The sequence below is a fragment of the Azospirillum doebereinerae genome, from assembly GCF_003989665.1.
GTDB lineage: Bacteria > Pseudomonadota > Alphaproteobacteria > Azospirillales > Azospirillaceae > Azospirillum > Azospirillum doebereinerae.
On the sequence record NZ_RZIJ01000019.1, the window covers coordinates 57,672 to 144,706 of the forward strand.

Consider the following 87,035-nt stretch of genomic DNA (forward strand, 5'->3'; position numbering starts at 1 on the left):
GGCTGCGCGCCGAGCCCCAGGAAGCCGAGCGCGGCGGCGTCCAGGATGGCGGTGGAAAAGCCCAGCGTCGCCTGCACGATCAGCGGCGCCAGGCAGTTCGGCAGCACGACGATCAGCATCAGCCGCAGCGGACCGGCCCCGGCGACGCGCGACGCGATGACGTAGTCCTTGTTGACCTCCGCCAGCACCGCCGCGCGGGTCAGCCGGGCGTAGTGTGGGATGACGACGACCGACACCGCCAGCATGGCGTTGGTCAGCCCCGGCCCGAGGATGGCGGCGACCACCACGGCCAGCAGCAGGCTGGGCAGCGACAGCAGGATGTCCATGAAGCGCATGACCAGCACGTCGGTCGTGCCGCCGAAGAAGCCGGCGATCATCCCCAGCCCCAACCCCACGGCCAGCGACAGGGTGACGACGATCAGGCCGATCATCATCGACAGCCGCGCCCCGTACATCAGGCGGGACAGCATGTCGCGGCCGATGTCGTCGGTGCCCAGGATGAAGCGCCACGTCCCGGCGTCGTACCAGACCGGCGGGGCCAGGATCGCCTCGCGGAACTGGATGTTGGGGTCGTGCGGGGCCAGCAGTTCGGCGAAGAGGGCGACCAGGGCGATCGCGACGATCACCACAAGGCCGAGCATCGCGCCCTTGTTCTGCTTGAAATGATACCAGAACTCCACCAGCGGGTGCGGCGGGCGGGTGACCGGGGCCGGAGCGGCGGCCGGAGACTGGCTTGGCGTGGAGATTTCGGTGGTCATGACTCGGTCTCAGGTCCTCACCGCGCGTGGCGGATGCGGGGGTTGAGGACGCCGTACAGCACGTCCACCAGCAGGTTGACCAGGATCACCGCGGTGGCGATCAGCAGGACGCCGCCCTGCAGCGCCGGGTAGTCGCGCCGTCCGATGGACTCGATCAGCCATTTGCCGACGCCGGGCCACGAAAAGATCGTCTCGGTCAGGATGGCGCCGCCCAACAGCGTGCCGACCTGGAGGCCGATGACCGTCACCACCGGAATCAGCGCGTTGCGCAGCGCGTGCATGCCGATGACGCGGCGGTCGGCCAACCCCTTGGCGCGGGCGGTGCGGATGTAGTCCTCGCCCAGCACCTCCAGCATGGCCGAGCGCGTCATGCGGGCCACCACGGCCAGCGGCACGGTGCCGAGCACGATGGTCGGCAGGACCAGATGGTGCAGCGCCGACCAGAAGGCGCCGTATTCGCCGGCCATCAGCGTGTCGATCAGCATGAAGCCGGTCGCCGGCTCCACGTAGTAGAGCAGGTCGAGCCGCCCCGACACCGGCGTCCAGCCCAAGCCGACCGAGAAGAACAGGATCAGCAGCAGGCCCCACCAGAAGATCGGCATCGAATAGCCGGTCAGGCTGAGGCCCATCACGCCGTGGTCGAACAGCGAGCCGCGCTTGACCGCCGCCAGGATGCCGGCCGGCAGCCCGACCAGCGTGGCGAAGAGCATGGCGCAGAACGCCAGCTCCAGCGTCGCCGGGAACAGCGTGACGAACTCGTCGAACACCGAATTGCGGGTGATCAGCGACACGCCGAAATCGCCGCTCAGCACGTTGCCGACGTAGTCGAGGAACTGCTGCCACAGCGGTTGGTCCAGCCCCAGCTCGTGGCGGAACTGGGCCAGCCGCTCGGGCGGGATGCCGCGCTCGCCAACCCGCACCTCGATGGGGTCGCCGGGCACGAGCCGGATCAGAATGAAGGTTAGAAAGGTGATGCCGAGAAAGGTCGGAATCACCAAGCTCACCCGCGTCAGGATGAAGCGAAGCATCGCGAGGTCACTCTTTTGAAAGCACGGTCGAACGCAAAAGGCCGCGTCGGCGGCCGGAAAACTTCATCCTCTCCCCGGAACGGGGGATCGGGCGGAAGGAGCGGCTCCCCAGTCCCTGGGGCGCGGCATTCACACACAACGCCTGTGCAACGTCAATGCGGGCGACTGTGACATAAAGCCCTCCTCCGGCGATGGGAGAAGGGCGTCACGAACCCGTTGCGCCGTCCGGAGGCGGCCGCCCTGTTCCCCGGAACCGGGAAAAGAGGCGGCCGCCTCAAGCGGTTACTGCTTCAGATCGACGTCCAGGAAGCGATGGACGCCGAACGGGTCCATCTTGAAGTTGACGACGTTCTTGTTCAGGCCGACGTGCACCACCGAATGGGCGATGGTGAACCAGGGGGCGTCTTCCTTGAAGATGACCTGCGCCTGCTCGTACAGCTTGGTGCGCGCGCCGATGTCGGTCGTGCGCTTGGCCTGGACGGCGAGGTCGTCGAACTCCTTGTTGCACCACTTGGACAGGTTGCTGCCGCCCGGACGGGCCGCCTCGCAACCCAGCAGGTTGTACAGGAAGTTGTCGGGATCGCCGTTGTCGCCGGTCCAGCCGAGCATGCCCATCTGGTGCTCGCCCTGCTGCATGCGCTTGCGGTACTCGCCCCACTCGTACTGGACGATCTTGGCCTTGATGCCGACCTTGGCGAGGTCGGCCTGCATCATCTCGGCGATGCGCTTGGCGTTGGGGTTGTAGGGGCGCTGCACCGGCATCGCCCACAGGTCGGTCTCGAAGCCGTTGGGGAGCCCGGCGTCGGCCAGCAGCTTCTTCGCGCGCTCCTGGTCGTAGGGGTAGTCCTCGATGGCGTTGTTGTAGGACCACATGGTCGGCGGGATCGGGTTCTTGGCCGGGACGCCGGCGCCCTGGTAGACCGCGTCGACCACCGCCTTCTTGTCGATCGCCATGCTGACGGCGCGGCGGACGCGCACGTCGTCAAACGGCTTCTTGGTGACGTTGAAGGACAGGTAGCCGACGTTCAGGCCTTCCTGCTCCTGGACGACGATGGCGGCGTCCTTCTTCATCGCCTCGATGTCGGCCGGGTTCGGGTACGGCATGATGTGGCACTCGCCGGCCTTCAGCTTGGCGTAGCGCACGGCCGCGTCCGGCGTGATGGCGAAGACGAGGTTGTCGAGCGGCTGCTTGCCGCCCCAATAGCCCTCGAACGCCTTGTAGCGGATCACCGCGTCCTTCTGGTAGGCGACGAACTGGAAGGGGCCGGTCCCGACGGGAACCTGGTCCAGCTTCTCCGGCGTCTTCTTCTGAAGGAGCTGGTCGGCGTATTCGGCCGACATGATCGGCGCGAAGGGCATCGCGAGGTTGGCGAGGAAGGGCGCCTCGACCGAGTTCAGCGTGAACTTCACGGTCAGGTCGTCGACCTTCTCGATCGACTTCAGCAGCTTGGGCATCGCCATGTCGGCGAAGTAGTCGTAGGAGCCGCCCGACACCTTGTGGAACGGGTGGTCCGCCTTCCACTGCCGGTTGAACGAGAACAGCACGTCGTCGGCGTTCGCGTCGCGGGTCGGCTTGAAATCGTTGGTGCTGTGCCACTTGGCGCCGGCGCGCAGCTTGAACGTGTAGGTCAGGCCGTCGTCGGAGATCGTCCAGGACTCGGCGAGGCCGGGAATGACCTTGGTGCCGCCGGCCTCGAATTGGACAAGATTGTTGTACACCGGCAGAGCCACGTCGAAGCTGGTGCCCGTCGTGTTCAGCATCGGGTTGAAGTTTTCGGGGCTGCCCTCGGAGCAATAGACAAGGGTCTTCGCGGCCTGGGCCGGCGCCGCAAGCGCCAGCGCCGCGGCCATACCAAGCCCGGCACCCAGCAGGATGCGCTTCATTCTTCTAGCCTCCCGATATCCGGTTTGAACGAGTGAGATTCGCCACGTGGCCTTTTGATTTCTTGAGCCATTTGGCTCGTGCCCGACGCGGCTGTCAACGTGAACATGCATACGTCGCCGGTCCACTCTACGGCGCATTCTTTCAAGTGCCAAGGCGGTGTTTCCGAACGGTTTTCCGGCAGCAATGGGTAACAGTTGCAAAGGTAAATTCATTGTTGACCAAAAGGGCATGGCTCTACCCTTGCGAATCCGCGCAACGTCCGGACGGGGAGGGCGAGCGGCAGCCATGCGCACCCGTCCTAACCGGCAGGCCGGACGCCCGTGCTAGGGTCGATTCCACCGTTCGCCCGCGAATGGATCCTCCTCTCCATCACCGCTCGGCCCCCGATGCTTTCCGCCCTGCGCGCCAGCCCCTTCGCCGCCTACGGCCTTTACCTGTTCGGTTCCGCCCTGTTCGCCTCGAATCCGGTGCTGGGGCGTGCACTGGCCAATCTGGTGCCGCCGGTCGGGCTGACCTTCTGGCGCTGGGGCATCGCGTTCCTCATGGTCCTGCCCCTGGCCTTGCCGGGGCTTCTGACCCATCGCCGCCAGTTGTTGAAGGATTGGCGGCGCTACATCCTGCTGGGCGTGTTCGGGCAGGGGATCTCAGGGGCCGTGGTCTATTACGGGCTGGCCCACACCGGCGCCACCAACGCCAGCCTGATCTACGCCACCAGCCCGGTGTTCACCCTGATCATCGCGGCGGTCTGGCTGGGCGAGACGATCCGGATGCGCCAGATCGCCGGCATCCTGGTGGCGATGGCCGGGGTGCTGGTGATCCTGACGCGCGGCGACACGGACGCCCTGCTGCGTCTCTCCTTCCATTTCGGCGATCTGCTGATCCTGGCCGGCGCCGTGTCCTGGGCCTTCTTCACCATCCTGCTGCGCCAGACCAACCCGCCCTTGCCGGCGATGACCAGCTTCGCGGCCAACGCGCTGGGCGGTCTGCTGGTGATGGCGCCCTTCTACGCCTGGGAAACCGTGGCGGTGCGTCCGGTGCCCTTCAACGCCACCACGATCCTGTCCATCGCGGCCGTCGCGCTGTTCGCCTCCGTCCTCGCCATCATCGTCTACCAGAAGACCATCGCGATGATGGGCGCGGCGCAGGCCTCCACCGCGCTCTACGTCTCGCCCTTCTGGGCGGCGCTGGGGTCGTGGCTGCTGCTGGGCGAGGGGCTGGAACTCTTCCATCTGGCCGGGGTGGCGCTGGTCCTGCCCGGCGTGGCGCTGGCTACCCTGCCGTCGCGGGGAACGGCCAAGGCAACGATCCCGGCTGCCGACGGCGCTTGATCGGAACGGCCCGCCCGACCATCTTGGCGGAAGCCCGCCGCCCCCGTCCACGACTGCCCGAGCTTTCCAGCGATGACGACCCCGATCCTTCTGTGCGCCGACGATTACGGGCTGGCGCCGGGCGTCAACGCCGCCATCCGCGAGCTGATCGCGGCCGGACGCCTCACTGCGACCTCGGTCATGAGCCTGTGCCCCTTCTGGGTCGGGGGGGCCGCGCCGCTGCGCGAACTGGCGGACAGGGCCGATGTCGGGCTGCATTTCACCCTGACCGATCAAGCGCCGCTTGGGCCCATGCCCCGGCTGGCGCGCGACGGCCGCTTGCCGCCGCTGGGGCGGCTGATGGGGATGGCTTACACGGGGCGGCTGGATCCGGCCGAGATCCGCGATGAACTGGCGCGCCAACTCGACGCCTTCGCCGCCGCCTGGGGCGGGCCGCCCGCCTACATCGACGGCCACCAGCACGTCCACCAATTGCCGACGGTGCGGGACGCGGTGGCCGACGCCCTGTCGGCGCTGCCCGGCGCCTATGTCCGCCTGTGCGGCGAGCCGGCGGGCGCCGTCCTGCGGCGCGGCGTGGCGGTGCCGAAGACGCTGCTGATCGGGGCTTTGGGCGGTGGTCTCGCCCGGCTCGTCCGTTCGCGCGGCATCCCGGCCAACAGCCGCTTCGCCGGCGTCTACGACTTCGCCACCGCAACCCCCTTCGCCGAGTTGCTGCCGCGCCTCCTCGACGCGGACGGCCCGCCGGACGAGCGCCGGCTGGTCATGGTCCACCCCGGCATTCCCGACGAGGAGCTTCGTCGGGTCGACAGTCTGATCGAGCCGCGCCGGGCGGAGTACGATTACCTGAAGGGGCCGGCCTTCGCGGAGCTTCTGGAGCGGCGGGGAATCCGGCTGACGCGGTTCGCGGGGTTCACCAACATTCGGGCTTGACCTGCTTTTCCGCTGTCCCTTACCTTTTTCGGATGTTTCGTTGCGGGTGGAACGAACAAACCCATCGCGGACGAGCGACCGGACCGGCCACATTCTTGGGGAAGGGCAGCGCACCGATGGACTCCGCTCGATCCGTCTCGTCCACCGCGCCTTTCCCTGCCGCCCGCCGCTGGGTCGATTTCTGGGACCGTCCCCACAGCGTCTACGCCAACCGGCGGCACTTGGAGGTCCATTTCGCCCTCCTCGCCCAGGACATCGCGGAGCATCTGCCGCCGAACGGCACGGTGCTGGATTTCGGTTGCGGCGATGCCCTGGCGGCCGAGCGCATGCTGGAGCGCTGCGGCAGCCTGCTGCTGTTCGATGCCTCTCCCGCCGTTCGTGAGCGCCTGACCGCGCGTTTCGCCGGCAACCCGCGCGTCCGTGTTCTCGACGATCGGGATCTGGCGGCGCTGCCGCCGGGCACGGTCGACCTGCTGCTGGTCGTCTCGGTCCTTCAATACATCCCGGAGCCGGATTTGCCGGCGCTCCTGCGGCGTCTGCGCGTCCTGCTTTCACCGCAGGGCAAGGCCCTGATCGCCGACGTGGTCGATCCCGGCACGCCGCTGCTGGCCGATGTCGCCAGCCAACTGCGCATGGGCTGGACGCATGGGTTCCTGACCGCGTCGCTGGTGGCGCTGGTCCGCCTGACCCTGTCCGATTACCGCCGGGTCCGCCGCGAGGCGGGCTTCGCGACCTACACCCCGGACGGGCTGCTGGACCATCTGGAGCAGGCCGGTTTGCGCGGGGTCCGCCTGCCCCGCAACATCGGTCCGACGCCGCACCGGCGCAGCTTCGCGGCCGAGCCCATGGATGGCGCGGATCAGGGCGCGGCCGGACCGGCGCCGAACGTCCAGTAGCGGTTCGCGGCGAAGCTCCACACCATCACCAGCCCCGTCGCGATGATCTGGGCCGGAAGGTAATGCAGCGACGCGCCATGAATCAGCGCCCACAGGATGGCGCTGTTCAGCGTCAGCCCGACGGCGGCCACCGCCACGAACTTCGCGGCCGTCGGCGCGTGGCTCCGTTCGCTGCGGAAGACATGGCTGTAGTTCAGGACGTAGCTGACCACCCCACCGGCCAGGAAACCGGCGGCCGACGCCGCCACGGGCGGCACCGTCATTCCTTCGGCCAGCGCGATCAGGGTGCCGTAATGCACGACCGCGGCCGCCGCGCCGACCATGACGAACAGCAGGAACTGGCGAAACGGGCCGTCAGCCTTGAGGAGCGCCGTCCTCAGACGGTTCGAAGGGGTGACGCCGTTCAATCGTTCTCGCCATGCTCCCATTCCCGGCGGCGCAGCTTGAAGCGCTGGACCTTGCCGGTCTCGGTGCGCGGCAGCGCGTCGAGGAACTCCACCGCGCGGGGGTATTTGTAGGGCGCGATGTGCTCCTTGACGTAGCTTTGCAGCAACTCCGCCAGGTGTTCGTCCGGCAGCGTCCCTTCGCGGATCACCACGAAGGCCTTGGGGATGGTGCCGCGCACGGGATCGGGGGCGGCGATCACGGCGCATTCCTGCACCGCCTCGTGCCCCATCAGGATGTTCTCGACCTCCAGCCCGGAGATCTTGTAGCCGGCCGACACGATCAGGTCGTCGGTACGCGCGTGGTACCAGAAGAAACCATCCTCATCGACGTGGAAGGCATCACCGGTGACGTTCCAACCGTTCTGGACGTAGCAGTCCTGGCGCGGGTCGTCGAGGTAGAGGCAGCCCGTGGCCCCGCGCACCGCCAGCCGCCCGACCTGACCCGGCGGCACCGGGCGGAACTGGTCGTCCACCACCATCGCCTCGTAGCCCGGCACCGGCTTTCCGGTGGAGCCGGGACGGACGTCGCCCGGCACCGCGTGGATCACGGCGTTCAGCAGTTCGGTGGTGCCCAGGCTGTCGAGGATCTCCCGCCCGGTCGCCTCGCGCCAGCCCTCGAAGGTCGGCAGCGGCAGCGGCTCCCCGGCCGACACGCACAGGCGCAGGCTCGTCAAGCCTTCCGCCAGCGCCGGGTCGCGCTCCAGATGGGCGATCATGCCGCGGTAGACGGTCGGCACGGTGAACAGCACCGTCGCCTTGTGGCGGATCAGCGCGTCGAGCAGGCGGTCGTGGGTCCCGCGCTCCAAGAGGATCACCGAGGCGCCGACGCGCAGCGGGAACAGCAGCAGCCCGCCCAGCCCGTAGGCGAAGGCTAGCGTCGGCGAGCCGCAGAACACGTCCTCGGCCGTCGTGCGCAGCACCGTGCGCGGCGACAGATCGGCGATGGCCAGGAGATGGCGGTGCAGATGCGCCGCCGCCTTCGGCGTGCCCGTGGTGCCGGACGTGAAGGCGATCAGCGCCACGTCGTCGTTGGCGGTGTCCGCCGCCTCGAAGCCGGCGGGCTTGCCGGCGATGCGGTGCTCCAACTCGCCGTCCCGGAAGCCGACGATGCGCATGGAGGGCTTGGCCGCGTCCTCCAGGTCGTCGAGGTAGCGGGTGTCGCACAGCGCCATGTCGATGCCCGCCCGCTCCAGCACGTCGGCCAGCTCGGGCGCGCGCAGCAGCGGCATGGTCGGGACCAGCACCGCGCCGGCCTTGATGACCGCCAGCCAGCAGGCCGCCAGCATCGGCGTGTTCGGCCCGCGCAGCAGCACCCGGTTGCCCGGCACGATGCCGTAATCCTCGGTCAGAACCCGCGCGATGCGGTCCACAGTGTCGCGGACGTGGCCGTAACTCCACACCGTGCCAGCCCCGTCGATCAGACAGGGCTTGTCGTCCCACCCGCGCTCCCGCCAGCCGTCCAGCAGGGCGGCGACGGCGTTGAGCCGTTCGGGATAGGCCAGTTCGGGGCGGTCGAGAAGAAAATCGGGGCGTTGCGAAGGCGCCGGCAGCCGGTCGCGGGAGAAATTGTCGAGATGCCCGGACCGTGCCATGCGTCTGCCATCCTCCCCCGCGTGTCGGACGGGTGCGGCGGGGTCGGCGTGATCGGAAGCGGGACGAAGCCGCCGCGCGAGATCATCCTGCGCGCCCAGGCCAAGGGCCGGCGCGAAGGCGCATGCCTTCATGGATATGCTCCTACTCCCCTCGCGGTGGACGTGCGCACACGCCCCCGTCTTTTCTTTGTAAGACACTATAGTGCCGGGCGGGGACCGGGAGCCATGCAACGAATGAATGGTGGGTACACCATCAATCGCCATTCCTGCCGGGTGTCGGCGGGGGAGGGCGGCAGGCGGAGAGTCGGCGGAAAGGGACTCAGCCGTTGCTGAGATACTGGTCGATCTCGCCCTGTTCCATGACGTGGGCGGTGCCGTGGATGATCCCGTTGGCCACCTGGATGATGCGGTGGATCATCGCGACCGAGGTCTGGCAGTCGGCGCGCAGCTTGTCGGGATCACCGCCCTCAATGTCGGTCGAGACGCGTTCCAGCGTGTGGGCGATCACCTGATGGGCCTGGACGATGGTGTCCTCGAACGGACGGCGGAACTTCGAGGGGACGTGGCCGTAGGCCTCGATCGCCAGCTCCTTGTCGGAGAAGCCGCTGTCGCGGAAATGCTCGGCGTAGCTCTTGGGCTGCCAGATTTGGCACTCCTCCAGCATGTCCGGCATGTCGGGGACCATCTCGATCAGCATCACGATTTCGTTGAAGTGATTGAGGTAGTCGGTGGCGAGCAGCGTCTTGTCGGAAATGTTGGTGCCCTGGACGCGGCGGCGCCACAGCGCGTAATCGGCCAGCTCGTCCGGAGGCACGCCCTCCGTCAGCGAGCGATCGAACTCTTGGTCTTCCATGCGCGAATCCGAACCCGCTGCGGCAGCCGAAGGGCTGCGGCGTTCGACCGCAACCCCCATCCGCGATGACGTTGAGCCGATGTCATTAACTTCCGCTTAAGCGACTTGCAAGCATCCGCATGCGGGAAGGGACGCAAAAAAAGCCGCCGGCGCGGCCCGTCAAGGCGGGCGCGTCCGGCGGTTGTCAGGGTTCGGCGGTTCAGGGAGGAATCACACCGTCGGATCACTCAACCATCCCCTGTCGTTGGAAGTTCCCGCAAAAATGGCCGCTTGCGTCCCGTTCCTGCACGCAGGGGCAAGAAAAACGCGCCGGCCCGGGGGAGGAACCGGCGCGTTCAAGGATCGGGAACACTCGCCTCGCCCTCTCACAGCCATCGCCGGAGGGCAATGTCAGAGTAGGGCGCTAAGTCTTTCGGAACGGTTAAGACCTGCTGGGCGTTTACCCGAAGCGGGATAGGTCGCCGACTTGGCTTCGACGCGTCGGACGATGACCGTCCGGCATAATGCTACCCAAAAATGGGTAATTCCTTGCGGGTATCTCGAATAATCCTTTCGAGTTCACTCCCGTTGCGCCGTGAACTGCGCCATATGAACTCCACCATCGCGTTCCGATCTGTTGCACTTTATTGTGAGACGAGGGCGCGCTGGACCGATCAGGACGCCAGACGCACGAACGCCTACGCAGCACGCGCCGCAAGCAAGGCACGGGGAGAGAGATGGAGCAGTACACCGGCCACTTCATGCAGCATTTGCCCTACCTGCGCCGCTACGCCCGCGCCCTGACGGGAACGTCCGGCCGCGGCGACGCGCTGGTGACACAGACGCTGGAATGGTACCTGGAAACCGAAAGCGCCCAGGGCCTTTCGCGCAGCGCCTTGTACCGCCACCTGAACCAGTTGCAGGACAAAGATTCCGTCCCGCCGTCCGTCGCGCCCTACCACCCGGTGGAATCGGCCCTGATGGCGTTGGACGAGACCGACCGGCGCCTGTATCTGCTGGTCAACCTGGAGGATCTGCCAGTCTCCGACGCCGCCGCCGTCCTGGGGCTGGCCCCGGAAGAGGCGATGGAGCGGCTGACCCACGCCCGCGACCGGGTGCGCGCTCGTCTGACCGCGACGATCCTGATCGTCGAGGACGACGCGATCATCGCCTATGATCTGGCGGAAACGGTGCGCGGCATGGGGCACGTCGTCTGCGGCAACGCCGCGACGATGGACGAGGCGCTGACCCTGGCGGCGGAGCATCGCCCGACGCTGGCCCTGATGGACATCCGTCTGGCCGACGGCGACAACGGGCTGGAGGTGGCGCGCGAACTGCGTGCCCAGCGCTTCCTGCCGGTGATCTTCGTGACCGCGTTCCCCGACGATCTGGCCAAGCACGGGCTGGAGCATCTTGGACCGGTGATCCCGAAGCCCTTCACCCGCGACCAGATCGAGCAGGCGATCACCCGCGCGGTCTTCATGCCCCAGCCCGAGGACGCCCGCGAGACCGCCCATCCGCACTGACCGCGTGCAGGGGGCGTTCGCGCGCCCCCTTCGGCGGCCGTGCCGTTAGCGGAAGACCACCGTCTTGTTGCCGTTCAGCAGCACGCGGTGCTCCACGTGGAAACGGACGGCGCGGGCCAGCACCACGTTCTCGATGTCGCGCCCGATGGCCACGAGGTCGTCGGGCGTCATCGTGTGATCGACGCGCTCGGCCTCCTGCTCGATGATCGGCCCCTCGTCGAGGTTCGAGGTGACGTAATGCGCCGTCGCCCCGATCAGCTTGACGCCGCGCGTGTGGGCTTGGTGGTAGGGCTTGGCGCCCTTGAAGCTGGGCAGGAAGCTGTGGTGGATGTTGATGACCCGTCCGGCCATCTTCTCGCACAGCGCGCCCGACAGCACCTGCATGTAGCGGGCGAGCACCACGAGATCGACCTTCTCCTGATCGACGATCTCCAGCAGCCGCTCCTCCTGCTGGGCCTTGTTGTCGGCCCCGACCGGGATGTGGTGGAACGGAATGTTGTGCCACGCCGCCAATTGGTAGAAATCGCGGTGGTTGGAGACGATGGCCGGGATCTCGATCGGCAGATAGCCGGTGCGGTAGCGGTAGAGCAGGTCGTTCAGGCAATGGCCGAACTTCGACACCATGATCAGCACGCGCTGGCGCCGGTTGGCGTCGTGCAGCTTCCAGGTCATCGCGAAGCGCTCGGCCACCTGGGCGGCGAAGTCGGCCTGGAGCCCCGCCTGCGACGGGGCGCCGGCGCCGGCCGAGAAATGGGTGCGCAGGAAGAACAATCCGGAGATGCGGTCGCCGAACTGCGCGCTGTCGATGATGTTGCAGCTCCGCTCCGCCAGGAAACCGGACACCGCGTAGACGATGCCGACCGTGTCGGGGCAGGAAATGGTCAGGATATAGTCGGAGCCGGTCTCGGACATCGCGCGTCTACCATCATTGGGCGGGCATCGGAAGGGGAGTTTCCCTATCACGATCCGCGCCGTGTTGCACCGCCCTATTGCGCGCGGCGGCCTTGCGGTCCGTCTGGCGCCCAGGCGTGGAGGGTGCGACAATGGTCGCGCGGGCCGGCGGCGCGCCGGCCCTTCGGAACGGAGCGTCCCATGACCTCGGGCGGCAAGATCGTTGGGGAATTCACCAAGGGCAAGGTCGACAAGCTGTTGACCCCGGAGGCCGCCGAGACCGGCAACCGGCACCGCATCCGCCATTTCCTGGAGAACATGGACGCCGCGATCCTGGAGGCCAACTGCGAGGTCATCGGGCGCGAGCTTCCCAACCTGGACCGGGATTCCTTCCTGCGCATGGCGGTGCGGGTGGCGGAGCTGCGCGCCGACTACATCCGCGCCGGCATGAAGGCGGCGGAAACACGCCATCCGGAAGCGGCGGCGGTCACCGAACTGATCCGCCTGCGCGCCGCCTACGAGGAGATGCAGTCGGTCTACGAGGCGGCGGAACGCGTCATCGAGCGCGGTTACGTGAAGCTGGGGTAGGGGCGGGGAGGCCGCACGCTCCGGACGGAGCCACACCCTCCGGACCGGCGATGCCCGGACAAACAAAACCCCCTCCCCGCCGGCCGGCGGAGAAGGGGCGCGAAAACGCATCGCATCGAGTGCAGCGTTCCGGCTCCCGTGGAAACCGGGTCAGACGTCCTGGAAATGCTCCAACTCGCGGCGAAGGCTGGTCACCTCCTGCCGCAGACCGACCAAACGCCCGGCATCGGGAGAGGAGCGGCGCTCCTCCTTTTCAAGTTCGTCCTCGATGTCGCGCTGCTCCTGTCGGATGATGTTGAACAAGGCTTTCCTCAACATCGCCACCTCCTGAGCTTGTCTCTAAAATTTTAGCGCTTTCCCGCATCATCTTCAAGCAACCGTTCATGTCTGTCGAATCATCATCGGGTCAACCCCACAGGCATGACGAAACGCACACAAATATTCGAAGTCGGTAACCCTGCGTCACTTGACAACACTTTTTCGCATGCCCATTGGTTAACGATTGATGGATAGCGGCCAAGCTCACGGCCGTTGCTTTTTTCGACGGCGTGGTGTTTGGAACTCATGGACCGCAGACGGCTTTTCGGACTGGCCCTGACGCTGCCGCTGGCGGCCTTGCCCCTGTTCGCCGGCCCGGCGGCCTCCGCCGCGCCGGAGCGCAAGCCGGCCTCCAAACCGGCGATAGGCAACCGGCTGGTGATGCTCGATCCCGGTCATGGCGGGGCCGATCCCGGTGCCATCGGCACGCTCGGCACCCGAGAAAAGGACGTCACGCTGGACATCGCGCGCGCGGTCGCCCGCACGCTGCGCGAGCGCCACCGCGTCACCGCCCGGCTGACCCGCGACGACGACCGCTTCCTGGCGCTGGAGGAGCGCGTCGCGCTGACGCGCAAGGCCGGCGCCGACCTGTTCGTGTCGATCCACGCCGACAGCGCCCCCAGCACCCAGGCGCGCGGGCTGTCGGCCTACACGCTGTCCGACAAGGCATCGGACGCCTTCGCCTCGCGGCTGGCGCAGCAGGAGAACCGGGCCGACCGCTACGGCGGGCTGGAGATCAAGGGCACCACCAGGGTGGTCAAGGACATCCTGATCGACCTCACCGCCCGCCACACCCGCAACGCCTCGCTGGTCGCCCGCCAGGCCTTGGTGCGCGGCGCCGGCAAGGATTTGCGCCTGCTGGACAACCCGATGCGCTCGGCCAACTTCGCGGTGCTGAAGGCGCCCGACGTGCCCTCGGTGCTGGTCGAGACCGGCTTCCTGTCGAACCCCCATGACGAGAGGATCCTGCGCGACGCCAACGCCCGTCTGGTGGTCGCCCGCGTGCTGGCGCGCGAGATTGCCGCCGTGCTGACCGCCAGAGGTTTCGCCTGATCCCGAGCGCCTCTCCCGGCCCTGTTGTGCGATGCGATATTCCCTTCGCACCCGCAGCGAGTGCAACATCCGTGCATCACCGATGGACAAATCGACGATGACCCGTAGGAACCTCCAAATTCCCCATTGCCATCCCCCGCTGGCCGTGACTTTTTCGCGCCGCCCGTCCCATCGGCGGGCCAGCGGGGACGCTGACCGGGGGAGGCATGTCGTGACGGGGTCGAGCCGCCTTGGAGGGTTCGCAGCGACGCTCAGGCTGGCGCTGATCGGCGCCGCGCTGGCGGCGGGACCGTTGCTGTCGGGCTGCGCGCCCCTGCTGCTCGGCGGGGGGGCCACCGCCGCCGTCGCCGCGTCCGAGCATCGCGGCCTGAAGGGCTTCGCCAGCGACACCCAGATCCGGGCCAGCATCAACCACCTGTGGCTCCAGCATTCGCTGGACATGACCAACCGCATCGGCCTGACCATCGACCAGGGCCGCGTCCTGCTGACCGGCCGCGCCGCCGACGCCCAGATGCGCCTGGACGCCGTCCGGCTCGCCTGGCAGGCCGAGGGGGTGCAGGAGGTCATCAACGAAATCCAGGTCGACAAGGGCGCCGGCATCGCCGACGACGCCCGCGACACCTGGATTTCGACCCAGCTCCGCACCAGACTCACCTTCGACGGTGACATTCATAGCCAGAATTACAGCATCGATACCGTCGATGGGGTTGTCTATCTGATGGGCGTCGCCACCACGCAGGAGGAGCTGGACCGCGTCATCCAGCACGCCCGCTCGGTGGCCAGCGTCCAGCGCGTCGTCAACTACGTCCGCCTTCTCGCCAGCCTCTGAGATCGAAACCGCACCGCCATGGCCTCCGCCTTTGCCCGCGTGACCGCGTTTGTCCGCATCGCCGCCGCCGCCCTCGCCCTGCTGCTGGCGGTCGCGATGGCGGCCGGCCCCGCCGTGGCGCAGGATCCGGGGCCGGCGAACCGCCTGTTCGTGCAGGCGATGCAGTTGCTCCGGCAGGCCGACAACACCTACGACGTCGCCGAGGAGTCGCGCCTGTTGAAGGAGGCCGACAAGCTGTTTAACGAGATCGTGACCAAGTATCCGGACAGCCCGCTGGCGGTTCAGTTGGTCACCAACCAGTTCGTCGGCGACTTCGACTTCTACGAGTTCCGCTCGCGCATCCGCGCCATGGTCTGCAACGAGCCGCTCAGCAGCCTGTGTTACCTGCACCGCATCGGCGAGATGCTGCCGCCGGTGGAGACGCCCATCGCCGCCGCGCGCTGGGACTGGCTGTCGCTGGCCGTCGCCTACCAGCAGATCGGCGATGTCGGTCGCGCCAAGGAGATCGTCGCCCCCTTCGTCAGCGCCGTGCGGCGCGGTGGCATCAACGACAGTGCCGGCCAGGACCTGTTCGTCGCCCGCGCGCTGGCCTTGATGGGGCAGACGCAACTGGCCCTGGACATCACGCGGCAGATCGCCGACTGCTCCACCCGCATCTACAACCTCGCCGACATTGCCAAGGCGGCGGCGTGGCGCGGCGATTCCGGGCTGGCCAACGCGCTCGCCGACGAGGCCAAGGCCTACGCCACCGCCCGCAACTGCTCCTGGGAGCTCGGGCTGGTCTCGCAGGCCCTTCTGCGCGCCGGCAAGGAGGCGCAGGCGCGCACCCTGTTCCTGAACACGGTCGAGACCCAGTTCTCGAAGTTCAAGGAGACCAAGGGCGACTGCTGCCCGCCGGAGTTGGCCGTGGCGGCGTCGGAGATGGGCGACGCCAATCTGGCGCTCAACCTGCTGCGCACGGTGCAGGACGAGAATCCCTGGACCATCCCGGCGGTGCTGGGCCGTCTGGCCCGCCGTGGCGAGGCCAACGCCGCCCTGTCCTACGCCGAGCAGGTGCCCGACATCGACACCCGCGGCGAGGCGCTGGCCGAGCTGGTCGAGGCGGCGCAGAAGCGCGGCGACCCGGCCGCAGCCAACGACCTGCTGCGCCGCCTGAACAAACTGGTGGACGAGGCCGCCGGCCGCCGTCCCGGTCTGCTGGCGCAGAAGGCCAAGGCGGAGAAGGTCTTCTACAACGACGACCGCTGGCGCCGGAGCTTCCAACTGGCGATCAACGCGGCGGAGAAGTCGAGCAACTTCGTCCGGCGCGACATCGGCGCGCCGCTGCTGGCGGCGCTGGTCCGCATCGAGACCGGGCTGCCGATGCTCGATTGAGGTTTCCTCCCCGCTTGCCCCGCCCAGCGGGGGAGGGTTAGGGTGGGGGCAAGCGGGGCGGAAACCTTCACGAGGCCGCCCTTCACGAGGCCGCCGTGTACAACCGCGCCGGCTCAGGCCGGCGCCACGCCCTGGATGAAAAGATCCACCGCCTTGGCGACGAAGGCCGCGCGCTCCTCCGCGCTCGGCTCCGGGCAAAGGCCGACGACCAGTGCGCAATGCGGGCCGCCCTGCATCGCGCTGAGAAACTGCATGGCGGCGAAGGCCGGGTCGGGGGTGCGGATCAAACCACGTTGGTTCAACCGCTCGAACAGGGCGGTGAAGGTCGCGATCCCCTTTTCCGGCCCGGCCTGGAAATAAAGCCGCGCCACCTCGGGCATTCGCAGGGATTCGCCCAGCACCGACCGGTAGACCCGGATCGCCGCGTCCGACCAGATCAGCTCGGCGAAGCGCCCGCCGACCTGGATCAGCACATCGCGCAACGGCAGGTCGTCGAACTCGTCCGGCTGGAACCGCATGCCGCGCCGGTCGCATTCGGCGCCGATGGTCGCGGTGTACAGCTCCTCCTTGGAGGGGAAGCGGGTGTAGAGCGTCGTCTTCGACACGCGCGCCCGCTGCGCCACCAGATCCATCGAGGCGGCGGCGTAGCCGATTTCCAGGAAGATTTCGCGGGCGGCGGCCAGGATCTGCTCGGCCTTGGCGTCTGGCTTGGACTCGATCCGGGAGTCCGGGGCTAGTGGCTGGGATTCGGTCTCTGACTGCACTGAACTGTACCGTTCACTCTTGACGTTGGCCGGCTTGCGGAGTAGGAGGCTAACAGTACGATACAGTGCAGTCCAGCGGGGAGACGTGGTATGACCGGGTGGCAGGGGCGACGCGTCAAGCGCGGGGTCGTGGCGGCGGCCGGAATGCTGGCCTTGGCCGGCGCCTTGAGCGGCTGCAAGGAGACCCAGTCGGCCGCCCCGCCGGCGGTCGAGGTCAAGCCGGTTCGCGTCGCCACCGTGACGCTGGAGCCGGCGACCGAAACCGTCCGCTACCCCGCCGTGATCCGCCCGCGCGTCGAGGCCGACGTCGGCTTTCGCGTCGGCGGCAAGGTGATCGCCCGGCTGGTCGAGGTGGGAAGCCGCGTCGAACCCGGTATGGCGCTGGCGAAGATCGACCCGACCGATCTCCAGCTCCAGATCAAGGCGGCCGAGGCGCAGCTCGCTTCGGCCCGCTCCGACGCGGCCAACGCGCGCGGCGATTTCGCCCGCTATTCCACCCTGCGCCAGGGCGAATGGACGACCCGCCAGGAATACGACCGCCGCAAGACGACGCTGGACAAGGCCGAGGCCCATGTCCGCGAGGTCGAGGCGCAGCTTCGCGTGCTCACCAACTCCTCGCGCTACGCCACGCTGGTCGCCGACGAGGCCGGGGTGGTGACCGCGACGCTGGTCGAGCCGGGGCAGGTGGTGGCGCAGGGTCAGACCGCGCTGCGCGTCGCCCGGCTGGGCGCGGTGGAGGCGGTGGCCAACATCCCCGAACAGCAGCTCGGCGGCCTGCCCAAGCGCGCCCTGTCGGTGGAGCTGTGGTCGCAGCCCGGCAATCCCATCGCCGGCACCTTGCGCGAACTCTCGCCCAGCGCCGACCCCGACACCCGCACCTATCAGGCCAAGATAGCCCTCGACAACCCGCCGCCGGGCGTCCAACTCGGCATGACCGCGACGGTGACCGCCCGGCTCGACCATGGCGGCATGGTCGCCCGCTTGCCGATCAGCGCCCTGACCCAGCGCGACCAGAAGCCCGCCGTCTGGGTGCTGCCGGCCTCGGCCGACACGCTGGAGCTGCGGCCGGTGGCCGTCGCCGCCTACGCCGGGGACGTCGCCGTCGTCGCCGAGGGCTTGAAGGCCGGCGAGCGGGTCGTCACCGCCGGGGTGCACAAGCTCGACGCCGGCCAGAAGGTCCGCGTCTGGACGGAGCCGACGCGATGAACCACCACCGGGGCAATCTGTCGGCCTGGGCGCTGTCGCACCGCACGCTCGTGCTGTTCATGATGCTGGCCAGCGTGCTGGCCGGCGCGCTCGCTTATAAAAATCTGGGCCGGGCCGAGGATCCGTCCTTCACCTTCAAGGTGATGATCGTTCAGACCCAATGGCCGGGCGCCACCGCGCGCGAGGTCGAGCAGTTCGTCACCGACCGCATCGAGAAGACGCTGGAGCAGGTGCCCTACTACGACGTCGCGCGCAGCTATTCCAAACCCGGCGAGTCGGTGATCTTCGTCCAGCTCAAGGACTACACCCCGCCGAAGATGGTGCCCGATTTGTGGTACCAAGTCCGCAAGAAGATCGGCGACATGCGCCAGTCCCTGCCGAACGGCGTGCAGGGGCCGTTCTTCAACGACGAGTTCGGCGACGTCTATTCCGCCATCTACGCCTTCACCGGCGCCGACTTCACCCCGGCCCAGCTCAAGAAGGTCGCCGACCAGACCCGCACCCGGCTGCTGACCCTGCCCGGCGTCGAGAAGGTCGACCTGATCGCCCAGCAGGAGGAGCGCGTCTACGTCGAGATCTCCAGCCAGCGGCTCGCCAGTTTCGGCCTGCCGGTGGAATCGGTGATCCAGGCGCTCCAGCGCGAGAACGCCATCGCGGCGGCGGGCGACGTGGACACCGGGTCGCAGCGCGTCTACGTCCGCGTCGACCTGGGGCTGGACACGGCGGAGTCGGTGCGCGCCATCCCGGTCGCGGTCAACGGGCGGATGCTGACCATCGGCGACGTGGCCGAGGTCAGGCGCGGCTACGTCGAGCCCAGCCGCTACACCCTGCGCTACAAGGGCCAGGACGCCATCGGGCTGGGCGTGGTGATGGCCAAGGGCGGCAACGTCCTGCAACTGGGCGAGCGGCTCGACGCCGCCATGGAGGGCATCCGCACCGGGCTGCCGGCCGGGCTGGAGGTGGCGCAGATCGCCGACCAGCCGACCGTGGTCGAGCACTCGGTCGGCGAGTTCATGGACTCGCTGGGCGAGGCGCTGGCCATCGTCATCCTGGTCAGCCTCGTCAGCCTGGGCTGGCGCACCGGCATCGTCGTGGCGCTGGCGGTGCCGCTGGTGCTGGCGATGACGCTGGTGGCGATGCAGATCCTGCACATCGACCTGCAGCGCATCTCGCTGGGCGCGCTGATCATCGCGCTCGGCCTGCTGGTGGACGACGCCATCATCGCGGTGGAGATGATGGTGGTGAAGATGGAGCAGGGCTGGGACCGGCTGAAGGCCGGCGCCTTCGCCTATGAATCCACCGCCTTCCCGATGTTGAGCGGCACCGTCGTCACGGCGGCGGGCTTCGTGCCGGTCGGCTTCGCGGCCTCGGCGGCGGGCGAGTACACCAACTCGATCTTCTGGGTGGTCGGGCTGTCGCTGATGCTGTCCTGGATCGTGGCGGTGATCTTCACCCCCTATCTGGGCTGGCTGCTGCTGCCCAAGCCCAAGCACGTCGTGGCCGACGGGCACGAGCTGGAGATCTACGGCACGCGCGGCTACCGCATCCTGCGCTCGCTGATCACGGCCTGCGTGCGGGCGCGCTGGCTGACCATCGGCGTCACCGTCGCAGCCTTCGTGGTGGCGCTGGTCGGCTTCGGCCATGTCCAGCAGCAGTTCTTCCCCTCGGCCAGCCGGCCGGAGCTTCTGATCGACCTGCGTCTGGCCGAAGGCTCCTCCTTCGAGGCGACGGCGGCGGAGGTGCGGAAGATGGAGGCGGCGCTCGCCACGGATCCCGACGTGGATTACTGGGTGGCCTACACCGGCGGCGGCTCGCCGCGCTTCTACCTGCCGCTGGATCAGCAGTTGCAGACCGCCAACTTCGCCCAGTTCATGGTGATGACCAAGGGGCTGAAGGAGCGCGAACATTTCATCGAGCGCGTGGAACCGACCCTGGAGGCCGATTACCCCGCCGCCCGCGTCCGCATCGGCCGGCTGGAGAACGGCCCGCCGGTCGGCTACCCGGTGCAGTTCCGCGTCACCGGCGACGACCCGGCGACGATCCGCAAGATCGCCTATCAGGTGCGCGACACCATGCGCGCGCATTCCAACACCGCCAACGTCCACCTCGACTGGGACGAGATGTCCAAGCGCGTCCGGCTGGAGGTCGACACCGCCAAGGCCCGCGCGCTCGGCGTGTCGAAGCAGGATCTGTCCAACGCGCTGCAACTTCTGCTGAACGGCATGTCGGTCACCCAGTACCGCGAGGGCACCGAGCTGATCGGCGTCATGCTGCGCACCACCCCGGACGAGCGGCTGGACCTGTCGCGGCTGGGGGAACTCAGCGTCCGCACCGGCCAGGGCACCGCCGTGCCGCTGAGCCAAGTCGCCGCCGTGCGCTACGAGCTGGAGGAGCCGGTGCTGTGGCGCCGTGCACGCGAGACGACGATGACGGTCAAGGGCGACGTCACCGGCGGGCTTCAGGCCCCGGTGGTCAGCACCCAGCTGAACGCCGAGCTGGACGCTCTGCGCGCCACGCTGCCCGGCGGCTACGCCATCACCATGGGCGGCGCCATCGAGGAGAGCGCCAAGGGCCAGGATTCGATCAACGCGATGATGCCGCTGATGCTGCTGATCATGGTCGCCACGCTGATGCTGCAATTGCAGAGCTTCTCGCGGGTGTTCCTGGTGCTGCTGACGGCGCCGCTGGGGCTGATCGGGGTGACGGCGTCGCTGCTGCTGTTCAACCTGCCCTTCGGCTTCGTGGCGATGCTGGGGGTGATCGCGCTGGCCGGGATCATCATGCGCAACTCGGTCATCCTGGTCGACCAGATCGAGCAGGACATCCGCTCGGGCCGCTCGCGCTGGGACAGCATCGTCGAGGCGACGGTGCGCCGCGCCCGGCCCATCGCGCTCACGGCGGCGGCGGCGATCCTGGCGATGATCCCGCTGACCCAGAGCGTCTTCTGGGGCCCGATGGCCGTCGCCATCATGGGCGGTCTGGCGGGCGCCACCGTGCTGACGATCTTCTTCCTGCCGGCGCTCTACGCCGCGTGGTTCCGCGTGCCGAGGCCGGCCGGCGAGGAGGCGGAGGAGGGGAGCGGCTTGGGCAGTGCGCTGCCGCACGGGGCGGCGGGGGATTGAAGCAAGATCAACGCGGAGTGATTGGACGCATGTGCCCGGCTCCCGGTTCCAAACTCTTGAGCAGAGCCGCGCGTTTCTGCCGGGCTCAAGATGAGTTGCGCAAACTTCTGCGCCCGGCGATTCATAGTCGAAGGGTTGCCGGCTTGCGTGGCATGCTCGCCGTTGCGTAATCCGTGACGGGCAATTCAGGACATCCTCGTGCCCCAAGCCACGGTGGTCACGAGACCTGAGGCAACCGGCCGAAGCCTGATCCCGCCAGGAAAATGACATCCGTGGCGTGGGTAAAGCCGCCCGCTCAGGCGCTGTGTCCCGCCTGGTTCCGGTGCAGGGACAGGACGTAGCGGAAGCGGTCCTCGGGGTAGACGCTGACGGCGATCTCGATGAGGGTGCCGAGCGGGTTGTGGAAGCAGCGGGCGATCCGCAGGGCCGGCGATCCGGCCCGTCGCTCCAGGATCTCGGCGATCTCCCCGCCGAGCGCGGTGGCCGAGAGCTCCTGCACAATGTTCTCCACGGTCTCGCCGAACTCCTGTTCCAGCAGGCGGTAGAAGGAGGTCTCCGTGGCGCCGATGCGGTCGATGATGCCGCGGTAGCGTCCGGGGATGTAGATGTCGGTCCAGGACACCGGCGTGCCGTCCGGCGCGGTGCGGAAGGTGGCGATCCGCCACCAGCCGGCGGCCTCCGCCTCCGGCAGATAGGCAGCCAGTGCGGCGGGATCCGCCGGCCCGGTTTCGTGGACATGCAGGGTCGTCTCGCCCAGATAGGCCAGCAGTTCCCGCGTGGTGGTCAGGGAGAGTTGGTAGGGCGAGGGGCGGCGCGGCCCCAGCACCTCGGTCCCGGTGCGGGTCCGGCGGCGGATCAGCCCCAAATCCTCCAGCCGGCGCAACGCCTCGCGCACCGTGTGACGGCTGACGCCAAAGCGCCGCGTCAGTTCCATCTCGCCGGGCAGGACGCTGCCCGTCGGGTGGGTGCCGTCGTCGATCTCGGCGATCAGCGTGCGGGCCACCCGGTAGTACAGCGTTTCCGTCCGGCGGCCTTCCTTGCCGGGCTCGTCACCGGTGGACGGGTCACCGGGGAGGGCGGTCTCGTCCGCGCCGGCCACGCGCGTCACAGCCCCAGGCGGCGCAGCGAGTCGAGCACCGCCGGGTTGAACAGCTCGGGCCGCTCGCTCTGCGGGAAATGGCCGACCCCCTCGAACAGCACGAAGGCGTGGGGCACGCTCAGCGCGGCGGCGGCGCGGCGGGCGGCCTCGGGCGGCACCGACCAGTCCTCCTCCCCCTCGATCAGCACCACCGGACAGACGACGCGGCCGATGTCGTCCTCCAACCGGTAGGAGCTGAAGGCACGGATGTCGGTGAAGGCGACCTCGGGGATGCAGCGGCGCGCCTCGGCGACGATCTCGTCGCCGCGCCCGGCCGGCGTCGCGCTGCCGAGCAGGGTGCGGAAGGAGACCTCGAACCAGTCGGTCGGGTTGATGCGGGCCATGTCGAGCAGGATCGGGTTGTAGCCGGAGGTCGCCGCCACATTGTAGGGCGCGCCGTCGACCAGCACCAGCCCGGCGACCCGGTCCGGCGCCTGCGCCGCCGCCGACACGGCGACGCCGCCGCCCATGGAATGGCCCATCAGGATGGGCCGCTCCAGCCCCAGCGCCGCGCACAGCGCCAGGACATGGCGGGCGTTATCGGGGGTGGAGGCCAGGGCGCCGCCGCTCGCTCCCGCGCCAATCGCCAGCCCCGACTTACCGTGGCCCGGCAGGTCGACGGCGACCACGTCGTAGCGCTCGGCCAGCGCGTCGATGGCGTAGCGCCAGGACAGCGTGTCCTGCGAGGCGCCATGGATCGCCACCAGCGGCGTGCTGCCGATCCGTCCGGCGCGTTCGTAATAGCTGCGGATCCCGTTCACATCGACGTACGCCATGGCTCAAACCTCCTCGGAGCGGTCTTGCGCGGCGAGCCGCTGGGCGGCGGAGGTCACGGCGAAGACGAGCAGCCAGTTCTGCACGCAGCTTCGGATGTCGCCGCTCACCGTCATGCGGTGCTGGCGCAGCAGCCGGTTGACCGGCAGGCCGGCCAGCAGGTCGCGCCACGCCGCTCCGTCGCCCTCGATGGTGAAGCGGCTGTCGGACGGGCCGGCGGCGGCGGAGACGGCGGGGCCGTCGACGCGCAGCCATCCGCTCGCGCCGCTCCCGGTGTCGCGCAGCCCGAATGTCAGGTGCGCGGCGGTGCAGCGGTCGCGGAAATAGGCATCCTGCGCCACGGCGCCGGCAAGGCGCGGCAGGAAATCGCCCGTGAAGGGGGCGGGAGCGGCGGTGTCGGCGGGTGCGGTCATGGCTGTTTCCCGGTTGGGCCGTAGCTGGCGGACAGGCCCTCGGCCGGATCGACGCCGGTGCCGTAGGGCAGGATGGGGTAGCGCAGGCCGGACTTGCCCAAGGCCTTCAGCCCCTCGATGGCGCTGGCGAAGTCGCGGGGAGGCAGGGCCATCAGCAGCTCGTCGTCGGCGACGCCGCCGTAGCGGCGCTCGGCGTAGCAGGGGATCGACAGGCTGGGCTTGCGGCTGGCCAGCGCCTGCCCCCAGGAATCGGCGCAGGCGCTCTCGCCGGTGACGCCGAAGGTGAAGCGCCTGTAGCGCTTCCATTGCAGGCCGTTGATGAACAGGATCATCTGGCCGGGCGTGGCGTAGAAAAGCACGATGTCCGGCGGGTCGAGCCGGCGCATGCGCAGCGGCGACACCGCGAGGCCCCGGTAGCGGCCGGGCTCCACCCGCGGCATCGCCGCCTGATGCGCGCGCGCCGCCGCGTGGTCGCGGAACCACACCCCGGCCATCTTGTCGCCCGAGCTGTACTCCGCCCCCAGCGGGTTGATGCCGACGACCGCGCCGCAATTGGCGTTGGGCAGCAGGCTGTCGCCGACGATGCCGAGCGTCAGCCCGCCGATCCGCGCCTGGGTGACGAGCTGGCAGGTGCTGAAGCGCCGCTCCGGCGTGGGCGTGCGCAGGCCGGGCACCGCCCGCATGGCGTCGGCGTCCTCGAACAGCTTCATGCCGATCGGCAGGGTGCGCAGACGCAGCAGGTCGGTCAGTTCCTGCGCAAGATCGCCGAGCTGCGCGGCGCCGACGACGGGTTTCGGGGTTTTTGCGGTTTTGGCGGCGGTCATGGCCGGGCCTCCGTCAGTTTGAACTTCTGGACCTTGCCGGACGAGGAGCGCGGCAGGCCGGCGACCACGGCGATGGCCTTGGGCACCTTGAATCCGGCGAGGCGGGCGCGGCAGAAGGCGCGCAGCTCCTCCGGGTCGGGAGTTTTGCCGGGGGCGGCGACCACGGCGGCCCGCAGCTCCTCGCCCCAGCGCTCGTGGGGGACGCCGAAGACCGCCGCCTCGGAGACCGCCGGGTGCTGGACGAGGCAGTTCTCGACCTCCAGCGCCGCGACGTTCTCCCCGCCGGTCTTCACCATGTCCTTGCTGCGGCCGATGAAATGGGCGAAGCCGTCGGGATCGAAGCGGAACAGGTCGCCGGTGCGCAGCCAGCCGTCGGCGCTCAGCGCGGCGGCGGTGGCCTCCGGGTCGTTCCAGTAGCCGGCGAAGACGGTGGGGGCCTTGACCTGCAACTCGCCGGGCCCGGTCAGGTCGGGCAGGATGCGGCCCTCCTCGTCCGCCAGCCGGTAGGCGACGTGGCGCCAGACATGGCCGACCGAGCCGGGATGGGCCAGGATCTCGGCGGTAAAGCGGTTCTTGATGGTGGTGACGCAGCTTTCGGTCATTCCGAAGCCCCAGCCGAACTCCGCGTTGGGGAAGACCCGGCGGATCGCCGCCTGGCGCTGCTCGCTGAGCGGCGAGGCCGCCGTCTGCACGTAGCGCACGCTGGGGAAACGCAGCTCCGCGAAGCCGGGCCGGTCGGTCAGCGTCACCCACATGGCCGAGAGCAGGAACAGGTGGGTCGGTTGCGCCTCGCCGATCGCGCGCAGCACGGCCTCGGTCTCGAAGCGGGGGACGACGCGCAAGGATCCGCCGCCGTAGAGCACCGGGCCGTTCAGCACGCCGAAGCCGCCGATGTGGAAGAGCGGGGTCGCCAGCAGGGCGCTGGTCTCCTCGCCGATGCCCAGCTCGACCTGATAGTTGACGGCGTTCCACACGAGGTTGCCGTGGGTCAGCACCGCCCCTTTGGGCAGGGAGGTGGTGCCGGAGGTGTAGACGATCAGCGCCGGGGTGTCGGCCTCCACCGCGCCGAACCGCCGCCGTAGCGCGTCGTCGGTTTCCTCGTCCTGCGGTCCGGCCTCCTTCGACAGCGCAGCCACGGTCAGCCACTCGCGCCCGCCGGTGTCGAGCGCGCGGGCGGCCTCCACCAGGGCGGCGTTGGCGTCGTCGTGGAGGACGACGCGCGGGTCGGCGTGGCCGAGCGCCCAGGCCAGTTCCGTCGGGGTCAGCCGCGTGTTGAGCGGGACCAGGATGAAGCCGGTGAGTGCGGTCGCGTGGTAGAGCGCGACGTAGTCGATGGAGCCGTTGGCGACGACGGCGACCCGCTCGCCGCGCCCGGCCCCGAGCGCCTCCAGCCGGTCGGCCTGGCGGCGGGCCAGATCGGTCAGGCCGCCGAAGCCCAGGCGGCGCTCCCCGTCGTCCAGCGCCGCCGCATCGGGCCGGCGTTGCGCGTGGAAGGCGGCGGTCTGGTAGATGTTCACCATGATCTTGCGGGCTCCGGGCTTGCGGGAGAGGCGGTCTCGGCGCCGCCCAGATAGGCGTCGCGGACGCGCGGGTCATCGATGAGGGCGGCGGCGTCGCCCGACAGCACCCGCCGTCCGGCCTCCAGCACATGGCCGGTGGCGGCCAGCGTCAGGGCGAGGCGGGCGTTCTGCTCGACCAGCAGCAGGGTGACTCCGGCGGCGGCGATGGCGCGGATGGCGTCGGCCATGACCCGAACCATGCCGGGCGCCAGCCCCAGCGATGGCTCGTCGAGCAGAAGCAGGCGCGGGCGGCCGACCAGGGCGCGGCCGATGGCGGCCATCTGCTGCTCGCCGCCCGACAGGTTGCGGGCGAGGCTGCCCCGCCGCTCGTCGAGGCGCGGGAAACGGTCGTAGACGGCGGCGATGTCGGCGGCCACGGCGGCGCGGCCCTTGCGGCGCAGCGCGCCGGCCAGCAGGTTCTCATGCACCGTCAGGTCGGGGAACAGCCGCCGTCCCTCCGGGCAGAGCACGACGCCCAGCGCGTGGCGCGCTTCGACCGTCAGCGCGGCGAGGTCGCGGCCCTCGACCAGGATGCGTCCGCCCTGCGGAGGAACCAATCCGGCCACCGCCTTCAGAAAGGTCGATTTCCCGGCGCCGTTGGCGCCGATGATCGCGGTCGTTGTTCCGGAGGGGACCACCAGAGATACGTCCTCCAGCGCCTGCACGGCGCCGTAGCGGACGGACAGGCCCTCGATCTCAAGCCGCATCGGCGTCGCCCCCCAGATAGGCGGCGACGAAGGCCGGGTCGCGCCGCACCAGGGCCGGCGGGCCGTCGGCGATCACCGCCCCGTCGCCCAGCGCGACGATGCGGTCGCACAGCGCCATCACCATGCGCAGGTCGTGCTCGATCAGCAGGATGTCGACGCCGCGCTTGCGGTGGATGGCGCGCAGCAGCGCGCCCATGCGGAGCGTCTCGGTCGGGTTCAGGCCGGCGGCCGGCTCGTCGGCGAGCAGCATGTGGGCGCCGCCGGCCAGCGCCATGACGACGCCGAGGATCTTCTGAAGGCCGTAGGGCAGGGCGGCGGCCTCCGTCTCCGCCACCCCGGCGAGGCCGGCGAAGTCGAGCAGTTCCGCGGCCCGCTCCCCGGCGGCCCGGCGGGCGGCGGCGAGCACCCGCCAGCGCAGCAGATCGGCCGGACGGCCGGCGTGGCGCAGCAGGGCGGCGCGGTGAAGGTGCTCGCGCACGCTCAAGCCCGGAAACACCGAGGTCGCCTGGAAGCTGCGGGCGAGGCCGAGCCGGGCGACGGCGCCGGGACCGAGCCCGGCCAGCGCCCGTCCCTCGAAGCGGATGCGTCCCTCGTCCGGCTTCAGGGTGCCGGCGATGAGGTTGAACAGCGTCGTCTTGCCGGCGCCGTTGGGGCCGATCAGCCCGGTGATGCGGCCGGGCTCCAGAGCGAAGGAGACGGCGCGGACGGCGCGGATGCCGCCGAAGCTGCGGCTGACGCCATCCACGTCAAGGCGGGGAACGGTCATGGCGTGGATCCTTTCGACGCGCGCAGGACGCCCAGCAGCCCGCGTGGCAGGAACAGCAGCAGCGCCATGAGCGCCAGCCCGTAGAAGAGGCGCTGGTAGGCGATGGCGTCGCGGAACAGCTCGGGCAGGGGGACCAGCAGGACGGCACCGGTTAGCGGGCCGAGCAGCAGGGTGACGCCGCCCAGCACGCCCATGATCAGGGCGTTGACGGCGGTCCAGAAGCCGAAGGCCTCCGGCGAGATGTAGCCGAAGTAATGGGCGTAGAGGCTGCCGGCCAGCCCGGCCAGGAAGGCGCTGAAGGCGAACAGGGCGCAGCGGTGGGGCAGGGCGTCGACGCCGAGCGACTGGAGCAGCGGCTCGTTCCCGGCCAACCCGGCGACGATCATGCCGCGCTCGCCCCGCGTCATCCATCGGCACAGCGCCAGCGCCGCCAGCAGCGTGGCGGCGGTCAGCGCGTAGAAGGCCGGCTTGGCGCGCAGCGCGGTCCCGAACAGACTGGCCGGCGGGATGTCGAGCAGCCCGTTGTTGCCGCCGAACAACGACACCCATTCGACGAAGACCAGGACGATCACCTCGCCCAAGGCGAAGGTCAGCAGCACGAAATGGACGCCGCGCACGCGCAGCAGGACCGGCCCCAGCGCGCCGGCCAGCAGCGCCGGCAGCAGCCCGGCCAGCGGCAGGGCGGCGGCGAAGGGCAGGCCGATGTCGCGGGTCAGCAGGGCCGAGGCGTAGGCGCCCAGCCCCATGAAGCCGGCCTGCGCCAGCGAGAGCTGGTTGATCCGCAGCATCACCTGCATGCTGAGCGCCAGCAGCGCGTTGATCCCGACCAGGATGCCGAGATGGTAATGGAAGGGCCGTCCGAGCAGCGGCGGCAGCAGGACCAGCGCCGCCAGCAGGGCCGGCCCGGCGGCGGCGGCGGCAAAGGAACGGATTCGCGCGCTCATGCCCGGCCTCCCAGCCCGGTGGGCTTGACCAGCAGGATCGCCATGACCGCGACGAAGGAGGTCAGGGTGGCCGCCGTCACGCCCAACCAAGTGGACACCGCCGCCTCGGTCACGCCGAGCAGGACCGAGGCGGCGATGGCGCCCGGCACGCTGCCCAGCCCGCCCAGCACGACGACGATGAAGGCCTTCAGGATGGCGGTCTCCCCCATGTAGGGGTGAATGGTGTAGAGCGGCGCGGTGAGCGCCCCGGCCAGCCCCGCCAGCAGGCAGCCGATGCCGAAGGCCGCCGGGTAGAGGCGGCGCGGCGAGACGCCCTGCAACCGCAGGGTCTCCGGATCCTGGGCCACGGCGCGCAACGCGAGGCCGAAGCGCGTGCGCTGGACCAGCAGGTGGAAGGCCGCCACCGCCGCTAGGGCGAAGCCGGCGACGAAGAGCTGGTCCTTGGGCAGCACGGCGTCGCCGATGCGCAGCACGCCGGTCACCGGCCGCTCGACCGACTGCTGGTCGATGGTGAAGAGGACGGCGGCGGCGCCCTGGAGGGTGATCGCCAGGGCGAGCGACATGATCATGCCGCCCAGTTCGTCCCCGGCGTAGCGGCGGAACAGCGCACGCTCGGCCAGGAGTCCGAGGCCGCCGGCCAGCAGCGCCGCCAGCGGCAGCGCCGCCGCGTAGCCGAGGCCGAGCCCGCTGGTCAGCGCGAACACCGCGTAGGCGCCGATCATGACAAACTCGCCATGCGCGAAGTTCACGATGCGCAGGATGCCGAAGATGAGCGTGAAGCCGAGCGCCAGCAGCATGTAGAGCGCGCTTGACATGGCGGCGATCAGAAGAACCTGGGTCAGCATCGCGAACTCCTCATCAGGCGGCGGGCGTCATTGCGCCGCGAGGCGGGCGATGACCTTGCCCTTGCCCTTCTGAATCTCGCCCAGGAAGGATGGAGTGACGAGCTGGTGGTCGATGCCGTAGGCGGCCTTGCCGCCCCAGAACGCCTTGCCCAGCAGCGTGTCGAAAGGCGCACCCTGTTCGATCTGCGCCCGCACCGCGTCGGTGTCGGTCGCCGTGCCGGCCCGGCCGATGGCGGCGAGCAGCAGCTTGGCCGCGTCGTAGAAGAAGAAGGTGAAGTCGCTCATCTCGTTGGGGTGGTGCTTGGCGTATTCGGTTTGCAGCCACGCCCATTCCTTGCTGTCGGGATCGGCGGCGAAGTAGCCGAGCATCCCCTCGGCGTTCTCCGCCCCGGCGCCCTTGACGATCTCCGCCACGTTGACGCCGCCGAACTTGGTGAACTGGCCGCTGAAGCCCAACTCGCGCGCCTGTCGGACGACGAGGCCGGCGGTCGGCGGCGGCGTGGTGTCCAACTCGATGGCGTCGGGTTTGGATGCCAGAATCCTGGTCAGCACGGCGCGGAAATCGGTCTGCTGGCGTTCGAACAGTTCGGCGGCGGCGATGGTGAAGCCGGCCTTGCCGTAGGCCTCGGTCTGGACCTTCTGGCTGTTCCAGCCGGTCTCGTCGTTGGGCGACAGCAGGGCGACGCTGCGGATCGCCGGGCGGTTCGTCTTCAGCCAGTCGATGAAGCTGGCGTTGTACTCCTGCGTCGTCGGAAGGACGCGGAACACGTAGCCGGTGTTTTCCAGCGCCTTGGCCGTGTAGGTGTTGGACAGCAGGATGACCTTGTTGCGTTCGGTGATCGGCTTGATCGCCAGCAGCGACGCCGAGCCGATGGGGCCAAGGATGAACTTCACCTCGTCCTGGTCGATCAGGCGGTTGACGGCGGTGACGGCGCTGGCCGCCTTGTACTGGTCGTCGTAGGAGACGACCTCGACGGTGTGGGGCTTGCCGCCGATGGACAGGCCACCCTTGGCGTTGATCTCGGCTGCTGCGATCTTGGCGCCCGCGTCGATGGCCAGTCCCCATGCGGCCCCCGGACCGGTCAGGCCGCCGACGACCCCGATCTTCAACGTTTCGGCGGCGAGCGCCGGACCCGACAGAGCGCCGGCAACGATCACGCCGCCCACGGCCAGTCGGCGGGCAAGACGCAGCACTTTCAACATGCCAGGAACTCCTGATTTGTACGGACAAATTGGCGTGGGAGGAGGTGTGAACTGGTTTGTAATTCATACTCTGGTATGAGGGATAAGGATGTCAATCCCTATTAATTTTATATGAAATCTGCGTCGATACTCCAGTTTCCTACATAGACAAAGCATTGTCAGAAAGTGATTTTAACGTTAATTAATACATTAGATAAATTTAATTTATAAGATCAAACATTTAGGAATAATTGTTTTCACAGAATCCCGTGGACTTGCGGGCAAGGCTGCCCTGGGAGCGCGTCTTGATCTTGACCTTCCGCTCATTCTTCACCATGATGATGCATCATACAGCGAAGAGCAGGCGATGAGCGGGTTCGATCTGACCCTTCTCGAGCACGACAATCTCGGCAGCACGATTTATCAAAAATTGTGCGAGGCCCTGATGAAGGGCGTGTTCAAACCGGATGATCGTCTCAAGATCCGCGATCTGGCCGAACGTTTGGGAACGAGCGTCACACCGGTGCGCGACGCCATTTTGCGCTTAGTGCAGGACCAAGCGCTGGTGCTGCGTTCGCCGCGCGACATTCGCGTTCCGATGCTGACCAGGGCCGCCTATCTGGAAATCCGCGACATCCGCGTCAATCTGGAAGGGCTGGCCGCCGCGCGCGCCGCCGAAAAAGCCACGCCTGCCCAGATCGAGGTGTTGGAGGCCTTGCTGAAGCGCAACGAGGAGGCGATGGCCGCCGGCGACACCGCGCTGGCCACAGAACTCAACCAGATGTTCCACTTCGCGTTGTCCGAAATCGCGGACATGCCGGTGCTGGGCGACATCCTGCGGCGGCTGTGGCTCCAGATGGGGCCGCTGATCGCCGACGTCTACGACGGTGCCGGGCGCACCATGATCGACCACCACTATCCGCTGATGGACGCCATCCGTCGCCACGACGGACCGGCCGCCACCCGCGCCATCCAGGCCGACATCCTGCTGGCCAGCGGCCCGATCCTGGAGCGGGTCGACGCCGCGACCCCCGAGGCGCTCGCCTCCTGACTCTCTGCCATCATCTCATCGATTCCCAAGGCCGGTCCGCCCATCATGATGATGCATCAAACATTGAACGCTTCGAGCGACGAGGAGACACCGGCCATGACAGCGCCCGACGTCCTGACCACCGCCGCGCCGCCGATCTCGACAGAGGAGGCCGGCGCCATGATGCAGCGGTGCTTCGGCGTGGCCGGCACCGTGCGCGAACTGAGCAGCGAGCGCGACCGCAACTTCCACATCGCGATCCCTGGCGGGCCGGGCTATGTGCTGAAGTTCACCAACCCGGCGGAACCGGCGCTCGTCACCAGCTTCCAGACCGGGGCGATGCAGCATGTGGCCGTGCGCGACGCCGCCCTGCCGGTGCCGCGCGTCGTGTCGACCCTGGAGGGGGAGGCCCAGGCGACGGTCCGGGTCAAGGGGCACGCCATGGTCCTGCGGTTGCTGACCTATCTCGACGGCACGCCGCTCCACGCGGCCCCGGCCTCGCCGGGGCAGATGCGGGCGTTGGGCATGACCCTGGCCAGGCTGGATCTGGCGTTGACCGATTATGACCATCCCGGCTCGCAACGCGATCTGCTGTGGGACATCACGCGCACCGCCAGCGTCGCCGACCGGCTGCATTACTTGGCGGACGGCCCGCGCCGCCGCATGGTGGAACGCTTCGTCGCCCGCTTCGCCGACCGGGTGGCCCCCCGGCTGCCCGCGCTGCGGCATCAGGTCATCCACAACGACCTCAACCCCCACAACGCGGTGGTCGATCCGGTCGGGCACGAGACGGTCACCGGGATCATCGATTTCGGCGACGCGCTGAAGGCGCCGCTGGTCAACGATCTGGCGACGGCGCTCGCCTACCACGTCACCAGCGGCGAGACGCCCTTCGGATCGTTGGTGGAAATGACCCGCGCCTACAACGCCGTGCTCCCGCTGACGCCGGAGGAGGTGGAGCTGCTGCCCGATCTGGTGGCGGGCCGGCTGGCCCTGACCATCGGCATCACCAGCTGGCGCGCGGCCGAATACCCCGCGAACGCCGCCTACATCCTGCGCAACGCCGAACGCGCCTTCGCCGGCCTGGAAACGCTGACCGGCGCCGAGTCCGCCACCGCGCACCGCCTGCTCCGTCACGCCTGCCAGAAAGTGTGAACCGCCATGACCATGATCAACGCCTACGCGCCCGACTCCGCCGGATCCCTGCCGGAGCGCGAGCGCGCCCTGATCGCCCGCCGCGAGAAGCTGCTCGGTCCGGCCTACCGCCTGTTCTACGCCGACCCGATCCACGTGGTGCGGGGAGAGGGAAGCTCCCTCTACGACGCCGACGGCAACCGCTATCTGGACGCCTACAACAACGTCGCCTCGGTCGGGCATTCGCGGCCGGAGGTGGTGGAGGCGATGGCCAGGCAGGCGGCCGTGCTGAACACGCACACACGCTACCTGACCGATGGCATTCTCGACTTCGCCGAGGCCTTCCTGGCGGAATTCCCGGCCGAGCTGTCGCACCTGATGCTGACCTGCACCGGCAGCGAGGCCAACGATCTGGCCCTGCGCGTCGCCCGCGTCCACACCGGCGGAACCGGCGTCGTCATCGCGCACAACGCCTATCACGGCGTGACGGCGGCGCTGGCGGAGATGTCGCCCTCGCTCGGTGGCGCGGTGAAGCTGGGCGACCACGTCCGCGTGGTGCCGGCCCCGGACGGCTACCGCATCCCGGAGGCGGAGGTCGGCGCCGCTTTCGCGCGTTCCGTGGAGGCGGCCATCGCCGACCTGCGCGAGAAGGGGATCGCGCCCGCGGCGCTGCTCGTCGACACGATCTTCTCCAGCAGCGGCGTCTTCACCGACCCGGCCGGTTTCCTCGCCCCTGCGGTGGAGGCGATGCGCAAGGCCGGCGGCCTCTTTATCGCCGACGAGGTGCAGCCCGGCTTCGGGCGGCTCGGCACGCACATGTGGGGCTTCGCGCGCCACGGGCTGGTGCCCGACATCGTGACGGTCGGTAAGCCGATGGGCAACGGCCACCCGGTGGCGGGCGCGGTGTTCCGGCCGGAGGTCATCGAGGCGTTCGGCAAGAGCCAGCGCTATTTCAACACCTTCGGCGGCAACCCGGTGTCCTGCGCCGTCGCGCTGGCCGTGCTGCGCGTGATCAAGGCGGACCGGCTGCAGGAGAACGCCCTGACCGTCGGCACGGCGATGATTGAGGGCTTGCGCGCGCTCGCCGCCAAGCACGACCTGATCGGCGACGTGCGCGGCAGCGGCCTGTTCATCGGCGTGGAGCTGGTGCGCGACCGCAGCCTCAAGACCCCGGCCCCGGAGGAGACGGCCCGCGTGGTGAACGGCATGCGCCAGCGCCGGGTGCTCATCAGCGCGACCGGGCAGGAGGGACACATCCTGAAGATCCGTCCGCCGCTGGTGTTCTCGGCGGAGGACGCCACGCTGTTCCTGACCACCCTGGACGAGGTGCTGGCGGCGCTTTGATCCGGGTTTGCCGATCGCTCCAACGGTGCGGGCGTGCGGATTGGGGCGCGAGGGGCATCCGGACGGAACTGCCCCACACACCCTCGATCCGCACGCGGCATCAGGCGCCCGGTCGGAAAGGGCGGACCCGAACGTCGACGGGTCTGGGACGAGAACGCCCAGATCTACGGAGTGCGGGAAATCCGGCGACAGCTTTGGCGGAAAGGCATCGATTCGGCCCATCGCCCAAATGACTTGCGGCAAGTCCGGTGCGGGTCAGAGAGCGGTATGGGGATGCAGGCGACCGGGGAAGCCGGGGAGCATAAAGCCCCTCGAAAGATAAATCACCATTCTGTCAAGCGCATCAAATGCTTGGAGAGAATGGTGCCCAGGGACGGAATTGAACCGCCGACACGGGGATTTTCAGTCCCCTGCTCTACCAACTGAGCTACCTGGGCATCCTGCGATGCTGGCCGACCGGGCCGACGCACCACGCTGAGGGCGGCTTTGTAGGAAAAATCGAACGGCCTGTCCAGAGGAAAATAGGCTTCTCGTGATGCCGGGCGAGGGCGGGCTGGAGCGGGCGGCGTGGCGGCGCCGGTAACGAGGACAACGGGGTTGTCCGGCTGCGTCAGCCGGACAAGGTCGGGGCGTTGGGGCGGCGATCCCGCGGGTCGTCGCCCCGGACCGCTTCACTGCATGAACCAACCATGGCTGACGACCAAGGACTGGCCGGTCAGTGCGTTGGAGCCGAAGGACGCGAAGAACAGGGCCGCTTCCGCTACGTCCTCGACCGTCGTGAATTCGCCATCCACCGTGTCCTTCAGCATGATGGTCTTCACCACGGCGTCCTCGGAAATGCCGAACTGCTTGGCCTGTTCGGGGATCTGCTTTTCCACCAGCGGCGTGCGGACGAAGCCGGGGCAGATCACGTTGGCGCGCACGCCGTGCGCGGCGCCTTCCTTTGCGACGACCTTGGCGAGGCCGATCAGCCCGTGCTTGGCGGTGACGTAGGGCGCCTTCAGCGCCGACGCCTCCTTGGAATGCACCGAGCCCATGTAGATGATGCTGCCGCTTCCCTGCTGGTACATCGTCCGCAGGGCGGCGCGCGTGGTCAGGAAGGCGCCGTCCAGATGGATGGCGAGAAGCTGCTTCCACTTGGCGAACTCGAACTGCTCGACCGGCGCGACGGTCTGGATGCCGGCGTTGCTGACCAGGACGTCGATGCGGCCGAAGGCGGTGACGGCGCGCGCCATGCCGGCGTCGACCTGGGTCTCGTCGGTCACGTCCATGGCGACGCCCAGCGCCCGCTTGCCCGTGGGGTCGAGGCTGGCCGCCGCCGCGTCGGCGCCGGCTTGGTTGAGGTCGGCGATCACGACCAGCGCGCCTTCGCGGGCGAAGGTCCGGGCGATCTCCAGCCCGATTCCGCTCGCCGCCCCGGTGATGACGGCGACCTTGTCTTGCAAGCGCATGGATGTGCTCCTTGTCTGGATTGGTCTTGTCTGGATCGGTCCCGGCCGTCCGCCGGGATGGGGGTGGGATCAGCCGCGCAGCACGTCGTGCGTGACGGGGCCGGTGCCCCGCGACGGCATCCTCAGCCATTCCGGATGGGCGAGCGTGGCCAGCGTGTCGGCGAGGCCGCTCTCCCAATGCTCGCGCATGCCGGCGTTGGAGAACTCGTAATCCTTGGTGTCGCGCTCGTAGCTTTTGCGGCGGTAGATCAGGTGGACGATGTTGATGGCCGCCCCGCAGGCCGCGGTGCGCAGGGCCTTGGCCTCGTCCGTGTCCTTGAGGTCGTCGGGCAACCGGTCGAGCAGGGCGACCAACTGGTTGCGCAGGGTCTGCTCGTAGGTGACCTTGTCGGTGTTGAAGCGGGTGCGGCTGGAATACATGATGTCCTTCTGCCGCTCCAGCACCTCCGACATGCCGCGCGGGGCCTGCCCGGTGGCGCTCCACAGATCGACCTGGAAGACCAGCGTGTCGCGGCGCGGCTGGTCCTCCAGCACATGGTCGAGCGGCGTGTTGGAGACCAGCCCGCCGTCCCAGTAGAACTCGCCGTCGATCTCGACGGGGGCGAAGCCGGGCGGCAGGGCGCCGCTGGCCATCACGTGCTCCGGGCCGATCCGCTGGGTGGCGTTATCGAAATAGACCGAGTTCCCGGTGCGGACGTTGACCGCGCCCAGCGCCAGCCGGATGCTGCCCGCGTTGATGCGGTCGAAGTCGATCAGGTCCTCCAGCGTCTTTTTCAGCGGCGCGGTGTCGTAGACGCTGGTCGGCCCGGCGAAGGGACCCGCCACCGCCCATTCCACCGCCGCCCGTGGGCGGAAGAAGCCGGGCTGCCCGGACAGCGCCGTGCGCCACGCGCTCCACTGGTTGAGGATGGAGATCGACGGGCCGTCGGGGTCCAGCCGCCGCCACAGGCTTTCCGCGCCTTCCCAAGGAGAAGGAGGGGCGACGCGGTTCCAGAACTCCGACAGCGCCGCGCAACGCCGTTCTGGGGGATTCCCGGCGATCAGCGCCGCGTTGATGGCGCCGATCGACACGCCGGCCACCCAGGTCGGGTGGATGCCGTGCTTGAACAGCCCCTCGACGACGCCCGCCTGATAGGCGCCGAGCGCGCCGCCGCCCTGAAGGACAAGAGCCACCCGTTCATAGGGGGCGATGAGATCGGTGAAGGACCCGTCGCGCATCGATGCCTTTCCCAGCCGGTGTCTTTGGGGATCGTCCGTCCCGCCCGGCTGCCTGGATATGGGGCGGCAAACCGGGGCCGCCACGCAAAACAGCCCGATCGAACGGGTGATCCGGCATGGCAGGCATTCCCGGCGGGACGGTGCGGCGGCACAATGTCCGTGCCGGAAGCACGCCGGCCGGTGGAACCGTCACCCGCAATTCCGTTGCGGCCTCATGGGGCCGGAGGCATTCTGGACCAATTCGGTCCTTATCAGGAAGGAACCTCCGCCAATGCACACGAAGACCATCGAGCCCTGGACCCATGATCACGGCTTCGGCCAGGACCAGGTCCGGCCAGCGGAGTTCCGCACGCTCTTGGTGGTGGTGCTGACCGCCGTGACCATGGTGGCGGAGGTGGCGGCGGGCCTTGCCTTCGGCTCCATCGCGCTGCTGACCGACGGCCTGCACATGGCCTCGCACGCGGCGGCGCTGGGCATCGCGTTGCTCGCCTACGTCTTCGCCCGCCGCCACGCCCGCGACCGGGCCTTCAGCTTCGGCACCGGCAAGGTGAACGCGCTGGCGGGTTTCGCCAGCGCGTTGCTGCTGGTCTTCGTCACGCTGCTGATGCTGTGGGAAAGCCTGCACCGGCTGGTCGATCCGGTGGCGATCTCCTTCGATCAGGCGCTGGTGGTCACGCTGGTCGGGCTGGCCGTCAACGTGATCAGCGTCGCCATCCTGATGCACCGGCCATCCGGCGGCGCGGCGGCGCATGGTCCTCATGACCATCACGATCACGGTCCTCATGGCCATGACCACCACCACGGCCATGCGCATGGGCACGGGGGGCACGGGGGGCACGCGGGACAGGACCACAATCTGCGGGGCGCGATCCTGCATGTGCTGGCCGACATCGCGACCTCGGTGCTGGCGGTCCTGGCGCTGCTGGGCGGCAAGCATCTCGGCGCGTCCTGGCTGGACCCGGCAATGGGCATCGTCGGCGCGGCGATGATCGCCCGCTGGTCCTGGGGGCTTCTGCACGACACCGGCCGGGTCCTGCTGGATCAGGAGGCGCCCGCGGAGGTCCGCGAGGCGGTGCGCGGCGCGATCGAAGCGGACGGCGATTCCCGCATCGCCGATCTTCACATCTGGTCCATCGGTCCGGGGCTGTTCACGACGGTGCTGTCAGTGGTCAGCCACGAACCGCGCAGCCCCGATCATTACAAGGCGCTGCTGCCCACCGGGCTGGGGCTGGTCCATCCCGTCGTCGAGGTCCGACGCTGCCCCGGCGAGGTGGCCCGCTGACGGCCATGTCTGTGTGATGCCCGACACGGCCCCACCCATTGGCGGGCCTTCCTCACGGCGGCGTGCCTGTCGGCGCAAGGCACGGACCACTGGCTGGTGCTTCTCCGCCGCCTCGACGTTCCCTGCGCGCCGGTCAACGCCATCGGCGATCTGATGGAGGACGAACACCTCAAGGCCATCGGCTTGCTCCAGGCGCTGGACCACCCGAGCGAGGGCGCCATCGTGAAGGTCCGCTCACCGATCCGCTTCTCGGAAACGCCCTGCGTCGCGGCCAGCCCGGCGCCGAAGTTCGGCGGCGCTTGATCGCCCGGTCAGGAAGGGTGGTATCTGCCGGTCATCGAGCGACCGGCGGATACCAAGCGTTGCCTCAGGCGGCGTCGACCAGGACGAGTTCGCTGTCCTCGATCGCCGTCACCGTGAAGGTGCCGACCTGCGAGATGGCGGCGCCGTCGCGGGCGTTCACCCGCACCCCGTCGATCTCGACCAGACCGGACGCGGGGACGAGATAGGCGCGGCGGTCCGTGCCCAGGGCGTATTCCGCCGTCTCGCCCGCCTTCAGCGTTGCCCCCACCACGCGGGCGTCGGTGCGGATCGGCAGCGCGTCGTCATCGTCGGCGTAGCCCGAGGCCAGGGTCACGAAGCGCCCGCTGCGCTCGCCCTTGGGGAAGGGCTTGGCCCCCCAGCTTGGCTTCTCGCCGGTTCGCGTCGGCTGGATCCAGATCTGGAAGATGCGGGTCGTCACGTCCTCACGGTTGTATTCGGAATGCGCGATGCCAGTTCCGGCTGACATCACCTGCACGTCGCCCGCCTCGGTGCGGCCCTTGTTGCCGAGATTGTCCTCGTGGGTGATGGCGCCCTCGCGGACGTAGGTGATGATCTCCATGTCGCGGTGCGGGTGCGGCGGGAAGCCGGTATGAGGCTCGATGGTGTCGTCGTTCCAGACCCGCAGGTTGCCCCAGCCCATCCGCTTGGGATCGTAGTAGTTGGCGAAAGAGAAGTGATGCTTGGCGTCGAGCCAGCCATGGTTGTCGCCGCCCAGGGCCTTGAAGGGACGCAGTTCGATCATGATCGGTCTCCTGAAGCCGTGGCCGCCGCTGTCGGGAGCGGTTCGGCCGGTGCGTTTCGTTGAAGACACTCTATCGGTTGCGGCCCTTCCAGTTTAGCCACATAAATTCGGACAAGATGTTCGATGGAGTTGAACGATGGCCAATCCCGGAACCCCCAGCTTCGAGCAACTGCGCATCTTCCTGGCGGTGGTCGACGCCGGCAGCTTCGCCGGGGCGGGGCGGCGCCTGAACCGCGCCGTCTCGGTCATCAGCTACGGCATCGCCAATCTGGAGGCCCAGCTCGGCCTGTCGCTGTTCGAGCGCGAGGGGTCGCGCAAGCCGGTGCTGACCACCGCCGGACGGGCGCTGCTGGCCGAGGCGCGGGCCATCGCCCAGGGGATCGACGGGCTGCGCGCCAAGGTGAAGGGGCTGCTCGACGGGCTGGAGGCGGAGGTCGACCTCGCCGTCGACGTGATGCTGCCGGCCGACCGGCTGGGGCGGGTGCTGCGGGCCTTCGCGCAGGAATACCCGACGGTCTCGCTGCGGCTGCACGCCGAGGCGCTGGGCGCCATCACGGCGCTGGTGCTCGACGGGAAGGCGGTCGTCGGCGTCTCCGGCCCGCTGGCCGCCGGGGTGGAGGGGGTGGAGTGCGTCGCCGCCGGGTCGGTGCCGATGGTGCCGGTCGCGGCCCCCGACCATCCCTTGGGACGGATGGAGCGCATCCCGCCCGGCGCCGGCCGCGACCATGTCCAACTGGTCCTGACCGACCGGTCGCGCTTCACGGAGGGGCAGGATTTCTCGGTGATGAGCGCGCGCACGTGGCGGCTCGCCGATCTGGGCGCCAAGCACGCCCTCCTGCGCGAGGGGATCGGCTGGGGCAACATGCCGCTGCCGATGATCGAGCCCGACCTCGTCGCCGGCACGCTGGTGCGGCTCGCCATGCCCGACCACCCCGGCGGGACCTACCGCTTCGCCGGGGTCTGGCGGCGCGACACCCCGCCCGGCCCGGCCGCCTCCTGGCTGCTCGACCAGTTCGTGCGGCTGGGCGCGGAGGACCGCGAGGAGGCTGGCTTCATCGATCTTTGAGGCGCCCCCGGTGACCGTGGCCGGGGGCGGCGCCGGTTAATAGAGCGCGAGGCCGCCGTTGATCTGCATGACCTCGCCGGTCAGGAAGCTGGCGCGCGGCGAGGCCAGGAACAGTACGGCGTCGGCCACGTCCTCCGGCACGCCCTCGCGGCCCAGCGGCGTGCGGGCGACGGTGGCGCGGCGGCCGTCGGCGTTGGAGAAGACATCGTGGAACCGCGTGCCGATCAGGCCGGGGGCCACCGCGTTGACGCGGATGCCGAGCGAACCGGTCTCCTTGGCGAGGGCACGGACGTAGCTGACCACGGCGCCTTTCGCCGCCGCGTAGTGCGAGGCGCCCGGCCCGCCGCCGTCGAAGGCGGCCAGCGACGACATGGCGACGATGCAGCCGGACTTGCGCGGCTCCATGCGCCGCAGCACCGCCTGGCAGCACAGATGCGTGCTGGTCAGGTTCACGTCCAGCGCCCGGCGCCACAGGTCGAGCGGCGTCTCGGTGACGCGCGAGCGTTGCAGCAGCCCGCCGGTGTTGGCGACCAGCACGCCGAGCGGGCCGAGACGGTCCTCGGTCGCCGCGACGACGCGCTCGACGGCCTCCGGGTCGGTGGTGTCCACCGCGAAGGCCTCGGCGGCGCCGCCGGAGCCGGTGATCTCCGCGACGACGGAGGCGGCCTCCTCGGCGCTGGTCATGTAGGTCAGAGCGACGCGCGCGCCGGCGCGGGCGAAGGCCAGGGAAACGGCGCGGCCGATGCCGGACGCTCCGCCGGTGACGAGGACGGTCGTGTTCGAGAATTCCAAGGGGGATCTCCGGGGTCTGGATCGGGACGAAATCAGGAAAGGGGCGGCATCAGGAAAGGAGAGGGCCGCTGGAGGCGCGGACCACGAGTTCGGGGGGGAAGACGGTTCGGGTGCCGGGGCCGGTGTCCCCGGCCAGCCGGACCGCCAGCCGCCCGATGGCGGTCTCGGCCATGCGGGCCAGCGGCTGGCGGATGGTGGTCAGCGCCGGGTGCAGCAGGGTGGCGAGGCCGATGTCGTCGATGCCGACGACCGACACGTCCTCGGGCACGCGCAGGCCCAGAACGCGCAGTTCGGCGAGGATGCCGAGCGCCGTCATGTCGTTCACCGCCAGCACGGCGGTCGGCCGCGGGGTGGCCGCCGCGATCCGCCGGGCCAGACGGCGGCCGAGTTCCGGCAGGTCGGTGTCGCCGAAGACGGAATCGGAACGCGACGTATCCTCCACCAGAACGACGGCCTCCGTCAGTCCCAGCCGCTCCGCCTCGGCCTTGAAGCCGTCGAAGCGGGCGGCGCGGTTGAAGGTGCCGGTCGGCCCGGTGGCGTAGGCGATGCGGCGGTGTCCGAGCCCGGCCAGATGGGCCACGGCCATCGCCGAGGCCGCCGGGTTGTCCAGCGTGACGGAATCGCCGTCGGACAGCGCGTCGAAGGACACCCGCACGATGCCGCGCTGGGCCAGCCCGGCCATCGTCTCGTTGTCCACCAGGGTCGAGGCGGTGATCAGCCCGCGCACGCCGTAGGCGGCCAGTTCCTCGGCGAACTGGTGCTCTCGGGCCGGGTCGCGCAGGGTGTTGCACAGGATGACGTGCAGGTCCGCCTCCTGCGCGGCCCGCTCGACGGCGACCGCCAGCTCGCCGAAGAACGGATTCGCCACGGTCGGCACGAGCAGCCCGACCATCGGCGAGTGGCCGGTCTTCAACTGGCGGGCGGCGGCGTTCGGCTTGTAGCCCAGCGTCTCGATGGCCTGCTGGATGCGGGCGCGGGTGTCGGCGCGCATGCGGTCCTGCCGGCCGTTCAGGTAGTTGGAGATGCTGGCCGGCGACACGCCGGCGGCGCGCGCCACGTCCTGGATGTTCACCGGGGCGATGCTGGTTGGCTGAACGCTGGCCGGCTGGGTGGGCGCCGAGGTCATGGTCTTGCGGTCTCCGTTCTCAATAACCGGCGCTGCGAGGAAGCCACAGCGTCAGCGCCGGCACCATCGCGATCAGCACCAGCGCCACGACCAGCACGGCGAGGTATTTCATCATCGGCCGCACCACCTGGGACATCGGCACGCCGCAGATCACGCAGGTGGTGCACAGCCCCAGCCCGATAGGGGGCGAGAACAGGCCGATCCCCATGGCGATGATCAGCACCGTCGCGTAGTGCAGCGGCGCCAGCCCCAGCTGCTGGGCGATGGGGACCAGGATCGGGCCGAAGATGATCAGGGCGGGGGCGCCCTCCAGCACCGCGCCGAACACCGCCATCAGGACGATGGACAGCAGGATGAACAGCCATGGCCCCTCGTCGGCGACGAAGGCGACCAGCGCGGCGGCCATGTTCTGCGGGATCATCTCCATGGTCAGCGTGTAGGACAGGCTGGTGGCGGTGGCGATGATGAACAGCAGCGACCCGGCCAGGGTCGAGGTGTCGGCGAACAGGCGGACCACCTTGCGGAGCGTCAGCTCGCGGAAGGCCAGCCCGCCGACCACCAGCGCGTAGACCACCGCGAAGGCCGACACCTCGGTGGAGGTGGCGATGCCCGACACCACGCCCTTGCCGATCATCAACACCATGACGAGCCCGACCGCACCGCCGGCCAGCAGCGCCCGCAGCGGCGTGCGGTCGGGGTAGGCCTCGGCCACGTCGATGCGCTTGCCGGCGATGACGCCGATGACGCAGAGCGCGATGGCGAGCAGCGCCGCCGGCACCAGCCCGGCCAGGAACAGGCCGCCGATCGACAAGTTGGCGACGAAGCCCATGATGATCATGTTGACGCAGGGCGGGATGGTCTCCGCCATCACCGCCGAGGCGGCGAGCAGCCCGGCCGCGTCACCCGGACTCTGCCGGGTGCGGCGGATCGCCGGCATCAGCACGCCACCGACCGCCGCCACGTCGGCCAGCTTGGATCCCGACACGCCGGAGAAGAAGGCCACCGCCGTGACGATGGTCAGGTTCAGCCCGCCGCGCATCCGCCCCATGCCGCGCACGATCAGCTCGACCAGCCGCGCCGACATGCCGTTGATCTCCATGGCGCCGCCGGCCAGCAGGAAGAACGGGATGGCCAGCAGCACGAACTGGTCGACCCCGGCCGTCACCTGCTGGGCGAAGATGGGCAGCGGCAGGGACGGGTCGAGCAGGAAGTAGACGAAGGCGCCGAGCCCCAGCGTGAAGGCGATGGGCACGCCGGCCACCAGCCCGAAGACCAGGCAGAACCCGACGGCGGCCGGGGCCGAGGGCAGGGCGTCCGGCGCCAGTCCCGGCAGGAGCACAGCGGCGGCGGCGACCAGCCCGACCATGGCGCCGCTGGCGATCATGACGGCACGGGGACCGGCCAGCGCCTGCTCCAGCGCCGCCACGGTCATCACCACGACTCCGAACAGCACTGGCGCCACGATCATCGCCTGGGGCAGGCCGGTCGGCGTGGTCTGGCTGAAGGATTCCTTCAACAGCCCGGCGGTCGCCCATAGCAACCCCAGCGAGACCCCGAACAGGATCCAGCGGCTGATCTGCTGGAGCCAGGGGCGCAAAGGCGCCGGCAGCGCCGCCTGGAACATCTCCACCCCCATGTGGCGGCCGCGCGCCATGGCGGTGGCGGCCCCGCTGAACACCAGGGTGATCATCAGGGCCTGCGCGACCTCCTCCGCCCAATCGAGCGGGGCGTGCAGGGCGTAGCGGCAGATGACCGAGACGAAGACGACGAGGACGTCGAGCGCCAGGGCGATGCCGCCCACCGTCTCGGTCACGCGGGCGAGGTGCCGGGTGAGCGCGAAGCCGGCCGGTGGTGTCGCCGTCCCTTGGGCCGTCCCTTCGAGATCCGGCGCGTGTGTGTGGGCGGTCATGGCCCGTTCCCCTCGGTGGCTTCGGGTTTGGCTTCGGGTGTGGCTTCGGATTTCGCGGCGGGGACTGGTCAGGCCGACGCGCGGACGGCGTCGATCACCGGGGCGGTCGCCGGCTGCTGGGCGACGAAGCGCGCCCAGACCGTCTCGACCGCCGCGCGGTAGGCGGCGGTGTCCACGTCGGTGACGGTCACGCCGCGCCCTTGCAGATCGGCGAAGGCACGGGCCTCGGTCTCGGCCGCCTGGGCGCGCTGGTGGTCGGTCGCGGCCTTGGCCGCCGCCTGCACCGCCGTCCGGATGTCGGCCGGAAGCCGGTCGAAGGCGCGGTTGCTGATGACCGGGATGACGGGATTGAAGATGTGCCGGGTGCGGTAGCAGTGCTTGGCGACCTCGTAGAACTTGCCGGCCAGCACGGTCGGCGCGTCCTGCTCCAGCCCGTCGACGACGCCGGTCTGCAAGGCGGCGTAGACCTCGCCCAGCGGAATCGGCGTGGCGACGGCGCCCATGGCCTCCAGCGTGGCGATGAAGTTCGGCACCGGCAGCACGCGGATCTTGATGCCCTTGAGGCCACCCTCCGGCGTCAAGGCCGGGCGGGTGTAGACGTTGCGGGCGCCCAGGCTGTAGGCGTAGCCGAGGATCCGGACCGGCGCGCGCTGCGCCAGGATTCCCGACAGCGTCTGCCCGGCGGTGCCGTCCAGCGCCCGCCCGACATGGCCGGCGTCGGCGAACAGGTAGCCCAGGTCGAGGACGCCGATCTCCGGCGCCACGGTGGCCCAGATCGACGAGCCGGAGATCATCATGTCCACGGCGCCGATCTTCACCTGCTGGACGATGTCGGATTCCTTGCCGAGCTGGTTGTTCGGGAAATAGTTCAGCGTGACCGCGTCGCCGACCGAGGCGGCCAGCGTCGAGCGGAAACGGTCGAACCACAGGAAATGCGAGGAGTTGGCGTCGTCGGTCAGCGAGGACGAGATGCGCAGGCGCAGCGCGGCGGCGGCGTTGCCGGTGCGGATGAACGGGGCCGCCACGGCGACGGCGAGGGTCGATTTCAGGACGGTGCGGCGGGACGCGATCATGGGTTTCCTCCGGGTTGGCGGGACGGGCGCCGAGGGCGGCGACCCTTGTCCCTTATCGTTTTCCGATCGTGCCGGACGCCCCCGTCACGGCTTTGTAAATCGATACACTAAATCGATACACTAAAATTCGTTCGCCAGTCAAGCAGTCCGTTCGGAGGCTTTGGAGGAAGGGGGATCAGTGTGGCGGATCGCCTTGGGCGCCGCTTTCAGGCGCCGGTCGCTGCCGGGATGCGTGCCCAGGTGACGGGGAAATTCGGCCCTGTCATTGCCCGGAAGGAAGGGGCTCTCCCATGGCGCGGCGGCGTATCGGGGGCATGCGGAAAGCGTCCGGAACGGAGCGCCCAAACCCATGTTTCCCCTTCGAACCAACAGGAAGGGGGAAAACCATGGGCTTGTTCGATTTCTTCCGGCGCGACGCCGGCAAGAAGCTCGGCGGCACCGAGACGCCGGACGCCGAGCACATCAAGGCCGAGGTCGGCCGTCTGGGGCTGGATGTCCAGGGACTGGACGTGGCCGTGAACGGCGACACGGTGACGGTGAAGGGGCAGGCCGCCAGCCAGGAGGCCAAGGAAAAGGCCGTGCTGGTGGCGGGCAACGTGCACGGCGTGTCCAAGGTGGAGGAGCAGATCACCGTCGCCCAGGCCCAGCCGGAAAGCCAGTTCTACACGGTCCAGAGCGGCGACACGCTCTCGAAGGTCGCCAAGCAGTTTTACCACGACGCCAACAAGTACCCGGCGATCTTCGACGCCAACCGGCCCATGCTCAAGGATCCGGATGAGATTTATCCGGGGCAGGTCCTGCGCATCCCGCCGGCGGCCTGACGCGTCGTCGCGGGGCCGCCCTGTTTCGAGGGCGGTCCCGTTCCCGCCCCCGCCGCCGGATACGGTCCGGTCGAGGCAGGGGCGGGCAAGGGGCGCCTCAGCTCTTGGTGCGCGGGTCGTGGGTGTGATGGCTGTCCCGCTCGCCGCCGCCGCCGGAGAGCTGGCTGCGCTCGGTGTTGGTCGGCTCGCCGGGGCGGGGGTGCTTCTCGGCCGGGGCCTGCGGCTTGTCGGCGTTCTGGTGGCTGCTGCCGGGGCCGCCGTGATGGCGGTCGGTCTCGTCGTGGCGCTTGGACATGTGAGGTCACCGATCCTGTTGATAGCCCTGATGGGTGGTGTTCTGCCGGGTGTTGCCCTGCTGGCCCTGCTCCTTCGTGTTCGCGGGCGGGGCGTCGGCCGAGGCGGCCGTGTCGGCGGCGGCGCTGTCCGGGACCCCGGCCGGACCCTTGGTGCTGCGGCCGGCGGGCGGGACGGGGGGAGTGTGCTTGGCCATCGGTGGCGCTCCTTCTGTTGAAAGCGTCCTTCCCCAACAGGACCGTCGCCGCCGGGTTCCCCGTTCCGCCGCCGCAAGGCTTGCATGCGAAGAAAGGGGGAGGGCGGATTGCCGGCCGCCCCCTATTCTCCCGGCCATGCCGCACAGCCCTTCGCCGTCCGCCGCCGCCTTGCCCTCTTCGCCCGTTCCGGTGAGCGACGGGCTCCCGGTTCCCCAGCGCTACTGGGCGATGGCGACGATGACGGCGGCGCTGATCATGGCGGTGCTGGACGGGGTGGTCGCCACCATGGCCCTACCCACCATCCAGCGCGAGTTCGCCATCGACGCGGCCCAAGCCATCTGGGTGGTCAACGCCTACCAGATCGCGGTGACCGTCTCGCTGTTCCCGCTGGCCTCGCTGGGCGACATCCTGGGCTACAGCCGGATCTACTGGGGCGGGCTGGCGGTGTTCACCGTCGCCTCGCTGGCTTGCGCGCTGTCGGATTCGCTGCCGCTGCTGACGGCGGCCCGCGTGCTCCAGGGCTTCGGCGCCGCCGGCATCATGAGCGTCAGCCTGGCGCTGGTCCGCCACATCTACCCGGCGGCGCAGCTCGGGCGCGGGGTTGGCTACAACGCGCTGATCGTCGCGGTGTCCTCGGCGGCGGGGCCGAGCATCGCGGCGGTGATCCTGTCGGTCGCCTCCTGGCCGTGGCTGTTCGCCGTCAACGTGCCGATCGGGCTGGCGGCGCTGGTCATCGCCGCGAAATCGCTGCCGCGCTCGGCCCGTTCCGGCCACCGCTTCGACGCGCTCAGCGCCGGGCTGAACGCGGCGACGCTCGGCCTGCTGATCGTCGGCTTCAAGGGGTTGGACGGTGGCCAGCCGGGTTGGCTGACCGGGGTGGAGCTGGTCGCGGCGCTGGGATTCGGCGTCACGCTGGTCCGGCGCGAGCTGGCGCAGGCGGCGCCGCTGCTCCCGGTCGACCTGCTGCGCCGCCCGGTCTTCGCGCTGTCGGTGGTGACCTCGGTCTGCTCCTTCGCGGCGCAGAACATCGCCTTCGTGGCGCTGCCCTTCTTCTTCGAGGACGTGCTGCGCCGCAGCCAGGGCGACACCGGTCTGCTGATGACGCCATGGCCGGTGGCGGTGGCGGTGATCGCCCCGCTGGCCGGGCGGCTGGCCGACCGCTACGAGCCGAGCCTGCTGAGCGGCGCCGGGCTGTCGCTGTTCGCCGCCGGGCTGGGGGCGATGGCGCTCTTGCCACCCGATCCGGCCTTCGCCGACGTGGCGTGGCGGATGGTGTTGGCCGGGCTGGGCTTCGGTCTGTTCCAGACGCCGAACAACAAGGTCCTGGTCACCAGCGCCCCCAAGGAGCGCAGCGGCGGCGCCAGCGGCATCCAAGCCACCGGCCGGCTGCTGGGCCAGACGCTGGGCGCCGCCGCCGTCGGCGTGCTGTTCAGCGCGCTGGGCAAGGCGGACGGCACGGTGTGGGCGATGGCCCTGGGCGCCGGCCTGTGCCTCGTCGCCGGGCTGACCGGCAGCCTGCGCCGCATGGTCCGCTGAGGCGCCTTACGGCTGACGGATCACGGCTGGCGAATGAGGGTGCGCTGGTCGATGCCGTAGGCGAAGCCCGGCGCCTGGGCCAGTTCCGTCGCGTCCATGTCCAGGGTCGGGGTGCCGTTCTCCATGGTCAGCGCGGCGACCGGCACGGTGACCAGCTTGGTCCCCAGCCCCATCACCTCGTTGGGGGCCAGCACCACCCGCGCAATGCGCCCGTCCGGCTCGGCCATGGTGAAGTCGAGGATGCGTCCGCCGACCTGACCGTCGCGGGTGCGCAGCTCGGTGCCGACCATCGCCTGGGCCTGGGGGGCCGTCAGGGCGCCCGGCGGCAGCGAGGCGACCGGCGGCGACGGGTTCTGCACCTCGTTGGAGGGGGCGGCGCCGCTGACGCCCGACGGCGAGGTGACCGGGTCGGTGGTGGGCTGGTCGTCGGGACGCGGGGCTGTCATCAGCGGCGGGGCGGCCGAGGCGGCGGGCGGCGCGTTGGTGGCGGGCGAGCCGGCGGATGACGGAGCCTGGGTCTGGGCCGAGGCGGCCCCGGTCAGCAGCAGCGCCGCGGCGGGGAGGGCGATCAGGAGGGGGCGGAGCATGGGGCGAAACCTTCCGTTGGGGGTGCGGTTTCCTTCCTCAACACCGCAAACCGGCTTCCGGTTGCCGCTCAGTCCCGCTTCAGCAGGAACACGCCCTGTTCGCCCAGCAGGTTGGCGAAGCCCGAATGCGCCCGCCCGGTGACCCGTCCGGCGCGGTCGAGGATGCGGGCCTGCTCGATGCGGATGCCCATCTCCTCGGTCAGCACGACGAAGTCGCGCAGCGTGCAGAAATGGATGTTGGGCGTCTCCCACCACTGGTAGCCCAGCTTTTCCGTCACCGGCATGCGCCCGGTGGCCAGCAGCTGCAGCCGGATCCGCCAGTAGCCGAAGTTCGGGACCGAGACGATGGCGCGCCGGCCGATGCGGCACATCAGGTCCAGCACCTCGCGCGGGTTGCGCATCGCCTGGAGCGTCTGGCCGAGGATCACGTAGTCGAACGCGTCGGCGGGGTAATCCTTCAGATCCGTCTCGGCGTCGCCCTGGATCACCGACAGGCCGTGCGCCACGCATTGCCGCACGCCGTCCATGCTGAGCTCGATGCCGCGCCCGTCCACGCTCTTGGTATGCCGCAGGTAGTCGAGCAGCGCGCCGTCGCCGCAGCCGACGTCCAGCACGCGGCTGTTCGGCTGCACCATCTCGGCGATCAGCTTCAGGTCGTCGCGAATGTCCACGGGGGCGGTCTCGTCTTTCGTCAGCGGGCGCGGCGGCGCACGGTCAGGCCGCGATGCTCGGCGCAGCCTTCCAGGAAGCCGTGGATGACCTGATGGAACTCCGGCTCGTCCAGCAGGAAGGCGTCGTGGCCCTTGTCCGTCTCGATCTCCACGAAGCTGACGTTGGCGGCGACCGCGTTCAGCGCGTGGACGATGGCGCGGGACTCCGAGGTCGGGAACAGCCAGTCGCTGGTGAAGCTGGCGAGGCAGAAGCGCACCGGCGTGGTCTTCCCCCCCGGCCGGAAGGCGTCGGCCAGCAGCCCGCCCGCGTCGGCGGCGAGGTCGAAATAGTCCATCGCGCGGGTGATGTAGAGGTAGGAGTTGGCGTCGAACCGCTCGACGAAGGCCGCGCCCTGGTAGCGCAGGTAGCTCTCCACCTGGAAATCGGCGTCGAAGCCGTAGGTGAAGGCCTTGCGGTCCTGCAGATTGCGCCCGAACTTGCGGTGCAGGGCGGTCTGCGACAGGTAGGTGATGTGCGCGGCCATGCGCGCCACCGCCAGACCGGCCTCCGGCCGCGTGGCCTCCAGCAGGTAGTTGCCGCCGCGCCAGTTCGGGTCGGCCATGATCGCCTGCCGCCCGACCTCGTGGAAGGCGATGTTTTGCGCCGAATGGCGGGCGGCAGTGGCGATGGGGCAGGCCGCGAACACCGATTCGGGGTAGGCGACCGCCCATTGCAGCACCTGCATGCCGCCCATGGAGCCGCCGACGACGCAGAACAGCTTCTCGATCCCCAGATGCTCGACCAGCAGCTTCTGGGCGCGCACCATGTCGCCGATGGTGATGACCGGGAAGGACAGGCCGTAGGGCTGGCCGGTCGCCGGGTCGATGTCCTTCGGGCCGGAGCTGCCCAGGCAGCCGCCCAGCACGTTGGAGCAGATGACGAAGTAGCGGTCGGTGTCCACCGGCCGGCCGGGGCCGACCAGCATCTCCCACCAGCCGGGCTTGCCGGTGATGGGGTGCGTCTCCGCCACGAAATGGTCGCCGGTCAGGGCGTGGCAGATCAGGATGGCGTTGGACTTGTCGGCGTTCAGCGTGCCGTAGGTCTGGTAGGCGACCTCGAACGGCCCCAGTTCCGCGCCGCTGTCCAGCCGCATCGGCACGGGATCGCCGAGCCGCACCCGCTTGCCGGGCAGGAGCCCCGCGTCAGCGGGAACGACGACGGTGGGCTGGGACGCGCTCATGGTCGGAATGACGGAAAGCCTCGGGCTGAACGGTTGGCGTATAGCTACGAAGCCAAGCTTCGGAGTGTCAACGTTTTCTTTGATTTCGCGGCGCATGCGGACTACTACTATCCGGCTTTGCCTCCGTATTGGTTTCGTGATCGATGTCACCCACCCGGACTCCGCTCGACGATTTGCGCCGCGAAATCGACCAGATCGATGACGCGCTCCACGATCTGCTGATGCGCCGCGCCGCCCTGGTGGAGCGCATCGGCGCCGCCAAGGGCTCGCCCGGACAGGCGGTCTATCTGCGCCCCGGCCGCGAGGCGTCGATCCTGCGTCGCCTGATGGCGCGCCACACCGGCAGCTTCCCGGCCCAGGCTGTCGTCCGCATCTGGCGGGAGATGATCTCCGCCTTCACCCGCATGCAGGGCCCCTTCGCCATCGCCGTCTACGCGCCGGAGGACAAGCGCGGCTTCTGGGACGTCGCCCGCGACCATTACGGCAGCTCCGTGCCGATGAGCGCCGTCAACACCCCGGCCGCGGCGCTGCGCGCCGTGTCGGACGGCACGGCGACCGTCGGCGTCGTGCCCTATCCGGCCGAGGACGACAAGGATCCGTGGTGGCGCTTCCTGGTCTCGGCCGACGCCAACCGGCCGCGCGTGGTCGCCCGGCTGCCGTTCGGCGGGCGCGGCAACGCCCGTGGCGAGAACCGCGACGCGCTGGCCATCGCCGTCGCCGCGCATGAGCCGACCGGCGACGACCGCACCCTGCTGAGCATCGAGATCGGCGGGGCGCTGAGCCGCGGCCGCCTGAAGGACATGCTGGAGGCCTGCGGCCTGCCGCCCGTGAATTTCTGCACGTGGCACGCCGGTGGACACGCCACCGACCATGGCGGCGGCGGTCCGTCCATCCATCTGGTGGAGATCGCCGATTTCGTCGATCCCGCCGATCCCCGCCTGACCACCCTGGTCGAGCGGTCCGGGGACATCCCGGTGCGGGTCAACACGGTCGGCGGCTACGCCGTGCCGCTCAACCTCGCGTAACACTCTTCCCAAACAGCAACGCCTTCAGAAGGTTCGCACGCCATGACTCAGCCGAACGGCCCGGTGCCGCGTCCGGGGATTCTCGACATCGCCGCTTACGTCGGCGGCGAGCATCACGGCCACATCCGGCTGGCGTCGAACGAGGGCGCGCTCGGTCCCAGCCCGCGCGCCATGGCGGCCTACGCGGCTGCGGCGGACACGCTGCACCGCTACCCGGACGGCGGTTCGTCGGCCCTGCGCGGCGCCATCGCCAAGCGCTTCAACCTGGACGCCGACCGCATCGTCTGCGGCGCCGGGTCGGACGAACTCATCAGCCTGCTGATCCGCTCCTACGCCGGGCCGGGCGACGAGGTTCTCTATTCGCAATACGGCTTCCTGATGTACCCGATCGGCGCCAAGTCGGTCGGCGCCACCCCGGTGACGGCGCCCGAGGACGGGTTGACCGCCAGCGTCGATTCGCTGCTGGCCCGTGTGACCCCGCGCACCAAGCTGGTGTTCCTCGCCAACCCGAACAACCCGACGGGAACCTACCTGCCGGCCTCGGAGGTGGCGCGCCTGCACGCCGGGCTGCCGGCCAACGTGATCCTGGTGATCGACGCCGCCTACGCCGAATACATGAACCGCGAGGACTACACCGCCGGCGAGGAGCTGGTGGAACGCTTCCCCAACGTGGTGATGACCCGGACCTTCTCGAAGATCTACGCGCTGGGCTCGCTGCGCATCGGCTGGGCCTACGGGCCGGCGGGGATCGTCGACGTGCTGAACCGGGTGCGCGGGCCGTTCAACGTTTCCAACGCCGCCCATGTGGCCGGCGTCGCCGCCGTCGAGGACACCGAATTCCTGGAACGCTCGCGCGCCCACAACGAGACGTGGCGGGCGTGGTTCGCGGCCGAGGTCCAGGCGCTGGGCCTGACCGTGCATCCGAGCGTGACCAACTTCGTCCTGGTGGACTTCAAGGGGCAGGCCCCCGGCAAGGACGACGCCGAGGCGGCGCGCCAGCTTCTGAAGGGGCGTGGTATTTTGGTCCGCCAGATGCCGGCCTACGGCCTGCCGAGCTGCCTGCGCGTGACCATCGGCACCGAGGCGGAAATGCGCGCGGTGGTGGACGGGTTGAAGGCGTTCCTGGCGGGCTGATCGCTGTTGCGGTTTTGGGACTTTGGGAAATGGCCGGGCTCGACCCGGCCATTTCCTTTTCGGGCAGCGGTGTGAGGGCACGCATGGCCGCACCCCACCGCAAATCGTTGACAGAACCTACTGTCCGGTAACATATCGTTTCCCCGAGAGAAGTCCCTTGGGAGACGCCGCGATGACCGACACCGCTCCGCCCGTGCTGCTGTCCCGCGAGGGCGCCGTGTCGTGGATCCGCCTGAACCGTCCCGCCGTCCTCAACGCGCTGGACGAGGGCATGGCCGCCGCCTTCCGCGACGCCTGCCGGTCGGTGGCGGAGGAGGGGCCGGGCGGCCCGACGCGGGTGCTGGTCATCGCCGGTAACGGGCGCGGTTTCCTGGCCGGCGGCGACGTGTCCCGCTTCAACGACGACCCGGCCGCCGCGCCGGAGGTCGTCACCGCCATCATCGATTCCCTGCACGAGGCCCTGCGCATCCTCGACCGGTTGGACATCCCGGTGCTGGCCTCGGTGCACGGGCCGGTCGCCGGGGCGGGGATGAGCCTCGCCTGCGCCGCCGATCTCTGCATCGCCGCCGACGACGCCAAGTTCACCACGGCCTACGCCCGCATCGGCGCGACGCCGGACGGGTCGGGGACCTACAATCTGCCACGTCTGGTCGGCGTGCGGCGCGCGATGGAGCTGGCGATGCTGGCGGACCTCGTCGACGCCGCCGAGGCCCTACGGCTCGGCCTCGTCAACAAGGTGGTGCCGGCGGCGGCGCTGGCCGAGGAGACCCGCGCCCTGGCCGAACGGCTGGCCAATGGCCCGACCGTCGCCTACGCCGGCATCCGCCACCTGTTGCGGCAGTCCTGGACCGCGTCGCTGGACCAGCAACTCGACGCCGAGCGCGCGCGTTTCCGCGCCACCGCCGGGACCGGGGATTTCCGCGAGGGCATCGCCGCCTTCCTCGCCAAGCGCAAGCCGGTCTTCCGGGGGCGCTGATCGCCCCGCCCAGTCAACGCACGCAAAGGCCCGGAACCAGGGGCCAAGGCTCATCGAGAGGAGCAGGACAACCATGCAGAACGACATCGTCATCGTCGGCGCCGCCCGCACCGCCATCGGCGGTTTCGGCGGCAGCCTGAAGGACGTTCCGCTGACCGCGCTGGCCACCACGGCGGTGAAGGCGGCGCTGGAGCGCTCGGGCGCCGCGCCCGACGCCATCGGCCATGTGGTGATGGGCAACGTCATCCCGACCGACACCAAGGACGCCTATCTCAGCCGCGTCGCCGCCATCGACGCGGGCATCCCCCTGGAGACCCCGGCCTTCAACGTCAACCGGCTGTGCGGCTCGGGCCTCCAGGCCATCGTCTCGGCGGCGCAAGCCATCGCGCTCGGCGACTGCGAGGTCGCCATCGGTGCCGGTGCCGAATCCATGAGCCGCGGCCCCTATCTCGTGCCGAGCGCGCGCTGGGGCACCCGGCTCGGCGACGGGGCGCTGGTCGACTACATGAACGGCATCCTGCACGACCCGTGGCAGAAGATTCACATGGGCGTCACCGCCGAGAACGTCGCCGCCCGCTACGGCATCGACCGCGCGGCGCAGGACGCGCTGGCGCTGGAAAGCCAGCGCCGCGCCGCCCACGCCATCGCCGAGGGCCGCTTCAAGGAGCAGATCGTCCCGGTCGAGATCGCGTCGCGCAAGGGCACGGTGGTCTTCGACACCGACGAGCATGTTCGGGGCGACGTGACCGCCGAGAACCTCGCCAAGATGAAGCCGGTCTTCAAGAAGGACGGCTCGGTGACCGCCGGCAACGCGTCGGGCCTCAACGACGGGGCGGCGGCGGTGGTGCTGGCGGACGCGCGGCGCGCCCAGGCGCTGGGGCTGAAGCCGCTGGCCCGTCTGGTCGGCTACGCCCACGCCGGCGTCGAGCCGGATCACATGGGCATCGGCCCGATCCCGGCGACCCGCAAGGTGCTGGAGCGCACCGGCCTGCGCGTGTCGGACCTCGACGTGATCGAATCGAACGAGGCCTTCGCCGCCCAGGCCTGCGCGGTGATCCGCGAGTTGGACTTCGACCCCGCCAAGGTCAACCCGAACGGGTCGGGCATCTCGCTGGGCCACCCGGTCGGCGCGACCGGCGCCATCATCACGGTGAAGGCGATCCACGAACTGCACCGCACTGGCGGGCGCTACGCGCTGGTGACGATGTGCATCGGCGGCGGCCAGGGCATTGCCGCCATCTTCGAGCGGGTGTGAGGCCGTAAGGAAAAAAGGCCGGCGGAGACGCCGGCCTTTTCGCTTTTCCTCATTCGCCGGTGAAGGTCGGCGGACGCTTGCCCAGCATGGCGTCCACCGCCTCGCGGTGGTCGGCGGTGGCGTGGGCCAGCGCCTGCATGGCGGCGGACATCTCCAGCAGCGTGTCGAGGCGGACGTGCCGGCCCTCGCGCAGCAGGCGCTTGGTCATCCGCACCGCGTGGGCGGGGTTGACGGCGATGCGCTTGGCCAGGGCCTGGGCGGCCGGGAGCAGCTCGGCCGGCGGCACCACCTTGGAGACGAGGCCGCAGGCCAGCGCCTCGGCGGCGTCGATGGGGTCGCCGGTGAAGGCCATCTCGCAGGCCTTGGAGAAGCCCACCACGCGCGGCAGCAGCCACGCGCCGCCGTCGCCCGGCACGATGCCGACCTTGACGAAGCTCTCGGCGAAACGCGCGGCCTCCGAGGCGATGCGCAGGTCGCACATGCAGGCGAGGTCGCAGCCGGCGCCGATGGCAGGGCCGTTGACGGCGGCGATGACCGGCACCTCCAGCCGCTCGAAGGCCAGCGGGATGCGCTGGATGCCGCGCTGGTAGTTGTACCGGGTGCGGGCGGGCAGGGGGTCGTTCAGCCCGCCGCCCTCGCGCATGCTGTGCAGGTTGCCGCCGGAGGAAAAGGCGCTGCCCGTCCCGGTCACGATGGCGACCCGGACCGAGGAGTCCGCGTTCAGCCGGTCGAGCGCTTCGACCATGGCGTCGATCACGTCGGGGTCGGAGATCGGGTTGCGCATCTCCGGACGGTTCAGCGTCAGCGTGACGATGCCGTCGTCGGCCTCGTAGAGGACGGGGTCGGTCATGGTGGGTCTCCGTGGATTCGTTCTGTGGCGGGGGCGCTTTGCCCCCTCCCTAACCCTCCCCCGCTGGCGCGGGAGAGGGAACTCCGCCGCTTCGCACAAGGCCCCCTCTCCCGCGCCAGCGGGGGAGGGTCGGGGAGGGGGCCAGCGCGTTTCCGCGCCCTCAGCGCAGTCCCAGCCCGCGCGCGATGATGCCGCGCAGGATCTCCCGCGTGCCGCCGCGCAGCGAGAAGGCCGGGGCGTTCATCACGGTGTGCGCCAGCACGGCGGAGAACTCCCGCGTCGACTCCAGATCGGGCTCGGCCTCGACCAGTTGGCGGGCGATCTCCGGGATCTCCTGTTCGAACAGCGCGCCCAGATCCTTGACCAGCGAGGCCTGCAGGGTCGGGTTCTCGCCCTTGTCGAGCATCCCGGCGACCGAGCGCGACAGGCGGCGCAGGACGATCAGATGCGCGGTCAGCCGGCCGACCGCGATGGCGGCGTGGCCCGACGGCGACGGACCCAGCGCCCGCACCAGCTCGATCAGCAGCGCCATCGAGGACAGGAAGCGTTCCGGCCCGCTGCGCTCGTAGGCGAGTTCGCTCATCACCTGCGTCCAGCCCTCGCCCCGGTTGCCGATCAGGGCGTCGGCGGGCAGGACCACGTCCTCGAACACCACCTCGTTGAAGTGATGGGCGCCGGACAGGTCGAGGATCGGGCGGATGGTGATGCCGGGCGTCGTCAGATCGACCAGAAGCTGGCTTGTGCCGCCCTGCCGGTCCTCGGTGCCGCCGTCGGTGCGGCAGAACAGGATCATGTACTGGGCCTTGTGGGCGTAGGTCGTCCACAGCTTGGTGCCGTTGACCCGCCAGCCGCCGCCTTCGGCCTCTGGCACCGGCACCGCGCGGGTGCGCACGGCGGCGAGGTCGGAGCCCGAATCCGGCTCGCTCATGCCGATGCAGAAGGTGCACTCCCCGGCGGCGATGCGCGGCAGGATGGTCCGGCGCTGCTCCTCGGTGCCGTTCTTCAGCAGCAGCGGCCCGCTCTGGCGGTCGGCGATCCAGTGGGCGGCGACGGGGGCGCCGGCCGCCAGCGTCTCCTCCAGCACGACGTAGCGTTCGAGCGCGCTGCGTTCGTGCCCGCCGTATTGCTTGGGCCACGTCATGGCGATCCAACCGCGCGCGCCCATCCTGCGGCTGAACGCGGCGTCGAAGCCGTTCCAGGACTCCGCCCGCAGGCGGGGCGGGCGGTCGGCCAGCTCGGTCTTCAGGAAGTCGCGGACCTCCGCGCGCAACGCCTCGGTCGCGGCGCTGGAGGGCGGGGGCGGAAAGGCGATGCGGGGCATGGGCGGGGTCTCTCGGGCGAAGGGCGGGGCGGCGGTTGGTCTCAGGCGGCGGTGACGAGCGGCCAGAGCCCGTCGGCGCCGGCCTCGGCGACCTCCCGGCCGATGCGCAGCGCCCAGACGGATTCGTTGCCGAACTCGTCGCGCCAGGACCACAGGCGGCGGGTCAGGTGGTGGAGGACATGCTCGTGGGTGAAGCCGATGGCCCCGTGCATCTGGTGCGCGATGGAGGCGGTCAGCCCGGCGGCCTCGCCGCAGCGCAGCTTGGCGGCGGCGATGGGGAGCACGCGCAGAGGCCCGCCGCTGCGTTCGGCCAGCGCCTCGGCGGCCCCGTCGGCGGCCGCCCCGGCGGCAGCGGCCTGACTGGCCAAAATGGCGAGGTTCTGCTGCACCGCCTGGAACTTGCCGAGCGGACGGCCGAACTGCACGCGCTCCCCGGCGTATTGCACGGTCAGCTCCAGAACGCGCTCGATGGCGCCGGCCATGGCGAGGCTGCGCAGCGTGGCGCCCATGGCGAACAGATCGGCCGGGGTCACGCCGGGGGCTGCCGGGGCGACCCGCGCGGCGTCCAGAACGGCGTCGATCCGCAGCGTGTCGCGCGGCTCGCCGGCGATGTTGCGCCCCTCCTCGACGGTCCAGTCGCCCGGCTCCAGGAGGCAGACGACGGAACCGGATTCCTGTTCCACCAGCAGGGCGACGGCGGTGGCGACGCGGCCCCAGGGAACGCGGTGCGCGGTGCCGGTCAGGCGCCAGGAGGCGCCGTCGCGGGTCAACGCCAGATCGCCCTTGGCGCTTTGCGTCGGGGCGATGCCCAGCGGCCCGGCGGGGATCGCCATCCCGGCCCCGGCGAGCAGCCACGCGGCCAGCATCGTCTCGGCCAGCGGCACCGGGGCGGCGAAGGAGCCGGCGCTGCGGACCAGGGCCAGCGCGTCGAGCGTGTCCACGCCGAAGCCGCCGGCCTCCTCGGGCACCAGGGCGAGCGGCAGGCCCATTTCCTCGACGGCGGCCCAGGCGGCGGCCGGCCACTGCCCGGAATCGGCGGCGCGCAGAAGCTCGGGCGTGAAGCGCTCGGCGAACAGGCGCTGCGCGGTGTCGGCCAGGATGCTGTCGCTCATCGGCTGGGTTCCTGCTGGAAATGCTTGATCAGGTCGCGGGCGATGACGAGCTTCTGCACCTCCGAGGCGCCCTCGTAGATGCGCATCGGGCGAACCTCGCGGTACAGCTTCTCGACCACGCTGCCATGGGCCACGCCGGCCCCGCCGAACAGCTGCACGGCGGCGTCGACCACCGTGGCGGCGGCCTCGCTGCCGGTCAGCTTCGCCATCGACACGTCGCGGGTGCAGCGCTCGCCGCTGGTGTCCTTGGCCCAGGCGGCGCGGTAGACGCAGAGCGCGGCGCTCTCCAGCGTCGTCGCCATCTCGGCCAGCTTGGTCTGGACGCCGTCCATCTCGGCCATCGTCCGGCCGAACAGCCGCCGGGTGGTGACGCGGCCGAGGCTCTCGTCCAGCGCGCGCCGCCCGGCCCCGATCCCCGCCGCGCCGACCGAGGCGCGGAACACGTCGAAGGTCACCATCGCCACCTTGAAGCCCTGACCCGGCGCGCCGATCACGCGGTCGGGGCCGACCGGTACGGCGTCGAAGCGCAGGGGCGCCGCCGGGTGGGGCGCCATGAAGCGGATGGGTGGGCCGGCGGTCAGGCCGGGGGCGTCGGCGTCGACCAGGAAGGCGGTCAGGCCACGGGCGCCGGGCGCCTCGCCGGTGCGGGCGATGACGACGTAATGGTCGGCGAAGCCGGCGTTGGAGATGAAGGTCTTGGCCCCGGTGATGCGCCAGCCCTCGCCGTCACGCTCCGCCGCCGTGGCGATGTTGGCGACGTCGGACCCGGTCTCCGGCTCGGTCAGGGCCAGCGCGGCGATGGTCTCGCCCCGGCGGGCGGAGGGGAGGATGCGGCGGCAGAGATCGGCCGAACCGGTCTGCCACAGCGCCGCCGTGCCGATGCCCTGCATGACGAAGACCGAATCCGCCAGATCGCCGAAGCGGTAGGCCAGCACCTCGCGCGCCAGACAGACCGCGCGCAGGTCGATGCGGGCCTCGCCGGTCTCGGCCCCGGGGGGGACGACCACGTCGAGCAGCCCCTGTTCGCCCAGCGCGCGGGCCAGGATCCGGCTGGCGGGGCCGAGATCGCCCTCCTCGTCCACCTCCGGCAGCTCCAGCTCAAGAAGGGTTTGGGCGAAGGCGCGGTGGCGGTCCTCGAAGAAGGGTGTGTCCCACAAGGGCCAGGGTTTCATGGGGGTGTCCTTGGTCAAGGTGTCGCCGGGTTCGGGAGAAGGGCTTTCTCAGCGGAGCCGTTCGATCAGGGTGGCGGTGCCGAGACCCCCGGCGCAGCACATCGTCTGCAGACCGAAGGTGGCGTCGCGCCGCTCCAACTCGTGCAGCAGCGTGGTCATCAGCCGGGCGCCGGATGCCCCCAGCGGGTGGCCGAGCGCGATGGCGCCGCCGTTGACGTTCAGCCGCTCCGCGTCGGCGCCCAACTCGCGCTGCCAGACGATCGGCACGGAGGCGAATGCCTCGTTCACCTCGAACAGGTCGATGTCGCCGAGCGACAGGCCGCTCCGCTCCAGCACCCGGCGGGTCGCCGGGATCGGCCCGGTCAGCATCAGCGTCGGGTCGGCGCCGACCGTCGTCACCGCGCGGAAGCGGGCGCGCGGCCTCAACCCATGCGCCTTGGCGACCTCCGCCGCCATCAGCAGCAGCGCCGAGGCGCCGTCGGCGATCTGCGAGGCGTTGCCGGCGGTGACCCGGCCGTTCTCCCGGAAGCTGGTCTTCAGGGTGCCCAGCTTCTCGCGGCTGGTCTCGCGGCGGATCGTCTCGTCGCGCGACAGGACGACGCCGGTCTCCGGCAGGTCGCGCTCGCGCCACGCATCGACCGGGACCGGGACGATCTCGCGGTCGAACCAGCCGGCGTCCGCCGCCGCCGCCGCCTTGCGGTGGCTGGCGATGGCGTAGTCGTCCAGATCGTCGCGGGTCAGGCCCCAGGCGTCGCTGATGCGCTCGGCCGCCTCGCCCTGGGCGATCTGGGGGTGGGTTTCCAGCAGCTTCCAGCCGAAGGGCTTGCCGTGGACGTCGCGGTTGCCGCCCATCGGCACGCGGCTCATGCTCTCCACCCCGCCGGCCACGACCACGTCGAACGCACCCGACGCGATGGAGCCGAGCGCCGCGTGGACCGCCGCCTCCGCCGAGCCGCATTTGCGGTCCACCGTCATGCCGGGGATGGCGAAGGGCCAGCCGGCGGTCAGCAGCGCGGTGCGCGCCGGGTTGGTCGATTGCTCGCCGACCTGGGTGACGCAGCCGAACACCACGTCGTCCACCAGCTCCGGCGCGATGCCGGCGCGCGCGACCAGCGCCTGGAGGACCAGCGCCCCCAGATGGTCGGTGCGCACGGGGGACAGCGCGCCACGGAAACGCCCGATGGGCGTGCGGACGGCCTCGACGATGACGACCTCGCGCATGGTCAGACGCTCCCCAGGCCCGAGCCGGGGACCTTGGCCCCGTTCTCGTATTTGTAGACGCCGTGACCGACCTTGCGGCCGGTGCGGCCCGACTTCACCATCTTGGCGATCAGCGGGCAGGGGCGGAACTTCTCGCCCAGCGACTGGTGCAGATACTGGAGCACGGCCAGCCGGGTGTCCCAGCCGGTCATGTCGCCCAGTTCCAGCGGCCCCATCGGGTGGCCGAGGCCCAGGCGCAGCGCGGTGTCGATGTCCTCGGCGCTGGCGACGCCGGATTCCAGCATGTACATCGCCTCGTTGCCGAGCATCGCCGACATGCGGCTGGTGGTGAAGCCGGGCGCCTCGTTGACGACGATGGAGGTCTTGCCCAGCGCGTCCGACCACGCCTTCAGCCGCGCGATCACCGTCTCGTCGGTGGCGAGCCCGCGGATGATCTCGACCAGCTTCATCTTGTGGACGGGGTTGAAGAAATGCATGCCGGCGACGCGGGCCGGGTTGGCCGAGGCCGCCGCGATCTCGGTGATGCTGAGCGCCGAGGTGTTGGTGGCGATGATCGCGTCGGCGGCCACGACGGGATCGATGGTGCGGATGATGTCGATCTTGACGTCCAGCCGCTCCGAGGCGGTCTCGACCACGAGGTCGGCGCCGCGCGCGCTGTCGGCGAGGTCGGTGCCGACGGTGATGCGGGCCAGCGTCTCCGCCGCCTGCGCCTCGGTCAGCTTGCCGATCTTCACCGCGCCCGCGACGATGTCGCGGATGTTGCCCAGCGCGTCGTCCAGCGCGGCGGCCTTCACGTCGAACAGCGCCACGGGGAAGCCGCGCACCGCGAAGGCGTGGACGATGCCACGGCCCATGATGCCGGCGCCGACGACGGTCACCTTGCTCTCGGCGTTGATCGGGCTGGCTGCGTTCATTTGACGGGTCACCTTGGATGTTGGCCACCGCGCGCGAGGGGCAGCGGGGGGATGCGGGGGAAAGGGGAACGTCAGCGGCCCGTGAAGACGGGGCGGCGCTTCTCGCGGAAGGCGGCGGCCGCCTCCATCCGGTCCTCGGTGGAGAGCAGCAGCGTGAAGAGGTTCTTCTCCAGCGCGATTCCGGCCTTGAGGTCCAGGTCGGCCCCGGCCAGCACGGCCTCCTTGACGTAGGCGGCGGCGGTCGGCGACTTGGCGGCGATGGTCTCGGCCAGCGCCACGGACTGCTCGGCCAGGGCGTCCTGCGACGGAGCCAGTCGCGAGATCACGCCGAGCCGCAACGCCTCCTCCGCCGTGAAGCGCTCGCCGGTCAGCATCAGGTCGAGCGCGCGGCCCACCCCGATCAGGCGCGGCAGGCGCTGGGTTCCCCCGGCGCCGGGGATGAGGCCGAGGTTGATCTCCGGCAGCCCGAACACCGCGTCGGCGGAGGCGATGCGCAGGTCGCAGGCGAGCGCGATCTCGAAGCCGCCGCCCAGGCAGAAGCCGTGGATGGCGGCGACGGTCGGCTTGGTCAGGGCGGCCACCGCGTCGATGTAGGCGATGGCCGGATCCACCCGCCGCGCCGCGACGGGCGAGTCCACCGGGCGGAACTCCTTGATGTCGGCGCCGACGCAGAAGCCCCGGCGGCCGTCGGCGCGGAACAGGACGGCGCGGACCGACGGGTCGGCCTCCAGCGCCCGGCAGGCGGCGGTCAGGCCGCCGCGCACCGCCATGTTGATGGCGTTCATCGCGTCGGCGCGGTTCAGGGTGACGATGCCGACGCCGTTGCGCCGTTCGACGAGGACGGCGTCTTCAGGATTCGCGTCTTGCTCGGAAGCCACGGGCTGATCTCCGGAAAGGCCACGGGGGAGGGCAGGCCTGAGGAGGGGCGTGCCGCTGACTGTTCGTGGCGTCATCGTTACGGTAGGGCCGATCCGTCAGCCCGTCCAGCAGTTTTTCTCAATGGAGAATTATTTTCTGAAAAAATGAAATTGTGCTATCCGTTGCTTTGGCGGACGGTGACGCCCGGCTTATGGTGGGAACGGCCAAGCGGAGCAGGGGGCGTGGGGTGACGGACGGGGTGAAGACCAGGGCGGAACTGGATCCGGCGGCAGAGCTTCCCAAGCGCGGGCGCGGGCGTCCGCCTAGGCGCCGCGCGGGTCCGGACGCCGAAAGCGAGGAGGGGGAGGCCGGTTCGGGCCGGGGGACGGACGCCGGGAAATCGGTGGGCGCGGTGCTGAACTGCGTGAAGATCCTGAAATTCCTCAGCCGCGCCCGCGCGCCGGTCAGCCTGACCCACATCGTGCAGGAGCTGGAGATCAACACCAGCACGGGATTCAACATCCTGCGCACGCTGGTGCAGGAGGATTATGTCCGCTTCGACCCGCAGGGAAAGGTCTACTCCATCGGCTTGGGCGTGATGGAACTGGCGCGCGGTGCCGCGACGGTCGCCAGCGACGTGAACATGGTGCGCCCGCTGATGGAGCGCATCGCCCGCGAGCACAATGTGACGGTCACGCTGTGGCGCCGGATCGCGGCGGACCGCATGATGCTGGTGCTGGAGGCGCTCGGCACCGGCAACATGCGGATCAAGATGAGCGTCGGGCAGCGGCTGCCCCTGCTGATCGGCGCCGCCGGCCGGGTGATGGCGCCGCGCTCCGGACTGTCGCGGGAGGAGTTGGAACGGCAATTCGCCTCGATCCGCTGGGACCACCCGTTGGTCTTCGAGGATTTCATGGCGCAGGCGGACGAGGCGGCCGAACGGGGTTGGGGCGTCGACAACGGCAACTACGCGGTCGGCACCGCGTCGGTGGCGGTGCTGATCCGTAACGAGCAGGGCGGTCCGCTGATGGCCTGCACGGCGACGATGTTCCTCAACCAGTTCGACGCCGCGCGCGCCGGGGGGCTGGCCGCCGAGCTGGAAGAGGTCAGCCGGGCGCTGGCTCCTGCTCTGCCGCATTTGTGAGGGTGGCGGGCTCCGATGCCCCTCACACCACCGGCGTCGTGAACGCCACGCTCTCCGGCCGCCCCGGCAGATCCAACTCCGCCCGCACGGGTGCGCAACGGCTGATCACCCGGCCGCGCCGCAGCACAAACAGGCGGGTGGCGCGGGTGCGGATCGCCTCGACCGGGCCGTTGGCCTGGAGCACCACCAGATCGGCGTGGCAGCCGACCTCCAGCCCGTAGCCGTCGAGGTGCAGCAGCTTGGCCGGGTTGGCGGTCACCGCGTCGAAGCTGGCGACGATGCCGTCATGCCCCGTCATCTGCCCGACGTGCAGCCCCATATGCGCCACCTCCAGCATGTCGCCGGAGCCCAGCGGGTACCAGGGATCCATCACACAGTCGTGCCCGAAGGCCACGGTCAGCCCGGCGGCCATCAACTCCGGCACGCGGGTCATGCCGCGGCGCTTGGGGTAGGTGTCGTGGCGGCCCTGCAGGGTGATGTTGATCAGCGGGTTGGCGATGACGCCCAGCTGCGCCTCCGCCATCAGCGGGATCAGCTTGGAGACGTAGTAGTTGTCCATCGAGTGCATGGAGGTCAGGTGCGAGCCGGTGACCCGCCCCTGCATGCCCAGCCGGTTGGCCTCGTAGGCCAGCGTCTCGACGTGGCGCGACAGAGGGTCGTCGCTCTCGTCGCAATGCATGTCGACCAGCAGCCCGCGCTCCGCCGCGATCTCGCAGAGCAGCCGGACCGAGGCGGCGCCGTCGGCCATCGTCCGCTCGAAATGCGGGATGCCGCCGACCACGTCGACGCCCATGTCGAGGGCCTGGAGCAGAAGCTCCTCGGTGCCCGGCGCGCGCAGCACGCCGTCCTGCGGGAAGGCGACCAGTTGCAGGTCGAGATAGGGGGCGACCCGCTTCTTGACCTCCAGCAGCGCCTCGACCGCCAGCAGGCGCGGGTCGCAGACGTCGACGTGGCTGCGGATTGCCAGCAGGCCGCGCGCCACCGCCCAGTCGCAATAGGCCATGGCCCGTTCGATGATGGAATCCTGGACCAGCTGCGGTTTCAGCTCGCCCCACAGCGCGATCCCCTCCAGCAGCGTGCCGGAACGGTTGACGCGCGGCATGCCGTAGCTGAGCGTCGAATCCATGTGGAAATGCGCGTCGACGAAGGGCGGCGTCACCAGCCGGCCGGTGGCGTCGATCTCGCTGGCCGCCTCCCCGGCGAGGGCCGGCTCCACGGCGGCGATGCGGCCGTCCTTGATGCCGATGTCCAGGCCGGTGCGCCCGTCGGGCAGCGTGGCGCGGCGCAGGATCAGATCGAACATCAGCGTTCTCCTTTGCGATAGGGCACCATCAGGGCGCGCGGGTAGGAGGCGCGGCGCGCCACCAGGACCAGCGCCAGGATGCTCAGCAGATAGGGCATCATCAGGAAGACCTGGTAGGGCAGGACCCCGCCGGCCACCTGTTGCAGGCGGAGTTGGAGCGCGTCGAACACGGCGAACAGCAGCGCGCCGAGCAGCGCCTTGCCCGGCCGCCAAGATGCGAAGACCACCAGCGCCACGCAGATCCAGCCGCGCCCGTTGACCATGTTGAAGAAGAAGGCGTTGAAGGCCGACAGCGTCAGGAAGGCCCCGGCCAGCGCCATCAGCGCGCTGCCCGCCATCACCGCGCCGATGCGCACGCCGGTGACGCTGAGGCCCTGCGCCTCGGCCGCCGCCGGGTTCTCGCCGACCATCCGCACCGCCAGCCCGACCGGCGTGCGGTAGAGGACATAGGCGACCAGCCCGACCAGCGCGAAGGCCAGGTAGGTCAGCGGCGTCTGCGCCAGCGCCCCCGGCAGGTCGAGCGGCTGGAAGGGCGTGACGGTCGGCGGCGTGCTGGCCTGGGGCAGGACGAGGCGGTAGACGAAATAGGACAGGCTGGTTCCCAGCAGCGTGACGCCGATCCCGGTGACGTGCTGCGACAGGCCGAGCGGCACCGTCAGCACCGCGTGCAGCAGCCCGAGCAGCGCCCCGCAGAAGGCGGCGAAGAGCACGCCGGTCCACAGGTCGGCGCCCTGGTAGACCGCCATCCAGCCGGCCATGGCGCCCAGTGTCATGATGCCTTCGATGCCGAGGTTCAGCACCCCGGCGCGCTCGCACAGCAGCTCCCCCAGCGTGCCCAGCACATAGGGGGTGGCGATGCGCAGGACCGCCGTCCAGAAGGCGGCGGAGACGAGAATGTCGAGGATTTCGGTCACGTCAGCCTCGCCGCAGGCGGTAGCGCGCCAAGAGCCCGGCGACCAGCATGCAGAGCAGGCTGGTGGCGACGAGCACGTCGGCGATGTAGTTGGGCACCGGCATGGCGCGGCTCATGGCGTCGGCGCCGACGAAGATGCCGGCGATGAACAGCGCCGCCCCGACCACGCCCAGCGGGTGGAGCTGGGCCAGCATGGCGACGACGATGCCGCTGTAGCCGAAGCCGGGCGACAGGTCGAGCGTCAGGTAGCCCTTCAGCCCCAACACCTCCGACGCCCCGGCTAGCCCGGCGAGACCGCCGGACAGCAGGGCGGTGCGCAGCATGATCCACGACACCGGCATGCCGGCGAAGGCCGCCGCGCGCGGGTTGGCGCCGACCGCGCGGTTCTCGTAGCCCCAGATGGTCCGGGTGTCGATCAGCCACAGCAGCACCGCCAGACCCAGCGCGACGGCGAGACCGGCGTGCAGGCGGGTGCGTTCGACCAGCTTGGGCAGCTCCGCCGCCGGATCGACCGGGGCCGACTGCGGCCAGCCCATCCCCATCGGGTCCTTGAGCGCGCCCTCCAGCAGCATCGACACCAGCAGCAGGACCACGAAGTTCAGCAGCAGCGTCGTCACCACCTCGTCCACGCCGAAGCGGGTCTTGAGGACGGCCGGACCCAGCAGCGTGACGCCGCCGGCCGCCATGCCGGCCAGCATCACCGCCGGGATCAGCAGCCAGGACGGCAGGTTCAGCATGCCGCCGCCCAGCACCACGGCGGCGAGCGCGCCCATGTAGAGCTGCCCCTCGGCGCCGATGTTCCACAGCTTGGCGCGGAAGGCGACGGCGGCGGCGAGCCCGGTCAGGATCAGCGGGGTGGCCCGCGTCAGCGTCTCGGTCAGGGCGAAGCGGGAGCCGACGGCGCCCTCGATCAGCAGCCCGTAGGCGCGCAGGACCGGCGCACCGGTCCAGGCGATCAGCAGGGCGCAGAGCGCCAGCGCCGCGACCACCGCCGCGACGGGCGCCAGCAGCCGGACGGCGAGGGGGGTGTCGTTGCGCGGTTCAAGCCGCATCGACGATCTCCGGCAGGATGTCCCAATGCCCGGCCATCAGCAGGCCGAGCTGGCGGACCGACACGCGGTCGTGCGGCAGAAGCGGGGTGAGGCGCCCGTGGTGGATGACGGCGATGCTGTCGGCGAGCGCCAGGATCTCGTCGAGATCCTCGGAGATCAACAGCACCCCGGCGCCGGCCGCGCGGGCCTCCAGCAGCCGGCCATGGACGTAGGACACGGCGCCGACGTCGAGCCCGCGCGTCGGCTGGCTCGCCAGGATCAGGTCGGGGCCGTGGGCCAGCGTGCGGCCGAGGATCAGCTTCTGCATGTTGCCGCCCGACAGAAGCTGCGTGCGGGCGTCCGGCCCCGGACAGCGCACGTCGAAGGCGTCGATGACGTCGTGGGCGTAGGCGCGGGCGGCGCCCCGGCGCAGCACACCCAGCCGGGAGAAGGCGGGGTCGCGGTAGCGCTCGGCGATCAGGTTCTCCCACACCGCCATGGCGCCGACCAGCCCGGCGCTGTGCCGGTCCTCGGGGATGCGGGCGACGCCGCGCCGGACCATGGCGGCCGGGTCGGCGCGGTCCACCGTCTCGCCCTTCAGGGCGGCGTGGCCGGCATCGGGGTGGATCAGCCCGCTGACCAGATCGGCCAGCGCCGTCTGGCCGTTGCCCGACACCCCGGCGATGCCGACGACCTGATGGCGGCGGATGGTCAGATCCACGGCGTCCAGCAGCGGCCGGCCGTGATCGGACTTGACCGTCACCGCCGACAGCGCCAGCACCGGCTCGCCCGGCGCCAGCGGGGCGGGGGAGGGCGGCTTCACGGCGCGGCCGACCATCAGCTCGGCCAGCTTCTCGCGGTCGGTGGAGGCGGTGGCGTGGGTGGCGACCAGCTTTCCGGCGCGGAGCACCGCGACCGTATCGCTGGCGGCGAAGACCTCGTTCATCTTGTGGCTGATGAAGACCACCGCCAGCCCGTCCGCCGTCAGCTTGCGCAGCGTCTCGAACAGCCCGGCGGATTCCTGCGGCGTCAGCACGGCCGTCGGCTCGTCGAGGATCAGGATGCGGGCGTCGCGGAAGAGCGCCTTGAGGATCTCGACCCGCTGGCGCTCGCCGACCGACAGGTCCCCGACCAGCGCGTCCGGCCGCACCCCCAGACCGAAGCGCCCGGCCAGATCGAGCAGCCGGCGCTTGGCCGTCCCGCGATCCGACCAGGGGCGCCACAGCCGCTCGGTCCCGACCGCGACGTTGTCGAGCACCGACAAATTGTCCGCCAGCGTGAAGTGCTGGTGGACCATGCCGATGCCGGCCTGGAGCGCGGCGCGGGGCGAGCCCGGCGGCAGCGGCCGGCCGAACGCCTCGATGCTGCCCGCGTCGGCCACGTAATGGCCGAACAGGATGTTCATCAGGGTGGTCTTGCCGGCCCCGTTCTCGCCCAGCAGCGCCAGCACCTCGCCGGCGCGCAAGCTCAGCGAGATGGAGTCGTTGGCGAGCAGCGGACCGAAGCGCTTGGTGATCCCGGCAAGGCGGAGGACGACCTCCGCCTTGCCGTCGGCGCGTGCGGCGACGGGTGTGGGCATGGCGGAGGTCGTCACGGTCACATCGTCGACTTCGGCTCGCCGTCGTCGACCTTGACGGTGAACGTGCCGGCGCGGATCTCGGCCTCGCGGGCCTTGACCTTGGCGACGGTTTCCGCCGGGATCTTGGACTCGAAGGTGCCGAGCGGGGCGAGGCTGGAGCCCTTGTGCTCCATCTTGCTGTAGGGGCCGTAATCCTCGGCCTTGTAGGTGCCGGCCTTCACGGCGGCGATGGCGCGGTCGACCGACGGCTCCATGTGCCACAGCGCGCTGGCGACCACGGTGTCGGGGTATTGCGGCTGGGTGTCGATGACGTTGCCGATGGCGAGCACCTTGCGCTCCTTGGCCGCGTCGGACACGCCGAAACGCTCGGCGTACAGCACGTCGGCGCCACGGTCGATCATGGCGAAGGCGGCTTCCTTGGCCTTGGGCGGGTCGAACCACGAGCCGATGAAGCTGACGGAGACCTTGACCTTCGGGTTGACCTCCTTGGCGCCCTCGATGAAGGCGTTCATCAGGCGGTTGACCTCGGGGATCGGGTAGCCGCCGACCAGACCGATCGTGTTCGACTTGGTCATCGCCCCGGCGATCATGCCGGTCAGGTAGGCCGGCTCCTGGATGTAGTTGTCGAAGACCGAGAAGTTCGGCTCCTGCGGCTTGAAGCTGGAGCCCATGACGAAGGCGGTCTTGGGATAGTCCTTGGCGACGCCGCGCGCCGCGCGCTCCACGCCGAACACCTCGCCGAAGACCAACTGCTGGCCGGCCTCGGCGTATTGGCGCATCACGCGCTCATAGTCGGTGTTGGCGACCGATTCCGCCCAGACATACTCGATCTCGCCGCGCGCCTCGGCGGCCTTCAGGGCGGTGTGGATGCGGCTGACCCATTGCTGCTCGATCGGCACCGTGTAGACGCCGGCGACCTTCACCTTGCCGGCCGTCTGGGCCAGCGCCGGCATCGCGCCGATCAAGGCCGCGGCGGCCACGCCGCCTAGGACGGCGCGCCGCGCCACGCGCAGGGTCGCCCCGATTCCACGAAAACCCATACCTGTTCCCCTCCGTTTGCTCACGCCGTCCCATGCGGGCGCGGCGGCTTGAAGTTGCAACAGCGGTGCCACGCCACGGACCGTGCCGTCCGTTGGAACAGTCGGTCATGCGGGGATGAAGAAACTGGCATGTGGCTGAAAAAGGAGCAGCCCGTCAAGCCGCCCGTGCCTTGTGTCGATGCTCGCCGCCGTTCGTTGCCGTTTCCGCGAAACCTTCCGGGGATCCAACGGTTGAGGGTTGCACAACCGGTATCCAGAAGGAGGCGGACATGGACAGGAACAGCGACGGCGACGGCGACGGCGTGACGGTGCTCGAGGAGAACGGCAGCTTCCGGCTGGTCGCCAGCGAGGGCCGTTACGCGGTGGTGGAAACGCGCGGCGGGCGGGTCTACGGCGTGCCCAGCGACGAGACCGGGGGGCGGGACGGCGCCGCCGACGACGCCGAGGGCGTGGAGGCGGTCGCCCGCTGGACCGCCGAGGCCGACGCCCGCGCCCTGTTGGCCAATCTCGCCGCGCGTGGCGACCAGTTGGCCCGCGACCTGCGATAGAGGGAGGGCGGACCACCGGTGCCGTTGCGGCGGCAAGCGCGCGCGTCGCGACGGCGCCGGCGTGTGGGCAAGGGGCCGCCGCTTGCCGGGAAGCGGCAAAGGTCCAGCTTTTGCTAAAATGCTAAATAACGACTAGTCAAAAAATCGCATGAAATTTCGCATAGAAATTTCACTGGACGGAACGAAGCGAAAAAACATTCCTCTTGGTGGAAAATCCCGATTGACGCTGGTCGTCCGCGCACGGAAGCATCGCGCCCAACCCGTGAGGCTTAACGTCGCAGGCAAGTGACGCGCGCCGTGGCGCTCCCCCGATCGCACAGCCGTGGTCGGGACCGCGCCCCCGCGTTCGCCGCTCCCGACGCGAGGCCGCCGGACTCCGTCGTAAGGGATCGCGCCAGCATGACCACCGCCACCCCGATTTCGCCGCGCTCCGGTTTCCGGTTCGGTGTCCGCGCCAAGCTGATGCTGGCCTTCGCCGGCATGGCCGGCATGACGGTCGCCGCCAGCGTCGTCGGCCTGACCTCCTTCTCGGCGGTCGAGGCGCCGCTGGCCCGCATCGTCGGCACCAGCCTGCCGGAAATGGAGCTGGCGACCCGGCTGTCGGGGGAAAGCGGCGGCATCGCGGCGGCGGCGCCGACCCTGAACGCGTCGGAAAGCCAGGAGGAGCGCGCGCGGCTCGACGCCCAGATCATGCAGCGGGCTCGTGGCCTGCTGGCGCTGGTGGACGAGCTTGGCGGCCGGCGCCCCAACGACCCCCTCCTGCCGGAGGTGCGCGAGAAGGCCAAGGCGTTGATCGCCACGCTGGAAACGGAAAACGCCGCCGTTGAGCACCGCCTGTCGGTCCGCGCCCAGCGCGAGGACACGATGGCGGCGCTGTCCAAGAGTTACGACACGTTCCTCGCGGCGCTGACGCCGCTGGTCGAGGGGGCGGGGGTCACGCTGCGCGCCAAGGGCGACGCGCTCGATTCCGGCACCGACCAGGAGATGGGCACCCTGTCCGACGCGGTGCGGGCGCTGATCGCGCTCTACGAACTGCGCGGCGACATCGCCGCGGCGTCGGACGCGCTGGGCCGGGCCGGCGCCGCCACCTCGGCGGCCGCCGTCATCCAGCACCAGCAGTCCTATCTGGAGGCGTCCTCCCACGTTGCCGAGGCGGTCGGCGGTCTGGGCGAACGCATGAGCAAGGAGACCACCGAGGCGCTCGACGCCTTCTTCCGGCTCGGTTACGGCAAGGACAGCGTCTTCGACCTGCGCCGCGCGGCGCTGGAAGGCGCGGAGGGTGGCCGGGCGGCCGACCAGCGCCTCGCCGACCGTCTGACCGACGCGCGGGCGCGCTCGACCGCGCTGCTGGACCAGCTCCAGCCGCCGCTGCGCGCCGTGAAGTCCGAGATCAAGCGGGCGAACTTCGACGTGCGCTCGCAGATCCAGGATTCCATGAAGGATCTGCTGGGCGACGGGCTGGACCGCTTCCGCGCCTTCCTGGAGCTGTCCGCCAAGGGCGACGCCGTCATCGGCGCGCTGAACGAGGCGGCCCAGGCCCCCGACGAGGAGCGGCTGAAGACCCTGGAGCGCCGCCACGCCGCCGCCGCGATGGCGCTGACCGCCCGTCTGGCGCGGGTCGGACGCGGGGCCGGCGAGGACGACGTGTCCGGGCTGGTCAAGGCCGCCGACGCGCTGGCCGCCTTCGGCAAGGGCGAGGCGAGCGTCTTCGCGCTGCGCCGGGCGGAGCTGGCGGCGACCGAGGGCAGCAACGGCGTGCTGGCCGAGAACCGCGCGCTGGCCCAGCGCTTCACCGAGACGGTGGACCGCCAGATCGCCGCGATGAAGGCCGAGGCGGGCGCCGCCGCCGCCGGGGCGACCGTCGCCATCGGCAACGGCCGCACCATGATGATCCTGTTCGCGCTGGCCAGCCTGATCGGCGCCGCCGCGCTGGCGTGGTTCGTCGCCGGCCGGGGCATCGCGTCGCGCGTCTCGCAACTGTCGGACGCCATGCGGGCCATCGCCGGGGGCAACCTCGACGCCAGGATCCCGCAGGCCGGCTCCGACGAGATCGGCGACATGGCCCAGGCTTTGATCGTCTTCCGCGACACCGCCACCGTGGCGAAGGAGGCCAACGCGCGCGCCGAGGCCGAGCGGGGGCGCGCCGCCCAGGAACGCCGCCGCGCCATGGTCGAGATGGCCGAGAGCTTCGAGACCAGCGTCCGCTCGGTGCTGGAGCGTGTTTCCCGCGCGGCCGGCGAGATGCAGGACATGGCGCAGAGCATGACCCGCAACGCCCAGGCCACGACCGGGGAGGCGTCCTCCGCCGCCGGCACCTCGCAGCAGGCCGAGGGCAGCGTCAAGGCGGTGGCCGCCGCGACCGAGGAGCTGTCGGCCTCGATTCAGGAGATCGGCAGCCAGGTGACCGCCTCCAGCCAGATCGCCCGCAAGGCGGCCGAGGACGCCCAGCGCACCGACCGGACGGTGGAGGGGCTGTCGGCCACCGCCAACAAGATCGGCGAGGTCGTGCAGTTGATCCACAACATCGCCAGCCAGACCAACCTGCTGGCCTTGAACGCGACCATCGAGGCGGCCCGCGCGGGCGAGGCCGGCAAGGGCTTCGCGGTGGTGGCGAGCGAGGTGAAGAACCTCGCCAACCAGACCGGCAAGGCGACGGAGGAGATCTCGGCCCAGATCACGGCGATGCAATCGGTGACGCGCGAGGCGGTGGAGGCGATCCGCTCCATTGCCGGCACCATCGGCGACATCAACGAGATCGCCGCGACCATCGCGGCGGCGGTGGAGCAGCAGAGCGCGGCAACCCGCGAGATTGCCCGCAACGTGGGCGAGGCCGCCGACGGCACCCAGCACGTCCGCAACAGCATCGATTCCGTGGCGCGCTCGGCGGTGGAGTCGGGGCAGTCGGCGAACCGGGTGCTGACGGCCTCCGCGACGGTGGCGGACGAGGTGCGCGCGCTCGGCTCGCAGGTCGACACGCTGGTCGGCCGCATGCGGGCGGGCTAAGAGCGGCCTGCGGGCGATAACTTTTGAGGGGGGGTGGTGATCCGCCACGGCGGCGGTGGCGTATGCAGCGCTGAGTGGACATGAGAGGTTCCCAAGCGATGCCGCCCGCCGTCTTTTCCCGCCTGATCCTGGCCGCCGCCCTGATGGGGCTTCTGGGCATCGCCGCCTCCGCCGGGGCCAAGGGGCGGGAGCCGTCCCCCTTCGATGTTTGGCGCGACCAGCCGGCCGCCACCAGCTGCGGACCCTTTCCGCAACCGGTCGGACGCGCGCCATGAGCCGCCCGGCCGCTTGCGGGCCTTGCCGACGGTCGCCAGGGCTGCGTATCGTTCGCAAGCGAAAGAGCGGACGCGGCGGGGGGCGGCAGGCATGAACGAAGCCCACGCGCTTCCAAACCACCACCCGAGCGACGCGCTGCTGGTCGATTACGGTGCGGGCGCGTTGGGCGAGGGGCTGTCCCTGGCGGTGGCGTTGCACCTCACCCGCTGCCCGGAGTGCCGCGCGGCGCTGGCCGGGATCGACGCGGTCGGCGGCGCGCTGCTGGAAGGGCTGCCGCCGGACCCGCTGGAGCGGCTGACCCTGGCCGGCGTGCTGGCTGAACTCGACCGGGATCCGCCGATGCGACCGGCGCCGCGTCCCATGGCGGCGGATCCCTCCCTGCCGGGGCCATTGCGCGGCTACGTGCCCTCGCTGGCGGCGGCGCCCTGGCGGCGTCTGGCGCCGGGCGTCCGCCGCGTCGAACTGATGCCGCGCACCCCGCGCGGCGGGGGTGCGCAGTTGCTGCGCATCGCGCCGGGCGTCGGGGTACCCCATCACGGGCATCGCGGGCTTGAGCTGACCGTGGTGCTGTCGGGGGCCTATTCCGACGGGCTGGCGCGCTACGCGGCCGGCGATCTCGCCGAGATGGACGGCGACCGCCAGCACCAGCCGGTCGCCGACAGCGGCGACGAGTGCGTCTGCGTGATCGCCACCGAGGCCCCGCTGCGCTTCACCGGCCTTTTGGGTCGGCTGATGCAGCCCCTGATCCGGCTTTAGCGATCCGGCTTTCGCTCAGACCTCGCAGCCGGCCTTGTAGCGTTCCATCGCGTGGCGGATGTCGTCGGGGATCGGAATCGAGGCGAAATCGTCGAGCGAGGTCGTGACCACCGTCAGCCCCCCCGACAGCCGCACCTGCCCGTTCACCTCGCCGTTGATGCGCAGCTTCAGGGAACTGCGGCCCAGCCGCTCGATCAGCACGCCCAGCGTCAGGGTGTCGCCCATGCGGCTGGGGATGGTGAAGTCACACTCCGCGTGCACGATCGGCAGGCCGAGCCGGCGGTCGAGGATCATGCTGGCGTAGTCGATGTCCAGCCCCTGGGTGAACCAGTCCTCCACCACGCCGTTGAACATGTCGAAATAGACCGGGAAATAGACGATTCCGGCCGGGTCGCTGTGGGAGAAACGAATGGGCCGCTGCACCCGGAAGCATCCCGCCGGCAGGGGCCGGTGGCCGGGGTGGTCGTCGGGGCGGCGGGGCCGTTCGCTGAAATCGGGCATCTCTGGGTCGATCCTTGTTCTCCGCGCGGTCCGTTCCGGGGGCCGACGGAGCCGTCGTCATAACAGTAGTGTCTGATCCAAACAATCCGGGAAAACGACCTTTTGTTCAACGACTTCCTGCAACATCCGGGAAAACCTGACAAATATGGTCCTATCCCCTGTTGCCGGAATGCTGCACTGCGTCAAGAACGGCGGGGATGGCGGATCGATCCGGCCGTGTCGCGGATTTGTCCCAACGATCCCGATTTTTCGGCGAAACATCACACAAAGATCCCGCAGGGCTTGTCCATCTTCGGCGCTCCAAGGAAATCGAGCGAGGACACCGACCAATGGCTAGCACCACCACCCGCACCGCCACGAAGATCGTCGTGAACGCGCAGGGCAAGGCGGCCGGCGGCGCCAACGCGCACTTCAACCTGCTGGTCGACGGCGTCAAGGTGGGCGAGGGCACCGCCGCCGCCACCGCCAAGGACTTCACCTTCACCCCGACGCTGGACACCGGTCTCGCGCACAAGGTGCAGATCCAGTACGACAACGACGCCGTCATCAACGGCCAGGACCGCAGCCTGACGGTCAACAGGATCACCATCGGCGACAAGACCGTGTCCCCGACCGACAGCATCGTCAGCTACGACAAGGGTGCGCTCGACGGCAAGGACGTCGCCGCCGGTCAGTCGGGGATGTGGTGGAACGGCACGCTGGTGGTCAACGCCGACAAGAGCTTCTTCCCGGTTCCGGCCACCACCACCCCGACGGCCGGTCTCGACACCATCGTGGTCAACGCCCAAGGCGTCGCGGCCGGCGGCGTGAACGCCCACTTCAAGGTGCTGGTCGACGGCAAGCAGATCGGCGAGGGCAACGCCACGACCTCGGCCAAGGACTACACCTTCACCACCGACGCGGCCGACAAGGTCGCCCACAAGGTGCAGATCCAGTACGACAACGACGCCGTCATCAACGGCCAGGACCGCAGCCTGACCGTCAACAAGATCACCGTCAACGGCCACGGCTACAACCCGACCGACAGCGCGGTGAGCTACGACAAGGGCGCGCTCGACGGCAAGGACGTGGTGGCCGGCCAGAAGGGCATGTGGTGGAACGGCACGCTGGTGGTCAACGCCCCGGCCTCCGACTTCCCGGCCGGCACCACCACGACGCCGACCACCCCCACGACCCCGACCGAGCCGACGCCGACCGGTCCGGCCTTCTACGTCGCCACCAACGGCAAGGACAGCTGGTCGGGCAAGCTGTCGGCCCCCAACGCCGACGGCACGGACGGCCCCTTCGCCAGCCTGACCAAGGCGCAGTCGGCCATGCGGGCGGACTCCACCATCGACACCACCTACGTGCGCGGCGGCGACTACACCCTGAAGAGCGTGCTCTGGTTGGATGGCCAGGATTCCGGCGTGACCATCGCCGGCTATGGCAGCGAAAAGGCGGTGATCCACGGCGGTTCGCAGGCTTCGGTGTCGATCGGCCTCGGCGGTGCCAAGAACGTGACCATCGAAGGCCTGAATTTCACCGACGGCGTTTCGAGCGGACACTACGTCTACGCCGACAACGCCGCCGGCCTGACCTTCGCGAACAACGTCGTGACGGGCGGCGGCTACGGCATCACGGTGCAGAACAGCGCCAACAGCAAGGTCGTCGGCAACCAGTTCGACCGCACCGGCGCCGAGGCCGTCTTCGTCAAGGCCGGCTCCAACGCCACGGTCGTCTCCGACAACCTCATCAAGCATCCGAACGCGGCCGACCGCGGCGACGCCGGGATCTGGATCAACGGCAGCTCCGACGTCAAGGTCACGCACAACCAGATCGAGGACTCGCCGGAGAAGGCCATCGCCATCGGCTCGATCGAAACGACGGGCAGCGACGCGACCTACCGGGCGACCGTGGCCTTCAACAAGGTGATCGACGCCAATCTGGAATCGAACGACGGCGGCGGCATCTATCTGATCAACCGTCAGCAGAGCCTGACCGATCACATCGTCGTCAACAACGAGGTGACCGGCACCACGGCGACCAACCCCTCGAGCCCCGTGGCGAGCTGGGGCATCTACCTCGACGACTGGACCAGCGGCGCCACGGTGAAGGGCAACTACGTGCACGGCAACATCGGCGGCGTCTTCCTGCACGGCGGCTGGAGCAACACCGTCACCGACAACCTGATCGCCGGCAACACCGGCGCCCAGGTCGGCCTGCAGCAGGACGTGGCCTGGGGCGGCTGGAAGGGCACGACGATGTCCAACAACGACATCACCGGCAACGTCATCGACACCTCGAAGGGCGTCGCCGTCCATCTCTACGGCCCGGCCAACATGGGCAAGTTCCACGACAACGAGTACACCAGCCTGGACACCAACGCCCGGCTGTTCGAGGCCTGGCCGCAGGTGATGAGCAGCGGGTCCAGCGGCACGCTGAAGAACTGGCAGGCCGCCGGCTACGACAGCGGGTCGGAGGCGCTGGACGCGCATTTCATCAACCCGTCGGCGGGGAACTACATGTTGGCCGCCGACTCGCCGGTCTACCAGCACGGCTTCGACGTGCTGCCCTTCGACCAGATGGGTCTGCTGACGGGCGTATGAGTCACGGCCAGGGCAGCGGTTCGGCCTCGGCGGAAACGCCGGGGCGGAACCGTTGGCTGGGCAGGGCGTTATTGCTTCGGAACAGTCACTCGGCCTGACGCCGGGGGCATCTTGAAGACAAGAGCGTGCACCCCAACCTGTTGCATCGGATACACCGCTTTCGATGTCTGGCGAACACTCCGCGGACTTCGCGCCGTCACGGCGCGGAGTCTGCAGCCGGGCCAAGAAATGCCCCGATTGCGGCCAGGAACAGGGCCGTGAACCGTCAATGAGGACACAATGGACCGTCGCGATATTTGGATGAAGGATCCCGAGCTGAAGGCCGCCTACGAGGCCCTCGGCCCCAAGTTCCGGCAGGACGTGGAAATGGCGCAGCAGCGGCGTTCGCAGCGCGGCGCCCAGCACGCCGTCGCCGTTTCGTCCCGCTCCGCCGCCCGCCAGCCGGTGGTCGTGGTGCGCCGCTAAGTTTCCGGCGCCGATTTTCCAGCCTTTTCAGGCCCTTCCCGACTCCAGCCCCCGCATGACCAGCTCCCATACGCCGTCGAAGGCGGTGGCGATGGTGGGATCGGACCATTCCGCCGCGTGGGCGGGGTGGTGGAACCGGGCCGTCGCGTCGAGCAGGGCACGCCCCGACGCCTCCGGATTCTCCGCCGCGAAGACCCCCTGCGCCACGCCGTCGGCCACGATGCGGGCGAGATGGGCGGCCAGCGTGGCGACGTGCTTCCCCACGACCTCCCGCGAATCGGCGGCGAGGGTGGAGTAGGTCGCGAACATTTCCGGGTCGTCGAGCACCTTGACGCGCTTGGCGGCGATCAGCGTGTCGAACCAGCGGCGGAGCCGGTCCGGTGCCGGCCCGTCCCCGTTCGCGATGACGGCGAGGGGTGAGGAGACGCGGTCGAGCCAGCGTTCCAGCACCGCCTCGCGCAGCGCCGCCTTGCTGGGGAAATGCCGGTAGACGCTGCCGTGGCTGACCCCCAGCGCGCGGGCGACGTCGACCACCGTGGCCTTGGCCGGGCCGAAGCGGCGGAGGACATCCTCCGCCGCCTCCAGGATACGTTCTGGGGTGAGGATGGTCGGCTCAGCCATGGACGCTTCCCCGAACAGCGACCAAAGCCCTTCTCCCCTTGTGGGAGAAGGGTTGGGATGAGGGGTATTCCGCCGAAGGCGGAAAGATTCGCGCACCCCTCACCCCAACCCCTCTCCCGCAAGGGGAGAGGGGCTTGATCGGCACATTTCCTTCATGGAAAGACGCAATAGCCACAAGCGGCCGCTTCGGACAGCCCCCCTCAGCCCCGCTCGCTGTCGAGCATCGCCATCTGCGGCGCGGCGTAGCGGTCGCCCGCCGCGGCGCCGGGCGGCACCGCCCGTTCGATCGCGGCGAGGTCGTCTGCGGACAGGTCAAGGTCGAGGGCTCCCAGGGATTCGGCAAGCCGGTCGCGCCGCCGCGCGCCGACCAGCGGCACAATATCCGAACCGCGCGACAACGCCCAGCCGATCGCGATCTGCGCGACGCTGGCCCCCTTGGCCTCGGCCACCGCGCGCAGCGCCTCGACCAGTTCCAGGTTGCGGTCGAGGTTCCCGCCCTGGAAGCGCGGGCTGTGGCCCCGGAAATCACCGGCGGCCTTGCCCTGGTCCTTCGTCCAATGACCGCCGAGCAGGCCGCGCGACAGGACGCCGTAGGCGGTGATCCCGATGCCCAGTTCCCGGCAGGTCGGCAGGACGCTCGCCTCGATCCCGCGCGTGATCACCGCGTACTCGACCTGGAGGTCGACGATCGGGTGCACGGCGGCGGCGCGGCGGATGGTCTCCGACCCCATCTCCGACAGGCCGATGTGGCGGACGTAGCCGGCCTTCACCATGTCGGCGATGGCGCCGACCGTGTCCTCGATCGGCACGTTGGGGTCGAGCCGGGCCGGGCGGTAGACGTCGATGTGGTCGAGGCCCAGCCGATTCAGCGTGTAGGCCAGGAAGGTCTTCACCGCCGCCGGCCGGCCGTCGAAGCCGGACCAGTTGCCGGCCGGGTCGCGCAGCGCCCCGAACTTGACGCTGACCTGATAGCGGTCGCGCGCGACGCCTTTCAGCGCCTCGGCGAGCAGCAGCTCGTTGTGGCCCATTCCGTAGAAATCGCCGGTGTCGAGCAACGTCACCCCGGCGTCGAGCGCCGCGTGGATGGTGGCGACGCTCTCCGCCCGGTCGGACGGGCCGTACATCCCCGACATGCCCATGCAGCCGAGCCCCAGCGCCGACACCCGCGGCCCGGTCTTTCCAAGCGAACGCATATCCATGGCTTCCCTCCATCGCAACGTGATGGAGGGTTTATCGTCCATGGACTGACAGATGTCAACATCTGTCAGTCATATTTTGACATCTGTCATTCTGCGGGCCGCTCCACGACGATGACGCGGAAGTCGTTGACGTTGGTCCGCGTCGGCCCGGTGACGACCAGATCGCCCAGCGCCTTGAAGAAGCTGTAGCCGTCGTTGTCGGCGAGGTACGCTTTGGCGTCGAGGCCGAGCGCCGCCGCCCGCGCCAGCGTGTCGGGGCGCAGCAGGGCGCCCGCGTTGTCCTCCGTCCCGTCGATGCCGTCGGTGTCGAAGGCGGCGGCAAAGATGCCGGGATGGCCGTCGAGCGCCACCGCCAGCGCCAGCAGGAACTCCACGTTGCGCCCGCCGCGTCCGTTGCCGCGCACGGTCACGGTGGTCTCGCCGCCCGACAGGATCACGGCCGGGGCGGGGACCGGCTGGTTGCGCCTCGCGATCTGGCGGGCGATGCCGGCGTGGACCTTGGCGACGTCGCGCGCCTCGCCCTCGATGGCGTCGCCCAGCACGACGGGGGTGAAGCCCCGGTCGCGGGCCACGGCGGCGGCGGCGTCCAGCGCGTCCTGCGGGGTGGCGATGATGGTGGTGACGGCGCCGGCCAGACGCGGGTCGCCGGGCTTGGGCGTCTCGTCGTCGGCGCGCTCCAGATGGACGGCGACGCTGGGCGGCGGGGCGATGCCGTATTTAGCGAGGATGGCGCGGGCGTCGGCGAAGCTGGTCGGGTCGGGCACGGTCGGGCCGCTGGCGATCACCGAGGGGTCGTCCCCCGGCACGTCCGACACCAGCAGCGAAACGACGCGGGCCGGATGCGCGGCGGCGGCGAGGCGCCCGCCCTTGATGGCGGACAGGTGCTTGCGAACGCAGTTCATCTCGGCGATGTCGGCGCCGCTCTTGAGCAGGGCCTTGGCAACGGCGCGCTTGTCGTCGAGCGACACGCCGGGCGCCGGCAGGGCCAGCAGCGCCGATCCGCCGCCGGAGATCAGGCAGAGCACCAGATCGTCGGCGGTCAGGCCCTGGACCATCTCCAGGATCCGCTTGGCGGCGTCCTGCCCCGCCGCATCGGGCACGGGGTGGGAGGCCTGGACCACCTCGATCCGCTCGGTCGGCAGCTCGTGGTCGTAGCGGGTGACGACCAGCCCGGTCAGCGGCCCCGGCCAGTGATCCTCGACCGTCTTCGCCATGGCGGCGGCCGCCTTGCCGGCACCGATGACGACGGTGCGCCCCTTCGGCGGTTCCGGCAGGGAGGCCGGTAGCCGCGTGTCGGCGACCACGGCGTTCAGCGCCGCCTGGAAGAGATCGTGGAGCAGGGCGTCGGTGGTCATGCTGGCTCGGTCGGGTTGGGGTCTCGGGGTGCGTAGAATGCACCGGATCGCGGGGAAGGCAAACGGTTGGTGAGGGGGAGGGGATTGCAAAGCCGTCGGCTGGCGATGGCCCCCTCCCTCCCAGGCTTGGCAGCCTAGGCCCCTCCCTCCCCCGCCGTTGGCGGTGGAGGGGATGCCGGCCGCCCGTTCCCTCTCCCGCGTCAGCGGGGGAGGGCTAGGGAGGGGGCAACAGCGCTCAGACCGCCTTCACCTCGTGGTTCGCCATCAGCTCCAGCGCCTTCAACAGCCCGGAATGGTCCCACTGCGCGCCGCCCTGCGCGGCGCAGGCGTTGAACAACTGCTGGCAGCTCGCCGTGTGCGGCAGCGACAGGTTCAGCGCCTTGGCGCCGTTCAGCGCGAGGTTCAGGTCCTTCTGGTGCAGCTCGATGCGGAAGCCGGGGGTGAAGTTGCGGTTGATCATCCGCTCGCCATGGACCTCCAGGATGCGCGACGAGGCGAAGCCGCCCATCAGCGCCTGACGGACCTTCGCCGGATCGGCCCCGGCCTTCGACGCGAACAGCAGCGCCTCGGCCACCGCCTCGATGGTCAGCGCCACGATGATCTGGTTGGCGACCTTGGTCGTCTGCCCGTCGCCGTTGCCGCCGACCAGCGTGACGTTCTTGCCCATCTTGTCGAACAGCGGCTTCACCGTGTCGAAGGCCGCCTGCGGGCCGCCGACCATGATGGTGAGCGAGGCGGCCTTGGCGCCGACCTCGCCGCCCGACACCGGCGCGTCGAGGTAGTCGGAGCCCAGAGCGTTGATGCGGGCCGCGAACTCCTTGGTCTCGATCGGCGAGATAGAGCTCATGTCCACCACGATCTTGCCGGCGCCCAGCCCCGCCGCGACGCCGTTCTCCCCGAACAGCGCGGCGGCGACGTGCGGGGTGTCGGGAACCATGGTGATGACCACCTCGGACGCCGCCGCGACCTCCGCGCCGCTGGGGCAGGGGATGGCGCCCTTGGCGGTCAGCTCGGCCGCGACCGGCTTGATGTCGTGGACGTAGAGCGTGTGACCGGCGTCCAGCAGATGCCCCGCCATCGGGGTGCCCATGATGCCGAGACCGATGAAACCGACCTTCATGGCCGTGGTCCTTTCTCGCGTGTGTTTGGGATGGTTCAGGCGTGGGCTGGTTCGGCCCGGAACGGCGCGAACCACCCGAGACCCTCGGCGGTGGTGGTCTTCGGCTTGTACTCGCAGCCGACCCAGCCGCCGTAGCCGATGGCGTCCAGGTGCTTGAACAGGAAGGGATAGTTGATCTCGCCGGTGCCCGGCTCGTTGCGGCCGGGGTTGTCGGCGAGCTGGACATGGGCGATGCGCGCGAGGTTGGCCTCGATGGATCGCGCCAGATCGCCCTCCATGATCTGCATGTGGTAGATGTCGTACTGCACGAAGAGGTTGCCGGACCCGACGCGATCGATCAGGTCGAGCGCCTGGCCGGTGCGGTTCAGGTAGAAGCCGGGGATGTCGCGGGTGTTGATCGGCTCGATCAGCAGCTTGATCCCGGCGCCGGCCAGCGCGTCGGCGGCGTAGGCCAGATTGTCCATCAGCGTGTCGCGGGCGGCGTCGGCGTCCGCGCCGGCCGGCAGCACGCCGACGAGGCAGTTCACCTGTTGGCAGCCCAGCGTCCCGGCGTAGTCGATGGCCCGCGCCACGCCGTCGCGGAACTCGGCTTGGCGCTCGGGGAAGATGGCGATGCCGCGCTCCCCGGCCGCCCAGTTGCCGGCGGGCAGGTTGTGCAGGACCTGGGTCAGCCCGTGCTGGCGCAGCCTCTCCGCCAGCGCGTCGGCCGGGAAGTCGTAGGGGAACAGATACTCCACGCCACGGAAGCCGGCATCGGCCGCCGCGGCGAATCGGTCGAGGAATGCGTGCTCGTTGTAGAGCATCGTCAGGTTGGCGGCGAACTGCACCATGGCCGAACTCCCGGTTGCGCTGGGGCCGCCGTCCGGGGATGGGGCGGCCTTTGCACCGGAGCTTGACCGCCCCCCACGCCCTTGAGCCAGTTCATCGAACGGCTTTTTCACGCAGTGGAAAGCGACGCCACCCCGGAGCGGGGCCGGAAGGCTGACTTGGCGGAATGGAGTTGACGTTTACGTAAACTTGATCCAGCATCCGCGAAACGGATGATCCGTATCCTCAGCGCACCAGAACCGCCGCCCCAAGAGCGCCCTTCCCGGAGGAAAGCCACCGTGTCCAACAGGCCCGACGCCATCCCCTACCCGCATCTGCTCAGCCCCCTCGACCTCGGCTTCACGGTGCTGAGGAACCGGGTGGTGATGGGCTCCATGCACACCGGGCTGGAGGACCGCCGCCGCGACTTCCCCAGGCTGGCCGCCTATTTCGCCGAGCGGGCGCGCGGCGGGGTCGGGCTGATGGTGACCGGCGGCTTCGCGCCCAACGTGGAGGGCTGGCTGTCGCCCTTCGGCTCGACGCTGGCCCGGCACTCCTCGGCGGTGGCGCACCGGGTCATCACGAACGCGGTCCACGCGGAGGGCGGCAAGATCGCCCTGCAAATCCTCCACGCCGGGCGCTACGCCCACAGCCCGCTGTCGGTGGCGCCGTCGCGCATCAAGTCGCCGATCACGCCGTTCACCCCGCGCGCCCTGACCGAGCGCGGGATCCAGCGCCAGATCCGCGCCTTCGTCCGCTGCGCCACGCTGGCGCGCGAGGCCGGCTACGACGGGGTCGAGGTGATGGGGTCGGAGGGCTACCTCATCAACCAGTTCCTGGTGACCCACACCAACCACCGGACCGACCGCTGGGGCGGCGCCTACGAGAACCGCATGCGCTTCCCGGTGGAGATCGTGTCGCGCATGCGCGAGGCGGTCGGCCCCGACTTCATCATCATCTTCCGCCTGTCGATGCTGGACCTCGTCCCCGACGGCAGCAGCTGGGAGGAGGTCGTCCAACTCGCCAAGGCGGTGGAGGCGGCGGGCGCCACCATCATCAACACCGGCATCGGCTGGCACGAGGCCCGCGTGCCGACCATCGCCACCAGCGTGCCGCGCGGCGCCTTCGCCTGGGTGACGCAGAAGCTGATGGGGCAGGTGTCGATCCCGCTCTGCACCACCAACCGCATCAACGCGCCCGACGTGGCCGAGGGAATCATCGCCGGGGGCGCCGCCGATCTGGTGTCGATGGCCCGGCCGCTGCTGGCCGACCCGGACTTCGTGCGCAAGGCCGCAGCCGGCACGCCGCAGGCCATCAACACCTGCATCGCCTGCAACCAGGCCTGCCTGGACCATGTCTTCTCGCGCAAGCTGGCGAGCTGCCTCGTCAACCCGCGCGCCTGCCACGAGACCGAGCTGCCCTTCCGCCCCGCCGCGACGCGCAAGCGCATCGCCGTGGTCGGCGCCGGTCCGGCGGGGCTCGGCTGCGCCAGCGAGCTGGCGGCGCGCGGGCACGACGTGCACCTGTTCGACGCGGCGGACGAGATTGGCGGCCAGTTCAACATGGCGAAGCTCATCCCCGGCAAGGAGGAGTTCCACGAGACGCTGCGTTACTTCCGCCACCGGCTGGACGAGACCGGCGTGACCTTGCGTCTGGGCCGGCGGGTGAACGCGGACGAACTGGCGGCCGGCGGCTTCGACGAGGTGGTGCTGGCGACCGGGGTGGTGCCGCGCGACCCGAAGATCCCTGGCCAATCCCACCCGATGGTGCTGAGCTACGTCGACGTGCTGCGCGGGGCCAAGCCGGTCGGCCGCCGGGTCGCCGTGGTGGGGGCGGGGGGCATCGGCTTCGACGTCTGTGAGTTCCTGTCCCAGGACGGCCCCTCGCCCAGCCTGGACGCGGCCCTGTGGCGCCGGGAATGGGGCGTCGGCGACCCGGCCGAGGCGCGCGGCGGCGTCGCGGGAATCCGTCCCCACGGCGTTCCGGCAGCGCGCGAAATCGTTCTGCTCCAGCGCAAGGCGGCCAAGCCCGGCGCCGGGCTCGGCAAGACGACCGGCTGGATCCACCGGGCACAATTGAAGATGAAGGGCGTCGAGGCGCTGGCCGGGGTAAATTACGAGCGCATCGATGACGCCGGGCTGACCGTCAGCTTCGGCGAGGCGCGCGAACGGCCGCGCCTGCTGGCGGTGGACAATATCGTGCTGTGCACTGGACAGGAGCCGTTGCGCGAGCTTGCCGCGCCGCTGGAGACCGTGGGTTTGCGCGTCCACGTCATCGGCGGCGCCGACGTGGCGGCGGAGCTGGACGCCAAGCGCGCGATCGGGCAGGGGGTACGGCTGGCGGCGAAGCTCTGACCGGCTTGGCTCTTTCGGGACCTTATCCCTTGGTCGAAGCTGCCTTCTAACACCATCGAATGTCGTACCCCTATTTGGCTAACGGTCATTCATGTTGTCCGACTGGTGCGTGGCGTCCCGCTACGCTTACAATTCGGACACATAAGGATGCATTCAGCCGAAGGCGGAAGGGTCGGACGACATGGCGCATATGTTCGCGGTCAGCGCGTTTCGCGGTGCCGATGTCGCGGAGGGAAACGGACCTTTCGGCAGCGGAACGATGGGGGCGGTGCCAGGCTTGAACCTGAACGATCCGGCGATCTTGCGTTGCCTGCTGGAGCAGACCCCGACCCCGACCGCTCTGGTCGAAGGGGCGGCCGACGTGTGCAGCTTCTCCAACGCGGCGTTCCGGTCGCTGGGTGTGGTTGCCGGCGCCACCGTGCCGGCCCAGTTCCCGGCGGTCTCTGGCTCTCTTCTGGCGGCGGCGCGGCGCGCGGGCGAAGCGCAGCGCACCCGCGCGGCCGGTGACGACGAGCGGCATTGGGACGTGCGGGTCACGCCGATGATGGGCGTCAACGGCGTGGTGCGCGCCCTGATCGTGACGGCGGAGGAGGTTCCGGAATCCCTCGTCGAGCACGACCGCCACATGCGCGAGCTCAGCCACCGGGTGAAGAACACCCTACAACTGGTCTCCAGCCTGCTGACGCTGCAAACGCTGGGCGCCAAGGAGCCGGAGGTGCGGCGCGCGCTCCAGAGCGCGGGCGGGCGCATCGGCATCGTCACCCAGGCGCACCAGCGCACGCACGCCTCCCTGCGCGCCGACGATCTGGACGTGTCCGGCCATCTGCGCGACCTCTGCACCGAGCTGGAGGCAACGCTGCCCGGCGCCCGCCGCATCCGGGTGGAGGCCGAGCCAACCTGCCTGCCGGTGGACAGCGTCATCCCGTTCAGCCTGATCGTCAACGAACTGGTCGGCAACGCCGCCAAGCACGCCTACGCCGCCGACGAGCCGGGCGGGATCGACATCAGCCTTGGCCGCGACGCCACCGGCAAGCGGCGGCTGGTGGTGGCCGATCATGGCCGGGGGCTGCCGGACGGGCTGGACGTCGCCCGTGCCACGACGCTGGGCCTGAAAGTGGTGCGGGCTTTCGCCGGCCAGTTGAAGGGCGTTCTGCGTTCCGAACCCAATTTTCCCGGCACCCGGCTGATCGTCGAGTTCCCTGGCTGAGCGGATTTCCGCAAGGCGCGCTTGCCCTTGTGGCCGTTCCGGGTCAGGAATGCGCCCCTTGTGGAACGGGGCGGACCGGGGAGACGGCGGCATGGCACGGGTGCGGGCGGATATGGCTCTGGTGGAGCGCGGCTTGGCGGAAAGCCGGGCCAAGGCGCAGGCACTGATCCTGGCCGGGTTGGTCTATTCCGATACCAAACGCATCGACAAGGCCGGCGACCTGCTGGCCGAGAATGCCCCCCTGGCGTTGAAGGGGCAGGACCACCCCTGGGTGTCGCGCGGTGGGCTGAAGCTGGTCAAGGGGCTGGACGTGTTCGGCATCGACCCGACCGGCCTGACCGCCGTGGACGTCGGCGCTTCTACCGGCGGCTTCACCGACGTGCTGCTGACGCGCGGCGCCGCGAAGGTGTATGCGGTGGATGTCGGGCATGGGCAGTTGGCCTGGAAGCTGCGCACCGACGAGCGCGTCGTGGTGTTGGAAAAGACCAACGCCCGGCACCTGACCGTGGAGGAAATCCCCGATCCGGTCGATCTGGTGGTATGCGACGCCAGCTTCATCGGGCTGGAGGTGGTCTTGCCAGCGGCGCTGGAACTGGTGGTGCCGGGCGGCCGGCTGGTCGCGCTGATCAAGCCGCAATTCGAGGTTGGCAAGGGCCGTGTCGGCAAGGGCGGCGTGGTGCGCGAGCCGGAACTGCATCGGGAGGTCTGCGACCGAATTCGCGCGTGGTTGGACGGGCTGGAGGGATGGCGCGTGCTGGACGTGACCGAAAGCCCGATCACTGGTCCGGAAGGAAATAAGGAGTTCCTGATCGGGGCGGTGAAGTCTGGCCTGGTTCGCATCGAACCATGAAATGGTCCGTTGCCTAGCGGACACTCACCATAAGAAACACGCAAAGTGGTTGCGTATCTGACGGTCCTGGCATACGGAACATGTCTATATATTTCCATAATTCGCATTATGCGTTTTTAAAGGCGCGGGAGGGTAGGTTCTATCCTGAAGTGCAACTCTTGTTTTAGAACAGGAGGTTAAGGCTTCAGGAGCGGTCATGGGACAG

81 protein-coding genes and 1 tRNA gene (1 of these 82 only partly in view) are annotated in these 87,035 nt (G+C 69.8%); 32 read left to right on the top strand and 50 right to left on the bottom strand.

Annotation, left to right across the window (positions count from 1 at the left end):
- From EJ913_RS21535 to EJ913_RS21545, 3 genes are all read right to left on the bottom strand, one after another.
- Positions 1 to 758, bottom strand: partial view of an ABC transporter permease subunit gene (locus EJ913_RS21535; protein WP_127001721.1) — the 5' portion only. 166 nt of this gene lie to the left of the window's left edge; the window shows 758 of its 924 coding nt (coding positions 1-758); its start codon is at positions 756 to 758; its stop codon lies off the left edge, out of view.
- A 17-nt stretch (positions 759 to 775) separates the two neighbouring features.
- Positions 776 to 1,786 (bottom strand): ABC transporter permease subunit, encoded by a 1,011-nt coding sequence (locus tag EJ913_RS21540; protein ID WP_127001723.1) that lies wholly within the window; start codon positions 1,784 to 1,786, stop codon positions 776 to 778.
- Between the two features lie 282 nt (positions 1,787 to 2,068).
- On the bottom strand, positions 2,069 to 3,670 hold the full coding sequence (locus tag EJ913_RS21545) for an ABC transporter substrate-binding protein (protein ID WP_127001725.1): 1,602 nt from the start codon (positions 3,668 to 3,670) through the stop codon (positions 2,069 to 2,071).
- Between the two features lie 387 nt (positions 3,671 to 4,057).
- Between EJ913_RS21545 and EJ913_RS21550 the strand changes: the two genes are divergently transcribed.
- The 3 genes from EJ913_RS21550 to EJ913_RS21560 all read left to right on the top strand — a co-directional run bounded on the left by EJ913_RS21550 (position 4,058) and on the right by EJ913_RS21560 (position 6,825).
- The gene (locus EJ913_RS21550; RefSeq protein WP_127001727.1) at positions 4,058 to 4,999 is read left to right on the top strand and encodes a DMT family transporter; all 942 of its coding nucleotides are present in this window, start codon (positions 4,058 to 4,060) and stop codon (positions 4,997 to 4,999) included.
- Between the two features lie 72 nt (positions 5,000 to 5,071).
- Positions 5,072 to 5,929: a ChbG/HpnK family deacetylase gene (locus tag EJ913_RS21555; RefSeq protein ID WP_127001729.1), complete on the top strand. Its 858-nt coding sequence runs from the start codon at positions 5,072 to 5,074 to the stop codon at positions 5,927 to 5,929.
- Positions 5,930 to 6,045: 116 nt separating this feature from the next.
- Positions 6,046 to 6,825, top strand: a complete 780-nt coding sequence (locus EJ913_RS21560; RefSeq protein ID WP_127001731.1) for a methyltransferase domain-containing protein — start codon at positions 6,046 to 6,048, stop codon at positions 6,823 to 6,825.
- Here the strand turns inward: EJ913_RS21560 and EJ913_RS21565 are convergent.
- From EJ913_RS21565 to EJ913_RS21575, 3 genes are all read right to left on the bottom strand, one after another.
- Complete coding sequence (locus tag EJ913_RS21565) at positions 6,789 to 7,232, bottom strand: GtrA family protein (RefSeq protein ID WP_238518959.1); 444 nt, start codon at positions 7,230 to 7,232, stop codon at positions 6,789 to 6,791. The genes EJ913_RS21560 and EJ913_RS21565 overlap by 37 nt on opposite strands.
- Positions 7,229 to 8,863 carry an AMP-binding protein gene (locus tag EJ913_RS21570; protein WP_185909878.1) on the bottom strand — a complete coding sequence of 545 codons (1,635 nt, stop codon included), beginning with the start codon at positions 8,861 to 8,863 and terminating at the stop codon, positions 7,229 to 7,231. Before EJ913_RS21570 ends, EJ913_RS21565 begins: the two co-directional genes overlap by 4 nt.
- Positions 8,864 to 9,182: 319 nt before the next feature.
- A complete protein-coding gene (locus EJ913_RS21575) occupies positions 9,183 to 9,716 on the bottom strand; it encodes a hypothetical protein (RefSeq protein ID WP_127001737.1) in 534 nt (177 codons plus the stop codon).
- A gap of 716 nt (positions 9,717 to 10,432) precedes the next feature.
- Here EJ913_RS21575 and EJ913_RS21585 point away from each other — a divergent pair.
- A complete protein-coding gene (locus tag EJ913_RS21585; RefSeq protein ID WP_127001741.1) occupies positions 10,433 to 11,221 on the top strand; it encodes a response regulator in 789 nt (262 codons plus the stop codon).
- Between the two features lie 45 nt (positions 11,222 to 11,266).
- On the opposite strand, the gene purU is transcribed toward EJ913_RS21585, so the two are convergent.
- A complete protein-coding gene (gene purU / locus EJ913_RS21590) occupies positions 11,267 to 12,133 on the bottom strand; it encodes a formyltetrahydrofolate deformylase (protein ID WP_127001743.1) in 867 nt (288 codons plus the stop codon).
- Between the two features lie 180 nt (positions 12,134 to 12,313).
- Between purU and EJ913_RS21595 the strand changes: the two genes are divergently transcribed.
- Positions 12,314 to 12,700 carry a hypothetical protein gene (locus EJ913_RS21595; RefSeq protein WP_127001745.1) on the top strand — a complete coding sequence of 129 codons (387 nt, stop codon included), beginning with the start codon at positions 12,314 to 12,316 and terminating at the stop codon, positions 12,698 to 12,700.
- Between the two features lie 150 nt (positions 12,701 to 12,850).
- Here EJ913_RS21595 and EJ913_RS31790 read toward each other — a convergent pair whose 3' ends face one another.
- Positions 12,851 to 13,018, bottom strand: coding sequence for a hypothetical protein (locus EJ913_RS31790; RefSeq protein WP_185909879.1), 168 nt, complete (start codon positions 13,016 to 13,018; stop codon positions 12,851 to 12,853).
- A 246-nt stretch (positions 13,019 to 13,264) separates the two neighbouring features.
- On the opposite strand from EJ913_RS31790, the gene EJ913_RS21600 reads away from it, so the two are divergent.
- From EJ913_RS21600 to EJ913_RS21610, 3 genes are all read left to right on the top strand, one after another.
- Positions 13,265 to 14,071 carry an N-acetylmuramoyl-L-alanine amidase family protein gene (locus tag EJ913_RS21600; RefSeq protein WP_127001747.1) on the top strand — a complete coding sequence of 269 codons (807 nt, stop codon included), beginning with the start codon at positions 13,265 to 13,267 and terminating at the stop codon, positions 14,069 to 14,071.
- A 211-nt stretch (positions 14,072 to 14,282) separates the two neighbouring features.
- On the top strand, positions 14,283 to 14,900 hold the full coding sequence (locus tag EJ913_RS21605) for a BON domain-containing protein (protein WP_244939448.1): 618 nt from the start codon (positions 14,283 to 14,285) through the stop codon (positions 14,898 to 14,900).
- Between the two features lie 18 nt (positions 14,901 to 14,918).
- On the top strand, positions 14,919 to 16,274 hold the full coding sequence (locus EJ913_RS21610) for a tetratricopeptide repeat protein (protein WP_127001751.1): 1,356 nt from the start codon (positions 14,919 to 14,921) through the stop codon (positions 16,272 to 16,274).
- A 113-nt stretch (positions 16,275 to 16,387) separates the two neighbouring features.
- Here the strand turns inward: EJ913_RS21610 and EJ913_RS21615 are convergent, their stop codons facing one another.
- Positions 16,388 to 17,038, bottom strand: coding sequence for a TetR/AcrR family transcriptional regulator (locus EJ913_RS21615; protein WP_238518954.1), 651 nt, complete (start codon positions 17,036 to 17,038; stop codon positions 16,388 to 16,390).
- A 90-nt stretch (positions 17,039 to 17,128) separates the two neighbouring features.
- Here EJ913_RS21615 and EJ913_RS21620 point away from each other — a divergent pair, with 90 nt between their 5' ends.
- Positions 17,129 to 18,244, top strand: a complete 1,116-nt coding sequence (locus tag EJ913_RS21620; RefSeq protein WP_127001753.1) for an efflux RND transporter periplasmic adaptor subunit — start codon at positions 17,129 to 17,131, stop codon at positions 18,242 to 18,244.
- Positions 18,241 to 21,366, top strand: a complete 3,126-nt coding sequence (locus EJ913_RS21625) for an efflux RND transporter permease subunit (RefSeq protein ID WP_127001755.1) — start codon at positions 18,241 to 18,243, stop codon at positions 21,364 to 21,366. The genes EJ913_RS21620 and EJ913_RS21625 overlap by 4 nt, the downstream gene beginning before the upstream one ends.
- A 295-nt stretch (positions 21,367 to 21,661) precedes the next feature.
- Here EJ913_RS21625 and EJ913_RS21630 read toward each other — a convergent pair whose 3' ends face one another.
- Genes EJ913_RS21630 through EJ913_RS21675 form a run of 10 tightly spaced genes read right to left on the bottom strand, consistent with a single transcriptional unit; the run spans position 21,662 to position 30,539 of the window.
- Entirely contained in the window at positions 21,662 to 22,465 is an 804-nt protein-coding gene (locus EJ913_RS21630; RefSeq protein ID WP_185909880.1) for a GntR family transcriptional regulator, read from the bottom strand.
- Positions 22,466 to 22,470: 5 nt separating this feature from the next.
- Entirely contained in the window at positions 22,471 to 23,280 is an 810-nt protein-coding gene (locus EJ913_RS21635; RefSeq protein WP_127001759.1) for an alpha/beta fold hydrolase, read from the bottom strand.
- 3 nt (positions 23,281 to 23,283) lie between these two features.
- Positions 23,284 to 23,691: a hypothetical protein gene (locus EJ913_RS21640; RefSeq protein ID WP_127001761.1), complete on the bottom strand. Its 408-nt coding sequence runs from the start codon at positions 23,689 to 23,691 to the stop codon at positions 23,284 to 23,286.
- A complete protein-coding gene (locus EJ913_RS21645) occupies positions 23,688 to 24,515 on the bottom strand; it encodes a DUF169 domain-containing protein (protein ID WP_127001763.1) in 828 nt (275 codons plus the stop codon). The genes EJ913_RS21640 and EJ913_RS21645 overlap by 4 nt, the downstream gene beginning before the upstream one ends.
- On the bottom strand, positions 24,512 to 26,035 hold the full coding sequence (locus tag EJ913_RS21650; protein ID WP_127001765.1) for a class I adenylate-forming enzyme family protein: 1,524 nt from the start codon (positions 26,033 to 26,035) through the stop codon (positions 24,512 to 24,514). The genes EJ913_RS21645 and EJ913_RS21650 overlap by 4 nt, the downstream gene beginning before the upstream one ends.
- A complete protein-coding gene (locus EJ913_RS21655; RefSeq protein WP_127001767.1) occupies positions 26,029 to 26,781 on the bottom strand; it encodes an ABC transporter ATP-binding protein in 753 nt (250 codons plus the stop codon). The genes EJ913_RS21650 and EJ913_RS21655 overlap by 7 nt, the downstream gene beginning before the upstream one ends.
- Entirely contained in the window at positions 26,771 to 27,547 is a 777-nt protein-coding gene (locus EJ913_RS21660; protein WP_127001769.1) for an ABC transporter ATP-binding protein, read from the bottom strand. The genes EJ913_RS21655 and EJ913_RS21660 overlap by 11 nt, the downstream gene beginning before the upstream one ends.
- On the bottom strand, positions 27,544 to 28,491 hold the full coding sequence (locus EJ913_RS21665; RefSeq protein ID WP_127001771.1) for a branched-chain amino acid ABC transporter permease: 948 nt from the start codon (positions 28,489 to 28,491) through the stop codon (positions 27,544 to 27,546). Before EJ913_RS21665 ends, EJ913_RS21660 begins: the two co-directional genes overlap by 4 nt.
- A complete protein-coding gene (locus EJ913_RS21670; protein ID WP_127001773.1) occupies positions 28,488 to 29,336 on the bottom strand; it encodes a branched-chain amino acid ABC transporter permease in 849 nt (282 codons plus the stop codon). Before EJ913_RS21670 ends, EJ913_RS21665 begins: the two co-directional genes overlap by 4 nt.
- Before the next feature lie 27 nt (positions 29,337 to 29,363).
- A complete protein-coding gene (locus tag EJ913_RS21675) occupies positions 29,364 to 30,539 on the bottom strand; it encodes an ABC transporter substrate-binding protein (RefSeq protein WP_127001775.1) in 1,176 nt (391 codons plus the stop codon).
- A 346-nt stretch (positions 30,540 to 30,885) separates the two neighbouring features.
- Here EJ913_RS21675 and EJ913_RS21680 point away from each other — a divergent pair, with 346 nt between their 5' ends.
- The 3 genes from EJ913_RS21680 (at position 30,886) to EJ913_RS21690 (ending at position 34,026) form a co-directional block, all read left to right on the top strand.
- A complete protein-coding gene (locus tag EJ913_RS21680; protein WP_127001777.1) occupies positions 30,886 to 31,569 on the top strand; it encodes a GntR family transcriptional regulator in 684 nt (227 codons plus the stop codon).
- Positions 31,570 to 31,665: 96 nt separating this feature from the next.
- Entirely contained in the window at positions 31,666 to 32,703 is a 1,038-nt protein-coding gene (locus EJ913_RS21685; RefSeq protein ID WP_127001779.1) for a phosphotransferase, read from the top strand.
- A 6-nt stretch (positions 32,704 to 32,709) separates the two neighbouring features.
- Positions 32,710 to 34,026, top strand: a complete 1,317-nt coding sequence (locus EJ913_RS21690; RefSeq protein ID WP_127001781.1) for an aspartate aminotransferase family protein — start codon at positions 32,710 to 32,712, stop codon at positions 34,024 to 34,026.
- A 361-nt stretch (positions 34,027 to 34,387) separates the two neighbouring features.
- Here the strand turns inward: EJ913_RS21690 and EJ913_RS21695 are convergent.
- The 3 genes from EJ913_RS21695 to EJ913_RS21705 all read right to left on the bottom strand — a co-directional run bounded on the left by EJ913_RS21695 (position 34,388) and on the right by EJ913_RS21705 (position 36,695).
- A tRNA-Phe gene (locus EJ913_RS21695) sits at positions 34,388 to 34,463 on the bottom strand.
- 234 nt (positions 34,464 to 34,697) lie between these two features.
- Complete coding sequence (locus EJ913_RS21700) at positions 34,698 to 35,477, bottom strand: 3-hydroxybutyrate dehydrogenase (protein WP_127001783.1); 780 nt, start codon at positions 35,475 to 35,477, stop codon at positions 34,698 to 34,700.
- A gap of 69 nt (positions 35,478 to 35,546) precedes the next feature.
- Positions 35,547 to 36,695, bottom strand: coding sequence for a patatin-like phospholipase family protein (locus EJ913_RS21705; RefSeq protein WP_127001785.1), 1,149 nt, complete (start codon positions 36,693 to 36,695; stop codon positions 35,547 to 35,549).
- 271 nt (positions 36,696 to 36,966) lie between these two features.
- Between EJ913_RS21705 and dmeF the strand changes: the two genes are divergently transcribed.
- Together dmeF and EJ913_RS21715 are read left to right on the top strand one after the other, a co-directional pair.
- Entirely contained in the window at positions 36,967 to 37,977 is a 1,011-nt protein-coding gene (gene dmeF, locus EJ913_RS21710) for a CDF family Co(II)/Ni(II) efflux transporter DmeF (protein ID WP_127001787.1), read from the top strand.
- A gap of 66 nt (positions 37,978 to 38,043) precedes the next feature.
- Positions 38,044 to 38,280 carry a CoA transferase gene (locus tag EJ913_RS21715; RefSeq protein ID WP_280531389.1) on the top strand — a complete coding sequence of 79 codons (237 nt, stop codon included), beginning with the start codon at positions 38,044 to 38,046 and terminating at the stop codon, positions 38,278 to 38,280.
- 64 nt (positions 38,281 to 38,344) lie between these two features.
- Here EJ913_RS21715 and EJ913_RS21720 read toward each other — a convergent pair whose 3' ends face one another.
- Positions 38,345 to 39,043 carry a pirin family protein gene (locus tag EJ913_RS21720; RefSeq protein WP_127001791.1) on the bottom strand — a complete coding sequence of 233 codons (699 nt, stop codon included), beginning with the start codon at positions 39,041 to 39,043 and terminating at the stop codon, positions 38,345 to 38,347.
- A gap of 136 nt (positions 39,044 to 39,179) precedes the next feature.
- On the opposite strand from EJ913_RS21720, the gene EJ913_RS21725 reads away from it, so the two are divergent.
- Complete coding sequence (locus EJ913_RS21725; protein ID WP_127001793.1) at positions 39,180 to 40,109, top strand: LysR family transcriptional regulator; 930 nt, start codon at positions 39,180 to 39,182, stop codon at positions 40,107 to 40,109.
- Between the two features lie 36 nt (positions 40,110 to 40,145).
- On the opposite strand, the gene EJ913_RS21730 is transcribed toward EJ913_RS21725, so the two are convergent.
- The 4 genes from EJ913_RS21730 to EJ913_RS21745 all read right to left on the bottom strand — a co-directional run bounded on the left by EJ913_RS21730 (position 40,146) and on the right by EJ913_RS21745 (position 45,009).
- Positions 40,146 to 40,901, bottom strand: a complete 756-nt coding sequence (locus tag EJ913_RS21730; protein WP_127001795.1) for an SDR family NAD(P)-dependent oxidoreductase — start codon at positions 40,899 to 40,901, stop codon at positions 40,146 to 40,148.
- A gap of 49 nt (positions 40,902 to 40,950) precedes the next feature.
- Positions 40,951 to 42,027, bottom strand: coding sequence for a LacI family DNA-binding transcriptional regulator (locus EJ913_RS21735; protein WP_127001797.1), 1,077 nt, complete (start codon positions 42,025 to 42,027; stop codon positions 40,951 to 40,953).
- 19 nt (positions 42,028 to 42,046) lie between these two features.
- On the bottom strand, positions 42,047 to 43,936 hold the full coding sequence (locus tag EJ913_RS21740) for a TRAP transporter large permease (protein ID WP_127001799.1): 1,890 nt from the start codon (positions 43,934 to 43,936) through the stop codon (positions 42,047 to 42,049).
- A 68-nt stretch (positions 43,937 to 44,004) separates the two neighbouring features.
- Positions 44,005 to 45,009, bottom strand: a complete 1,005-nt coding sequence (locus EJ913_RS21745; protein WP_127001801.1) for a TRAP transporter substrate-binding protein — start codon at positions 45,007 to 45,009, stop codon at positions 44,005 to 44,007.
- A gap of 386 nt (positions 45,010 to 45,395) precedes the next feature.
- Between EJ913_RS21745 and lysM the strand changes: the two genes are divergently transcribed.
- Positions 45,396 to 45,830, top strand: a complete 435-nt coding sequence (gene lysM, locus EJ913_RS21750; protein ID WP_127001803.1) for a peptidoglycan-binding protein LysM — start codon at positions 45,396 to 45,398, stop codon at positions 45,828 to 45,830.
- A gap of 97 nt (positions 45,831 to 45,927) precedes the next feature.
- Here lysM and EJ913_RS21755 read toward each other — a convergent pair whose 3' ends face one another.
- Positions 45,928 to 46,125 carry a hypothetical protein gene (locus EJ913_RS21755; RefSeq protein WP_127001805.1) on the bottom strand — a complete coding sequence of 66 codons (198 nt, stop codon included), beginning with the start codon at positions 46,123 to 46,125 and terminating at the stop codon, positions 45,928 to 45,930.
- A gap of 6 nt (positions 46,126 to 46,131) precedes the next feature.
- Complete coding sequence (locus EJ913_RS21760; RefSeq protein WP_127001807.1) at positions 46,132 to 46,320, bottom strand: hypothetical protein; 189 nt, start codon at positions 46,318 to 46,320, stop codon at positions 46,132 to 46,134.
- A gap of 190 nt (positions 46,321 to 46,510) precedes the next feature.
- Here EJ913_RS21760 and EJ913_RS21765 point away from each other — a divergent pair, with 190 nt between their 5' ends.
- On the top strand, positions 46,511 to 47,857 hold the full coding sequence (locus EJ913_RS21765; protein ID WP_244939449.1) for an MFS transporter: 1,347 nt from the start codon (positions 46,511 to 46,513) through the stop codon (positions 47,855 to 47,857).
- Between the two features lie 20 nt (positions 47,858 to 47,877).
- Here the strand turns inward: EJ913_RS21765 and EJ913_RS21770 are convergent, their stop codons facing one another.
- The 3 genes from EJ913_RS21770 to metX all read right to left on the bottom strand — a co-directional run bounded on the left by EJ913_RS21770 (position 47,878) and on the right by metX (position 50,335).
- Entirely contained in the window at positions 47,878 to 48,444 is a 567-nt protein-coding gene (locus EJ913_RS21770) for a PRC-barrel domain-containing protein (protein ID WP_127001811.1), read from the bottom strand.
- Between the two features lie 68 nt (positions 48,445 to 48,512).
- Positions 48,513 to 49,115 carry a methionine biosynthesis protein MetW gene (metW, locus tag EJ913_RS21775; protein WP_280531386.1) on the bottom strand — a complete coding sequence of 201 codons (603 nt, stop codon included), beginning with the start codon at positions 49,113 to 49,115 and terminating at the stop codon, positions 48,513 to 48,515.
- A gap of 20 nt (positions 49,116 to 49,135) precedes the next feature.
- A complete protein-coding gene (gene metX, locus EJ913_RS21780; protein WP_127001813.1) occupies positions 49,136 to 50,335 on the bottom strand; it encodes a homoserine O-acetyltransferase MetX in 1,200 nt (399 codons plus the stop codon).
- 143 nt (positions 50,336 to 50,478) lie between these two features.
- Between metX and pheA the strand changes: the two genes are divergently transcribed.
- The 4 genes from pheA (at position 50,479) to EJ913_RS21800 (ending at position 54,725) form a co-directional block, all read left to right on the top strand.
- Positions 50,479 to 51,360: a chorismate mutase gene (gene pheA / locus EJ913_RS21785; RefSeq protein WP_127001815.1), complete on the top strand. Its 882-nt coding sequence runs from the start codon at positions 50,479 to 50,481 to the stop codon at positions 51,358 to 51,360.
- Between the two features lie 42 nt (positions 51,361 to 51,402).
- The gene (gene hisC, locus EJ913_RS21790) at positions 51,403 to 52,494 is read left to right on the top strand and encodes a histidinol-phosphate transaminase (RefSeq protein WP_127001817.1); all 1,092 of its coding nucleotides are present in this window, start codon (positions 51,403 to 51,405) and stop codon (positions 52,492 to 52,494) included.
- Between the two features lie 172 nt (positions 52,495 to 52,666).
- On the top strand, positions 52,667 to 53,470 hold the full coding sequence (locus tag EJ913_RS21795; protein WP_127001819.1) for an enoyl-CoA hydratase/isomerase family protein: 804 nt from the start codon (positions 52,667 to 52,669) through the stop codon (positions 53,468 to 53,470).
- A 73-nt stretch (positions 53,471 to 53,543) separates the two neighbouring features.
- A complete protein-coding gene (locus EJ913_RS21800) occupies positions 53,544 to 54,725 on the top strand; it encodes an acetyl-CoA C-acyltransferase family protein (protein WP_127001821.1) in 1,182 nt (393 codons plus the stop codon).
- A gap of 49 nt (positions 54,726 to 54,774) precedes the next feature.
- Here the strand turns inward: EJ913_RS21800 and EJ913_RS21805 are convergent, their stop codons facing one another.
- The 7 genes from EJ913_RS21805 to EJ913_RS21835 all read right to left on the bottom strand — a co-directional run bounded on the left by EJ913_RS21805 (position 54,775) and on the right by EJ913_RS21835 (position 62,193).
- Positions 54,775 to 55,575 carry a crotonase/enoyl-CoA hydratase family protein gene (locus tag EJ913_RS21805; protein ID WP_127001823.1) on the bottom strand — a complete coding sequence of 267 codons (801 nt, stop codon included), beginning with the start codon at positions 55,573 to 55,575 and terminating at the stop codon, positions 54,775 to 54,777.
- Positions 55,576 to 55,735: 160 nt separating this feature from the next.
- Entirely contained in the window at positions 55,736 to 56,896 is a 1,161-nt protein-coding gene (locus tag EJ913_RS21810) for an acyl-CoA dehydrogenase family protein (protein ID WP_127001825.1), read from the bottom strand.
- A 41-nt stretch (positions 56,897 to 56,937) separates the two neighbouring features.
- Complete coding sequence (locus EJ913_RS21815) at positions 56,938 to 58,008, bottom strand: acyl-CoA dehydrogenase family protein (protein WP_127001827.1); 1,071 nt, start codon at positions 58,006 to 58,008, stop codon at positions 56,938 to 56,940.
- Positions 58,005 to 59,180 carry an acyl-CoA dehydrogenase family protein gene (locus EJ913_RS21820; protein ID WP_127001829.1) on the bottom strand — a complete coding sequence of 392 codons (1,176 nt, stop codon included), beginning with the start codon at positions 59,178 to 59,180 and terminating at the stop codon, positions 58,005 to 58,007. Before EJ913_RS21820 ends, EJ913_RS21815 begins: the two co-directional genes overlap by 4 nt.
- Positions 59,181 to 59,228: 48 nt before the next feature.
- A complete protein-coding gene (locus tag EJ913_RS21825; RefSeq protein WP_127001831.1) occupies positions 59,229 to 60,401 on the bottom strand; it encodes a thiolase family protein in 1,173 nt (390 codons plus the stop codon).
- A gap of 2 nt (positions 60,402 to 60,403) precedes the next feature.
- Positions 60,404 to 61,315 (bottom strand): 3-hydroxyacyl-CoA dehydrogenase, encoded by a 912-nt coding sequence (locus EJ913_RS21830; RefSeq protein ID WP_127001833.1) that lies wholly within the window; start codon positions 61,313 to 61,315, stop codon positions 60,404 to 60,406.
- Positions 61,316 to 61,386: 71 nt separating this feature from the next.
- A complete protein-coding gene (locus tag EJ913_RS21835; RefSeq protein ID WP_211099020.1) occupies positions 61,387 to 62,193 on the bottom strand; it encodes an enoyl-CoA hydratase/isomerase family protein in 807 nt (268 codons plus the stop codon).
- Between the two features lie 239 nt (positions 62,194 to 62,432).
- Here EJ913_RS21835 and EJ913_RS21840 point away from each other — a divergent pair, with 239 nt between their 5' ends.
- Positions 62,433 to 63,317, top strand: a complete 885-nt coding sequence (locus EJ913_RS21840) for an IclR family transcriptional regulator (RefSeq protein WP_185909882.1) — start codon at positions 62,433 to 62,435, stop codon at positions 63,315 to 63,317.
- Between the two features lie 22 nt (positions 63,318 to 63,339).
- On the opposite strand, the gene EJ913_RS21845 is transcribed toward EJ913_RS21840, so the two are convergent.
- Genes EJ913_RS21845 through EJ913_RS21865 form a run of 5 tightly spaced genes read right to left on the bottom strand, consistent with a single transcriptional unit; the run spans position 63,340 to position 69,183 of the window.
- The gene (locus tag EJ913_RS21845; RefSeq protein ID WP_127001839.1) at positions 63,340 to 64,620 is read right to left on the bottom strand and encodes an amidohydrolase family protein; all 1,281 of its coding nucleotides are present in this window, start codon (positions 64,618 to 64,620) and stop codon (positions 63,340 to 63,342) included.
- Entirely contained in the window at positions 64,620 to 65,534 is a 915-nt protein-coding gene (locus EJ913_RS21850) for an ABC transporter permease (protein ID WP_127001841.1), read from the bottom strand. The genes EJ913_RS21845 and EJ913_RS21850 overlap by 1 nt, the downstream gene beginning before the upstream one ends.
- Position 65,535: 1 nt before the next feature.
- Positions 65,536 to 66,585, bottom strand: a complete 1,050-nt coding sequence (locus EJ913_RS21855) for an ABC transporter permease (RefSeq protein WP_127001843.1) — start codon at positions 66,583 to 66,585, stop codon at positions 65,536 to 65,538.
- Positions 66,575 to 68,143, bottom strand: a complete 1,569-nt coding sequence (locus EJ913_RS21860) for an ABC transporter ATP-binding protein (protein ID WP_127001845.1) — start codon at positions 68,141 to 68,143, stop codon at positions 66,575 to 66,577. Before EJ913_RS21860 ends, EJ913_RS21855 begins: the two co-directional genes overlap by 11 nt.
- 17 nt (positions 68,144 to 68,160) lie before the next feature.
- On the bottom strand, positions 68,161 to 69,183 hold the full coding sequence (locus tag EJ913_RS21865; RefSeq protein ID WP_127001847.1) for a BMP family protein: 1,023 nt from the start codon (positions 69,181 to 69,183) through the stop codon (positions 68,161 to 68,163).
- 269 nt (positions 69,184 to 69,452) lie between these two features.
- Between EJ913_RS21865 and EJ913_RS21870 the strand changes: the two genes are divergently transcribed.
- From EJ913_RS21870 to EJ913_RS21885, 4 genes are all read left to right on the top strand, one after another.
- Entirely contained in the window at positions 69,453 to 69,731 is a 279-nt protein-coding gene (locus EJ913_RS21870) for a hypothetical protein (RefSeq protein ID WP_127001849.1), read from the top strand.
- 399 nt (positions 69,732 to 70,130) lie between these two features.
- On the top strand, positions 70,131 to 72,734 hold the full coding sequence (locus EJ913_RS21875; RefSeq protein WP_127001851.1) for a methyl-accepting chemotaxis protein: 2,604 nt from the start codon (positions 70,131 to 70,133) through the stop codon (positions 72,732 to 72,734).
- Positions 72,735 to 72,814: 80 nt separating this feature from the next.
- Positions 72,815 to 73,009, top strand: coding sequence for a hypothetical protein (locus EJ913_RS21880; protein WP_127001853.1), 195 nt, complete (start codon positions 72,815 to 72,817; stop codon positions 73,007 to 73,009).
- 91 nt (positions 73,010 to 73,100) lie between these two features.
- On the top strand, positions 73,101 to 73,766 hold the full coding sequence (locus EJ913_RS21885; RefSeq protein ID WP_127001855.1) for a ChrR family anti-sigma-E factor: 666 nt from the start codon (positions 73,101 to 73,103) through the stop codon (positions 73,764 to 73,766).
- A 15-nt stretch (positions 73,767 to 73,781) separates the two neighbouring features.
- Here the strand turns inward: EJ913_RS21885 and EJ913_RS21890 are convergent, their stop codons facing one another.
- On the bottom strand, positions 73,782 to 74,267 hold the full coding sequence (locus tag EJ913_RS21890; protein WP_127001857.1) for an acyl-CoA thioesterase: 486 nt from the start codon (positions 74,265 to 74,267) through the stop codon (positions 73,782 to 73,784).
- Positions 74,268 to 74,596: 329 nt separating this feature from the next.
- Between EJ913_RS21890 and EJ913_RS21895 the strand changes: the two genes are divergently transcribed.
- Both EJ913_RS21895 and EJ913_RS31795 read left to right on the top strand, forming a co-directional pair.
- Complete coding sequence (locus EJ913_RS21895) at positions 74,597 to 76,852, top strand: carbohydrate-binding domain-containing protein (protein ID WP_127001859.1); 2,256 nt, start codon at positions 74,597 to 74,599, stop codon at positions 76,850 to 76,852.
- Positions 76,853 to 77,152: 300 nt separating this feature from the next.
- A complete protein-coding gene (locus EJ913_RS31795) occupies positions 77,153 to 77,317 on the top strand; it encodes a hypothetical protein (protein ID WP_185909883.1) in 165 nt (54 codons plus the stop codon).
- A 27-nt stretch (positions 77,318 to 77,344) separates the two neighbouring features.
- Here the strand turns inward: EJ913_RS31795 and EJ913_RS21900 are convergent, their stop codons facing one another.
- The 5 genes from EJ913_RS21900 to hyi form a co-directional block, all read right to left on the bottom strand.
- Positions 77,345 to 77,938 carry a TetR/AcrR family transcriptional regulator gene (locus EJ913_RS21900; RefSeq protein WP_127001861.1) on the bottom strand — a complete coding sequence of 198 codons (594 nt, stop codon included), beginning with the start codon at positions 77,936 to 77,938 and terminating at the stop codon, positions 77,345 to 77,347.
- Positions 77,939 to 78,138: 200 nt separating this feature from the next.
- Positions 78,139 to 79,137, bottom strand: coding sequence for an aldo/keto reductase (locus tag EJ913_RS21910; protein WP_127001863.1), 999 nt, complete (start codon positions 79,135 to 79,137; stop codon positions 78,139 to 78,141).
- An 86-nt stretch (positions 79,138 to 79,223) separates the two neighbouring features.
- Positions 79,224 to 80,492 carry a glycerate kinase type-2 family protein gene (locus EJ913_RS21915; RefSeq protein WP_127001865.1) on the bottom strand — a complete coding sequence of 423 codons (1,269 nt, stop codon included), beginning with the start codon at positions 80,490 to 80,492 and terminating at the stop codon, positions 79,224 to 79,226.
- Between the two features lie 235 nt (positions 80,493 to 80,727).
- On the bottom strand, positions 80,728 to 81,612 hold the full coding sequence (gene glxR / locus EJ913_RS21920) for a 2-hydroxy-3-oxopropionate reductase (protein WP_127001867.1): 885 nt from the start codon (positions 81,610 to 81,612) through the stop codon (positions 80,728 to 80,730).
- 35 nt (positions 81,613 to 81,647) lie between these two features.
- On the bottom strand, positions 81,648 to 82,442 hold the full coding sequence (hyi, locus tag EJ913_RS21925; RefSeq protein ID WP_127001869.1) for a hydroxypyruvate isomerase: 795 nt from the start codon (positions 82,440 to 82,442) through the stop codon (positions 81,648 to 81,650).
- Between the two features lie 276 nt (positions 82,443 to 82,718).
- Here hyi and EJ913_RS21930 point away from each other — a divergent pair, with 276 nt between their 5' ends.
- The 3 genes from EJ913_RS21930 to EJ913_RS21940 all read left to right on the top strand — a co-directional run bounded on the left by EJ913_RS21930 (position 82,719) and on the right by EJ913_RS21940 (position 86,830).
- On the top strand, positions 82,719 to 84,773 hold the full coding sequence (locus EJ913_RS21930; protein ID WP_280531387.1) for an oxidoreductase: 2,055 nt from the start codon (positions 82,719 to 82,721) through the stop codon (positions 84,771 to 84,773).
- A gap of 259 nt (positions 84,774 to 85,032) precedes the next feature.
- Positions 85,033 to 85,980: a sensor histidine kinase gene (locus EJ913_RS21935; RefSeq protein ID WP_238519012.1), complete on the top strand. Its 948-nt coding sequence runs from the start codon at positions 85,033 to 85,035 to the stop codon at positions 85,978 to 85,980.
- A gap of 91 nt (positions 85,981 to 86,071) precedes the next feature.
- Entirely contained in the window at positions 86,072 to 86,830 is a 759-nt protein-coding gene (locus tag EJ913_RS21940) for a TlyA family RNA methyltransferase (protein WP_127001875.1), read from the top strand.
- Positions 86,831 to 87,035 lie beyond the last annotated feature (205 nt).

Bases quoted from the DNA above. Each gene is read 5' to 3' on its own strand.
- EJ913_RS21540 (WP_127001723.1), bottom strand. From the start codon at position 1,786: ATGCTTCGCTTCATCCTGACGCGGGTGAGCTTGGTGATTCCGACCTTT.
- EJ913_RS21545 (WP_127001725.1), bottom strand. From the start codon at position 3,670: ATGAAGCGCATCCTGCTGGGTGCCGGGCTTGGTATGGCCGCGGCGCTG.
- EJ913_RS21550 (WP_127001727.1), top strand. From the start codon at position 4,058: ATGCTTTCCGCCCTGCGCGCCAGCCCCTTCGCCGCCTACGGCCTTTAC.
- EJ913_RS21555 (WP_127001729.1), top strand. From the start codon at position 5,072: ATGACGACCCCGATCCTTCTGTGCGCCGACGATTACGGGCTGGCGCCG.
- EJ913_RS21560 (WP_127001731.1), top strand. From the start codon at position 6,046: ATGGACTCCGCTCGATCCGTCTCGTCCACCGCGCCTTTCCCTGCCGCC.
- EJ913_RS21570 (WP_185909878.1), bottom strand. From the start codon at position 8,863: ATGGCACGGTCCGGGCATCTCGACAATTTCTCCCGCGACCGGCTGCCG.
- EJ913_RS21575 (WP_127001737.1), bottom strand. From the start codon at position 9,716: ATGGAAGACCAAGAGTTCGATCGCTCGCTGACGGAGGGCGTGCCTCCG.
- EJ913_RS21585 (WP_127001741.1), top strand. From the start codon at position 10,433: ATGGAGCAGTACACCGGCCACTTCATGCAGCATTTGCCCTACCTGCGC.
- purU (WP_127001743.1), bottom strand. From the start codon at position 12,133: ATGTCCGAGACCGGCTCCGACTATATCCTGACCATTTCCTGCCCCGAC.
- EJ913_RS21595 (WP_127001745.1), top strand. From the start codon at position 12,314: ATGACCTCGGGCGGCAAGATCGTTGGGGAATTCACCAAGGGCAAGGTC.
- EJ913_RS31790 (WP_185909879.1), bottom strand. From the start codon at position 13,018: ATGTTGAGGAAAGCCTTGTTCAACATCATCCGACAGGAGCAGCGCGAC.
- EJ913_RS21600 (WP_127001747.1), top strand. From the start codon at position 13,265: ATGGACCGCAGACGGCTTTTCGGACTGGCCCTGACGCTGCCGCTGGCG.
- EJ913_RS21610 (WP_127001751.1), top strand. From the start codon at position 14,919: ATGGCCTCCGCCTTTGCCCGCGTGACCGCGTTTGTCCGCATCGCCGCC.
- EJ913_RS21620 (WP_127001753.1), top strand. From the start codon at position 17,129: ATGACCGGGTGGCAGGGGCGACGCGTCAAGCGCGGGGTCGTGGCGGCG.
- EJ913_RS21625 (WP_127001755.1), top strand. From the start codon at position 18,241: ATGAACCACCACCGGGGCAATCTGTCGGCCTGGGCGCTGTCGCACCGC.
- EJ913_RS21635 (WP_127001759.1), bottom strand. From the start codon at position 23,280: ATGGCGTACGTCGATGTGAACGGGATCCGCAGCTATTACGAACGCGCC.
- EJ913_RS21640 (WP_127001761.1), bottom strand. From the start codon at position 23,691: ATGACCGCACCCGCCGACACCGCCGCTCCCGCCCCCTTCACGGGCGAT.
- EJ913_RS21645 (WP_127001763.1), bottom strand. From the start codon at position 24,515: ATGACCGCCGCCAAAACCGCAAAAACCCCGAAACCCGTCGTCGGCGCC.
- EJ913_RS21650 (WP_127001765.1), bottom strand. From the start codon at position 26,035: ATGGTGAACATCTACCAGACCGCCGCCTTCCACGCGCAACGCCGGCCC.
- EJ913_RS21655 (WP_127001767.1), bottom strand. From the start codon at position 26,781: ATGCGGCTTGAGATCGAGGGCCTGTCCGTCCGCTACGGCGCCGTGCAG.
- EJ913_RS21660 (WP_127001769.1), bottom strand. From the start codon at position 27,547: ATGACCGTTCCCCGCCTTGACGTGGATGGCGTCAGCCGCAGCTTCGGC.
- EJ913_RS21665 (WP_127001771.1), bottom strand. From the start codon at position 28,491: ATGAGCGCGCGAATCCGTTCCTTTGCCGCCGCCGCCGCCGGGCCGGCC.
- EJ913_RS21670 (WP_127001773.1), bottom strand. From the start codon at position 29,336: ATGCTGACCCAGGTTCTTCTGATCGCCGCCATGTCAAGCGCGCTCTAC.
- EJ913_RS21675 (WP_127001775.1), bottom strand. From the start codon at position 30,539: ATGTTGAAAGTGCTGCGTCTTGCCCGCCGACTGGCCGTGGGCGGCGTG.
- EJ913_RS21680 (WP_127001777.1), top strand. From the start codon at position 30,886: ATGAGCGGGTTCGATCTGACCCTTCTCGAGCACGACAATCTCGGCAGC.
- EJ913_RS21685 (WP_127001779.1), top strand. From the start codon at position 31,666: ATGACAGCGCCCGACGTCCTGACCACCGCCGCGCCGCCGATCTCGACA.
- EJ913_RS21690 (WP_127001781.1), top strand. From the start codon at position 32,710: ATGACCATGATCAACGCCTACGCGCCCGACTCCGCCGGATCCCTGCCG.
- EJ913_RS21700 (WP_127001783.1), bottom strand. From the start codon at position 35,477: ATGCGCTTGCAAGACAAGGTCGCCGTCATCACCGGGGCGGCGAGCGGA.
- EJ913_RS21705 (WP_127001785.1), bottom strand. From the start codon at position 36,695: ATGCGCGACGGGTCCTTCACCGATCTCATCGCCCCCTATGAACGGGTG.
- dmeF (WP_127001787.1), top strand. From the start codon at position 36,967: ATGCACACGAAGACCATCGAGCCCTGGACCCATGATCACGGCTTCGGC.
- EJ913_RS21720 (WP_127001791.1), bottom strand. From the start codon at position 39,043: ATGATCGAACTGCGTCCCTTCAAGGCCCTGGGCGGCGACAACCATGGC.
- EJ913_RS21725 (WP_127001793.1), top strand. From the start codon at position 39,180: ATGGCCAATCCCGGAACCCCCAGCTTCGAGCAACTGCGCATCTTCCTG.
- EJ913_RS21735 (WP_127001797.1), bottom strand. From the start codon at position 42,027: ATGACCTCGGCGCCCACCCAGCCGGCCAGCGTTCAGCCAACCAGCATC.
- EJ913_RS21740 (WP_127001799.1), bottom strand. From the start codon at position 43,936: ATGACCGCCCACACACACGCGCCGGATCTCGAAGGGACGGCCCAAGGG.
- EJ913_RS21745 (WP_127001801.1), bottom strand. From the start codon at position 45,009: ATGATCGCGTCCCGCCGCACCGTCCTGAAATCGACCCTCGCCGTCGCC.
- lysM (WP_127001803.1), top strand. From the start codon at position 45,396: ATGGGCTTGTTCGATTTCTTCCGGCGCGACGCCGGCAAGAAGCTCGGC.
- EJ913_RS21755 (WP_127001805.1), bottom strand. From the start codon at position 46,125: ATGTCCAAGCGCCACGACGAGACCGACCGCCATCACGGCGGCCCCGGC.
- EJ913_RS21760 (WP_127001807.1), bottom strand. From the start codon at position 46,320: ATGGCCAAGCACACTCCCCCCGTCCCGCCCGCCGGCCGCAGCACCAAG.
- EJ913_RS21770 (WP_127001811.1), bottom strand. From the start codon at position 48,444: ATGCTCCGCCCCCTCCTGATCGCCCTCCCCGCCGCGGCGCTGCTGCTG.
- metX (WP_127001813.1), bottom strand. From the start codon at position 50,335: ATGAGCGCGTCCCAGCCCACCGTCGTCGTTCCCGCTGACGCGGGGCTC.
- pheA (WP_127001815.1), top strand. From the start codon at position 50,479: ATGTCACCCACCCGGACTCCGCTCGACGATTTGCGCCGCGAAATCGAC.
- hisC (WP_127001817.1), top strand. From the start codon at position 51,403: ATGACTCAGCCGAACGGCCCGGTGCCGCGTCCGGGGATTCTCGACATC.
- EJ913_RS21795 (WP_127001819.1), top strand. From the start codon at position 52,667: ATGACCGACACCGCTCCGCCCGTGCTGCTGTCCCGCGAGGGCGCCGTG.
- EJ913_RS21800 (WP_127001821.1), top strand. From the start codon at position 53,544: ATGCAGAACGACATCGTCATCGTCGGCGCCGCCCGCACCGCCATCGGC.
- EJ913_RS21805 (WP_127001823.1), bottom strand. From the start codon at position 55,575: ATGACCGACCCCGTCCTCTACGAGGCCGACGACGGCATCGTCACGCTG.
- EJ913_RS21810 (WP_127001825.1), bottom strand. From the start codon at position 56,896: ATGCCCCGCATCGCCTTTCCGCCCCCGCCCTCCAGCGCCGCGACCGAG.
- EJ913_RS21815 (WP_127001827.1), bottom strand. From the start codon at position 58,008: ATGAGCGACAGCATCCTGGCCGACACCGCGCAGCGCCTGTTCGCCGAG.
- EJ913_RS21820 (WP_127001829.1), bottom strand. From the start codon at position 59,180: ATGAAACCCTGGCCCTTGTGGGACACACCCTTCTTCGAGGACCGCCAC.
- EJ913_RS21825 (WP_127001831.1), bottom strand. From the start codon at position 60,401: ATGCGCGAGGTCGTCATCGTCGAGGCCGTCCGCACGCCCATCGGGCGT.
- EJ913_RS21830 (WP_127001833.1), bottom strand. From the start codon at position 61,315: ATGAACGCAGCCAGCCCGATCAACGCCGAGAGCAAGGTGACCGTCGTC.
- EJ913_RS21845 (WP_127001839.1), bottom strand. From the start codon at position 64,620: ATGTTCGATCTGATCCTGCGCCGCGCCACGCTGCCCGACGGGCGCACC.
- EJ913_RS21855 (WP_127001843.1), bottom strand. From the start codon at position 66,585: ATGCGGCTTGAACCGCGCAACGACACCCCCCTCGCCGTCCGGCTGCTG.
- EJ913_RS21860 (WP_127001845.1), bottom strand. From the start codon at position 68,143: ATGCCCACACCCGTCGCCGCACGCGCCGACGGCAAGGCGGAGGTCGTC.
- EJ913_RS21865 (WP_127001847.1), bottom strand. From the start codon at position 69,183: ATGGGTTTTCGTGGAATCGGGGCGACCCTGCGCGTGGCGCGGCGCGCC.
- EJ913_RS21870 (WP_127001849.1), top strand. From the start codon at position 69,453: ATGGACAGGAACAGCGACGGCGACGGCGACGGCGTGACGGTGCTCGAG.
- EJ913_RS21875 (WP_127001851.1), top strand. From the start codon at position 70,131: ATGACCACCGCCACCCCGATTTCGCCGCGCTCCGGTTTCCGGTTCGGT.
- EJ913_RS21880 (WP_127001853.1), top strand. From the start codon at position 72,815: ATGAGAGGTTCCCAAGCGATGCCGCCCGCCGTCTTTTCCCGCCTGATC.
- EJ913_RS21885 (WP_127001855.1), top strand. From the start codon at position 73,101: ATGAACGAAGCCCACGCGCTTCCAAACCACCACCCGAGCGACGCGCTG.
- EJ913_RS21890 (WP_127001857.1), bottom strand. From the start codon at position 74,267: ATGCCCGATTTCAGCGAACGGCCCCGCCGCCCCGACGACCACCCCGGC.
- EJ913_RS21895 (WP_127001859.1), top strand. From the start codon at position 74,597: ATGGCTAGCACCACCACCCGCACCGCCACGAAGATCGTCGTGAACGCG.
- EJ913_RS31795 (WP_185909883.1), top strand. From the start codon at position 77,153: ATGAAGGATCCCGAGCTGAAGGCCGCCTACGAGGCCCTCGGCCCCAAG.
- EJ913_RS21900 (WP_127001861.1), bottom strand. From the start codon at position 77,938: ATGGCTGAGCCGACCATCCTCACCCCAGAACGTATCCTGGAGGCGGCG.
- EJ913_RS21910 (WP_127001863.1), bottom strand. From the start codon at position 79,137: ATGGATATGCGTTCGCTTGGAAAGACCGGGCCGCGGGTGTCGGCGCTG.
- EJ913_RS21915 (WP_127001865.1), bottom strand. From the start codon at position 80,492: ATGACCACCGACGCCCTGCTCCACGATCTCTTCCAGGCGGCGCTGAAC.
- glxR (WP_127001867.1), bottom strand. From the start codon at position 81,612: ATGAAGGTCGGTTTCATCGGTCTCGGCATCATGGGCACCCCGATGGCG.
- hyi (WP_127001869.1), bottom strand. From the start codon at position 82,442: ATGGTGCAGTTCGCCGCCAACCTGACGATGCTCTACAACGAGCACGCA.
- EJ913_RS21935 (WP_238519012.1), top strand. From the start codon at position 85,033: ATGGGGGCGGTGCCAGGCTTGAACCTGAACGATCCGGCGATCTTGCGT.
- EJ913_RS21940 (WP_127001875.1), top strand. From the start codon at position 86,072: ATGGCACGGGTGCGGGCGGATATGGCTCTGGTGGAGCGCGGCTTGGCG.